Raw genomic sequence first — 114,363 nt, forward strand, 5'->3', positions numbered from 1 at the left:
AACTCATTTCCAAGGAGGAATTTGAAAAGGCGGCTGAAATCAGGGATGAAATCAGGGCGCTTGAAAACATGATAGGAGGAACAGCCGGAGGGGGGAAGTAACTATGTCTTTGGAAAATTTTCTAAACCATGCGGTCAGTTCCTGGATGAACAATGAAGGCCCGGAAGCTGATATTGTACTCAGTTCAAGAATCAGGCTGGCACGAAATCTTGATGAATATAATTTTCCGGCGCTTTTAACAAGTGAGGAAGGGCAGGCAATTATTTCGAAATTAAAGGAAATGGTGGATGGCCCAGGCCTCACAGCATTCGGCAAGCTTGAACTTCTTTCAATGCAAGAGTTGCAGCCGCTGCAAAAAAGGGTACTCGTCGAAAAACATTTAATCAGCCCAAACCTTGCCGAGGATTCTCCTTTCGGGGCGTGCCTCCTTTCGGAGAACGAAGAAATAAGCGTAATGGTGAATGAAGAGGATCATATCAGGATTCAATGCCTATTCCCCGGCCTTCAGCTAACAAAGGCGCTTGAAGCGGCAAATGTGATTGATGATTGGCTGGAAGGGAATATAAAATATGCTTTTAATGAGGATCACGGGTATTTGACTAGCTGCCCCACAAATGTCGGAACCGGTCTTAGGGCCTCGGTGATGATGCATCTCCCTGGACTTATTTTAACACAGCAAATAAATGCTATTATTCCGGCAATAAACCAACTTGGCCTTGTCGTGAGGGGGATTTATGGGGAAGGCAGCGAAGCGCTCGGCAATATTTTTCAAATATCCAACCAAATTACCCTGGGAAAATCAGAGGAAGATATTGTTGAAGACCTGAATAGTGTTGTCAGCCAACTGATTGCACAAGAACGCTCCGCAAGGGAAGCTTTGGAAAAGACATCCCGTATACAATTGGAAGACCGGGTATTCAGGTCTTTCGGAATTCTTTCAAATAGCAGGATTATTGAAACGAAAGAGGCGGCCCGTTGTTTATCCGATGTTAGACTGGGAATTGATATGGGGTATATAAAAAATATTTCCAGGTCAATATTGAATGAACTCATGATTTTGACGCAGCCGGGTTTCCTCCAGCAATATGCGGGCGGGCCATTGAGACCGGATGAAAGAGACATCCGGCGCGCGGGGCTTATCAGGGAGCGACTAAAACTGGAAATGAATGATAGATGAGGAGGAAACGACAATGATGTTTGGCCGTTTTACAGAGAGGGCTCAAAAAGTTCTTGCACTGGCCCAGGAAGAGGCAATCCGCCTCGGCCACAATAATATTGGAACTGAACATATTTTGCTCGGCCTCGTCCGTGAAGGAGATGGGATCGCCGCTAAGGCTCTTTATGGGCTTGGCCTGGGAGCGGAAAAGATCCAAAATGAAGTTGAAACGCTTATCGGCAGAGGGCAGGAAGTTCCCCAGACTATTCATTACACGCCAAGGGCGAAAAAGGTAATTGAACTATCCATGGATGAAGCTAGAAAACTAGGCCATTCCTACGTTGGAACGGAGCACATCCTGTTAGGCCTTATCCGTGAAGGCGAAGGTGTTGCGGCAAGGGTGCTAAACAATCTTGGCGTTAGCCTTAATAAGGCGCGGCAGCAAGTTCTCCAGCTTCTAGGGAGCAATGAATCAGGAGGCCATCCCGGCAGTACTTCCGTCAGCGCCAACACCCCAACGCTAGACAGCCTGGCAAGGGATTTGACGGTCGTCGCGAGGGAAGGAAGCCTCGACCCTGTCATAGGCCGAAGCAAGGAAATTCAGCGTGTAATCGAAGTGCTTAGCCGCAGGACGAAAAACAACCCTGTATTAATTGGGGAGCCTGGAGTCGGAAAGACAGCCATCGCCGAAGGCCTTGCCCAGCAAATCGTGAATAATGAAGTACCCGAAATCCTTCGCGATAAGCGTGTTATGACTCTCGACATGGGAACGGTTGTTGCCGGTACAAAATATCGCGGTGAATTTGAAGACCGCCTAAAAAAGGTAATGGACGAAATAAGGCAGGCTGGAAATATTATTTTGTTTATCGATGAATTGCATACATTGATCGGCGCGGGAGGCGCGGAGGGTGCAATCGATGCTTCTAATATCCTGAAGCCATCGCTGGCCAGAGGAGAACTGCAATGCATCGGTGCGACCACACTTGATGAATACCGGAAATACATTGAGAAAGATGCAGCGCTTGAAAGGCGATTCCAGCCAATCCGTGTCGATGAGCCGACCGCGGATGAGTCCGTACAAATTCTCCAGGGGCTTCGCGACCGCTATGAAGCGCATCACAGGGTGACTATTACGGATGAGGCGATTGAAGCTGCCGTTAAGCTGTCCGATCGTTATATTTCTGACAGGTTCCTTCCGGATAAGGCGATTGACTTAATTGATGAAGCCGGTTCAAAGGTGAGGCTCCGTTCCTACACGACACCTCCAAATTTAAAAGAGCTGGAAGTGAAACTTGAAGAAGTAAGGAAGGAAAAGGATGCCGCCGTACAGAGTCAGGAGTTTGAAAAAGCAGCTTCTTTAAGGGATTCGGAACAGCGCCTGCGTGAACAGCTTGAGGAAACAAAGAAAAGCTGGAAAGAGCAGCAAGGCAAGGAAAATAGTGAAGTCACCGTTGAAGATATCGCGGATGTAGTGTCAAGCTGGACTGGGATTCCGGTTTCAAAACTTGCGCAAACAGAAACGCAAAAGCTATTGAATCTAGAGGAAATTCTTCACTCACGGGTCATTGGCCAGGAAGAGGCGGTTTTAGCCGTTTCAAAAGCCGTCCGACGTGCGCGTGCAGGTTTGAAGGATCCGAAACGCCCAATCGGCTCATTCATTTTCCTTGGCCCAACAGGGGTAGGTAAAACCGAGCTTGCCCGGGCATTGGCGGAAGCGATGTTTGGCGACGAAGATGCAATGATTCGAATCGATATGTCTGAATACATGGAGAAGCACTCAACCTCAAGGCTGGTCGGTTCGCCTCCAGGATATGTCGGGTATGAGGAAGGCGGGCAGCTCACTGAAAAGGTTCGCCGGAAACCGTATTCCGTTGTTCTCCTCGACGAAATTGAAAAGGCGCATCCGGATGTTTTCAACATCCTGCTCCAAGTATTGGAGGATGGACGCCTGACCGATTCGAAAGGGCGGACAGTCGACTTCAGGAATACCGTGTTGATTATGACGTCCAACGTCGGTGCGGAAGCGCTGAAGAGAAACAAATATGTAGGCTTTAATATCCAAGACGGGAAACAGGATTACAAAGATATGAAGAGCAAGGTAATGGAGGAGCTCAAAAAAGCGTTCCGTCCTGAATTCCTTAACCGGATTGATGAAATCATTGTCTTCCACTCACTTGAACGGAAACATCTTCAGGAAATTGTTACTCTCCTGTCCGACCAGCTCGTGAAGCGGCTGAAAGAGCAGGATATCACCCTGGAGTTAACGGATTCGGCCAAGGAGAAGATTTCCCAGGAAGGCTATGACCCTGAATATGGAGCCCGGCCACTTCGCAGGGCAATCCAGAAGCATATTGAAGACCGTCTGTCAGAAGAACTGCTAAAAGGTACATTATTGACCGGGCAGCATGTTATAATTGATGTAGATAATGGCGAGTTCACTGTGAAGACGGGGGCCAAAGATCCTGTAAGGTAATTTCCCGCAGTTGAGGATAGCATCAATCAAGGAGGTTCACGCTTATTTATCTGGCGGCACCTCCTTGATTTTTTTCCCCGTTCCGGTGCCTTGCAAAAAAAGAATTAGAAGCGGAAGTGGGCAAGTGATGGCAAAACGTAAAACGAAATTTATGTGCACGAATTGCGGATACGAATCGCCCAAGTGGATGGGAAAATGTCCTGGTTGTGGGGAATGGAATAAAATGGTCGAAGAAGTAGAACCCGCCTCGACGGGCAGGCGAGGCGCATTTGCCCATTCCGAAGGTTCGGCGGTTTCCTCAAAGGCTATGCCGATCACTGCAGTTGAAACAATTAGTGAACCAAGGATTTATACCGAAATGACGGAATTAAACAGAGTGCTTGGTGGCGGTGTTGTCAAAGGTTCGCTTGTACTTATAGGCGGCGATCCAGGAATCGGGAAATCGACCCTTCTCCTTCAGGTATCTTCCCAACTTGCAAATAAAGGACACAAAGTCCTATATATCTCAGGGGAAGAATCGCTCCGTCAGACAAAGTTGCGGGCAGAGAGGCTTGGAGTTGCGTCAGAGAATCTTCTGGTGTACTCTGAAACCAATCTGGAAGAAATCAGCAGGACAATCGGACAAACTGCTCCCGAATTCGTAATCGTTGATTCGATTCAGACCGTTTTTCACCCGGAGGTTACTTCAGCGCCTGGAAGCGTTTCGCAGGTCAGGGAGTGTACAGCGGAGCTGATGAGAATTGGTAAAACAAAGGGAATTGCCATCTTTATTGTCGGCCATGTCACAAAGGAAGGCAATATCGCCGGACCCAGGTTATTGGAGCATATGGTCGATACCGTACTTTACTTTGAAGGGGAACGTCACCATACGTACCGGATTCTCCGCGCTGTCAAAAACCGTTTTGGTTCCACGAATGAGATGGGAATTTTTGAAATGAAGGAAGCTGGCCTGGAGGAAGTCGAGAACCCATCTGAAATTTTTCTTGAGGAACGTTCACGCGGTGCGGCAGGCTCTACGGTTGTTGCATCAATGGAAGGGACGAGGCCGGTGCTTGTTGAAATACAGGCGCTCATTTCACCGACTAGCTTTGGTAATCCGAGGAGAATGGCTACGGGAATAGATCATAACAGGGTTCCACTTTTAATGGCAGTCCTCGAAAAACGGGTTGGGATGCTCCTCCAGAACCAGGATGCTTATTTGAAGGTGGCTGGCGGCGTCAAATTGGATGAACCGGCCATAGACTTGGCGGTTGCCGTGAGCATTGCATCCAGCTTTCGTGATAAACCGACAAGGCCGACAGACTGCATCATAGGCGAGGTTGGGCTCACAGGTGAGGTCAGGCGGGTATCAAGAATTGAGCAGCGCGTCCAGGAAGCGGCCAAGCTTGGTTTTGAGCGTGTCATTCTTCCAGCGAATAACCTGGGGGGCTGGACAGGCCCGAAAGGCTTGGAGCTGATAGGAGTTTCCACTGTAAGTGAAGCGTTAAGGGCTGCGCTTGGAGAATAATCCTTTTTGCCAATCGGCGGAAAGGACTGGCAGAAAAAGCTTCCATTTCGGAAAAATGTAGGTGTAATTAAGGTTTCATTTCCGGGTTTTTGTTTATAATGATTAAAAGGAGGTGAAGGAATGTTAAAACGAATCGTTCAGGCATGTTTTCTTATTACCGGGGGAACGCTTGGGATCTTTTTAATTCCACCATTATTGAATATTATCGGGGCTGACGGGATTCCATTTTTAAACAATTCCTATATGGCAGCCATTATAGGCGCACTTATATTTTATTTTCTAACTTTTTGGGCAGTTGAGTATGTAATAGATTTTATTAAATGGGTTGAAGACACCCTTGTAAGAGTTCCGGTTACGGATGTTCTTTTTGGCAGCCTCGGCCTTATATTCGGCCTAATAGTAGCATTCCTGATAGGTTTTGCACTAAATGCCATTGAAGTGCCTGTCCTAAATACAGTTGCACCTATTCTTCTTACCCTTCTTTTTGGGTATTTGGGCTTTCAGGTAGGCTTCAAAAAGCGCGACGAGATGATGAATCTATTTTCGAGCAAGAAGAAAAAGGCGGTGGAAGAGGAACAGGAAAAAGCTGCTGCCCACTCTCTTAAAATATTGGATACAAGCGTCATCATCGATGGAAGAATCGCTGATATTTGCCAGACTGGCTTTCTTGAAGGAACAATTGTCATTCCCCGTTTCGTCCTTGAAGAACTTCAGCATATCGCCGATTCATCGGATGTGCTGAAGCGGAACAGGGGACGGCGCGGCCTGGATATCCTGAACCGGATCCAAAAGGAAATTGCCATTAATGTCGAAATTAGTGAAACCGATTTTGATGATATTCAGGAAGTCGACAGCAAACTCGTGAAACTCGCCAAAAAAACAGGCGGAATTTTGGTTACGAATGATTTTAACCTGAACAAGGTAAGCGAGTTCCAGAATGTTTCGGTCCTCAATATTAATGACCTTGCCAATGCGGTCAAGCCGGTTGTATTGCCGGGTGAAGAACTAAGTGTTCAGGTAATAAAGGACGGCAAGGAGCATCATCAAGGTGTTGCGTATCTTGATGATGGTACGATGATTGTCGTCGAAGAGGGCCGTGAATATATCGGCAAGCGGATTGATGTCATGGTTACAAGCGTTTTGCAAACATCTGCTGGACGGATGATTTTCGCAAAGCCAAAGCTATATGAAAAAGCATTGTGAATCTGTGCTACCTATACAGAGGCATTGGAACCTACTATAAATGTTTGGGGTTTTGTTATGAAGTATAAAGTGATTCTTCCGGCAGCCGGCCGGGGGAAGCGAATGGGAGCCGGGATCAATAAGCTTTTGCTTGAACTTGCCGGAATTCCGGTCCTCATTCATACACTTTTGGTATTCGAAGGTGATGATAATTGCCAAAGCATAATTTTGGCGGTTAATCCGGAAGAGGAAGATGAGATGGCTAGCCTTCTGCATCGGTATAATATTAAAAAACCGGTCAAGTTTGCCCAAGGAGGGGCTGAGCGGCAGCAAAGCGTATACAACGGCCTAAAGGAAGCTGGCAACGAAGGGCTTGTTCTTGTCCATGATGCTGCCCGCCCGTTCATCACAAACGGCCTGATTAGCCGTCTGGCTGAAGCAGCGGAACGGGATGGCGCAGCCGTATTGGCCGTTCCAGTAAAGGATACCGTAAAAAAGGTAATCGGAAATCATGTTGCGGAAACGATTGAACGTTCCAGCTTGTGGGCGGTCCAAACCCCACAAGCTTTTCGTATTTCGGTGCTGCTTGAAGCGCACGAAAGGGCAGAGCGGGATGATTTCCTCGGGACCGACGATGCGAGCCTTGTGGAGCGCCTTCCGCATCCTGTCGCAGTGGTTCAGGGTGACTATAACAATATAAAATTGACAACGAGGGAAGACCTTGTTTTTGCCGAAGCGATATTGGAACAGCGCAATTCCGAAGGCAAGTAAACAGGTACGGCAACAACTAGTATTTAACGTAAAGGAGATACGGATATGTTTCGGATTGGACAAGGATTTGATGTGCATCAGCTTGTGGAAGGCCGCCCACTCATTATAGGAGGGATAACGATTCCCTATGAAAAAGGACTATTGGGCCATTCGGATGCGGATGTTCTTTTGCATACCGTGGCGGATGCCTGTTTAGGAGCAATCGGTGAAGGGGATATCGGGAGGCATTTCCCGGATACGGACGAAGCTTTCAAGGATGCTGACTCGGCTAAATTGCTCGAACAGGTGTGGAAGATGGTTAAGGAACATGGGTATGAACTATGCAATGCCGATTGCACCATCATTGCCCAAAAGCCGAAAATGGCTCCCTATGTTGGCGAGATGAAAAAAAGGATCGCCGAGCTGCTTGAAGCCGATCCAAGCAAAATCAATGTAAAAGCAACAACGACAGAGAAGCTTGGCTTTACTGGTCGGGGTGAAGGCATTGCCTCCCAGGTGGCGGTCCTGCTTCAAAAAAGAAACAGTTAAGGGCGTCCTGGGCTTCCGGCATTTGCGTTACAATGGTAAAATGAAACTTAAAGAAAATTGAGCAGCACGTTTAGGAGGATTTTTATGTCAAACACAGTTCGAGTTCGGTACGCGCCAAGCCCGACAGGACATTTACATATTGGAAACGCCCGTACAGCTTTATTCAATTACTTGTTTGCGCGTAGCCAGGGAGGCAAATTTATTATTCGCATCGAGGATACGGACAAGAAGCGTAACATTGAAGGGGGCGAAGAAAGCCAGCTGAACTATTTAAACTGGCTCGGTATCGATTGGGATGAGAGCGTCGATAAAGATGGCGGATATGGCCCTTACAGACAGTCTGAACGGATTGATATTTACAAGAAATATTATACAAGGCTTATAGAAGAAGGCCATGCTTATAAATGCTACTGCACTGAAGAAGAGCTGGAAGCCGAGCGTGAGGAACAGTCAGCTCGCGGTGAGACCCCCCATTATTCGGGAAAATGCCGCCATTTGACGGATGAAGAACGGAGCCGCCTTGAAAGTGAAGGAAGGCAGCCAAGCGTCCGCTTGAAGGTTCCTGCCGATAAAACCTACACCTTTAATGACATTGTAAAAGGAGAAGTATCCTTTGAGTCCGAAGGCATGGGCGACTGGGTCATGATTAAAAAAGACGGAACACCGACATACAATTTCGCTGTGGCGATCGATGATCATTTGATGGAAATCACCCACGTCCTTCGCGGCGATGACCATATTTCAAATACGCCGAAGCAGTTGATGGTTTATGAAGCGCTTGGCTGGGATGCACCGATTTTTGGCCATATGACGCTAATTGTCAATGAAAGCCGCAAGAAACTTAGCAAGCGTGATGAATCAATCATCCAATTTATTGAACAGTACGATGAGCTTGGCTACTTGCCGGAAGCGCTGTTCAACTTTATCGGCCTCTTGGGGTGGTCGCCTGCAGGGGAAGAAGAAATCTTTTCAAAAGAGGAATTCATTGAGAAGTTTGACCCGGCAAGGCTTTCAAAATCTCCGGCTCTTTTCGATCAGCAAAAGCTTGCCTGGATGAACAACCAGTATATGAAAAAGGTAGATCTGGATAGGCTTGTCGCTATTTCGCTTCCTCATCTTATCAAAGCGGGGCTTGTTAAAGAGGATTTGAATGACAAGGAAAAAGAGTGGGTTATCAGCCTAATTGCCCTCTTCCAGGAGAAAATGAGCTTTGGCGCTGAAATTGTCGAAATGTCGGATATTTTCTTCCGTGAGGATATCAATCCGGATGAGGAAGCAAAATCCGTTCTCGCGGAGGAACAGGTCCCTGAGGTGATGAAGGCCTTCCTTGAGGAAATCGGGAAGCTCGAAGAATTCAAGTCGGAAGGAATCCAGGCTGCAATGAAGGCCGTGCAGAAATCTACAGGCCATAAAGGAAAGAAGCTTTTCATGCCAATCCGCGCTGCTGTAACCGGCCAAACACATGGGCCGGACCTGCCGAAGACGATTGAATTATTGGGCAGGGAAAAAATTCAGAAGAGGCTAACCGATTTAATTAGTTAACAATTGGTCTTAAATGGTATATAGTAAAAGTAATCCTATAGCAACAAATCAAAGACGGGGAAAAGTAAAAGAACGAAGCTTGAAAGAGAGAACCATCACCGGCTGAAAGTGGTTTAAGCCTCTCGCTTTTTTGAAATGCACCCCTGAGTCCCTCCCGAACCGGCGCAGTCCGCAGTAGGAGCAGGGCGGTACCTGCCGTTACCAGGCTTAAGTTGGGGCCGGAATCCTTTAAGGAGGATTGCGACCTAAACAGAGTGGAACCGCGCACAAGCGTCTCTGTCTTTATGGCAGGGGCGTTTTTTGTTTACTTGGCAGATTCATACACATTTCCTACGCAGGGGAGGGGAAAGGAATGTTCAAAACAATGAAAGAAGACATTGATGTTGTGTTCGAGCAGGATCCGGCCGCAAGAAGCGCTTTTGAGGTTGTGCTAACTTATTCCGGCTTGCATGCCATTTGGGCCCACAGGGTTGCCCACGCACTATTTAAACGAAAATTTTTCTTCTTGGCACGCTTGATTTCGCAAATCAGCCGCTTTTTTACCGGAATTGAAATACATCCTGGCGCCAGGATTGGACGCCGCTTTTTTATAGACCACGGAATGGGTGTCGTCATTGGTGAAACATGCGAAATCGGGGATAATGTAACTGTATATCAGGGGGTTACTCTCGGCGGGACAGGAAAGGAAAAAGGAAAACGGCACCCGACCATCCATGACAATGCCCTGATTGCCGCGGGCGCCAAGGTACTCGGTTCAATAACAATCGGTGAATATGCAAAAGTAGGCGCCGGGTCGGTTGTCCTGAAGGATGTTCCAGCACATTCGACCGTTGTTGGCATCCCTGGTAAAATCGTCATCCAAAACGGGATTAAAGTCGGCACGAGGCTGGACCATACGGATTTGCCGGATCCAACCGGCGACCGTTTCCAAGAGCTTGAGAAGGAAATTGCCATGTTGAAAGAAGAATTGGAAGCAATCAAAATGAAGGGAGCCAGGTGAGATGGCCATCCAGGTTTATAATACATTGACACGAAAAAAAGAGGAGTTTGTTCCGCTTGAAGAAGGAAAAGTAAAAATATATGTTTGCGGCCCGACCGTATACAACTATATCCACATCGGGAACGCCCGCCCTGCCATTGTGTTCGACACTGTCAGGCGATATTTCGAACTCCGGGGCTATGATGTGAACTACATCTCGAATTTTACCGATGTTGACGACAAGCTAATAAGGGCGGCAAAGGAACTCGGCGAGGATGTTCCTGTAATCGCCGAACGATTCATCGACGCCTATTTCGAAGACGTAACAGCTCTCGGATGCAAAAGGGCGGACGCTCACCCGCGGGTCACGGAAAGCATGGACATCATCATCGATTTCATTTCGGCATTAATCGACAAAGGCTACGCATACGAGGCCAATGGAGATGTTTATTTCCGGACAAGGAAATTCGATGGCTATGGAAAGCTTTCACACCAATCGATTGATGAACTGAAGGTCGGTGCCAGGATTGAGCGGGGTGAAAAGAAACAGGACGCTCTTGATTTTGCTCTCTGGAAAGCAGCGAAGGAAGGCGAAATTTACTGGGAAAGCCCCTGGGGCAAAGGGCGCCCAGGCTGGCATATCGAATGCTCGGCCATGGCGAAGAAATACCTTGGTGACACAATCGACATTCACGCGGGTGGGCAGGACTTGGCATTCCCGCACCATGAAAATGAAATCGCGCAGTCAGAGGCACTAACCGGAAAGACGTTTGCCCGCTACTGGATGCACAACGGATATATAAACATTGACAATGAAAAAATGTCGAAATCACTCGGAAATTTTGTCCTTGTCCATGACATTATTAAAAAACATGATCCCCAGGTCCTACGTTTCTTTATGCTATCGGTCCATTACCGGAATCCCATTAATTACAGCGAAGAGTTGCTTGAAAACACAAAAGCTGCATTGGAAAGGCTGAAGACATCCTACCAAAACCTGAAGCACAGGAAGGAATCGAGTACGGGGCTGACAGGGGACAATGGCCGCTGGATTGCGGAAGTCGAGGCGCTAAGGGAGCGGTTCATCAAGGAAATGGACGATGATTTTAATACAGCCAATGCTGTTACTGTCCTCTTCGACCTATCCAAATTGGCCAACCAATATCTTCTGGAAAAAACAACGGCGGTAGAAGTCATCGACCGTTTTACAAAGGAATTTGAGGAGCTTTTTGACGTGCTCGGTCTAAAACTTGGCGGGGAAGAGCTACTTGATGAAGAAATTGAAGCGCTGATCGAGAAAAGAAACCAAGCCAGAAAAGACAGGGATTTCAAGTTGTCTGACAAAATCAGGGACCAGCTGAAGGATATGAATATTATCCTGGAAGATACGCCTCAAGGTACAAGATGGAAAAGAGGCTGACTTATGCTCCATTACGAAACAACCATTGACGAAAAACAGCTGAACAGCCTTGCGCTTGCCTATATGGGGGATGCGGTCCTTGAAGTCTATGTTCGGCGCCACCTTCTGCAAAAAGGTACGGTTAAGCCGCACCGGCTCCATTCGGAAGCGACAAAATACGTTTCCGCCAAAGCCCAGTCCCAAATCCTTTTTAGCTTTATGGATGAAGGCCTGCTTGACGAAGAAGAAATGGCTGTGGTCAAAAGGGGCAGGAATGCGAAATCGGGTTCTGTGCCGAAAAATACAGATGTAGTTACCTACAGGCACAGCACAGCCTTTGAGGCACTCATAGGAACCCTCTATTTATCAGGCAATAAAAAACGGCTTGAAGAGCTTGTTGAAAAAGCATTTGCGTATGTAGAGGGCAAGAAAGGAATGGTTAAGGATGAGTGAGGATACAATCATTGGCAAAAATCCCGTCCTGGAGGCATTAAGGTCAAAACGGGATATCAATAAAATCCTGATCGCTGAAGGCTCGCAGCGCGGTCAAATGCAGCAGATTACAGAACTGGCCAAGGAAGCGAACGTTATTGTCCAATATGTGCCAAAGAAGAAAATCGACCAGCTGTCCGACGGAAACCATCAAGGGGTGTTGGCCTATGTTGCTGCTTATCAATACGCCGAGCTGGATGACCTTTTTGACGCGGCAAAGGAGAAAGGCGAGGAGCCATTCTTCCTAATTCTTGATGAAATCGAGGACCCGCATAACCTTGGTTCAATCATGAGGACAGCCGATGCGGTAGGCGCGCATGGCATCATCATACCGAAGCGGAGGGCCGTAGGGCTTACTTCAACAGTTGCAAAAGCTTCAACCGGAGCGATTGAGTACATCCCAGTTGCGCGGGTTACCAATCTCGCCCGGACGATTGATGAATTGAAAGAGCGCGGCGTCTGGATTGCCGGAACGGATGCAAAAGGAAGCGTGGATTACCGGCAACAGGATTTCACCATGCCGCTTGGGCTCGTCATAGGCAGTGAAGGAAGGGGGATGGGAAGGCTGATTCGCGAAAAATGCGACTTCCTTGTCCATTTACCTATGGCCGGGAAGGTCACTTCCCTGAATGCATCAGTCGCTGCGGCATTGTTGATGTACGAGGTTTACCGCAGGCGCCACCCGCTTGAGGGATAGGGATGGATATCCTTTTAGTTGACGGCTACAACATTATCGGTGCCTGGCCGGAACTTAGGGAATTGAAGGCCAGGGACCTGTCCGCCGCCAGGGACAGGCTGATCGAGTTGATGGCGGAATATCAGGGATATTCTGGCTATCGGGTTATAGTTGTTTTTGATGCCCATTATGTACAAGGGATAGAGAAGAAGTTTAAAAACCATAAGGTCGAGGTCATTTTCACACGCGAAAATGAATCCGCGGATGAAAGGATTGAAAAACTCGCCGTCAAACTTGGCAACAGAAAAACACAAATTCATGTGGCCACGTCCGATTTTACAGAACAATGGGTCATTTTTGGGCAGGGCGCATTACGAAAGTCCGCCCGAGAGCTTCTTATCGAAATGGCTGGCATCGAAAAAAACATCGAAAAAAACGTAAAGAAAATCCAGGAAAAGAAGCCTGTAACCCGGATTCCAATAAGCGGAGATTTGGCAGAAATTTTTGAAAAGTGGCGCAGAGGCGAAAAATGAACATTGACGCTTAAAAAATACCTACTGTATAATATTTCTAACTATGCATGTACATGCGAGGGGGATCTCAGTGAGTGTGGATGTAAGGTCGAGGGCAGGCGATGAGTTTCTGATTATGGAAGATGAGGAGATCGTTTATTTGGTGCACGGCGGCAACAGCGAAGCCCTGGATTACCTGATCCACAAGTATCGCAATTTTGTCAGGGCCAAAGCAAGGTCCTATTTCCTAATTGGTGCTGACAAGGAAGATATTGTCCAGGAAGGGATGATTGGACTATATAAGGCAATCCGGGATTTTCGTGACGACAAACTCACTTCCTTCAAGGCATTCGCCGAGCTATGCATTACGAGGCAAATCATCACGGCGATCAAAACAGCCACAAGGCAAAAGCATATCCCGCTGAATTCCTATGTTTCATTGGACAAGCCGATATTCGATGATGAATCCGACAGGACCCTAATGGATGTACTTAGCGGAACCAAGGCGACGGACCCGGAACAGCTTATCATAAACCAGGAGGAATTCGACCATATCGAAATAAAAATGAGCGAACTCCTGAGCGATCTTGAGCGGAAAGTTCTTGCTCTTTACCTTGACGGGCAATCGTATCAGGAAATTTCCGAAGAGCTGAACCGCCATGTGAAGTCGATTGATAATGCCCTCCAGCGGGTTAAGCGGAAGCTGGAGCGCTATCTGGAAATCCGCGAATATTCCCATTAAGAGTCCGTGAAATATGTATTTTCGATGAAACCCTTCAGTGCTTATTGACAGTTACTGGTGGGCGTGATACAGTTTTAAGGACAAAAAACTGGCAGCAGGTGACGAAATGACAAAAAAAGCTGTTCTTGCCTGTTCCATTTGCGGTTCGCGTAATTATTCAACAGCAAACAACCAGGCCAGGAACGAACGTCTGGAACTAAAAAAGTACTGTAAAACCTGCAATGCCTCCACGGTCCATAAAGAAACCCGGTAGGAAAGCAGGATTTGCATACAGGATAGATGGAGGTCACGAACAATGCAGCGCATAACGAATTTTTTTCGCGATATCGCTCGTGAAATGAGAAAAGTCAGCTGGCCCAAGAAGGACGAGCTTACCCGTTATACGATAACGGTTATCTCAACTGTGGCAATTTTCGCCGTATTCTTTGCGGTAGTCGACCTTGGCATTTCAAAGCTGATTCGATTAATTCTTGAATAAACACCCCCTGTTCATGGTATAATGGGAAATAATGCAGGAAATTTCTACAAAGCCCGGTTTAACGGGTTTTTTCATTTGGGAAAGAAAAGCGGAAACGCCCGTTTAGCGCGGTAATGGCGAAAAAGAAAATACAGGGAGGGACGGACATTTAGTCCTTTGAAATGGAAAAGAACTGGTATGTGGTCCATACGTACTCCGGATATGAAAACAAAGTTAAGGCGAATCTTGAAAAACGCGTCGAATCAATGGGAATGCAAGATAAAATTTTTCGAGTGGTCGTTCCGGAAGAGGAAGAAACAGATTTTAAAAATGGTAAAAAGAAAACAGTCAAACGTAAAGTATTCCCTGGCTATGTGCTTGTTGAAATCGTCATGACCGATGATTCATGGTATGTTGTCCGGAATACGCCTGGCGTCACAGGTTTCGTAGGCTCGGCCGGATCAGGCTCGAAACCTACCCCCCTCCTCCCAGAGGAAGTTTCAGTCATCTTAAAGAGGATGGGTGTGGAAGAAAAACGGGTTGATGTCAATTTCGAAATTGGCGAAACTGTCAGGGTCAAGGAAGGTCCCTTCACGGATAAGACAGGCATCATTGAAGAAATGGATAAAACGAAGTCGAAGCTGCGTGTGCTCGTCGATATGTTTGGCCGCGATACGCCGGTTGAACTCGATTTTTCACAAATTGATAAGTTATAACCCTAGTGGGGTAAGGTAGATAAATAAAGCGAGTCTTCTATGGGTGGGGGTTATCCCTCACTGATGGTTAGCCGGATCTACTAAAGTTAAATTCTCCGCTTCTTCAGGCGAGGGTATTATTCTGTCCGTTAAGAGTGGAAGAAAAAAATTAACTGAAAGTGTAAAATAGCTTGAAATCAAACGTGAAAAGTGGTAACATTTCAAAGGTCAGTATGTCTTGGACAGGAAAAACCGGACATTTGTCAAGTTCTTTATGTGAATAAAGGCTTTTGTTATGAGTGGGAGGGGGATACCCCTATTACCACATCACGGACTTTTTAAGGAGGTGTGTCTCGTGGCTAAAAAAGTAATTAAGGTAGTTAAATTGCAAATCCCTGCTGGTAAAGCTAACCCAGCGCCACCGGTTGGTCCTGCATTGGGTCAGGCGGGTGTTAACATCATGGGATTCTGTAAGGAATTTAACGCACGTACAGCGGACCAGGCAGGTCTGATCATTCCTGTTGAAATTACGGTTTTTGAAGACCGTTCCTTTACATTTATTACGAAAACTCCTCCAGCTGCAGTTCTTTTGAAAGTAGCAGCCGGAATCCAGTCTGGTTCAGGCCAGCCTAACCGTAATAAAGTAGCAACAGTTAAGCGCGACAAGGTGCGCGAGATTGCTGAACAGAAAATGCCTGACCTGAATGCGGCCAGCGTTGAAGCAGCAATGCGCATGGTCGAAGGTACAGCGCGCAGCATGGGCATCACGATCGAAGACTAATCCATGCTGACTGTTAAGGTATGATGGGGTTGCGTAGCTGATTTATCACACGCAACCTTTGTTCTGTAAGGCGGAAGTCGAGCGGGATGATATCCGGCTCCGACGCCGGGAACAAGGCGCTTATGCCTTTTCACGTGGGAGGTCCATTCCGTTATAACCACAAATCAAGGAGGATATTTAAAATGGCTAAGAAAAGCAGAAAGTATCAAGAAGCCGCTAAGCTTGTCGACCGTACGAAAGCTTATCCGGTAAACGAAGCGATTGAGCTTGCTAAGAAAACAAACTACGCAAAATTCGATGCGACTGTCGAAGTTGCTTTCCGTCTTGGAGTAGATCCGAAGAAAGCTGACCAGCAAATCCGTGGAGCGGTAGTGCTTCCAAACGGAACTGGTAAAACCCAGCGCGTTCTTGTTTTCGCAAAAGGCGAAAAAGCGAAGGAAGCGGAAGCTGCTGGCGCAGATTATGTTGGCGATTCCGAGTATATCAACAAAATCCAACAAGGCTGGTTCGAATTCGATGTAATCGTTGCGACACCTGACATGATGGGTGAAGTTGGTAAGCTTGGCCGTACACTTGGACCAAAAGGCTTAATGCCAAACCCTAAAACCGGAACTGTTACATTTGATGTAACTAAAGCGGTTAACGAAATCAAAGCTGGTAAAGTAGAATACCGCGTTGACAGGTCTGGTATCATCCACGTTCCTATTGGCAAAGTATCTTTCGAAGATGAAAAGCTTGTTGAAAACTTCAAGACCATTTTCGACACAATGGTTAAAGTTAAGCCTGCAGCCGCAAAAGGAACTTACATGAAGAGTGTAACAGTTTCCTCTACAATGGGGCCTGGCGTGAAAATTGATCCAGCTTCCGTAACAGCGAAATAATTATTGACAAAACAATTCAAGTTTGTTAATATTACTTTTGTTGTTTAATAATGAATACATTTGTACCGAAGACAGCAGGTGCTGATACAGCTTAAATATCCTGCCGAGGGAATACGATAGAATTAGCCCATCAAACGGCTTGTTGTATTATGCCTCCATGTCTTCTTGATATGGAGGCTTTTGTTTTGCCCGGTATAAATGCAGAAATCTATAGGAGGTGTAATCATGAGCAGCGCTATCGAACAAAAGAAATTGATCGTCGATGAAATCGCCGATAAATTTAAGAACAGCGTAACATCTGTAGTTGTAGACTATCGTGGATTGAATGTTGCCCAAGTAACCGAACTTCGTAAGCAGCTTCGTGAAGCTGGGATTGAATTCAAGGTTTACAAAAACTCGATGAGCCGCCGTGCGGCAGAAGCTTCCGACCTTGCAGGCCTTAACGAATCATTGACTGGCCCTAACGCAATCGCGTTCAGCGCGGAAGATGTAGTTGCTCCAGCGAAAATCATCAATGATTTCGCGAAAAAGAACGATGCTTTGGAAATCAAAGCAGGTGTCATCGAAGGGAACGTTGCAACTGCCGAGGAAATCAAGGCACTTGCAGAACTTCCATCACGCGAAGGATTGCTGTCCATGCTACTCAGCGTGCTTCAAGCTCCTATCCGCAACTTCGCTCTTGCTACAAAAGCTGTTGCAGAGCAAAAAGAAGAACAAGGCGCGTAAGCTGACCGTTATCGCTTTACCATAAAACCAAACAAATTTGAGGAGGAAATTTACAATGACTAAAGAACAAATCATTGAAGCAGTCAAATCCATGACTGTACTCGAACTTAACGACCTAGTAAAAGCTATCGAAGAAGAATTCGGCGTAACTGCAGCTGCACCTGTAGCTATGGTTGGCGGCGGCGCTGGCCCAGTTGCTGAAGAAAAAACTGAATTCGATGTTATCCTTGCATCCGCAGGCGATCAAAAAATCAAGGTTATCAAGGTTGTTCGTGAGATCACTGGACTTGGCCTTAAAGAAGCAAAAGACCTTGTTGACAACACTCCGAAGCCAATCAAAGAAGGCGTTTCTAAAGAAGATGCTGAAGCTATCAAAGCTAAGCTTGATGAAGTTGGAGCTAACGTCGAAGTTAAGTAATCAACCAATAAGAAAGCTCGCTGCCTAAGCGGGCTTTTTTCTGCTTTCCCTGGAGGTGGAAATGATGGCGGATCATTATTATTCACGGAAGCCGCATGTTGAGAGCGCACCAAAGCATTGGGAGTATACACTGAGGAACGTTCGTTTCCGGTTCAAGTCCGATAGCGGTGTTTTTTCAAAAAATGAAGTCGATTTTGGTTCAAGGTTGTTAATCGAAACATTTGTATTGCCTGAAATTTCAGGGCCAGTCCTGGATGTGGGCTGTGGCTATGGACCAATCGGGCTAGCGATAGCCAGACAGTATCCTGACCGCGCCGTACATATGGTGGATGTAAATGAACGTGCCCTTGAACTGGCGAGAGAAAACGCAAAGGCGAACGGAGTGGAGAATGTCATTGTTTATGAAAGTGACAGGCTGACAGGCGTGGAAGAGACAGGCTTTGCCGCAATCCTTACCAATCCTCCTATTCGCGCCGGCAAAAAAACAGTCCATGATATTTTCACTCAGGCGAAAGAGAAGCTGGTGCAACTGGGCGAGCTTTGGGTTGTGATTCAAAAAAAGCAAGGAGCGCCATCAGCCTTGGATAAGCTGAATGAACTATTCGGGGAAGTGGAAGTAGTCGACAAGGAAAAGGGCTACTTTATTATCAGGGCGAAAAATGTTTGACTCGAAAATGCCACTATGTTAATATTATAAAATGCCATCATCATATTTTCGATACTATTCCAGATTGTCAAGCTCTTTTTGCAAAAAGGATAAAACTTTCTGTGAATGAAAAAAGGGAATTCTTTTTGTATAAAACTGGTATAGGAAGGAAAAGATGACAAAATAATAGGTCAAAATGTGAAAAATGCGGTTTTTGAGTCGAAAAACCCTTTTTCTTTTTTGTCTGTTGCGGGACAACTGTCCGGCTTCAGGCTCCAAATAGATTTACATTATAACTCTTGATTTGAGGGGTGAATCAGTTGACAGGTCAACTAGTTCAGTATGGACGACACCGCCAACGAAGAAGTTACGCGCGAATCAGTGAAGTTTTAGAATTACCAAATCTTATTGAAATCCAAACCTCTTCTTATCAATGGTTTCTTGATGAGGGACTGCGTGAAATGTTCCAGGATATTTCACCGATTGAAGACTTTACTGGTAACCTATCTCTAGAATTTATTGATTATAGCCTTGGCGATCCGAAATATTCCGTTGAGGAATCGAAGGAACGGGATGTAACATATGCGGCACCGCTGCGTGTAAAAGTGCGTCTCGTCAACAAAGAAACAGGGGAAGTAAAGGACCAGGATGTTTTCATGGGCGATTTCCCGCTAATGACAGAAACAGGCACCTTTGTTATTAATGGTGCGGAACGTGTCATCGTTTCCCAGCTAGTACGCTCCCCTAGCGTCTACTACAGCGGGAAAGTGGATAAAAACGGGAAAAAAGGTTTTACAGCCACCGTTATACCGAACCGCGGCGCTTGGCTTGAATATGAAACAGATGCCAAGGATGTCGTATACGTAAGGATAGATCGTACCCGGAAGCTGCCAGTTACGGTTCTTTTGCGTGCACTCGGGTTCGGCTCTGATCAAGAAATCATCGATCTCATTGGTGACAATGAGTATATCCGCAATACGCTCGAAAAGGACAATACCGACAGCATCGAAAAAGCGCTGCTTGAAATTTATGAGAGGCTCCGCCCAGGTGAACCGCCTACGGTGGAAAACGCCAAGAGCCTGCTCGTTTCGCGTTTCTTCGACCCTAAACGATATGACTTGGCAAGTGTAGGGCGCTATAAAATCAACAAAAAGCTTCATATTAAAAACCGGCTGTTTGGCCAGCGGCTTGCTGAAGCATTGGTTGATCCGGAAACCGGCGAGATCATCGCTGAAGTTGGAACGTTGCTTGACCGGAGGAATCTTGACAGAATCATTCCCCACCTTGAAAAGAACATCAACATGGACAGCTACGAGCCAGGGGGCGGAGTGGTCGATGGTGAGATCGTCCTTCAGGGAATCAAGATTTTCGCGCCAACCGATGATAACGAAAAAGTAATTAATATTTTAAGCAACGCCTATGTGCCGGAACAGGTAAAGAACATTACCCCGGCAGATATCATTGCTTCAATCAGCTATTTCTTCAACCTCCTTCATGGAGTGGGTGATACGGACGATATCGACCACCTTGGAAACCGCCGCCTCCGTTCTGTAGGGGAATTACTGCAGAACCAGTTCCGGATCGGTCTTTCCAGAATGGAGCGTGTAGTCCGTGAGCGGATGTCGATCCAGGATACAGCGACTATCACTCCGCAGCAGCTGATCAATATCCGTCCGGTTATTGCTTCAATTAAAGAGTTCTTCGGAAGCTCCCAGCTTTCACAGTTCATGGACCAGACGAACCCGCTTGCCGAATTGACGCATAAACGCCGTCTATCAGCACTCGGGCCTGGTGGTTTGACTCGTGAGCGCGCCGGCTTCGAAGTTCGTGACGTTCACTATTCCCACTACGGGCGTATGTGTCCGATTGAAACGCCGGAAGGTCCGAACATCGGGTTGATTAACTCGCTTTCATCTTATGCGAAGGTGAACCGTTTCGGTTTTATTGAAACTCCGTACCGGAGGGTAGATCCCGAAACAGGAAAAGTGACGGATCGCATCGACTATCTGACCGCCGATGAAGAGGACCTTTACGTAGTCGCCCAGGCGAACGCAAGGCTTGATGAGGATGGCTCGTTCATCGATGAGGACATCGTTGCTCGTTTCCGAAGCGATAATACGGTAGTCCCAAGAGAACGCGTCGATTATATGGATGTATCGCCAAAGCAGGTTGTATCCGCAGCGACTGCGTGCATCCCGTTCCTTGAAAATGACGACTCCAACCGCGCCCTGATGGGAGCGAACATGCAACGCCAGGCTGTTCCGTTGATGCAGCCGGAAGCTCCAAGGGTTGGTACAGGTATGGAGCACGTTTCCGCGAAAGACTCCGGAGCTGCCGTCATTTGCAAACACGAAGGAATTGTTGAGCACGTTGAAGCCCGTGAAGTTTGGGTTCGCCGTGTCCAGGAAATTGATGGCCAGGAAGTAAAAGGCGACCTCGATAAATATAGGATGCTTAAATTTATCCGCTCAAACCAGGGAACATGCTACAACCAGCGTCCGATTGTTTCTGTAGGCGACAGGGTAACCAAAGGTGAAATACTGGCCGATGGACCATCTATGGAAAAGGGCGAACTGGCTCTTGGCCGGAACGTGCTGGTTGCTTTCCTGAACTGGGACGGCTACAACTATGAAGATGCCATCATCATGAGCGAACGGCTTGTAAAGGATGATGTGTATACATCCATCCATATTGAAGAATATGAATCCGAGTCCCGCGATACAAAGCTGGGGCCTGAAGAAATAACACGCGATATCCCGAACGTTGGGGAAGATGCACTTCGAAACCTTGATGAGCGTGGAATCATCCGTACAGGCGCGGAAGTCAAGGACGGCGATTTGCTTGTTGGTAAAGTTACGCCTAAAGGGGTAACCGAATTGACAGCGGAAGAACGTCTGCTTCATGCGATTTTCGGTGAAAAGGCACGTGAAGTAAGGGATACTTCCCTCCGTGTTCCACACGGCGGCGGCGGTATTGTCCTGGATGTTAAAGTGTTCAACCGTGAAGACGGTGATGAACTTCCTCCGGGCGTGAACCAGCTCGTCCGTGTGTATATCGTCCAAAAACGTAAAATCTCCGAAGGGGACAAAATGGCAGGACGCCACGGAAACAAAGGGGTTATTTCCCGAATTCTTCCTGAAGAAGATATGCCTTATCTTCCGGACGGCTCACCTGTGGACATCATGCTTAACCCACTGGGTGTACCATCCCGTATGAACATCGGCCAGGTATTAGAACTCCATCTCGGAATGGCCGCAAGGGCGCTTGGCATTCATGTTGCATCGCCAGTATTCGACGGTGCGACCGAAGAAGATGTATGGGCGACTATCGAAGAAGCTGGCATGGCCCGCGACGCGAAGACTGTCCTATACGACGGCCGAACTGGCGAGCCATTTGACAACCGGGTTTCTGTCGGTGTCATGTACATGATTAAACTTGCTCACATGGTTGACGATAAACTGCACGCCCGTTCCACAGGCCCATACTCTCTCGTAACACAGCAGCCGCTTGGCGGAAAAGCCCAGTTCGGCGGACAGCGTTTCGGGGAGATGGAAGTTTGGGCGCTTGAAGCGTACGGCGCTGCCTATACGCTTCAGGAAATCCTTACTGTCAAATCCGATGATGTGGTCGGCCGTGTAAAAACGTACGAAGCCATCGTAAAAGGCGAAAACGTACCGGAACCAGGTGTTCCTGAGTCATTCAAAGTATTGATTAAAGAGCTTCAAAGCCTTGGACTTGATGTAAAAATCCTGTCCGGTGATGAAGAAGAAATAGAAATGCGCGACCTTGAAGACGAGGATGATATGCAGCAGGTCGATACATTGACCATTGCTCCTGAAACACAAAGCTTCGAATCTGAAAAAGTAGGTTCAAAAGAGTAACATGGAAAAGCTTCGGAGCTAGACAATTCTCAAAGAGAATAAGCTTTTCAGGTTTTAACCATAACCACTCGGGCGCCATACGCGCGTCTGGGTGCCGGTTATGTCAGCTACAGGGTAAAACCTGGAGATTAAAAGGGAGGTAGGCCCCTTGCTGGATGTTAATAATTTTGAGTATATGAAAATCGGCCTTGCGTCGCCGGATAAGATCCGTTCCTGGTCTTTCGGTGAGGTCAAGAAGCCGGAAACAATCAACTATCGTACATTAAAGCCAGAGAAAGACGGCCTTTTCTGCGAAAGGATTTTTGGCCCTACGAAGGACTGGGAGTGCCATTGCGGAAAGTATAAGCGCGTCCGCTATAAGGGAGTCGTCTGTGACCGATGCGGTGTTGAAGTGACACGCGCAAAAGTGCGCCGCGAACGGATGGGCCATATCGAGCTTGCCGCACCTGTTTCCCATATTTGGTACTTCAAAGGAATTCCGAGCAGAATGGGGCTCGTTCTTGATATGTCCCCTCGCGCCCTTGAGGAAGTCATCTATTTTGCTTCCTATGTGGTGACAGATTCCGGGGATACAGCCCTTGAAAAGAAACAGCTTTTATCCGAAAAAGAGTACCGAGCATACCGCGAAAAGTACGGCAATAAATTCCAGGCTTCCATGGGCGCCGAAGCAATCCGGAAACTCCTTCAGGACATTGACCTTAATAAAGAGGCCGAGTCCCTCAAAGAGGAATTGAAAACAGCCCAAGGACAAAGGCGCACACGCGCAATCAAGCGCCTTGAAGTCCTGGAAGCATTCCGCGGATCGGGGAATGAGCCATCATGGATGGTTCTGGATGTTCTTCCTGTAATCCCGCCGGAACTACGCCCGATGGTCCAACTGGATGGCGGCCGATTTGCCACATCCGACCTGAACGACCTTTACCGCCGAGTCATCAACAGAAACAACCGCCTGAAGCGCCTGCTTGACCTTGGCGCTCCAAGCATCATTGTCCAAAACGAAAAGCGCATGCTGCAGGAAGCAGTCGATGCGCTGATTGACAACGGACGCCGTGGACGTCCTGTAACTGGGCCGGGGAACCGCCCATTGAAGTCCCTCTCCCATATGTTGAAGGGTAAACAGGGACGTTTCCGCCAAAACCTGCTTGGAAAACGTGTTGACTATTCAGGACGTTCGGTTATTGTCGTTGGCCCGAACCTGAAAATGTATCAATGCGGCCTTCCTAAGGAAATGGCGCTGGAATTGTTCAAGCCGTTCGTCATGAAGGAACTTGTTGAAAAGGGCCTCGCCCATAACATTAAATCCGCCAAGCGGAAAATCGAACGCGTCCAGCCTGAAGTCTGGGATGTGCTCGAAGAAGTCATCCGTGAACATCCTGTCCTGCTGAACCGCGCACCGACGCTACACAGGCTGGGCATCCAGGCATTTGAGCCGACACTTGTCGAAGGACGGGCGATTCGCCTTCACCCTCTTGTGTGTACCGCATACAACGCGGACTTTGACGGTGACCAGATGGCTGTGCACGTACCGCTTTCTGCAGAGGCACAAGCTGAAGCGCGCCTCTTGATGCTTGCGGCCCAGAACATCCTTAACCCTAAGGATGGCAAACCGGTCGTAACGCCGTCCCAGGACATGGTATTGGGGAACTACTACCTGACATTGGAACGCGAAGGTACGATCGGCGAAGGGATGGTCTTCAAGGATACAAACGAAGCGCTCATCGCCTACCAAAATGGCTATGTCCACTTGCATACACGCGTTGCCGTTCACGCAGGCTCGCTTAACAATGAAACATTTACCGAAGAGCAAAACAAGCAGCTGTTGATGACAACAGTCGGAAAGCTTATTTTCAATGAGATCCTGCCGAAGTCGTTCCCTTACATTAATGAACCGACAAAGCACAACCTCGAAGTGAAAACTCCGGAAAAGTACTTTGTTGAAAAGGGTGCCGATGTTCGCGCGCTTATCAAGGAAATGCCGCTTGTAGAGCCGTTTAAAAAGAAAATCCTCGGAAACATCATCGCTGAGGTATTCAAGCGCTTCAAAATCACTGAAACTTCGAAAATGCTTGACCGCATGAAGGATCTCGGCTTTAAGTATTCGACAAAGGCGGGGATTACGGTCGGGGTAGCCGATATAGTTGTTCTCGGTGAAAAAGAAGAAATCCTTGCCGACGCACAAAGCAGGGTTGACAATGTGCAAAAGCAGTTCAGGCGCGGTTTGATTACCGAAGACGAACGCTATGACCGTGTCATCTCCATTTGGAGCCAGGCGAAGGATACGATTCAGGGCAAGCTGATGCAGTCCCTGAATAAGACAAACCCAATCTTCATGATGAGTGATTCCGGAGCGCGTGGTAACGCGTCCAACTTCACCCAGCTTGCCGGTATGCGTGGTATGATGGCCAACCCGGCAGGGCGGATTATCGAATTGCCGATCAAATCTTCCTTCCGTGAAGGTCTGACAGTATTGGAATACTTCATTTCCACACACGGTGCTCGTAAAGGTCTTGCCGATACGGCGCTAAAAACAGCTGACTCGGGCTACCTCACACGCCGCCTGGTCGACGTTGCCCAGGACGTTATCGTCAGGGAAGACGATTGCGGAACGGACCGCGGGCTAAGGATCAGGGCATTGAAGGATGGCACAGAGGTCATTGAATCACTCGAAGAACGCTTGATCGGCCGTTATGCAAGAAGGAATATCAAGCATCCTGATACAGGGGAGATCATTGTTCCAGAAAACGGCCTCATAACGGAAGACCTAGCCGTCGAAGTTACCAAAGCCGACATAGAGGAAGTACAAATCCGCTCGGCGTTTACGTGCAATACGCGGCACGGGGTATGTAAAAAATGTTATGGCCGCAACCTCGCAACTGGCCAGGAAGTCGAAGTGGGCGAAGCAGTCGGAATTATCGCTGCCCAATCCATTGGAGAACCTGGAACCCAGCTTACGATGCGTACATTCCATACGGGCGGTGTAGCAGGGGACGATATCACCCAAGGTTTACCGCGTATCCAAGAACTATTCGAAGCGCGGAATCCGAAGGGCCAGGCAGTCATTTCCGAATTGGAGGGTGTCGTAGTCGGCATCAACGAAGGGCGTGACCGCCAGCAGGAAATCGTCATCCAGGGCGAAGTCGAATCACGGACTTATACAGCGCCTTACACGGCAAGACTAAAAGTCCAAGTTAACGACAGAGTTGAACGTGGCCAGGACCTTACTGAAGGATCGATCGATCCGAAAGAGCTTCTAAAGGTAACGGATGTCGGCAATGTACAGGAATACCTGCTGCGTGAAGTGCAAAAGGTATACCGGATGCAGGGTGTTGAAATCGGCGACAAGCACATCGAAGTGATGGTCCGCCAGATGCTCCGTAAAATCAGGATCATCGATGCCGGTGAAACCGATGTCCTTCCGGGCATGCTTCTTGATATCCATCAATTTACCGATGCGAATGAAAAGGCATTGTCGAACGGCAAAATGCCGGCAACAGGCCGTCCGGTCCTACTGGGTATCACGAAGGCCTCACTCGAAACGGATTCCTTCCTTTCAGCGGCATCCTTCCAGGAAACAACACGGGTGCTTACCGATGCGGCCATCAAAGGCAAGCGCGATGAGCTTCTCGGCCTGAAGGAAAACGTCATTATCGGAAAGCTCATCCCTGCAGGAACAGGTATGCAGCGTTACCGCAAGGCGGAGCCGGTGACCCAGGAGGAAGAAGAAAGTATTACAATCGAATAAGAGGGCAAAGCGCCTCCTTATTTTCAAAGACGGCACCAGTAACCAGCCTGGTGCCGTTTTTAAAGATTTATTTTTTGAAAAAAATTAGCAAGATTAGTTGACATCCATTTTTTATGATGGTAATATAGCAAAGGTGCTCCTATTCACCTGTAACTTTGGAGGATATGAACGATGTCTTATGAAAAAGTTTTGCAGGCGAGGAAACTCATGATAGGAACAAAACAGGCAGTCAGAGCGCTTGAAGAAGGTACCGCCGATGAACTGGTTATCGCGGAGGATGCTGATCCGAAACTAACGGAAGCAGCCGTTGAAGCGGCCGGAAGACACGGCATACCCGTGCTGCGGGTCGATTCGATGAAAAAACTCGGCAAAGCCAGCGGCGTTAAAGTTGGAACTTCTGCTGTCGCAATAATCCGTTGAAAACTGTTTTTGCAGATGCTGCTGCAAGAACTTTGTTTTTGCCTAAAAAAGAACCACCTGGATGTGTGGGTCTACAAAAGTCGTGAAGGGAGGAAAAAACATGCCTACAATTAACCAATTAGTGCGCAAGCCTCGTAAATCCGTTGAGGAAACTTCGAAGTCCCCTGCGCTTAACAAAGGTTACAACAGCTTCAAAAAATCACAAACAAACGTATCATCTCCACAAAAACGCGGTGTTTGCACCCGTGTTGGTACGATGACTCCAAAGAAACCGAACTCAGCGCTCCGTAAATATGCTCGTGTGCGTTTGACGAACGGAATCGAGGTAACTGCCTACATCCCTGGTATTGGCCACAACCTTCAAGAGCACAGTGTTGTTCTTATCCGTGGCGGCCGTGTAAAAGACTTACCGGGTGTTCGTTACCACATTGTACGTGGCGCCCTTGATACAGCTGGCGTAAACAACCGTATGCAAGGCCGTTCAAAATACGGCACCAAGCGTCCAAAAGCACCTAAAAAATAATCATTGAACCCTAAATAGAAGATTTTCTGAAAGGAGGAAAAAATATGCCTCGTAAAGGTCCTGTTGCAAAAAGAGACGTTTTGCCAGATCCGCTTTACAATTCGAAGCTAGTTACCCGCCTGATCAACAAAATGATGATCGACGGTAAGAGAGGTACATCCCAGGCAATTCTTTATAATGCATTCGATATCATCCGTGAACGTTCAGGAAAAGAACCGATGGAAGTTTTCGATGCCGCGCTAAAGAATATCATGCCTGTACTTGAAGTAAGAGCACGCCGTGTTGGTGGTGCGAACTACCAGGTTCCAGTTGAGGTGCGCCCAGACCGACGCACTACACTTGGACTACGCTGGTTGGTGAACTACGCAAGGCTTCGTGGCGAAAAGACTATGGAACAGCGTCTTGCCAACGAAATCCTTGATGCAGCAAACAACACTGGCGCATCTGTCAAGAAGCGTGAAGACACACATAAAATGGCTGAAGCCAACAAAGCATTCGCACATTACCGTTGGTAAAATAAATTCGTTTAAGCACCCGCAATGGGTCCTTAAACCAGACGAGCTATATAGAACCATACTTGGCCGGGCTAACTTCCCGGCCTCAGGTACGGTTGCTACATAGCTGCCGAAGGATCTCTAAACACTCATACAAGGAAGGAGAAAGACCCAATGGCAAGAGAGTTCTCCTTAGAAAAAACTCGTAATATCGGCATCATGGCCCATATTGATGCGGGGAAAACAACCACCACTGAACGTATCCTGTACTATACGGGACGTATTCATAAACTTGGCGAAACTCACGAGGGTGCAGCCCAGATGGACTGGATGGAGCAGGAGCAAGAGCGCGGGATCACAATCACTTCCGCTGCGACAACTGCATCATGGAAGAACCACCGCGTAAACATCATTGACACGCCAGGGCACGTAGACTTCACAGTAGAGGTAGAACGTTCACTGCGTGTACTAGATGGTGCGGTTACTGTTCTTGATGCCCAATCCGGCGTTGAGCCACAAACTGAAACTGTATGGCGCCAGGCCACTACCTATGGTGTTCCGAGGATCGTATTCGTTAACAAAATGGATAAGATCGGTGCGGATTTCCTTTACTCCGTAAGCACCTTGCGTGACCGCCTACAAGCAAATGCACATCCAATCCAACTTCCGATTGGTGCAGAAGACCAATTCGAAGGCATCATTGACCTTGTAGAAATGAAAGCTACTTTCTACGGCAATGATCTTGGAACTGACATTGAAGTCCGTGAAATTCCAGAAGAGTACCTTGCGCAGGCAGAAGAATATCGCGAAAAGTTAATTGAAGCGGTTGCCGAGCTTGACGAAGAACTCATGGAAAAATACCTTGGCGGAGAAGAGCTTACGAATGAAGAAATCAAAGCTGCCATCCGTAAGGGCACACTTTCTGTTGAATTCTACCCTGTTCTTTGCGGAACTGCATTTAAAAACAAGGGTGTTCAATTAATGCTTGATGCGGTAATCGACTATCTTCCAGCTCCTACTGATGTTGCTGCAATCAATGGACATGCTCCTGGTGCGGAAGATGAAATTATCGAAAAGCACTCAAGTGACGAGGAGCCATTCGCGGCTCTTGCGTTCAAGGTTATGACGGATCCTTATGTTGGTAAACTGACGTTCTTCCGTGTATATTCCGGTACTTTGGAATCTGGATCCTATGTCCAGAACTCTACTAAAGGAAAGCGTGAACGGATTGGACGAATCCTGCAAATGCATGCGAACAGCCGCCAAGAAATCTCTAAGGTATATGCTGGAGACATCGCTGCTGCAGTAGGCCTGAAGGATACCACTACAGGAGATACGCTATGTGATGAAAAGAATCCTGTCATTCTTGAGTCCATGAAGTTCCCTGAGCCTGTTATTCAGCTTTCTGTTGAGCCTAAGTCAAAAGCAGACCAGGACAAAATGGCAACTGCGTTGCAAAAGCTCCAGGAAGAGGACCCTACATTCCGCGCGCATACTGACCAGGAAACTGGACAGGTTATTATCGCTGGTATGGGTGAGCTTCACTTGGATGTCTTGATTGACCGGATGCGCCGTGAATTCAAGGTAGAAGCAAACGTGGGTGCACCACAAGTTGCATACCGCGAAACATTCCGTGGCTCCGCGCAGGTTGAAGGGAAATTTGCCCGTCAATCCGGTGGACGCGGACAATACGGACACGTTTGGATTGAATTCTCTCCAAACGAAGAAGGAAAAGGCTTTGAATTCGAAAACGGAATCGTGGGCGGTGTCGTTCCTCGGGAATACATCCCTGCAGTACAGGCTGGCCTCGAAGACGCTCTTGAAAGAGGCGTACTAGCCGGTTATCCGCTGGTAGATATCAAGGCAAGGCTTTTCGACGGATCTTACCATGACGTTGACTCTTCCGAAATGGCGTTTAAAATTGCCGCTTCCATGGCGCTTAAGAATGCTGCTTCGAAATGTAATCCGGTTATCCTTGAGCCGATCATGAGGGTTGAGGTAGTTATCCCTGAAGAATATCTTGGCGATATCATGGGACAAATCACTGCCCGCCGAGGCCGCGTTGAAGGTATGGATGCAAGAGGAAATGCACAGGTAGTCCGTGCGATGGTTCCACTTTCAGAAATGTTCGGTTATGCAACTGCCCTTCGTTCTGGCACACAGGGACGTGGAGTGTTCTCCATGCACTTTGACCACTATGAAGAAGTACCAAAATCGATCTCTGAAGAAATCATCAAAAAAAATAAAGGTGAATAATTGATTTTCACCATCCAATCAAGTATAACTACTATGTAAGCATAGGCTGAGTATGGCTTGCCGTACTCAGCCCCAAATAATACTTAACTTTTTCAAATTAAAGGAGGAAATCCTAATGGGTAAAGCTAAATTCGACCGTTCCAAGCCACACGTTAACATTGGAACAATCGGTCACGTTGACCATGGTAAAACTACTTTGACTGCAGCAATCACAACTGTCCTTGCAAAAGCAGGCGGAGGGGAAGCGCGCGGTTATGATCAAATCGACAACGCTCCAGAAGAAAAAGAGCGTGGAATCACAATCTCAACTTCTCACGTTGAGTATGAAACTGCTAACCGCCACTATGCGCACGTTGACTGCCCAGGACACGCTGACTATGTTAAAAACATGATCACTGGCGCTGCTCAAATGGACGGCGGTATCCTTGTAGTATCCGCAACTGACGGTCCAATGCCGCAAACTCGCGAGCATATCCTTCTTTCCCGTCAGGTAGGCGTACCTTACCTTGTTGTATTCATGAACAAGTGCGACATGGTAGACGACGAAGAACTACTTGAACTGGTTGAAATGGAAATCCGTGACCTTCTATCTGAATATGAGTTCCCTGGCGATGACACACCAGTTATCAAAGGTTCTGCTCTAAAAGCTCTTGAAGGCGATGCAAATTGGGAAGCAAAAATCATCGAGCTTATGGATGCTGTTGACAGCTACATTCCAAATCCAGCTCGTGACACTGAGAAGCCATTCATGATGCCTGTTGAGGACGTTTTCTCCATCACTGGCCGTGGAACAGTTGCTACTGGACGCGTAGAGCGCGGACAAGTTAAAGTTGGTGACGTTGTTGAAATCGTTGGTTTCACTGAAGAGCCAAAATCTACAACTGTAACAGGTGTAGAAATGTTCCGTAAGCTTCTTGACTATGCAGAAGCTGGAGATAACATCGGTGCACTTCTTCGTGGCGTAGCCCGTGAAGACATCGAGCGTGGACAAGTTTTGGCTAAGCCAAAGTCCATCACTCCGCACACAAAGTTCAAAGCTGAAGTGTACGTTTTGTCCAAAGAAGAAGGTGGACGCCATACTCCATTCTTCTCTAACTACCGTCCACAATTCTATTTCCGTACTTCTGACATTACAGGTATCTGTAACCTTCCAGAAGGCGTAGAAATGGTTATGCCTGGCGACAACATCGAAATGTCAGTTGAGCTTATCGCTCCAGTTGCGATCGAAGAAGGAACTAAGTTCTCTATTCGTGAAGGCGGCCGTACAGTAGGCGCTGGCGTTGTTGCTTCTATCGTTGAATAATTGTTCTTGATCAAAAGCGGATGGGTGACGACCCATCCGCTTTTTTGATTTTGAGTGCCCCGTCGTAGAATGAGGATTTATCGCAACTTTTTTAGAGGGAAACACATTCTGCTTAAAGATACGGCATTGGTCTGCTGACAAAAATCGAGTTTCTTCTATAGTAATGTACATTGAAGGTAAAGGCACAAAAATACTAAAAAAGCATGCAGTTTCTCAACAGACATAAAAATGAAAGAAAACATTGCAATCACTGTATGATGCCGCTATAATAGTACAAGTGTGCGAAACATAAAAAACCCATGAATGTTATTGCGTTCGGGCGGTGTTTTGTGTATAATAGACAATGTTGGTCTTTGACTGCGATGATGTGAGAGGTTGCTGACACACCCGGCCGCTTTGCCATGGCGAGTGTGCAGGAGATTTTCACGGAGAATGTCTATTTTTAAAATAGGCGAAAAGGAGGGAAAAATAATGGCAAAACAAAAAATTCGTATCCGATTAAAAGCGTATGATCACAGGATTCTGGATCAGTCTGCAGAGAAAATCGTTGAAACAGCCAAGCGTTCTGGTGCCGCAGTGTCTGGCCCAATTCCGCTTCCAACTGAAAAGACGGTTTACACGATCCTTCGTGCGGTCCACAAGTACAAGGATTCCCGTGAGCAATTCGAGATGCGTACACACAAGCGTCTAATCGACATTGTGAACCCAACTCCACAAACAGTTGATTCACTTATGCGCTTAGACCTGCCATCCGGCGTCGACATCGAAATCAAACTATAAACCATTATAAATAATATTATTCAGGAGGTGTGACGAATGACCAAAGGAATCTTAGGAAGAAAGATTGGTATGACTCAAGTATTTGCTGAGAACGGTGATTTAATCCCTGTAACAGTTATTCAGGCAGCTGCCAACGTTGTCCTTCAAAAGAAGACGATTGAAAATGACGGTTATGAAGCTGTTCAGATCGGTTTCGAAGACAAACGTGAAAAGCTTGCCAATAAGCCTGAAAAAGGGCATGTCGCTAAAGCGAATACTGCTCCTAAGCGCTTCATTCGCGAATTCCGCGGAGTAGACTTGGCAGCATATGAAGTTGGTCAGGAAGTCAAAGTTGATATTTTTGCAGAAGGCGACATCGTTGATGTTACCGGAGTATCGAAAGGGAAAGGATTCCAAGGCTCTATCAAGCGCCACGGACAATCCCGCGGCCCAATGGCTCACGGTTCCCGCTACCATCGCCGTCCAGGTTCCATGGGACCAGTTGCCCCGAACCGCGTATTCAAAGGCAAAGCATTGCCAGGACGCATGGGTGGAGAAGTAGTTACAGTTCAAAACCTTGAAATTGTAAAAGTAGATACTGAACGCAATTTGCTTCTTGTAAAAGGCAATGTGCCTGGAGCTAGAAAAGCAATGATTAAAATTAAAAGTGCGGTAAAAGCATAGGACTTCTTAAGAAAGGAGGAACAAAGGAATGCCTAAAGTAGCATTGTTTAACCAAAACGGTTCCCAAGTTGGGGAAATCGAACTTAATGATACAGTTTTCGGTATTGAGCCAAACCAGCATGTGCTTTTCGAAGCTATTTTGATGCAAAGGGCTTCAATGCGCCAGGGAACACACAAAACAAAAATTCGTTCTGAAGTAGCCGGCGGCGGACGCAAGCCGTGGAGACAAAAAGGAACAGGCCGTGCGCGCCAAGGTTCCATCCGTTCTCCACAATGGAAAGGCGGCGGTACAGTTTTCGGACCAGTACCACGCAGCTACAGCTACAAATTGCCAAGGAAAGTACGCAGGCTAGCAATTAAGTCAGCTCTTTCTACAAAGGTACTTGAAGAAAATATCGTGGTACTTGAAAGCCTTGCTTTCGAAGCGCCAAAAACAAAAGATTTCGTAAATGTCCTAAAAGGACTTTCCGTAGAAAAGAAAGCACTTGTTGTAACTGCTGACCTTGATGAAAACGTCGCATTGTCTGCAAGGAACATTCCTGGCGTTACAGTAGTAGCAGCCAACGGCATCAGTGTCGTGGATGTCCTTAACCATGACAAGCTGATCATCACCAAAGCAGCGGTTGAAAAAGTAGAGGAGGTGCTCGCATAATGGATGCACGCGATGTCATTAAGCGCCCCGTTATCACCGAACGTTCTACTGATTTGATGGCTGAAAAGAAATACACGTTCGAAGTTGACGTAAGAGCCAATAAAACGCAAGTAAAAGACGCTGTTGAAAAAATCTTTGGCGTTGATGTTGAGAAAGTAAACATCATGAACTACAAAGGTAAATTCAAGCGCATGGGCAAGTTTGGCGGATATACGAACAAACGCCGCAAGGCTATTGTTAAGCTGACTGCCGACAGCAAAGAAATCGAAATTTTTGAATCCTAGAATTTAACTAGAAGAGGAGGGAATAGAAATGGCGATTAAAAAGTACAAACCTACCTCTAACGGTCGTCGCGGCATGACAGTTTCTGATTTCGCGGAAATCACAACTAGCACCCCAGAGAAGTCTTTGTTGGCTCCGCTGACAAAAAAGGGCGGCCGTAACAACCAAGGTAAGTTAACTGTTCGTCATCAAGGTGGCGGCCACAAGCGTCAATACCGTCTAATCGACTTTAAGCGCGACAAAGATGGCATTCCAGGACGCGTTGCCACTATCGAATATGATCCAAACCGTTCAGCAAACATTGCACTAATCAATTATGTGGATGGGGAAAAGCGTTACATCCTTGCTCCTAAAAACCTTAAGGTTGGCATGGAAGTAATGTCCGGCCCAGAAGCTGATATCAAAACAGGGAACGCACTTCCACTTGCGAACATCCCGGTTGGTACAGTTGTCCACAACATCGAGCTTAAGCCTGGTAAAGGCGGACAATTGGTTCGTTCCGCAGGTACATCTGCACAGGTTCTTGGTAAGGAAGGCAAATACGTACTGGTTCGTTTGACTTCTGGTGAAGTCCGCATGATCCTTGCGACATGCCGTGCTTCCATCGGCCAAGTTGGAAACGAGCAGCACGAACTGATCAACATCGGTAAAGCAGGACGTTCCCGCTGGTTAGGCAAGCGCCCAACTGTCCGCGGATCTGTTATGAACCCGAACGATCACCCGCACGGTGGTGGTGAAGGACGTTCCCCAATTGGACGCAAATCACCAGTATCACCATGGGGCAAGCCAACTCTTGGACGCAAAACACGCAAAAAGAAGAACAAGTCCGATAAATTCATTGTACGACGCCGTAAAAAATAACGTGATTGAACTACGGTTCAAAAAACGAACCGTAGAACGGTCTCGAAGGGAGGTACCCACATGGGTCGCAGTTTGAAAAAAGGACCTTTTGTTGATGATCATTTATTGAAAAAGGTCGAAAGCCTTGGTGCTGACAGCAAGCATGTAATTAAAACTTGGTCACGCCGTTCAACAATATTCCCACAATTCATCGGCCACACAATCGCTGTGTACGATGGACGCAAACATGTGCCGGTCTATATCACTGAAGACATGGTAGGCCACAAGCTAGGAGAATTCGCTCCAACACGCGCTTATAAAGGCCATGGCAATGACGATAAGAAAACAAGACGTTAATGAGAGGAGGGCATCACATCATGCAAGCTAAAGCTGTTGCAAGAACAGTCCGTATTGCTCCTCGTAAAGCTCGTTTAGTCGTAGATTTAATTCGAGGAAAGCAAGTTGGCGAAGCGGTAGCCATTTTAACTTTGACTCCGAAGGCTGCTTCTCCAATCGTTGAAAAAGTATTGAAGTCTGCTATGGCTAACGCAGAACACAATTATGAAATGGACGTTAACAATCTTGTGGTTGAGCAGGCATTCGTTGACGAAGGTCCGACACTGAAGCGTTTCCGCCCACGTGCGCAAGGCCGTGCCAGCGCAATCAACAAGCGCACTAGCCACATTACAATCGTTCTATCAGAAAAGAAGGAGGGATAATTAGTGGGTCAAAAAGTAAATCCAGTCGGTTTGCGTATCGGTATCATCCGTGATTGGGAATCCAAATGGTACGCAGGCAAAGACTTTGCAGATCTTCTTCATGAAGACATTAAAGTTCGTGAATACATCCAGAAGCGCCTGAAAGACGCATCTGTATCCAAAGTTGAAATCGAACGCGCTGCTAACCGTGTTAACGTTACTGTACACACTGCTAAGCCAGGTATGGTAATCGGTAAAGGCGGTACAGAAGTTGAAGCGCTCCGCAAAGCGTTGAACCAGCTTACTGGCAAGCGTGTCCACATTAATATCCTTGAAATCAAAAAGGCTGACATCGATGCCAAGCTTGTTGCTGAAAACATCGCTCGTCAGTTGGAAAACCGTGTATCATTCCGCCGTGCCCAAAAGCAGGTTATCCAACGTGCAATGCGCGCAGGTGCGAAAGGTATCAAAACAATGGTATCAGGCCGTCTTGGCGGTGCAGATATCGCCCGTTCTGAACACTACAGCGAAGGAACTGTTCCCCTTCATACACTTCGTGCAGACATCGACTATGCAACTGCAGAAGCTGATACTACTTACGGCAAGCTAGGCGTAAAAGTATGGATTTATAAGGGTGAAGTCCTTCCAACGAAGAAGAAATCTGAGGAAGGAGGCAAATAATCATGTTATTGCCTAAGCGTGTAAAATACCGCCGTGTACACCGTGGAAAAATGCGCGGTCAAGCAAAAGGCGGAACTGAAGTAACTTTCGGTGAATTCGGTTTGCAGGCAACTGAAGCCTCCTGGATCACAAACCGCCAAATCGAATCTGCCCGTATCGCGATGACTCGTTACATGAAACGTGGCGGTAAAGTTTGGATTAAAATTTTCCCGCACAAGCCATATACTGCAAAGCCACTTGAAGTACGGATGGGTTCCGGTAAAGGTTCTCCGGAAGGCTGGGTAGCAGTTGTAAAGCCTGGTAAGATCATGTTTGAAATTGCCGGCGTATCTGAAGAAATCGCACGTGAGGCCCTCCGCCTTGCAGCACACAAGCTTCCAGTTAAATGCAAATTCGTAAAACGTGAAGAAATTGGTGGTGAATCAAATGAAAGCTAATGAACTTCGTGACCTTACCACTGCCGAACTAGAACAAAAAGTCAAGTCATTAAAAGAAGAACTCTTCAACCTTCGCTTTCAATTGGCGACTGGACAGCTTGAAAACACTGCCCGCATCAGGGAAGTGCGCAAGTCAATCGCCCGCATGAAAACTGTTGTCCGTGAAAGAGAAATCGGCGTTAACAATCGATAATTGAGAGGAGGTCCGCCAAATGAGCGAACGCAACCAACGCAAAGTTTACACCGGACGCGTTGTTTCTGACAAAATGGATAAGACCGTTACTGTTCTTGTCGAGACACACAAAAAGCATCCTCTTTATGGTAAACGCGTTAAATACTCTAAAAAGTTTAAGGCGCATGATGAGCAAAACCAAGCCAAAATCGGTGATATTGTCCGCATTATGGAAACTCGCCCGCTTTCGGCTACAAAACGCTTCCGCCTTGTTGAAGTGGTTGAAAAAGCAGTTATTATTTAATTGTTCGGATAAGCTTTCATCCGAAGGGAGGTTACACGCATGATTCAACAGGAAACACGTTTAAAAGTTGCTGACAACTCTGGTGCTCGTGAAGTTCTGACAATTAAAGTGCTTGGTGGCTCTGGCCGCAAAACTGCCGGCATTGGCGATGTGATCGTCTGCACAGTGAAACAAGCAACACCAGGTGGCGTTGTTAAAAAAGGTGACATTGTTAAAGCAGTTATCGTACGGACTAAGAGCGGTGCGCGCCGTACAGACGGAACTTACATTAAGTTTGACGAAAACGCATGTGTCATTATTCGTGATGACAAGAGCCCGCGCGGAACCCGTATTTTCGGACCGGTTGCACGCGAATTGCGCGACAGCAACTTCATGAAGATCATTTCCCTTGCTCCAGAAGTACTTTAATTAGCAGTACTTGCAACAAACCAATCATAAATGCCTTTAAGGAGGTGCGCACAGATGCATGTAAAAAAAGGTGACAAAGTAATGGTCATCTCTGGCAAGGATAAAGGCAAGACAGGAACAATCCTGGAAGCATATCCGAAGCAAAACCGTGTCCTCGTAGAGGGAGTTAATATCGTCAAGAAGCATTCAAAACCTTCCCAGGCGAATCCCCAGGGCGGCATTAGCAGCCAGGAAGCACCTGTACACGTATCAAACGTTATGCCTATCGACAAGTCCGGAAAGCCTAGCCGTGTTGGCTACAAAATTGTTGACGGTAAAAAAGTACGCGTAACAAAATCCGGTGAAGTATTAGATAAATAGTTCATGAAGAAGGGAGGTACAATAGATGAACCGCCTAAAGGAAAAGTATGTAAAAGAAATCACTCCTGCTCTAGTGAGCAAGTTTAACTATAAATCTGTTATGCAGGTTCCTAAAGTAGAAAAAATCGTTGTGAACATGGGTGTTGGCGATGCAGTCGCAAACGCAAAAGCCCTGGACAATGCTGTTGAAGAACTGACAAGCATTACTGGCCAAAAGCCGGTCGTTACTCGCGCGAAAAAGTCAATCGCGGGCTTCCGCCTTCGTGAAGGCATGCCAATCGGAGCGAAAGTCACTTTGCGCGGTGAGCGTATGTACGAGTTCCTTGACAAATTAATTTCAGTCTCTCTGCCACGGGTGCGCGACTTCCGCGGAATTTCCAAGAAAGCATTCGACGGCCGCGGCAACTACACTCTTGGTGTGAAAGAACAATTGATCTTCCCTGAAATTGATTACGATAAAGTAAGCAAAGTCCGTGGTATGGATATCGTTATTGTTACGACAGCCAACACTGATGAAGAAGCACGTGAGCTTTTAACTCAGTTTGGAATGCCGTTCCAGAAGTAATCTATAAATAAGGGAGGCGAAAACGTGGCTAAAAAGTCAATGATTGCGAAGCAAAAACGCACGCCTAAATATAAGGTGCAAGAGTATACCCGCTGCGAACGCTGTGGCCGTCCACACTCTGTATACCGCAAATTTAAGCTTTGCCGTATTTGTTTCCGTGAATTAGCATACAAAGGCCAGATTCCTGGTGTGAAAAAAGCTAGCTGGTAAAACCCAAGTCTGGGAAGGAGGTAAAAATAATGGTCATGACAGATCCAATTGCAGATATGCTTACCCGCATCCGTAATGCGAACATGGTTCGCCATGAAAAGCTGGAAGTACCTGCTTCCAATATCAAAAAAGAAATCGCTGATATCCTTAAGCGTGAAGGTTTCGTCCGTGATGTTGAGCTGATTGAAGACAATAAGCAAGGCATCATCCGTATCTTCCTTAAGTACGGTGCAAACAACGAGCGCGTTATCACTGGCCTTAAAAGGATTTCCAAGCCTGGCCTTCGTGTTTATGCAAAATCAACAGAAGTGCCTCGCGTACTGAACGGCCTTGGAATCGCCCTTGTTTCAACTTCACAGGGTGTCGTTACTGATAAAGAAGCCCGTGCAAAGCAAATCGGCGGAGAAGTATTAGCATACATCTGGTAAGAAAGTTTCTGAATGAATGGAGGTGCACTAAATGTCTCGCATAGGAAAAAAACCAATCGAAATTCCAGCAGGAGTTACGGTTACTCTAGATAAAAACACTGTTACAGTTAAGGGACCGAAAGGCGAGTTGGTTCGTTCTTTCAGCCCTGAAATCAGCATCCTCGTAGAAGATAATGCTGTTACGATTACACGCCCTTCCGATGTAAAGGAAATCCGTGCATTGCATGGCACAACACGCGCTGTACTCGCCAACATGGTTGAAGGTGTATCCAAAGGCTTTGAAAAAGGCCTTGAGCTAGTAGGGGTTGGTTACCGTGCTTCCAAGCAGGGCAACAAGCTTGTACTTAACGTTGGATATTCCCACCCGGTTGAAATCGAGCCTGAAAAGGGACTTGAAATCGAAGTGCCTGCAAATACAAAGGTAATTGTTAGAGGCTACGACAAAGAACGTGTTGGAGCGCTTGCTGCGAACATCCGTGGCGTCCGTCCTCCAGAGCCTTACAAAGGCAAAGGGATTCGCTATGAAGGCGAAGTTGTCCGCCGTAAGGAAGGTAAAAAAGGTAAGTAATGCCGCATAGTAATACGAAAGGAGTGACGTAAATGATTACGAAGCTTGATAAAAACGTGAGCCGTAAGAAAAGACATGCACGCGTGCGTTCAAAGCTTAGCGGAACAGCTGCCCGTCCGCGTCTGAATGTGTTTCGTTCCAGCAAACACATTTACGCTCAGTTAATCGACGATGTGAACGGAGTTACTCTGGCGAGTGCTTCGACGATGGATAAAGATTTCGGATCGGAAGTTTCCGGAAACAAAGAAGCTGCGCAAAAAGTTGGAGAACTTATTGCAAAGCGTGCAGTCGAAAAAGGCATCACTTCAGTAGTCTTCGACCGCGGAGGGTACCTCTACCATGGCCGCGTCCAGGCTCTTGCTGATGCTGCCCGCGAGAACGGCTTGCAATTTTAATAGACAAAGGAGGGACACACAAAGATGCGTCGCATTGATCCAAACAAACTTGAACTTGAAGAACGCGTAGTTACGGTCAACCGTGTTGCTAAGGTTGTTAAAGGCGGACGCCGTTTCCGTTTCACTGCTCTTGTCGTAGTAGGAGATAAAAATGGCCATGTCGGCTTTGGCACAGGTAAAGCACAGGAAGTTCCTGATGCGATCCGTAAAGCAATTGAAGATGCAAAGAAAAATCTGGTTTCCGTGCCGATGGTTGGAACGACTATTCCACATCAGGTTATCGGCCGTTTCGGGGCTGGTGAAATTCTTCTGAAACCTGCATATGAAGGTACAGGAGTTATCGCTGGCGGCCCTGTCCGTGCGGTACTTGAGCTTGCCGGAATTTCCGACATTCTTTCTAAATCGCTTGGAACAAATACGCCAATCAACGTAGTTCGCGCTACAATTGACGGCATCAAGCAGCTTAAGCGTGCCGAAGATGTTGCGAAACTGCGCGGAAAATCAGTAGAAGAACTGTTAGGATAAGGGAGGGAAATCAAATGGCTAACAAATTGCAAATTACCCTCACTAAAAGCGTGATCGGCCGTCCACAGGACCAGCGCGAAACAGTTAAGGCTCTCGGCTTGCGAAAAGTGAACCAAACAGTAGAGCAACAGGACAACGCGGCTATCCGCGGAATGATCAATAAGGTTGCCCACCTTGTTTCGGTTAAAGAACAATAAACGATTCATACTTTCTTAAGGAGGTGCCCAAATGAAACTTCATGAATTAATGCCAGCAGAAGGCTCCCGCAAAGACCGCAAGCGTAAAGGCCGCGGTATCGGATCCGGCAACGGAAAAACTGCAGGTAAGGGCCACAAGGGTCAACAAGCCCGTTCCGGTGGCGGTGTGCGCGTGGGTTTTGAAGGTGGTCAAACGCCTTTATTCCGCCGTTTGCCAAAACGCGGTTTTACAAACATCAACCGCAAGGAGTATGCGATTGTAAACCTTGATGTCCTGAACAGCTTTGAAGACGGTACAGAAGTTACTCCAGAACTTCTAATCGAAGCAGGCTTGGTTAAGAACGAAAAAGCAGGAATCAAGATTCTTGCAAAAGGAAACGTTGAGAAAAAGTTGACTGTAAAAGCTCATAAATTTTCCTCTGCTGCCAAGGAAGCAATCGAAGCTGCCGGTGGAAACACTGAGGTGATCTAATGTTCCGGACAATCTCCAATTTTATGCGCGTGGGTGAAATAAGGAACAAAATTCTATTCACCCTTTTGATGTTAGTCATCTTCCGTATCGGAACTTTTATTCCGGTTCCAAATGTCAATGCTGATATTCTTAAAGCCCAGGACCAGTTCAGTGTATTCGGCGTGCTGAATACATTTGGCGGCGGGGCCTTGCAAAACTTCTCCATCCTTGCGATGGGCATTATGCCTTATATCACTGCTTCGATCATCATCCAGCTTTTGCAGATGGATGTTGTGCCGAAGTTCACCGAGTGGTCAAAGCAGGGAGATGCGGGAAGAAGAAAGCTTGCCCAATTTACCCGTTATTTCACAATTGTGCTTGGATTTATCCAGGCATTAGGCATGTCCTACGGGTTTAACAACATGGCCCAAGGCCAGTTGATTGAAAGCTCTGGAATCGGAACGTACTTGCTGATCGCGACAGTCCTGACCGCTGGTACAGCCTTTCTAATGTGGCTCGGTGAGCAAATCACGGCAAAAGGTGTCGGTAACGGGATCTCAATCATCATCTTCGCAGGAATTGCATCCGGAATTCCGACTACTGTCAACCAAATTTATATTCAGCAGTTCCAAGACGTAGGTGACGATTTGTTCATCCGCATCTTGACAGTGCTGCTTATTGTTCTGGCTGTTATCGCCATTGTTGTTGGGGTAATTTTTATCCAACAGGCAGTTAGAAAAATCCCGATCCAATACGCAAAAAGGATGACTGCGGGACGTACGCCGGTTGGCGGCCAGTCCACCCACATGCCTTTGAAAGTGAACGCAGCAGGGGTTATCCCGGTCATTTTTGCAGTATCATTCATCATTACTCCAAGGACAATCGCTCAATTCTTCCCAACGAATGACGTGACTCTTTGGATAACGAGAGTATTCGATTATAACCATCCTATTGGGATGGTGCTATATGCAGGATTGATCATCGCGTTTACGTATTTCTATGCGTTTATCCAGGTGAATCCGGAACAGGCAGCCGAAAACCTGCAGAAGCAGAGCGGCTATATCCCTGGTATCCGGCCAGGAAAGCCAACACAGGAATACTTTACGCGCGTGCTCTATCGTCTGACATTTGTCGGAGCGATATTCCTGTCAGTGATCGCTGTCCTTCCAATTGTTTTCATTGAAGTGGCAAACCTGCCGCAGTCAGCACAAATTGGCGGAACAAGCCTGCTGATTGTTGTCGGCGTCGCGCTTGAAACAATGAAACAACTTGAAGCCCAGTTGGTCAAACGCCATTACAAAGGCTTTATCAAGTAAGGTTGGTTTTGGGGACGCTACGTTCCCTAAAACCACATAATCCCCGAGGGGGTAATTGCATGAACTTAGTATTAATGGGTCTACCTGGTGCCGGTAAAGGCACTCAGGCAGAAAAAATCGTAGAACAGTATGGAATCCCCCATATCTCAACCGGAGATATGTTCCGTGCAGCAATGAAAGAAGGTACGGAATTGGGGCTGAAAGCAAAGGCATATATGGATGAAGGGGCGCTTGTCCCGGATGAAGTGACGATTGGCATCGTACGAGAAAGGCTAAGCAAGGAAGACTGTGAAAAGGGCTTCCTTCTCGACGGGTTCCCAAGGACAGTTCCGCAAGCTGAAGCACTTGAAAGCATACTGGATGAGCTTAACAAAAAAATTGACTTTGTCCTAAATATCGATGTTGACAAGTCTATTTTGATGGAACGCCTGACAGGACGCCGCATCTGCAAAAATTGCGGTGCAACCTACCATCTTGTTTTCAATCCTCCCGCAGTTGAGGGAGTGTGCAATCGCTGTGGCGGTGAATTGTACCAAAGGGCGGACGACAACGCCGAAACCGTCCAGAACAGACTTGACGTCAACATGAAACAATCGAAGCCATTGCTTGATTTTTACATTGAAAAAGGGTACTTGCGCAATATCGATGGGCAACGTGAAATCTCCGAGGTTTTCGCTGACATCCAGGCATTGCTTGGGGGCTTGGAGTAATGATCATTTGCAAAACGCCCCGTGAGCTGAAAATCATGCGAGAAGCGGGCAGGATCGTGGCATTGACTCATGAAGAACTAAAGAAACATATAGTTCCGGGGATTACCACAAAAGAACTGGACCGCATTGCAGAACAAGTAATCCGGAAGCACGATGCAATTCCTTCTTTTAAAGGCTACAATGGTTTTACCGGCAGTATCTGCGCTTCAGTTAATGAGGAGCTGGTGCACGGCATTCCCGGAGGCCGCATTTTAAAAGAAGGGGATATCATCAGCATCGATATCGGAGCCAAATACAACGGCTATCACGGTGACTCGGCCTGGACCTATCCGGTCGGCGAAGTAGACGGGGAAACTGCCCGTCTGTTGGAAGTGACGGAACAGTCCCTGTATAAAGGGCTGGAAGAGGCTAAGCCAGGCGAACGTCTCACGAATATCTCGCATGCAATTCAGGTGTATGTTGAAGAAAACGGTTTTTCGGTCGTGCGCGAGTATGTAGGCCACGGTGTGGGGCAAGACTTACATGAGGAACCACATGTTCCGCATTACGGACCGCCAAACAAAGGCCCTCGGCTCAGGCCTGGCATGGTACTGGCAATTGAACCGATGGTAAATGCGGGCAGCCGGTATGTAAAAACACTGGCTGACAACTGGACAGTTGTAACTGCTGATAGCAAAAACTGCGCCCATTTTGAACATACGATTGCCATTACGGAGGAAGGCTTTGAAATTCTCACAAAACTGTGATGAAACTCGCGGCCCTGTTCCCGGTCAAATCGCTCTTGTTAAAAGCGGACGCGGCGCAGGCCAGTATGTTATAATTATAAAGTTGGCTGATGAACTTTCTGTTCTTGTCGCTGACGGTGGGAAGCTAAAAAACAACCGCCCAAAGAGGAAGAATCTCCGTCATCTCCAACTGGTGGACCGCATAGCTCCGGAAGTTTATGACAGTATCATGGAAACAGGCAGCGTGACGAACGGAAAGCTGCGCTTCGCACTTACAAGGTTTTTAAACGAACGCCTGACAGATGAAGAGAAGGGAGACGAATTCGATGGCTAAAGATGATGTAATTGAAATTGAAGGCAAGGTAATTGAAACTTTGCCAAACGCCATGTTTAAGGTAGAATTGGAAAATGGCCATACGATCCTTGCCCACGTATCAGGCAAGATCCGTATGCACTTCATCAGGATTCTGCCTGGCGATAAAGTAACAGTGGAGCTATCCCCATACGACTTAACTCGCGGCAGGATTACCTACCGCTTCAAATAAGCCGATTGCACTCCGTACTGCTAAGGAGGTTAGGATAATGAAAGTCAGACCATCTGTAAAACCGATCTGCGAAAAGTGCAAAGTTATCCGTAGACGCGGAAAAGTTATGGTTATTTGTGAAAACCCTAAACATAAACAAAAACAAGGTTAAAAATAAAGGAGGTGCTCCATATTTATGGCACGTATTGCTGGTGTAGATATTCCGCGTGAAAAGCGTGTGGTTATCTCTTTAACTTACATCTATGGAATTGGTAAAAATACAGCACAAAAGGTCCTTGCTGAAGCGGGCGTTTCTGAAGACACTCGTGTACGCGATCTTACAGAAGATGAACTGAACAAAATCCGTGAGATTGTTGACAAGCTTAAGGTAGAAGGCGATCTTCGCCGTGAAGTTTCCCTTAACATCAAGCGCCTGATGGAAATCGGGAGCTATCGTGGTTTGCGCCACCGCCGCGGGTTGCCTGTTCGTGGACAAAACACGAAGAACAATGCCCGTACGCGTAAAGGCCCACGTAAAACTGTAGCGAACAAGAAGAAGTAATCAGTAAAGGAGGTACTTACAAATGGCACGTAAAACTAATACTCGCAAACGCCGTGTGAGAAAGAATATCGAATCCGGTATCGCTCATATTCGCTCAACATTTAACAATACGATTGTTACCATCACCGATGTTCATGGTAATGCTATTTCCTGGTCAAGTGCAGGTGCGCTTGGATTTAAAGGTTCTCGTAAATCTACTCCATACGCTGCACAAATGGCTGCTGAAACTGCTGCTAAAACATCAATGGAACATGGTCTGAAAACTCTTGAAGTAACTGTAAAAGGCCCTGGCGCCGGACGTGAAGCTGCCATCCGTGCACTTCAGGCTGCAGGTCTTGAAGTTACTGCAATCAAAGACGTCACTCCAGTTCCACATAATGGTTGCCGTCCGCCAAAACGCCGTCGCGTGTAATTTTTCTGTATAGAAATTGTATCCATGTCTATAATGGGATATGATACCAATTTTCGTTCATGCAGAACCAATAATCCAGTTGTTGTGCACAAACAGGGACGAATACAGGGGGAATTTCGGTTGGGAAGTGACCGGCCGGGTTTTCGACGTTTTGAAGGAGGGTATATTTGATGATCGAAATAGAAAAACCAAAAATCGAAACGGTTGAGATCAGCGATGATGCCAAATACGGGAAGTTCGTCGTAGAGCCACTTGAGCGTGGATATGGTACAACTCTGGGTAACTCCTTACGTCGTATCCTACTATCATCACTCCCAGGTGCCGCGATTACATCGATTCAGGTAGATGGTGTTCTTCATGAGTTTTCAACAATTGAAGGCGTCGTTGAGGATGTCACATCCATTATCTTAAACATTAAGAAAATCGCATTGAAAATATACTCCGATGAAGAAAAAACGCTTGAAATCGATGTAAAGGGTGAAGGCCAGGTAAAGGCTGGCGATATCACTCATGACAGTGATGTTGAAATCCTTAATCCGGATCTCCATATTGCTACATTAGGTTCAAACGGACATCTTCGTATGCGGCTAACTGCAAGGCGCGGACGCGGTTATACGCCAGCTGACCAGAATAAGAGAGAAGACCAGCCGATTGGCGTGATTCCGATTGACTCGATCTACACTCCGGTTTCCCGTGTGTCCTACCAGGTGGAAAATACACGTGTTGGGCAAATGACCAACTACGATAAATTGACATTGGATGTATGGACAGACGGCAGCACAGGCCCCCAGGAAGCCATCGCATTCGGAGCAAAGATTTTGACCGAGCATTTGAACATCTTTGTTGGATTGACAGATGAAGCGCAAAATGCCGAAATCATGATTGAAAAAGAAGAAGACCAAAAAGAAAAAGTCCTTGAAATGACAATTGAAGAACTCGACCTTTCGGTACGTTCTTACAACTGCCTGAAGCGCGCAGGAATCAATACTGTCCAGGAGCTTGCCAACAAGACCGAGGAAGATATGATGAAGGTGCGCAATCTTGGACGTAAATCGCTCGAGGAAGTAAAAGCGAAACTAGAAGAGCTTGGATTGGGCCTTCGCAAGGACGACTAGTCCGGCAAAGCCGCCAAAGCCTTTACTGACTTCAACAAAGGAGGGAACCCTTCATGGCATACAGGAAATTAGGCCGCACAAGCGCACAGCGTAAAGCGATGCTTCGTGACCTTACAACTGACCTAATTATTAACGAACGTATCCAGACAACTGAAACACGTGCGAAGGAACTGCGTTCTGTTGTAGAAAAGATGATCACTCTTGGAAAGCGCGGAGATTTGCATGCACGCCGCCAGGCAGCAGCATACATCCGTAACGAAGTAGCCGATGCAGAGAACAACACGGATGCACTCCAAAAATTGTTTGCTGATATCGCTCCTCGTTACACAGAGCGCCAAGGTGGATACACTCGCATCATGAAAGTTGGTCCTCGCCGCGGCGACGGTGCACCAATGGTCATCATCGAGCTAGTTTAATACACCATCTAGAAGGCAAGGGACAGTTTCATGAAACTTGTTTCTTGCCTTTTTTACAAGAAATGCGAAAGTGCCCGTTTAGCGCTGGAGCTGGACAGAAGAAAAGCGGAAGAGTTCGCTTTCAGTTAGAAATGAATAGTATTGCCGTACAAGCCAAAAAGAGCGTTACGATGGGCAGGAATATCGATAGGATAACCGGATGGCCAGGTTTGGCCCAGACTCCCGGAAGATTGCAGCTTCATTTGCATAAATCGCCTGCATTCTTTTCCTGTCCCGTCTAGCTCATGCACCCCTCCCGTTTCTCAAAAAGAAACCCTGTAATACATCAGATCCAAAATCTGAAGGGGGGCGGGGTGCAGGCTTTTTTTGCTTTTACGGAAGAGCAGAGAGAGAAAAGATGAGCTGAGAGGAGGAAGGCCTGGTGAAAAAACCGATTATCAGCCTTGAAAATGTTTCATTTCAATACAGCAATGGAGATCGATATGCCGTCCAGGATGTCAGCTTTGAAGTGTATGAAGGTGAATGGCTTGCAATCGTTGGGCATAACGGATCTGGCAAATCCACACTGGCCAGGCTTTTAAATGGGTTGCAATACCCTCAAAAAGGAACCATTATGGTTGGAGGATTAGCGCTCAGCGAACAAACAGTATGGGATATCCGAAAGAAGCTCGGAATGGTATTCCAAAATCCGGACAACCAATTTGTCGGGACGACAGTAAAAGATGATGTGGCTTTTGGTTTGGAAAACAACGGCATCCCTCAAGAGGAGATGGCCGTCCGGGTGCCAGAAGCACTGGCGAAGGTTAAAATGGAACAATTTCTTAATCAAGAGCCGCACCATCTTTCCGGCGGGCAAAAGCAGCGGGTAGCAATTGCTGGAGTGTTGGCGCTCAGGCCAACGATTATTATTCTGGATGAAGCAACCTCGATGCTCGACCCAAGAGGGCGGGAAGAAGTGCTTGAAACCGTAAGGCTGTTGAAAGATGAGAAAGCCTTAACGGTCATATCGATAACACATGACCTTGATGAAGCCGCGAAGGCTGACAGAATCATCGTTATGAATAAGGGCTCGGTTTACCGTGAAGGTACACCGGAAGAAATATTCGCGATGGACGAAGAACTCATTTCCCTCGGCCTCGATATTCCGTTTGCGGTTAAAATGGGGAAGGCGTTAGTCGAAAGAGGGATAAAACTGCCGAAAAATTATTTGTCTGAAGAAGAGTTGGTGACGGAACTATGGACATCTCGCTCAAAGATATAGAGTACAAGTACCAGGCGGGCACGCCGTTCGAAAAGCTGGCTGTAAGTGATGTCACATTTGAAATCCCCTCTGGCACTTATTTGGCGATAATTGGCCATACGGGTTCCGGCAAGTCGACTGTCCTTCAGCATTTAAACGGCCTGCTTCAGCCTACCTCGGGGAGAGTCAACATCGGAGACCGAACCATTCAAGCCGGAAAAAAAGAAAAGAACTTGAAGGCGGTCCGCCAAAAAGTCGGGATTGTCTTCCAATTCCCGGAACATCAGCTATTCGAGGAAACGGTCGAAAAAGACATTTGCTTTGGGCCAATGAACTTTGGCGTTTCGGAAGCTGAGGCAAAGGAAAGGGCAAGGGTTGCCATCAGCCAAGTAGGCCTTGGTGAGGAAATCTTGCAAAGGTCGCCTTTCGACTTATCAGGCGGCCAAATGCGCCGTGTCGCCATTGCTGGAGTTTTGGCCATGCAGCCAGAGGTAATTGTACTCGATGAACCAACTGCTGGGCTGGACCCGCGCGGAAGGAAAGAAATCATGGATATGTTTTACCGCCTTCATCAGGAAAGGGGGCTGTCAACCGTCCTTGTAACACACAGCATGGAGGACGCGGCCCGCTATGCCGATAAAATTGTGATCTTGCATAAAGGCAAAACAGTGAAAATAGGCACGCCTGAAGAAATTTTTTCACATCCGGCTGAACTCGTCTCGCTAGGCCTTGATGTACCGGAGGCCGTTCGATTTCAACTGAAGTGGGAAGAAAAAATGGGCGTAAAGCTTGGAAAGGCCTATTTAACAATAGAAGAGCTTGCCGATGCGATTGCCCGGCATAACGGGGGTGGCCAGCCATGATGGAGAAAATGATCTTTGGGCGCTATGTTCCTGCCGAGTCGGCGGTCCACCGAATGGACCCCAGGTCAAAACTGATTCTCGTCTTTGCCTTTGTCGGTATTGTATTCATTGCGAATAACTCCATTACGTATGCTTTGCTTGGCCTTTACACCTTTTATTTGCTTGGCCTGTCGCGAATCCCGTTCAGGTTTCTCTATGAAGGTTTAAAACCAATCTTTTTCCTTGTCATCTTCACATTTCTGCTCCATCTGTTCCTGACAAAAGAGGGAGATGTTGTCGCCGATCTGGGCTTTATGAAAATATACGAAGAAGGAATCAAGCAAGGACTTTTTATTTCAATGCGTTTTTTCTTCCTAATCCTTGTCACGTCCTTGTTAACATTGACAACGACTCCGATTGAAATTACAGACGGCCTCGAAGTCCTTTTGAATCCATTAAAAAAAATCCGTTTCCCTGTTCACGAAATGGCTTTGATGATGTCGATTTCCCTGCGATTCATACCTACCCTGATGCAGGAGACGGATAAAATCATGAAAGCCCAGGCGGCTCGGGGAGTTGAGTTTGCGAGCGGACCGGTGAAGGAACGTGTTAAGGCAATCATACCGCTATTGATTCCGCTGTTTGTTAGTTCATTCAAACGGGCGGAAGATTTAGCGACGGCAATGGAAGCAAGGGGATACAGGGGCGGTGAGGGAAGGACTCGGTTCAGGCAGCTGCACTGGAAGCCGCTTGATTCTCTGCAAATCGCCCTGCTTCTGCTTTTGGCCATTGTCCTTGTTTTACTAAGGTCCTAATGGAGGGTTACCATGCAACGGTACAAATGCGTTGTTTCGTATGATGGGACAGGCTTTGCCGGCTATCAGGTCCAGCCCGGAAAGCGCACAGTCCAGGGAGAAATCGAAGCTGCACTGGCGAAAATTCATAAAGGTGAAGCTGTAAAGGTCACCGCTTCCGGAAGGACCGACTCCGGCGTCCATGCGAAAGGGCAGGTCATCCATTTTGACTCCCCCCTCTCGATTCCACCCGAACGCTGGCCAGCGGCACTTAACTCCATGCTTGGCGGCGAAATAGTCATTCTTTCGACTGAAAGGGTGAAGCCGGACTTCCACGCGCGTTTTGATGCAACCGGTAAGGAGTACCGTTACGTCCTTTATCTCGGGAAAAACAAAAACCCGTTTAACCGCAACTACTCCTATCACTACCCATATCCGCTTAATTTGGCGAAAATGGAGGAAGCGGCCCGGCATTTAACCGGAACGTACGATTTTTCGAGCTTTTGTGCCTCCAATACGGAAGTGGTTGATAAAGTAAGGACGATTGCCGATCTATCCTTTAAGAAGGAAGAGGATTGCCTTGTGCTTAGATTCAGGGGAAATGGTTTTTTGTACAATATGGTCAGGATTCTGACAGGGACACTGATCGAGGTGGGCTCCGGTTCCAGGGAAGCGGCGGCCATTCCTGGCTTGATCGCAGCCAGGGACAGGACGCTTGCGGGAAAAACCGCACCGGCACATGGCTTGTATCTTTGGGAAGTATTTTACGAGGATTGGGTTCAAAAAAGTAAAACAACTAAACCTGGTGTATAATAATTTCTTGACATTGAGCCCGCAAGGATTTATTATATCATATGTATGTATTTTAATCCCACGATAAAGCCCCGGAAAGCCTCATCGTGATTAGAAATATATGAACATGACCTTAAAGGCGCAAAACCGTCCCACTGCCGCTCCCGGAACAGAGCTGGCCACATGGAGATTGGGAAGAAGCGCAAAACCAATATTTTTCGGATTTAAATTAGGAGGGAAACCCATGCGTACAACATTTATGGCGAATGCCAACAATATCGAGCGTAAATGGTACGTAGTTGATGCTGAAGGCAAAACTCTTGGACGCCTTGCTTCCGAAGTTGCAGCAATTCTACGTGGTAAAAACAAACCAACTTTCACACCGCATGTTGATACTGGTGACAATGTAATCATCCTGAATGCTTCCAAGGTCCATCTGACTGGAAACAAGCTTCAAGACAAAATCTACTACCGCCACACCCAGCATCCAGGCGGCCTTAAGCAAAGGACTGCACTTGAAATGCGCACTAACTATGCTGAGAAAATGATCGAGCTTGCTGTTAAAGGCATGCTTCCAAAAAATTCTCTTGGCCGTCAAATGTACAAAAAGCTGCACGTATATGCAGGCAGCGAGCATCCGCACCAAGCACAAAAACCAGAAGTTTACGAACTTCGCGGATAATAAAGGGAGGGTATTAACTTGGCACAAGTTCAATATATCGGCACAGGCCGTCGTAAAAGCTCCGTTGCCCGCGTACGTCTAGTTCCAGGCAATGGACAAATCCTAATCAATGATCGTGAAATCACTAACTACATTCCGTTCGAAGCGTTGCGCGAAGTTGTTAAGCAGCCGCTTGTTGCTACTGAAACTCTTGGCAGCTACAACATCCTTGTAAACGTTAAGGGCGGCGGTTACACTGGCCAAGCTGGCGCTATCCGCCACGGCATTGCACGCGCATTGCTGCAAGCTGATCCAGAATTCCGTCCAACACTGAAGCGTGCAGGCCTTCTTACTCGTGACGCCCGCATGAAAGAGCGTAAGAAATACGGTCTTAAAGGCGCACGCCGCGCACCTCAGTTCTCAAAGCGTTAATATCGTTTTTCTATCAACGTTTACAGGCTATCCCATCTACCGGGATAGCCTGTTTTTGTTTTTAGTGATTGTAAATTGAATGCACCGATGTTGATACCAAAATCAGTGGTATTCAAAAAACAAAAATGGTTAATGAAAAAGATCTGTAAACCTTATTTGGTTGTACAGATCTTTTCGTTTATCTATTTTTCACAATATAGGTCTCGCCCAGAATTTCCTTAGCTCCATACGTTGCTGGTGTTAATTCTTTTTCAATAAATGAGTTAACATCTGATTGTTCGATATCATACATGACTTCAATTTCTTTGGAAAATAGAAGTTTTTCCTCTTCAAGCAAGGCAGAAAGAGATGGCTGTTGTTTTGGTTGTAGTTCTTCCAGATTTAGAACTTGTTTTAATCCGTCAACATAGTATTCAAATGGACGGCCGCCAACAATTTTAACGCCTTTATTTTCTTCATTAATCATGATGATGGTAGGAAAGCCTCTGGCTCCCAAGTTTCTAGTAAGAGCAAAATCTTCATTCAATAATTGTTGTCCGATGGGTTGTTCAGCTTCATTTACAATTGCTTTCCCATCAAGGCCAAGTTTATTTGCGATTTCTATCATAACCGATTTCTCTGAAATATTCTGATTAAATGCGAAAAGTTCTTCCCGTGCACGGCGCAAAAATTCAAATGCCAAAGCTTCACTATGATTTTTTTGAATGATCTTAAATACACGAGAAGGCGGATAGGAAGATTGGACTGGATTGTCAATCATTAAAGTCCCATCGATTGGCATTCTTGAATATTCTCCAACTTCTCTCCAATGGCCAGCAACATCGGCTGGTTTATAAATGCCGTTCGCAGGGTCGATAGGTCCGTCATGCCATTTTTCCAGCAAACCGCCCATAACGGTATGAAAGTTAAAATAATCACCATACTGCTTTACAAAACGGCGGAGCACAGGTTCAATCGCCCAGCAATGGGAACAAATCGGATCAGTCACATAATAAAGGTTTATTGATTTTACTGGTTTATTAAAATCAATAATCTCCATCTCCTCTTCTTCAGCTACTCCGCAAATGCCAGTTTCTAAATCACAAATCATATTATTATTTTTCAATTCAATCTTCCTCCTTTGTTTTAAGTAAATGTTTATTTCGCTTTATACTTTCTGAGGCAAAATTAATTATTTGCCTTACAATTGAATCTTAAGTGATAATGAACATAACCAACACCAATAGTTCTGTTGATTTGTCGTTTATACAACACATTGAAGAAATTGTTTAGAAAGTAGGCGTGGGTTATAAATGAATCAATCAAAGACGGACCCCCGAGTGCTGCGTACTCGCAAATTAATAATGGATTCTTTCATTGAACTTTCAGGAGAAAAGGAATTTAAGGATATTACTGTTAAGGATATTACATCTAAGGCTTTGATTAATCGCGCTACATTCTATTATCATTTTGAGGATATATATGACCTATTGGAAAAGGTATTATCAGAAGTATTGTTGGTTAATTTGGATTGTGATTACTACCAAAATAACGGACTAAATGAAGAGGCGCTGGTTAATATTTTTAAAGCGATCACGGATTTTCAAAAGTCCTTATCCACTCGTTGCCATAGAGGATATGAAGATACCATTGCCCGAATTATTAGGGAACAGCTTGAAATCATTTTTTATAAACTATTGTTAAAACAGCGTCCAGCTGAAGATGAGCATCCCCTAAAAGTTACAGCTGTCATGCTGAGTTGGGGAATTTATGGGGCTTCTGTGGAATGGAGAAGAACTAGTAAGGAGATACCTCCCGAAGAATTCATCAAATCAGCAATTCCTTATATACTGTCGGGAAGTAATTTTGGGGCTGCGGACTAACTTGGTATATCAACTTTAACAGGCTATCTCATTTATGTTGAGAAAGCCTGTTTTTGTGTTGAAAGTTAGTAAATAAGGATTATACGGCCAGTCCATTGAAATTCGTTCTTCCATATTAGGCTTAAATAGGATAAGCCCTTTTATTTGATAAATTTTTCATAAGATTTATAATGAATATATACTATCAATTAAAGATATTTTAATTAGAGATATTTTAATGGATGATATTTCATTAAAAGGGGTACATTGTCATCCTAAATATCTTACGATAGTATGTGTTTTTAATTTTTAATCAGAAAGTACAACAAGGGAGGATAATCATCATGAGCAATCGGTTTGAAGGAAAGGTCGTATTAATTACAGGTGCGGGATCTGGTTTAGGCCAAGCCTCTGCTCTACAAGTAGCAAAAGAAGGCGCGAAGCTTTCTCTCGTTGATTTAAACGCTTCTTCATTAGAAGAAACAAAAAGTAAAGTATTAGAAATTTCACCAAACGCAGAAGTATTGCTTATCACTGCAAATGTCGCAGATGAGAAAGCAGTTGAAAACTATGTAAACGAAACAGTTAAAAAGTTCGGGAGAATCGATGGTTTCTTCAACAACGCTGGGATTGAAGGAAAACAAAACCTAACTGAGGAGTTTGGCATTGATGAATTTCAAAAGGTAGTCAATGTCAACTTAAATGGAGTGTTTTATGGTTTAAAACACGTATTAAAAGTTATGAGAGAACAAGGATTTGGCTCTGTAGTAAATACGGCTTCCGTTGGTGGCATTCGTGGGGTAGGAAATCAATCTGGTTATGCAGCTAGTAAACACGGCGTCGTTGGATTAACACGAAATTCAGGTATTGAATACGGCCAATACGGAATCAGCATCAAAGCTATTGCGCCAGGCGCAATCATGACCCCGATGGTAGAAGGTTCATTAAAACAAATGGATCCAGACAATTGGGAAGAAGTAGGAAAGCAATTTGTTGAGCCAAACCCAATGAAACGCTTCGGCAAACCGGAAGAAGTGGGATACTTAGTAGCATTCCTGCTGTCCGACCAAGCCAACTTCATCAACGCAACCGTTATTCCAATCGATGGTGGACAATCTTATAAATATTAAAAGCAGTATTAGGTAAACATGTAGAAAGTGAATAAAAATTAAAAAGAGGAATTCATTTTGATTATTTTTTTCAAAATGAATTCCTTTTAATTGTTGTAAAGCTAAGCCCAATCCCTCCAATAATTTACGCTTTATTACAAGCCTAATCTTGTCCTTAGGCCTGGCCTTTCTTTTGCCTGCGCTTTTTTTTGTATGTAGTTATATGAATTTTCTCAACGCAATAATTGCTCCGAGATGGATTCCTTCATGGTAAATCATCCGGACAAGCACCTGGGCGATGGTCTGCATGCAGGATTCGGTTTCCGGGAAAGTTTCCTCAAGCCTATCCCCGTATGTCTCCTTAATCCATTCCGGCTGGCCGGCAAGCAATTGCTTTAATTCTTCAAAGGATGGCGGCTCGCTTGTCCAATTGGCAGGGCTGGTCCCAAAACCGAACCATTCATGGAATCTTTCGGGAATCTCAATCGGCTCTTTTGTCAGATGCTTAATCCACAACAACTGGTCAAGGTAAATATGGCCGAGGTTCCAGCGGATATTATTTTTGAAGCCAGTTGGAATCTTATTTGCGGCCACCTCGGAAACATCGGCTACGCAGCTCAAAATGTCGTTCCGGTAATCGCTCAGCTGGGTAAATAAAACTTCATGCTCTTTTTTCATAAAAATCCCCCTCAAAGAGTCTGTCTATTCTGATTTTAAGATACAGCATTGCTAATTGGTTGTAAAACTGGAAAGCGAATCAATCCGTTGGCCGGTATTCTCCTTGAGAAACGGTTAAACACTAGGGATTAAGAGGTGACTACAGTGAATGTAATTACGACCTTCAATGAAAAAAGGCGGGAAAAACAGATTAAATATGAACGTTCAGTCCTAAAGGAACTTTCTATAAATGAATTAAAGAAACGTGTTCAGGACCATTTCGGATCGTTAAGGATGTCCCATCGCCTATTCCAAAATCCGGGCATCCAGGAAGCGTGCTATGATGTAGCGCTGGAAGCCTATTTACTGGGAGCGCAATTCAGCAAATTTGGTACCAGTGGTGAAAAAGTCGAACAGACACTTGAACGGTGTGAACCCGAAGAAACCCATCTGATTGATACCTTGTTCAACTTCCTTTTGTATTGGGGAGGAGGGGACGAAGGGTATTACAGTGAATCCCTTTATTTCAACTGTGAGCAATATGTAAGGAAATGGTGGCTTGATGGGTTTGAAAAGGGGATGCGCCGCCAGAAACTGCGCCTTCACTAAACCAGCCTGATTCCGAGTTCTAATTCCTGTTCCAAAGCCATATAGTGAAATGGAAAAGGACAGGCAGGGGGCTGGGCGGAGTGTCGATTAAAAGACTGAAGAGGACGGCTATAGCTATTGGGCTGATCATGTTATTCTTTATCATCCAATATGATTTTTCCGATAATCATTCCTGGAATACATGGCATCTGCCGCTTACAGGAAAGGTAATCCTCCTTGATCCCGGGCATGGAGGAGCGGACGGGGGGGCGGGTGAGAGGACCGTTCAGGAAAAGGACATCGCGTTAAGTATATCCCTTAAGCTTCGTGATTTCCTGCAGCAGCAGGGTGCGATTGTCATCATGACAAGGGATATAGACAAGGATTTGGCGCCACCGGAAATGAAGGGCTACAGCCGCAGGAAAACAGCGGATTTGAAGGAAAGGCTCAAAATTATCAATGAATCCAATGCGGATTTCTTTGTTAGCGTTCATTTGAATGCGATTCCTGCCCCACAATGGAGCGGAGCGCAAACTTTTTATAGCACGAATAACAAGGAGAACAAAAAAGCTGCCAGGCTGATCCAGCAAGAGCTGAGAACGAACCTCGAAAACACAACGAGGAAGGAAAAACCGCTTAACAGCGTCTATATCCTGAAGCATGCGAAAATACCGGGCGTCCTGGTGGAAGCCGGTTTCCTTTCAAATCCAGCCGAGAAAACAAATTTGGAACGTGATTCATACCAGGAAATGGTGGCGGCATCGATTTATAAAGGCATCAATCGGTTTTTCACGGAAAGATGATAGGGAGAGGCCTGGCGCCTCCCTTTTTATTTTTTGTATAAAAACATAAGGGTGTGCGCCATTTAACAGCCTTGCCTGGCTCTATGATATAATATAAAGACATGCCGGCAACGGTTGGCAGTAACCAAATCAATAAGGCGGGTGCTTTAGTAAATGATTACAGAGGCTATCGTACGGGAAGTATTGAGCGGTTTACAGGAACCTTTTTTACATAAATCGCTGGGTGAGCTGAATGCCATCGAGGAAATAAAGGTTAAGGAAGAAAAGAACCATGTCAGTGTGAAAATAGCAATCGCCAAGACCGGTACCGCCGAACAGCTTCAGCTTCAGACTGAAATTGTTAACGCTTTAAAAAGCCAGGGAGCGGCCACTGTCGGTATCCGCTTCAGCCAGCTTCCGGAAGAAGAGTTGGCAAAGCATCGCGCCACCACGGCAGAGCAGGGCGATTTAGGGCTATTGGCCCCGGGAAGCAAAACAACATTCATAGCAATTGCGAGCGGAAAGGGTGGGGTCGGGAAATCGACAGTTTCCGTTAACCTTGCTGTTTCACTGGCGCGCCTCGGAAAAAAAGTCGGCCTAATTGATGCAGATATCTATGGGTTCAGTGTACCGGATATGATGGGGATTACAGAACGCCCAGCTATAAAGGATGAAAAAATCCTGCCAGTCGAGCGGTTTGGGGTAAAAGTCATTTCGATGGGCTTCTTTGTCGAGGACAATGCACCGATTATCTGGCGCGGCCCAATGCTTGGCAAAATGCTGAACAGCTTCTTTGAAGAGGTTAATTGGGGAGATCTTGATTACCTGCTGCTGGACCTGCCTCCGGGGACAGGCGATGTGGCGCTTGATGTGCACTCCATGCTGCCGTCCTGCAAGGAAATCATCGTAACGACCCCCCATCCTACAGCCGCTTTTGTTGCGGCTAGGGCAGGCGCGATGGCGTTAAGGACCGAACATGAAATTCTGGGCGTCATTGAAAATATGGCGTATTTTGAAAGCAAGGCCACTGGCGAAAGGGAATATATTTTCGGAAAAGGCGGCGGGGAAAAACTTGCCGAAGCGCTTAATACTGAAATCCTCGGGCAGCTTCCACTCGGCCAGCCGGATTGGGATGAAAATGATTTTGCCCCTTCGGTTTACCAGGAAGAGCACCACATTGGCACCATTTATCTACAAATTGCCGATAAAATCATTAACAAACTGGATAATTAAAACAAAAGCCTCTCCGGAATCGGAAGAGGCTTTTTTAAACAATTTAAGACCCGCCTTTATCGCCGCCTCCATCCTGGCCTCCCCCTCCGCCTTTGTCGCCTTTAGCGGCTTCCTTCGCCGCCTGCAAAAGGAGTTCTTGCATCTCTGCTTTAAACAGTGGGCTTTGCATCGAATCGGCTATAACAGCCTGCAAATGGAGCCGGAAGTCTTTGCTTTTTAAGGCATCAGCCATCTCTTTTTTTATTTCAGGCTCTTTAAGTATCTCAATCATCATTGCACGGTATTCAGGGTCCTTCATTAGATCTTTTAACAGCTTTTCGTTTTCTGTTTTCATGCTTTTTGCCAAGGCTGAGGCCATTTTCGGATCTTTAAGCGAGTTCTTCCAAAAATCCATTCCTTCCTTGGAGACTAATGTTTTTTGGATTGTATCCGACACCACGGACTCATCCATAATCATTTGCTTTTTAATTGAATCGTCAGTCATGATTTCGTGGATTGCTTTTTTGCCATCATCCGTGTGGAGGATATCGACAAGCATTTTTTTTGTTTCCTCGTAATTAAATTTAGTCTCAATCTGGCTGGTCCCAGCCGCGCAGCCCGAAACAATGAGAATCATCCCAATCAAAAGCAGCGTATATATCTTTTTCATTCCCGATAACTCCCTTCAACGAATGGCACTTACCCTTAGAATGAAGAAAAATACACCTAATTATTCGCACAATCGGAATGCCTGGATTTTTATGTTTCCGGTTGGTACAATGAAGTGAAAACGTCATTGGTTCGAAAGTTTGGGCTAATGGGAAGAAAAAAAGAATGCAATGCTGGGGGAAAAATTGTGACTAGCCGTAATTGGGTTAAATTATTTATCAACACATTAATAATTGGGGGACTTACTACAGTTGTTACTGGTTTTTTTGTCCGCTGGGACGAATTTGAACCGTTGTTTGCGGATGCCGATTTCCTGGAAGTCCTATCGGTCTTCATTTGGCTCGTCGGAGTCGGGTTTATTTTCAGCTTGTTGAGCCAGATGGGATTCTTTGCTTATTTGACTGTCCACCGATTCGGCTTGGGAATTTTTAAATCAGTACGGTTGTGGAATAGCGTACAGGCCGTTGTTGTGGCATTTGTGCTATTCGATCTCATTTATTTAAGGTACATATCTTTTGCGAAAGAAGGGGAAGGGGCCGTTTCTTATGTAATACCCGCTCTGATCGTCCTTGCCGTGGGATTGGCGGTAGCGTGGCAAAAGATGAGGCAGACAAATAAAGAGGCGTTCATTCCCGCGCTATTTTTTATGGTAGTCGGGACCGTCATAGAATGGTTTCCTGTCCTCAGGGTAAATGAAGGCAGCTGGCTTTACCTCATGCTGATACCATTACTTGTCTGCAACGGCTATCAGTTGCTTGTCCTTCACAAGCTGAATGAAAAATCGCTTGAAGAGCGAAAGAAGCTGGAGGGGAAAAAACCCCGCCAAGCACAAAAACAACTCAAGCCGTCCAAATAAATGGGCGGCTTGTATTTTTATTTTACTTCTTCAGTTTTTGCCTCTCCATTGGCTATCATCTCCGAAACAGTGACAAACTTTAATCCCTTGGCCTGCAAATCTTTAATGATGCCCGGGAGTGCCTTTGCAGTCTGCTTGGCTGAATCCGAAGCATGAAGGAGGACGATGTCACCGGCCCCCGCCTTAAGAATGTTTGCATGGATTTTTTTGATGCCAGGATTGGTCCAGTCTTTAGAATCAATACTCCAATGTACGACAGTAAACCCAAATCGATCTGCAATTTTTAACGTCCGTTTGTCAAAATGTCCTGTTGGGGCGCGAATTAACGTTATTTTTTTGATATTCAATTTGCCAAAGGCCGTCTGTGCTTTAGCAAGGTCCTTTCGAATCTGGGCCTCTTCGATAGCCGTATAATCTTCATACCCATAGCCGAGAATGCCGATTTCATATCCAAGCTTTGATATCCGGCTTACGAGGTCTGGGTGGCGTTCGGCCCAAGCGCCGGACAAAAAGAATGTAGCCGACTTTACGTTTTCTTTTTCAAGTACATCCAATATTGGCTCCGCCTTTTCATCTCCCCAGCCAATATTAAATGTCAAGGCGATATCCTTTTCCCCCTTGTAAACCGCCTTTGGTCCATCCTTTGTTGAAAACACCGGAACCTGGACAAGATTTTCCATATACACAATCCATGCTGTAAATAATGCAGACACGATTATTAAAATGGCTTGCTTAATTCGCTTTCCGTTTAAAATAACAAAGAAATCCACGTTCATTCCCCCGTCCAAAGCTTTCCTTGTCCTATACCTATGTCCAAAAACCTCCATGTATGAGTACCAAATCTACATAGAATAGAATTTGTTGGAAAACATAAGGTGCAAATCCATGCCAGGAGTGGTGAGTGAAATGATTGGTTTACTGGTCAATACAAAGGAAGTAAAGGAACTTGAATACCTTCTAAAAAGGGAAATGGAAGAAATTTTGTTTGATTTAGAAGATGAAAGGATAGACCACATTGCTAAAAGGGCAATGGAGGAGCGGTATAAAATTTTATTTATTCTTTTTAGGAGAATAGCCCAACCAGGGGATTGTATCAGGTATATGAGAAAAAAGCGGATAAAAAAATAGTAACGTTCGAGTTACCATATTGCGCCTTGAACGGTTACCTATATGGAAATATATTCAGCTCGAATTTCTTATTGACTTTGCATTGTTATCTTGGTATATTAAAAAACGTTGCTGCGAGGCAGTGACCAAGTTAAAAAAGTTGTTGACACAAGTCAAACAACATGGTATATTTAAAAAGTCGCCTCTGAGCGATATGTTCAAAAATTGCTCTTTGAAAACTAAACAAACAAGCGTCAACAAACAATAATATAGTGATCTTCGGATCACTAGCCAACGTAACTTTATGAGCTAAACTCATACTCTTTTTTGGAGAGTTTGATCCTGGCTCAGGACGAACGCTGGCGGCGTGCCTAATACATGCAAGTCGAGCGGAAGTTTCAAAAGCTTGCTTTTGGAACTTTAGCGGCGGACGGGTGAGTAACACGTGGGCAACCTGCCTGTAAGACTGGGATAACTTCGGGAAACCGGAGCTAATACCGGATAATCCTTTCCAACACATGTTGGAAAGCTGAAAGACGGTTTCGGCTGTCACTTACAGATGGGCCCGCGGCGCATTAGCTAGTTGGTGGGGTAATGGCCCACCAAGGCGACGATGCGTAGCCGACCTGAGAGGGTGATCGGCCACACTGGGACTGAGACACGGCCCAGACTCCTACGGGAGGCAGCAGTAGGGAATCTTCCGCAATGGACGAAAGTCTGACGGAGCAACGCCGCGTGAGCGAAGAAGGCCTTCGGGTCGTAAAGCTCTGTTGTCAGGGAAGAACAAGTACCGGAGTAACTGCCGGTACCTTGACGGTACCTGACCAGAAAGCCACGGCTAACTACGTGCCAGCAGCCGCGGTAATACGTAGGTGGCAAGCGTTGTCCGGAATTATTGGGCGTAAAGCGCGCGCAGGCGGCCTCTTAAGTCTGATGTGAAAGCCCACGGCTCAACCGTGGAGGGTCATTGGAAACTGGGGGGCTTGAGTGCAGAAGAGGAGAGCGGAATTCCACGTGTAGCGGTGAAATGCGTAGAGATGTGGAGGAACACCAGTGGCGAAGGCGGCTCTCTGGTCTGTAACTGACGCTGAGGCGCGAAAGCGTGGGGAGCGAACAGGATTAGATACCCTGGTAGTCCACGCCGTAAACGATGAGTGCTAAGTGTTAGAGGGTTTCCGCCCTTTAGTGCTGCAGCAAACGCATTAAGCACTCCGCCTGGGGAGTACGGCCGCAAGGCTGAAACTCAAAGGAATTGACGGGGGCCCGCACAAGCGGTGGAGCATGTGGTTTAATTCGAAGCAACGCGAAGAACCTTACCAGGTCTTGACATCCTCTGACACTCCTGGAGACAGGACGTTCCCCTTCGGGGGACAGAGTGACAGGTGGTGCATGGTTGTCGTCAGCTCGTGTCGTGAGATGTTGGGTTAAGTCCCGCAACGAGCGCAACCCTTGATCTTAGTTGCCAGCATTCAGTTGGGCACTCTAAGGTGACTGCCGGTGACAAACCGGAGGAAGGTGGGGATGACGTCAAATCATCATGCCCCTTATGACCTGGGCTACACACGTGCTACAATGGATGGTACAAAGGGCAGCGAAGCCGCGAGGTGGAGCCAATCCCATAAAACCATTCTCAGTTCGGATTGCAGGCTGCAACTCGCCTGCATGAAGCCGGAATCGCTAGTAATCGCGGATCAGCATGCCGCGGTGAATACGTTCCCGGGCCTTGTACACACCGCCCGTCACACCACGGGAGTTTGTAACACCCGAAGTCGGTGGGGTAACCGTAAGGAGCCAGCCGCCTAAGGTGGGACAGATGACTGGGGTGAAGTCGTAACAAGGTAGCCGTATCGGAAGGTGCGGCTGGATCACCTCCTTTCTAAGGATATTGCCTTTAAGGCAATCGGAACTCAGTCCTTCGGGACTGTGATGTTGGCCGCTTGTTTGTTTAGTTTTGAGGGAGCAATCCTTCAAAGCTTTTTTTGACTCTGCCCTTTCGGGCAAAGTTTGTTCCTTGAAAACTGGATAATGTTAAGAAGAAGTAACCAAGAAGAACCGAGTGATCGCCATTTTAGTTTTCTCTCTGGTAAACAGAGTGGAATGACCTTTTAGGTTAAGTTAGAAAGGGCGCACGGTGGATGCCTTGGCACTAGGAGCCGATGAAGGACGGGACTAACACCGATATGCTCCGGGGAGCTGTAAGTGAGCTTTGATCCGGAGATTTCCGAATGGGGAAACCCGCCATCCGTAATGGGGTGGCATCTTTACCTGAATCCATAGGGTATTGAAGGCAGACCCGGGGAACTGAAACATCTAAGTACCCGGAGGAAGAGAAAGCAAACGCGATTCCCCAAGTAGCGGCGAGCGAAACGGGACATAGCCCAAACCGGAAGGCTTGCCTTCCGGGGTTGTAGGACACTCTACATGGAGTTACAAAGGAACGGGGTAGGCGAAGAGGCCTGGAAAGGCCTGCCGGAGAAGGTAAAAGCCCTGTAGCTGAAACTTCGTTCCCTCCTGAGTGGATCCTGAGTACGGCCGGACACGTGAAATCCGGTCGGAATCCGGGAGGACCATCTCCCAAGGCTAAATACTCCCTAGTGACCGATAGTGAACCAGTACCGTGAGGGAAAGGTGAAAAGCACCCCGGAAGGGGAGTGAAAGAGATCCTGAAACCGTGTGCCTACAAGTAGTCAGAGCCCGTTCATGGGTGATGGCGTGCCTTTTGTAGAATGAACCGGCGAGTTACGGTCCCATGCAAGGTTAAGCCGAAGAGGCGGAGCCGCAGCGAAAGCGAGTCTGAATAGGGCGAATGAGTATGTGGCCGTAGACCCGAAACCAGGTGATCTACCCATGTCCAGGTTGAAGTCCAGGTAACACTGGATGGAGGACCGAACCCACGTACGTTGAAAAGTGCGGGGATGAGGTGTGGGTAGCGGTGAAATTCCAATCGAACCTGGAGATAGCTGGTTCTCTCCGAAATAGCTTTAGGGCTAGCCTCACGTTGTGAGAGTCTTGGAGGTAGAGCACTGTTTGGACTAGGGGCCCCCATCGGGTTACCGAATTCAGACAAACTCCGAATGCCAAAGACTTATCCGTGGGAGTCAGACTGCGAGTGATAAGATCCGTAGTCAAGAGGGAAACAGCCCAGACCACCAGCTAAGGTCCCAAAGTATACGTTAAGTGGAAAAGGATGTGGAGTTGCTTAGACAACCAGGATGTTGGCTTAGAAGCAGCCACCATTTAAAGAGTGCGTAATAGCTCACTGGTCGAGTGACTCTGCGCCGAAAATGTACCGGGGCTAAACGTATCACCGAAGCTGTGGATTGACATCTTCGATGTCAGTGGTAGGAGAGCGTTCCAAGGGCGTTGAAGCAGGACCGGAAGGACCTGTGGAGCGTTTGGAAGTGAGAATGCCGGTATGAGTAGCGAAAGATGGGTGAGAATCCCATCCACCGAATGCCTAAGGTTTCCTGAGGAAGGCTCGTCCGCTCAGGGTTAGTCGGGACCTAAGCCGAGGCCGAAAGGCGTAGGCGATGGACAACAGGTTGATATTCCTGTACCACCTCTTCATCGTTTGAGCAATGGGGGGACGCAGGAGGATAGGGTAAGCGCACTGTCGGATATGTGCGTCTAAGCAGTTAGGCTGGAAAGCAGGCAAATCCGCTTTCCGTGACGGCTGAGCTGTGACAGCGAGGGAAATTTAGTACCGAAGTTCCTGATTCCACACTGCCAAGAAAAGCCTCTAGCGAGATGGAAGGTGCCCGTACCGCAAACCGACACAGGTAGGCGAGGAGAGAATCCTAAGGTGAGCGAGAGAACTCTCGTTAAGGAACTCGGCAAAATGACCCCGTAACTTCGGGAGAAGGGGTGCTCTTTAGGGTTCATAGCCCTGAAGAGCCGCAGTGAATAGGCCCAGGCGACTGTTTAGCAAAAACACAGGTCTCTGCGAAGCCGCAAGGCGAAGTATAGGGGCTGACGCCTGCCCGGTGCTGGAAGGTTAAGAGGAGGGGTTAGCGCAAGCGAAGCTCTGAATCGAAGCCCCAGTAAACGGCGGCCGTAACTATAACGGTCCTAAGGTAGCGAAATTCCTTGTCGGGTAAGTTCCGACCCGCACGAAAGGCGTAACGATCTGGGCACTGTCTCAACGAGAGACTCGGTGAAATTATAGTACCTGTGAAGATGCAGGTTACCCGCGACAGGACGGAAAGACCCCGTGGAGCTTTACTGCAGCCTGATATTGAATTTTGGTACAGCTTGTACAGGATAGGTAGGAGCCTGTGAAGCCGGAGCGCCAGCTTCGGTGGAGGCGTCGGTGGGATACTACCCTGGCTGTATTGAAATTCTAACCCGCACCCATGATCTGGGTGGGAGACAGTGTCAGGCGGGCAGTTTGACTGGGGCGGTCGCCTCCCAAAATGTAACGGAGGCGCCCAAAGGTTCCCTCAGAATGGTTGGAAATCATTCGCAGAGTGTAAAGGCACAAGGGAGCTTGACTGCGAGACCTACAAGTCGAGCAGGGACGAAAGTCGGGCTTAGTGATCCGGTGGTTCCGCATGGAAGGGCCATCGCTCAACGGATAAAAGCTACCCCGGGGATAACAGGCTTATCTCCCCCAAGAGTCCACATCGACGGGGAGGTTTGGCACCTCGATGTCGGCTCATCGCATCCTGGGGCTGTAGTCGGTCCCAAGGGTTGGGCTGTTCGCCCATTAAAGCGGTACGCGAGCTGGGTTCAGAACGTCGTGAGACAGTTCGGTCCCTATCCGTCGTGGGCGCAGGAAATTTGAGAGGAGCTGTCCTTAGTACGAGAGGACCGGGATGGACGCACCGCTGGTGTACCAGTTGTCTTGCCAAAGGCATCGCTGGGTAGCTATGTGCGGACGGGATAAGTGCTGAAAGCATCTAAGCATGAAGCCCCCCTCAAGATGAGATTTCCCATTCGAAAGAAGTAAGATCCCTGAAAGATGATCAGGTTGATAGGTCAGAGGTGGAAGCACGGCGACGTGTGGAGCTGACTGATACTAATCGATCGAGGACTTAACCAATTAGATTACCATGTTCTTCCGAACTTCTTCTGAAATTATCCAGTTTTGAGGGAATAAAATTTCTTCTTGAAAGAACCACAAAAGACATTATAATAGAATATGTCTAATTCATTGTCTGGCAGTTATGGCGAGAAGGCCACACCCGTTCCCATACCGAACACGGAAGTTAAGCTTCTCAGCGCCGATGGTAGTTGGGGCCTTGCCCCTGTGAGAGTAGGACGCTGCCGGGCTTTGAATATTAGGTTTTTATTATTCCGCAGTAGCTCAGTGGTAGAGACAAGCATTTCTACTATGAATAAGCTGTGAGTTTTATACGCCGAGTCGCTTCTTGCGGAGCTTACTGAGGCGGGGACACAAATGCTATACAAGAGTATGGATATACTAAATATTCCGCAGTAGCTCAGTGGTAGAGCAATCGGCTGTTAACCGATCGGTCGTAGGTTCGAGTCCTACCTGCGGAGCCACTAATTATAAATTTTAGTATAATGCTTCCATAGCTCAGTAGGTAGAGCACTTCCATGGTAAGGAAGAGGTCAGCGGTTCGAGCCCGCTTGGAAGCTTATTTTTATGAAGGCCCCTTGGTCAAGCGGTTAAGACACCGCCCTTTCACGGCGGTAACACGGGTTCGAATCCCGTAGGGGTCACCATTTATTTGGAGGATTAGCTCAGCTGGGAGAGCATCTGCCTTACAAGCAGAGGGTCGGCGGTTCGATCCCGTCATCCTCCACCATTCATTTTAATATCATTCATTATGCCGGTTTAGCTCAATTGGTAGAGCAACTGACTTGTAATCAGTAGGTTGGGGGTTCAAGTCCTCTAGCCGGCACCATTTTTTGGTGGGGTAGCGAAGTGGCTAAACGCGGCGGACTGTAAATCCGCTCCCTCAGGGTTCGGCGGTTCGAATCCGTCCCCCACCACCATTCCCTGAATAGGTCCAAACAAAAAGAGCAATACTATGTATGTTCTTTTTAGGTTGTATGGGGATTCCTATTTTGGTGACCATAGCATTATTGGGCTATAGCCAAGCGGTAAGGCAACGGACTTTGACTCCGTCATTCGTTGGTTCGAATCCAGCTAGCCCAGTATTTTTTTATAACTCGAGCCATTAGCTCAGTTGGTAGAGACGAGCGAAGCTCCGTGAAAAATCTGCGAGTTGTACCCGCCGAGCTGCTACTTGCGGTCCTTACTGAGGCGGGGACACATATGTTAACAAAGATTAGGATAGCTAAATAAACTCGAGCCATTAGCTCAGTTGGTAGAGCATCTGACTTTTAATCAGAGGGTCGAAGGTTCGAGTCCTTCATGGCTCATTTTGTTGTTTAAATGAACCTTTTGTAGTATAGTTTTCATATACGCGGAAGTAGTTCAGTGGTAGAACACCACCTTGCCAAGGTGGGGGTCGCGGGTTCGAACCCCGTCTTCCGCTCCATAAGCCGGGGCCTTAGCTCAGCTGGGAGAGCGCCTGCTTTGCACGCAGGAGGTCAGCGGTTCGATCCCGCTAGGCTCCACCATCACATTTTTTACATAAAGACCTTTTTGCCTTGAATCCAAATTGGATTTAAGGCTTTTTTGTTGTTTTGAAAGCTTTAAACACTCCGACTTATGTTTAGTTGTTAGGGAGGTTAGGGATGCATGAGGAAAGTGCGGGTAAGTAAAGTTAAAGTGCGAAAAGGTTGACGCAAAAATCCGTTTGAGCGACAAAGATTAACGCAAAAGCCGAAAAGGTGTCGCACAAATCCGTTTGAGCGACAAGGATTAACGTAAAAGCTGAAAAGGTGTCGCACAAATCCGTATGAGCGACAAAGATTAATGCAAAAGCCCAAAAGGTGTGCACAAATCAGGATGAGCGACAAAGATTAATGCAAAAGCCGAAAAGGTGTCGCACAAATCAGGATGAGTGACAAAGATTTGCCCAAAAGCTGAAAAGGTGTCGCACAAATCCGGTTGACTGACAAAGATTATAGCAAAAGCCCAAAAGGTATCGCACAAACCGGGAACAGAACAATCAAAACCCGGAACTGGTGTTACTTAATTGACAAGTACAGACTAAATCTAGAAAGCAACGGTTTCTCCCCCTTATAGATTGACACTGTATATATATTCAAAGGTTTGTCGAGTTGAGTCAGTCGAAGGGAAGCGGTTACAATTAGGTATACAAAGGGGGAGTTCACAATGAAAAAGTTGTCCATTATCGGAATGCCAATGGACCTTGGACAGTTGCGAAGAGGAGTGGATATGGGCCCAAGCGCAATACGCTATGCCGAAGTTGTCGAACGGCTGAAAAAATTGTTTGATGAAATAGAGGATTTGGGGGACATTCCTGTCGGCAGGCCTGAAGTTGTTATCGACAAGGAGTCCAAATTAAGGAATCTTGAATTAGTAAAGGAAAAAAATGCTAAGCTTGCCGAGGAAGTAGATAAGGTTGTCCAAAAGGGGTCGTTTCCCCTGGTCCTTGGGGGCGACCACAGCATTGCAATTGGCACATTGGCCGGCATATCTAAACATTATAAAAACCTTGGTGTTATTTGGTATGACGCCCATGGTGATTTAAATACGGCTGAAACGTCCCCATCAGGAAACATTCATGGCATGCCTCTTGCTGTCAGCATCGGAATTGGACATAAAATGCTGACGGAACTGGGCGGCTACTGCCCAAAAGTTAGGCCAGAGAATATTGTCATAATTGGCGCGAGGGCGCTTGATGATGGAGAAAAGGATCTGATTAAGGAAAAAGGCATTAAAGTTTATACAATGCATGAAATTGATCGTATGGGTATGGCGCGTGTAATGAAAGAGACAATTGCCTATCTTAAAACTAGGACAGACGGTGTCCATTTATCCCTTGATTTGGACGGGTTAGATCCTCAGGACGCTCCAGGGGTAGGAACGCCTGTATTCGGTGGAATCACCTACCGGGAAAGCCACCTGGCGATGGAGATGCTGGCCGAAGCAAACTTGATTACTTCAGCTGAATTTGTTGAGGTGAATCCTATTCTTGATGAACGGAACAAAACCGCAAAAGTTGCTGTGGAACTGATGGGATCGCTTTTTGGGGAAAAACTTTTATAAGGCAATATAGTTAGAAACAAGGAAACCAGCGTCCGCTCCGAGGAGAGGCAGCTGGTTTTTTAATGGGAATCATAACTAACTTGATTTATTTTTGGCTGATCAGGAGATGGTATGTGTTTAATAAAGAGTCCAGTTTGGTGCTGGCCTCGATTACGTTTCGGTCTGTTAGGGATGCTTTGGAAGCAAGCTTAACCATTTCTCTCCGGGATGTTTCAATTTCCCTGGCCAGTTCGGAAAGCTGACAATGCATGGGTACCAATTCCTTTCTAAAAGTTACTATTTTTATCTCCGTTCTTTCATAATTTCAAACCTCCGGGAGAGATATATGGTAAGATTTTGTTAAAATTGTTTTTAAATACATGAAACCTTTTTGCAAGCGGTTCGTACTATCGGATAGCCGCAAGTGGAGGCGGAGGTAAAAAATTGGATGCTCTTGTTAAAAAAAGAATAAAACAAATAAAAAAAGGCGATCAGGATGCATTTGCCGAGATAGTCGAGCTGTACAAGGATAAGCTGTACCAGCTTGGATACCGGATGCTCGGAAATAGGCATGAAGCTGAAGAAATCGCCCAGGAAGCCTTTATAAGGGCGTATGTGAATATCAACAGCTACAACCAGGAATATAAATTCTCGACCTGGCTGTACAGAATAGCGACCAATCTCTGCATTGACAGAATCCGCAAGAAAAAACCGGATTATTATTTGGATGCCGAGGTGGCCGGGACGGAGGGTTTGACCCTATATTCCCGTATACCGTCCGATTCCCCCCTTCCCGATAAGGAGGTCGAGATGATGGAACTTCAAGAGGCCATCCAGGGAGAAATTGTAAGGCTGCCCGAAAAATACAGGTCAGTCATTGTCCTGAAATATATTGAAGAGTTATCGTTAAATGAAATAAGCGAAATACTCGATTTGCCCCTTGGAACGGTAAAAACCAGGATTCATCGAGGGCGGGAAGCATTAAGGAAGCAATTACGACATGTATAAGAGGTGAATGATGTGAACTGTCCCGAGGAAATTATTGTATACATGCATGAATATCTTGATGAAGATTTAGATCCCGAGCACGAACAGATATTAAAGGATCATTTAGGCACGTGCACCGCTTGCCAGAATATCTTTCATGAAATGAAGAAAACAATCGCCCTTATCCGCAGCACTGCGAATGTTCATGCACCGGACCATTTTACGCAATCGGTCATGGCTAGACTGCCGAAGGAAAAGAAAAAGGTAGGAGTACAGCGGTGGATGAAGCGGCATCCGATCGTTACGGCGGCGGCAGTCTTTATTTTCCTGATGGCGGGAAGCCTTTTCTCGGCTTGGGATAGCGACCGTGAGTTCTCGACCACCAATGCAGGCCAGGTTGTGATTGAAGACCACACGGTAATTGTTCCAGCGGGAAAGGTAGTCAAAGGGGATTTGGTTGTTAAAAATGGTAACATTAAAATTGAAGGGGAAGTCCAGGGAAATGTTACCGTAATCAATGGGGAGCAGTACATGGCCTCAGCGGGAAATGTGACCGGGAAAATAGAAGAGGTCGATCGAGCCTTTGACTGGATATGGTATCAAATTAAAAGAACGGCAACCGAACTTGTAAGCCTTGATGGCAAAAAGGAGCCTGACGAAAAATAAGCCACATGGGTGGCTTATTTTTGTTGACTGCCCTTGAAGAAAATGCTTTGCATTAGGTCCACACTCCTTCGTCTTGAATGATTTTATGGTATAATGAGAAAGTTACAAAACAAATCATATTGGTTTATTTTTGTTAATTGAAGCTGGCGCTACGTGATCCGGATTCATCAAGCAATCCGGCTACCAATTTATATAAAAGAGCCCGTTTTTCGGTTCTTTCCCTATTACACGACCGGAGGAAAACCAATGTCTTTAGGAGATTTTTCACTTTTTAAATCTTTGGCCAGCATAGTCGACATTGCCATCGTCTGGTACGTCGTCTATAAACTGATTATTTTAATAAAAGGGACAAAGGCGGTCCAACTTTTAAAGGGAATCTTTGTCATTTTAATTGTAAAGGTACTTAGCGACTTTCTTGATCTGAGAACCTTGAGCTGGATTGTGGACAATATTATTACCTGGGGTTTCCTCGCAATCATTATCATTTTTCAGCCCGAATTAAGAAGGGCGCTTGAACAGCTCGGCCGAGGCCGGTTCTTTTCCCGAACAAGCGGGCAGGAAGAGGAAGAGCTTGAGAAAACGGCGTTGGCCATTTTTAAAGCCATCGATTATATGGCGAAGCGAAGGATCGGAGCCCTTATTTCAATAGAGCGTGAAACGGGGATGACCGATTATATTGAAACCGGAATCCGGCTTGAAGGGAAGATTTCATCCGAGCTCCTAATCAATATTTTCATTCCGAATACGCCACTGCATGACGGCGCTGTTATTTTGCAAAAGAATAATATAGCCGCAGCAGCATGCTACCTGCCTTTATCGGAAAGCCCGTTCATTTCTAAGGAACTTGGGACAAGGCACAGGGCCGCGCTCGGAATCAGCGAGGTGACCGATAGCATTACCATCGTCGTATCCGAGGAAACGGGAAGCGTTTCGCTTACCAAGAATGGGGAATTGTACCGGGATTTGAGCATGGAAACCTTCAAGGAAATGATTAATAATGAACTTGTAGGAAAAGACAGGGGCAAAACATCATCTTCAACCCTTTGGAATTGGAGGATGAAGAAAAATGGATAAAATGCTGGATAACAGCTGGTTTGTGAAAATCGTCGCCCTGTTGCTCGCGTTCCTGCTTTATTCCTCTGTACCGGCAACCGAGGGGAAAAAGCTGAACGAAATTTATGTGCCCGGGGATGAAACGACCGAGACGATAAAAGATGTTCCCGTCAATGCGTATTATGATACGAAAAATCTTATTGTTTCAGGAATACCCGAAACGGTAGACATGAAAATTACCGGGCCGAAAAGCCATGTTCAGAATGCAAAAACATTGAGGAACTTTGAAGTGTTTGTTGACCTGGAAGGTGCCCAGATTGGCAAAAGGTCGGTTAAATTGAAGATTCGCGACCTATCGGATAAACTGGATGCGGTGATTTCCCCATCAACAGTCAATATTTCAGTCCAAGAGAGGACAACAAGGGAATTCAGTGTCGACCCAGAGTACAACACTTCGATGGTAAAGGACGGATTCGCGGCCTCATCGCCAAAGGTTTCCCCGGATAAAGTAAAGATTACAGGCGCAAGAGATGTCATTGACAGCATTACGTATGTGAAGGCGACGGTCGATTTGAAGAGGCCGATTGAACAAACAACAACAAGAGATGCTAAAATACAAGTATTCGATAGAGAGCTGAACAAACTAAGCGTAATTGTTGAACCCGATTCAGTGGAAGTGACCATTCCGATAAAAAGCTTGACGAAACAAGTGCCGATCAATATTATCCAAAAAGGTTCCCTACCTGATGGCCTGGTTCTTGAATCAATTGAAGCAGATGTAAAGGATGCTGTTATCACAGCCGATGAGGCCGTCCTGGCCGCCACAAAAGCTGTTAGAGCGGAAGTTGATTTAAGCAAAATTAAAGAAAGCGGAACGGTTACTGTTCCAGTCATCATTTCGGAGGGAATCAAAAAGGTTTCTCCAGAACTGGTGAAAGTAACTGTGAAAGTGCGTAAGGGAGAGGATGAAAAACAGATTTCTTCCATCCCAGTCAATATAAGGGGGCTTTCCCCTGATCAAAAGGTTGTCTTCAAAGACCCGGAAGGCGGCAGTACAAGCTTGCTTGTCTATGGGCCTTCCGAGAAAATCGATTCAATCGGACCGTCCGACTTCCGGTTGTTTGTTGAATTGTCGGGTTTGGAAGAAGGCGATCATGATGTTGACATAGAGGTCGACGGGCCTCAAGATGTTTCCTGGAGAATGGCCAAAACAACAGCTACCGTTACAATAACAAAAACAGATGCATAACAACCATTTCATTTGATGTGGATTTAGCAGAAGGAGCGATTGTAGAATGGGAAAATATTTCGGGACCGATGGAGTACGGGGTGTCGCAAACAGCGAGCTGACACCAGAGCTTGCATTTAAATTAGGTAGGTTCGGGGGATTCGTCCTCACGAAAGATAAAGAGAGGCCAAAAGTAATTATCGGGCGTGATACCCGCGTATCCGGCCACATGCTTGAGGGCGCGCTTGTCGCAGGGCTTCTTTCAATCGGTGCGGAAGTAATGAGGCTTGGCGTTATTTCGACGCCTGGGGTAGCTTATCTTACAAAGGCATTAGGGGCACAAGCGGGAGTCATGATTTCCGCATCCCACAATCCTGTTGAAGATAACGGAATCAAATTTTTCGGTCCGGATGGATTCAAGCTTTCCGATGATCAGGAAAATGAAATCGAACAGCTGATGGATTTGCCTGAGGACAACCTGCCCCGACCGATAGGCGCAAGCCTTGGCCTTGTAAATGATTATTTTGAAGGCGGGCAGAAGTACCTTCAATACCTTAAGCAAACGGTTGATGAAGATTTTTCAGGTATCCATATTGCGCTTGACTGCGCGCATGGGGCGACGTCTTCACTTGCAACCCATCTGTTTGCAGATCTTGAAGCCGACCTTTCAACAATGGGCGCTTCACCAAACGGCCTGAATATTAATGCGGGAGTGGGCTCCACCCATCCAGAGGCCCTGGCTGCTTTTGTAAAAGAAAAAGGAGCAGATATCGGGCTTGCATTTGACGGGGACGGCGACCGTGTTATTGCAATTGATGAAAACGGCGCAATCGTGGACGGCGACCAAATCATGTACATTTGCGGCAAGTATTTAAAGGAACATAACAGACTGAAACAGTCGACTGTCGTATCAACTGTTATGAGTAACCTTGGATTTTATAAAGGGCTGGAGCGGAACGGCATTCAAAGTGTCCAGACGGCTGTCGGCGACCGATATGTGGTAGAGGAAATGAAGAAAAATGGGTATAATCTTGGCGGCGAACAGTCCGGGCACATCATTTTCCTCGATTACAATACAACTGGTGATGGACTTTTAACCGGCTTGCAGCTCGTGAATATCATGAAGGCGACAAAGAAGCCGCTATCCGAGCTGGCAAGTGAAATCCAAAAATTCCCGCAAATCCTGGTCAATATCCGGGTAACAGATAAATACCATGTAACCGATAATGAGAAGGTAAAGGAAATCATTACTCAGGTTGAAACAGAAATGGCCGGCAACGGGCGCATCCTTGTCCGTCCATCTGGAACAGAACCTCTTGTACGCGTCATGGCAGAGGCACCGACCGAGGATCTTTGCAAGGACTATGTTAACCGGATTGCAGCAGTGGTAGAAGCGGAAATGGGTTTAAAAGAATAGTGCTTATCCTATGCATAAGGGAACAGACGCGTTCCCTTATGCATATTTTATTAGCATCGAGGGAGTTTTTCGTTCCATCCGCCTGGGTAAAAAACCGGGAAACACTTCATCTTGACGGATATACTTTCTTCAGGTAACATGTAAACTGCTTGTTTGCTATAAGACCAATTTATTCAAGAATGGAAAGGTGGACAGAGGTTTACCAAATCACAAAGCGCCAGAACTAACCTGAACGGAGAAGGGGTTAGTTGACGAGGTGGAGGTTTATCGAAGGTTTCGGCGGATGCCTCCCGGCCGCAGCGCACGGCCGAATCTTGCTCCTTAAAGCATTGAGGCGACTCGGTGGACAAAGGGAAGCAAGCTGCGCATAAATAAAAGGTGTTCCGCAAAGGCATCCTAATAGAAGATTACGGAGATAAGGGGGCAAGCTTTGCCCTCGGTACGGTCTTGCCCTCTTTGCAACAGGAGGACATGAATATGTGTGGAATTGTTGGATATATAGGAACTAAAGATTCAAAGGAAATTTTGCTGAAAGGCCTTGAAAAGCTTGAATACCGTGGTTATGATTCTGCCGGAATCGCTATCATGAACAGTGATGGCGTACAGGTATTCAAGGAAAAAGGCCGGATTGCGGACCTTAGGAAGATTGTAGATACACGTGTCGAAGCGAGTGCCGGAATAGGCCATACCCGCTGGGCAACCCATGGTGCGCCTAGTAAACGGAATGCGCATCCGCATCAAAGCAGCACAGGCAGGTTTACCCTCGTCCATAACGGGGTGATCGAGAATTATTCGAAGCTTCAGCGCGAATATTTGCAGGATGTCGAACTCCAAAGCGATACAGATACAGAAGTCATCGTCCAGATGATCAGCCTTTTTGCGAAAGAGGGCCTGAGCACGCTTGAGGGCTTCCGTAAGGCGCTAACCCTTCTTAAGGGGTCGTATGCGCTTGCTTTGCTGGATGAAGAAGACAATGAAACCATTTATGTCGCGAAAAACAAGAGCCCGCTGCTCGTGGGCCTAGGCGATACGTTCAATGTTGTCGCGAGCGACGCCATGGCGATGCTGCAGGTGACAGACCAATTTGTAGAGCTTATGGATAAGGAAATTGTCATTGTAAAAAAGGATGAAGTGACAATCCAGAACCTGAAAGGCGAAACAATTAGCCGGGCGCCATACAAGGCGGAACTAGATGCCAGCGATATTGAAAAAGGCACATACCCCCATTATATGCTAAAGGAAATCGACGAGCAGCCACTTGTCATGCGGAAAATCATCCAGAGGTACCAGGATGAAAACGGTGGACTATCCATTGCCAGTGAGATTGTTGATGCGATCAAGGCTTCCGACAGGATGTATATTATTGCTGCGGGGACTTCTTACCACGCGGGGCTAGTCGGGAAGCAGTTGATTGAAAAGCTCGCAGGGATTCCTGTCGAGGTGCATATTTCGAGCGAGTTCGGCTACAACATGCCGCTACTCTCTGAAAAGCCGCTATTTGTGTTCATTTCACAGAGCGGTGAGACAGCCGATAGCCGCGCAGTCCTTGTACAGGTGAAGGAAATGGGTTATCCAGCCCTGACAATCACGAACGTTCCGGGCTCAACGCTTTCCCGTGAAGCAGACTATACGCTGCTCCTCCACGCTGGACCAGAAATCGCCGTCGCATCCACAAAGGCGTACACCGCCCAGCTGGCTGTCCTGGCGATTCTAGCCGATGTTTCAGCGAAGAGCCGCGGCAGAGAAATTGGATTCGACCTCGTACAGGAACTTGGCATTGTAGCGAACGCCATGGAAGGGCTATGTGATTCAAAGGAAATCATCGAGCATATCGCCCGGGAATTCCTGACCGTGACAAGGAACGCCTTTTTTATTGGAAGGGCCGTTGACTATTATGTCTGCCTTGAAGCCGCGTTAAAGTTAAAGGAAATTTCCTACATCCAGGCAGAAGGCTTTGCTGGGGGCGAATTGAAGCACGGCACCATCGCCCTGATTGAGGAAGGGACCCCGGTCATCGCCCTGGCGACCCAGGAAAACGTCAACCTCAGCATCCGCGGCAACGTCAAGGAAGTGACAGCCCGCGGAGCCAACCCTTGCATCATTTCCATGAAAGGGCTGGAAACAGACGAAGATACCTTTGTCCTGCCAGTCGTTCATGAACAGTTAACACCACTTATCTCTGTTGTACCTTTGCAGCTTTTAGCTTACTATGCAGCTCTCCACCGCGACTGCGACGTCGACAAGCCAAGAAATCTGGCCAAATCGGTGACCGTTGAATAGGGGGAAAAGCTTTTTAAATAGTGTTGTTTCCTTACAACTTAATCGTGACTAAGACAATTTAAATATGAAATAACAACGAGTTGATCACTTAAACAACATGATCATGACAAAAGAGCCTCATGAGTTTTAAGTACTCATAAGGCTCTTTTAGTTAATGTACGTCCCTAGGCAACACCTAATTTCTAGCTGAGTAAGTGTTAATATTCTAAGTAGCTGGGGGACAGTTGGTGAAGAAAAAGCTAACTCAGTTTTTTGTTATGCCCCATAAACTAAAAAAGCATTGAGATTTACTGCCATAATCGGCTAAGGTCTCAATGCTTTTCTGTTAAAAAACAGAAGCTGTCTCATTTGAGACAGCCCCTTTTTATAAATAGGATAAGCCATATCGCATTAACAAGTAACTTTGATTGTTCCTGTATTTACAAACTAATGACTGTTATGCTTTTGGAGGTGTTCCTTCAGCATTTGATACAACTACATCGATTTGGATTAAAGCATCTTCAGGTAATGCCGATACGCCAACTACTCTTCGTGCAGGAGTACCTTCCGGGAAGAATGTTTTGTAAACTTCGTCTACAGCATCCATATCCGCGATATTTTTAACGAAGATATTTACTTTAACGACATCGTCCATTACGTGGTCAATACTTTCTACAATTGCCTTAACATTTTTCAAGCACTGTTCAGCTTGCTCTTTTACACCACCAGCTACTAATTGGCCAGTTTTTGCATCCAATGGTAATTGACCTGAAAGGTGATTGTAATGAGAGAACGCTACAGTTTGTGTAGATAGAGAACTCTTTGGTGCGTTATCAGTGTTGTTTGCCCAAATAACGATTCCATGTCTGTCTTCAACAGCTTGTGGAGGTGTACCATCTCCGTGTGACACCACTGCTTCCATTTGTACCAAAGCATCCATAGGTAAAGCTGAAGCTGCAACTACTGTCCGTGCAGGGACATAGGCTACGGCCCGAGCGATAGCGGAGTCCGGGAAAAATGTTGAATAAACTTCGTTTACCGCCTCGATATCCGAAAGGTCTTTAAGGAAGATCGTAATTTTAACAATATCGTCAAAAGGAACGTCGATACTTTCTAAAATTGCCTTGATATTTTTCAAGCACTGTCCAGCCTGCTCTTTTACGCCGCCAGCTACCAATCTGCCTGATTTTGGATCGATAGGCAATTGAGCTGAAAGATAATTGTAATGTGAGAAAGCCACGGTTTGTGTAGATAGAGGACTTGTAGGTGCATTCGCCGTGTTATTTGTAAGCTTGATAAGGTCGCCTGCTTGTGGTGCGTTTGGAATTGTACCTTCACCGTGTGAAAGAAGTGCTTCAATTTGTACTATAGCATCCATAGGCAAAGCTGCAACTGCAACTGTTGTCCGTGCAGGAACATAAGTTGGGAAGAATGTTTTATAAACTTCGTCTACAGCGTCAACATCTTTAATATCCTTAACGAATACCGTGATTCTAACAATATCGCTCATAACATGATCGATGCTGTCTACAATTGCTTTGATATTTTTAAAGCACTGTTCAGCTTGCTCTTTTATACCACCAGCTACCAATTGACCAGTTTCCGGTTCGATAGGTAATTGAGCTGAAAGATTATTGTAATGAGAGAACGCTACAGTTTGTGAATATAGACCGTTGCCGTTTGGAGCATTTTCCGTATTTCTTGCTGATACTGCGTTATAGCCGCTCATGATGTATTCCCCTTTTAGATAAATATTTATAAACTCAAGTATGTACCAAACAAATCGGTTTATACCATGGTTCAGTGATTGCGAAGACGAAATATGGATTCGCCGTGAGAATCGTGTTCTTACAAAAGCTTTGGCTCAACCGATGGCGTTCTTCACGCAGTTGAAAAAGCAATTCTCACTAGACACAGACTTCGTTTTTGAGCGCAAGTGTCAATTATAGCAGGCTTTATTCGGGTTGACTACATGTTTGCTTGTGGAATTTTTTTGAGTCTATAATTGTTTAGGTTTATAGAGACTATTAGAGCATCTTGGGGAGATTTCGTTTTTCCATATTTATACCATTAACGTATAAGTAAGAAGGAATCTTTGGAATAGAAATAGAACTGTCAACATAAGAAGATACAAAAAATATTGCTGGGGGTATCAAATGGAGAACCATTTGCTTTTATTGGAGAAAAGGCTGGAAGAGGCTCTTGTTTTATACGAGCAGCAGGATAAATATGATTTGGCATTGGAGCATTATCGGGAAGTAGAATTAGAGGTTGCGAATTTAATCGAGCATAATCAAATCGAAGCGGCAAAGGCATACAAATTATTGGCCCAGTGCTATCTCCGCCAGGCAGGCATGCTTCGCCAGCTTGGGCGGCGGGATGAAGCAAATGTGATCAATAAAAAAGAAATTGAGAGCGCGAGGCTTTCGGGAGATTCGATAGCATACGCCCAGAGCCTTTTTTCAACAGGAATCAATCTATTATCCAGCCGGCGAATTGAAGACGGCCTTTCCTTCCTCCATAAGGCGAAGGAGGCCTTTGAAAAAGAGGAGTCAGCAGATCATAAGCAAGGGATAGGCTGGTATTGGATCATTCTCGCGGATTTGGGAAACAAGGGCATGATTCGTGCTGGCAACGATGAAATTATCGAGTATGCAACTAAGGCAATTGCCATTCTTACAGAGATCGGGAACCTTCCGGGAATCGCAAGGGCAAACGAGGCCCGAGCGATTGCCTATAAGAATAATGGTGACGATAAACAAGCCGAAGAGGACGAGAAAAGGTCAAAGGCCACAATGGTTAAATAAGAGCTTAGAGTGTTAATAAAAAGTACCCAGCTAATACTCGCTCGTCAATTTGGCGTTTTTTAGGTTTTCTGTTAATCTATTAATGGATAAACCTTCCAATGTAAGAATGAATAGAGGTATACCCCGCGGTGGAGGTAACTATATGGCAAAGAGAACTTATAAGCACAGTTAGAGGGACGTTTGAGGTCTTTGTTTGCGGGAGCGGGGAGCCGCTATGCATTACGCATTTGTATAGTGAGTTCAATGAACGGGGGAACTACTTTGCTGATATGTTCACCCAGTCGTTCAAAGTCTATTTGGTGAATTTAAAGGAAGCAGGCTATTCAATCAAAGTTTACAATGATAAAGAACTGAGCATGGAAGAAACGGTCCTTGATTTGGAAGCATTAAGAAGCGCCTTGAATATCGAGAAGTGGGGCTATGCCGGACACTCGACCGGAGGGATGCTTGGCTTGGTTTACGCTTCCTCGTTTTCCGATTCCTTAACAAAAGTCATGGTGGGTGGGGCTTCTGCGTCGAGAGGCTATATGGAACATAGCGGAAGCATCTATTGCGGGAACAATCCGCTTAACCCCCGCCTGAAAGAACTGCTTTCAATTATTAAATCAGCGGAGTCATCAAGGGAGGAAAGGATGAAAGCAGGCAGGGAATGGACCGAAATGTCGCTTTATGATCCGGGGAAATTTGAAGAGTACTTTTCAAAACCGAGTAGCGGAAAGGTCGTTCAAAAGCGGCTGGACTACTATTCTTTTACTGAGCTATCTGCTTATGATATGAGAGAGAGGATTAGGCAAATACGCATTCCGGCTATGGTCTTTTGCGGAGAGCATGATTCACAGTGCCCTGTTGACTTTTCAAAGGAAATAGCTGAGCTGATACCTAATTCCAAGCTTTATATTTTTCAAAAAAGCAACCATGTTCCGTTCCTTGAAGAACGTGAAGAGTTTCAGAAAATGGTTGGGGATTTTTCTATACTATAGTACTACAAACCTTGAATCCAGTGGGTATTTGGAAATTCAATCAAACGTTTGATTGAATTCGGAAAAGCCAGGAAGGAAGAGGGTTAGGAAGGGGAGAATACATGAATCGAAGAAGGACTTTGGCCACTGTTTTACTAATGTGCTGCGCGCTATTGATTGCTGGCTGTAATACAGAACAAGCAACTGCCAAACCCGCTGCAGAAAAAAAGAGGGAAAAACAGCGCCTGCCGTATGTGAAGAGCCTCCATATGATTGATGGAAACAAAGGCTGGATGTTGGCTATCCAAGATTCGAGCAGAAGATTATTAAAGACCGGGGACGGAGGCAGGAGCTGGCGGGATGTGACCCCCGAAGCAGAAACAGTTATCCCCGCGTACATTTTGGATGAAAAACATGTATGGCTGACAACAAAGGAGTTTGCGGATAAGCAGCTTGTTTATACAGCGGACGGCGGGGAAACCTGGGCGAAAAGCGAGCCGCTTTCAACAGAAAGCCAAATGATGGGGCTTCATTTTTTAAATGAAAAGACTGGCTGGATGACGAATTATGTAAGGGGTATAGGCGCGGGCGGCAGTCAAATTGAGCTTGCGAAAACCGAGGACGGCGGCAAAACCTGGGTCGCTATATCAGGAGGGTCAACAGAGAAAGAAATCCCGGTCGAGGGATACAAATCTAAGGCTGTCCTTTCCTCAAATGATGAGGGCTGGATACCGCTTGCTGCGAGCGGCCACCCTTGGGCTTATCGTTCAATAAATGGAGGAGCGGACTGGGAATTCTATTCCCTCCCTGTTACAGAGCAAATGCCAAAAGAACAATTTTTTGACATGCAACCCCCTATCTTCTTTAGTGATACCGCTGGGCTTATCCCTCTTTATTTTCTGACGGACCGTCTGGAAGTGTATGTGTATTCAACTGAGGATGGAGGCAGGAACTGGGACATACCCCCTGCACTCGACATCCCTTTACAAAATAGCGGCGAATATGAAATAGAAATGGACGCTGTGAGTTTGAACAGGATGTGGCTTGTTAGCAACCGGAATGAAATGTATGCATTTGATAATGGGTGGAAGACTGTTGCTTCTGTAAAAAGTCTGATTGAGAACAATGCTAGGATCCTGGCTTTTGACTTTATTAACGAAAGTGAAGGCTGGATGGCGATTGGGAATGAAGAAGGCGCTTTGTTGTATAAAACAGAGGATGGGGGCATGTCCTGGAATGAAGTTATGGTGAAGAATATCGATTTATGATGGGCGAACCATAATGGCAGGCGTTATGTGAAATAAAGTAGGCGCTAGCCCCCTTTGTAAAAAGAGTGCAGGCGCCCATTGCAAGTGGAATTATAGAATAGGATTACGTTCTGCTTTTAACCCTTTTCTCCAGTGGTAAATGCTTATTCCAAGCCAGAGTAACGGGAGGAACTGAACAAAAAGGAACCGGATTGTAAAGCCGGAAATCGTATTTGTTGGTGGAGTGGTTGGTAAATTCCCAATATTAATACTTAACGGTAGAATAAGCAGATTGACCGCCGCACTAAGGATTAGGGAAGCCAATACGATGGCTTTGCCGCTTTTGTCCACATTTTTCATATAACCAACTCCTTAAAAATGGTTATGTGCTATTCTTGAACTCCATTTTTTGAATTATATAATAATTATACCAATTGTTGTAAATACGGTTCAATATGTATGACAAAAATAGCCAAGGACCTTGTTTTTTTGGGACAGCCTGGACTTTTTGTCCTGTAAAAAAAGGAGGAAAATGAATGCTGACCGACCCCGCCGCTCTTTTACACTGGCTTCCGCCTCATTCCTTGGAATGGTACAAACAGATTGGAAACCTGGAAGGCAATTACCGGTACACGTGGAGCTCCTCGATATCAGAGCCAAATGGAGAGTCTGTTTTCGATGCAGAAGTTTTGAAGATGGTAAAAGATAAAAAAGTTCTTGATATAGGATGCGGGGATGGGGAATTCACCATCCAGTGCGCGGCAGTTGCAAAGGAGATTGTGGGCTTTGATGCAACGGAAACGTTCACCGCTGCCGGAAATGAAAAGAAACGGGCGAATGTCTCCTTCGTCACAGGGAACTCAAAGAATGGATTGCCAGTAGAGCTGGGACCATTTGATTGCGCCTATATCCGAAAAGGCACCACATCCGCCTATCTTTTTTTAAGAGGAGTAGTAATAGAGGGCGGAACGGTGCTTGGCCTTCATCCCGGGGACGAACTTGGGAAGGAGCTGCCCATTTTGTTTCCAACCTTTTTTGAAAAAAAGGAGGACACACCAATCCTTGATAAGATTAGGAAACGCCTTGAAGCGGGAAGCTTTTCCTCAGCCGAGATTGAACATATAGAGGCCACTGAATATTTGCACCAGCCAGTTGATGTGATAAAATTGCGCTGTTTTGGCCAAAATCCTAGTGTTTATAACAGAATGCTGGAAGATAACCTGGCGGAAATCACTAAGATTTTTGAAAAAAACTCCACGCAGGCCGGGCTGCCGGTCACCTACTCCCGGTACATTGTCCGAATAACCATATAGGGGTGTTTACTTTTAGCGGAGAAAACCATACAATGAATCTTGTAAGGAAATTGTTGGAGAAGGAGGGGGTTGCCATGAAAACAAGAAATTTTATATCCGTGATTCAAATCGCGTTGGTTCATACCCCTCAAACTAGGAAAAATTAATTTACAAGAAATTGATTGCACTTTAGACCTTCGTGATTCGGACGAAGGTCTTTATTTATGGATTTTAAAAGTTTCCACAACAAGAAATATTAGGAGGCGGACAGATTGGAAATCAGGCCGTATCGATCAGATGATGAGATAGGCTGGGTACGCTGCAGGGTACTGGCGTTTTTGGACACAGCCTATTATGAAAATGTATTAAGAGAAAAAGAAACATATGAAAATCCCTCTATTGAACTTGTTGCGATAGAGAATGGCCTTGTGGTCGGGTTAATTGATGTCGAATATGAGATCGAGGAAAGAACGGTGTGTTCGAGAGGGACAGGTTTGGGCGGCATGATATGGCATATTGCCATCCACCCGGATTTTCGGAGACAGGGTATCGGAAAACGGCTATTGCTTGAAGCCGAAAAAGTGGCAAGGGAGATAGGCCTAAACCGCTTTGAGACATGGACAAGGGATGATGATTGGGTAAATGAATGGTATATGAAAAATGGATTTCAAAAAGTCGATTCGTACCTTCAGGTGTATATGGAAGGAAAAGAGGAAATCAAGCAGGCTGTGAGCAGCAGCCTTCCAGGTTTTCACCTCATTCAGGCGTATGGCCATTATGTTGGCGAAAAGAAAGAGGAAGTCCAGGGTCGCTTTAATAGGGTTCATGAATGCTCGTGTTATGAGAAAAAGCTTGGGTAGCTAGATAGGAAAGAGTTAAACAAATGCCTGGTCCGCCGGGCATTTTTGTCATTTATGAAACATTTATGACAACAGCCTGCTATCTCAGAAACCAATGTGGCCGTAGTGTATAATGAAAAGTATTAGTAAAGGGAACTTCAATCCAAAATGACATTTTGGTTGACGGATAAATGGTTTCACCCCGGGAAGGAAGAACGTATGTGAGGAAATTAAGTTTGATAGCGTTGCTTCTATTCATGATGGCGGTTTCGGGCTGTGCAGAAAAAGATAAGCCGGGAGAAAAACAAATCGAGCTGACCGTTTCTGCGGCTGCGAGCCTCCAGGACGCCTTAAGTGAAATCGCCGCCAATTTTGAAAAAGAACATGCGGGTATAAAAATTAACTATAACTTTGGCTCTTCAGGAGCATTGCAGCAGCAAATTTCCCAGGGGGCCCCGGTTGACATCTTTTTCTCGGCAGCCGTAGACAAAATGGAAAAGCTTGAGGAAGAGGGTCTGATTGAAAAAAGGACAAATCTTATAGGTAACGAGCTTGTTCTCGTTATCCCGAAAAATGCACAGAACCCCATCCGCGCATTTGAAGATGTGGCTAAAGCGGATAAACTATCGATTGGGACTCCGGAATCGGTCCCCGCGGGAAAATATGCGAGGGAAACCCTGGAACATCTCGGAGTCTGGCAGGCGGTTGAGGGAAAGGTGGTTTACGCCAAGGACGTACGACAGGTGCTTACCTATGTGGAAACTGCCAATGTGGATGCAGGGCTAGTGTATAAAACCGATGCAATAGCCTCCAAAAAAGTGGAGATTGCCGATACGGCGAGAGAGGATGCACACGGTCCAATCATTTATCCTCTTGGCATTATCAAGGACAGCCGCCATTTGAAAGAAGCAACGGAATTTTACGAGTACCTAACTGGAAGCGAGTCGGTGGAGGTACTTAAGAAATACGGATTTAAAGGGTTGTAAGCTGTAGGAGATTTGAATGCCGATTCCCGCAAAATTTCCCCCAGGGAAAATTTTCGATACGAATGTTGGCCATATCGAGGCTTCACCAACAATCAATTTTAAGTAGAAAAGGCATCGAAATAGTCCGATGCCTTATCCTATTACTCAGTGGTATGCGCCGTTAGGAGCCCTCGGCCGATAAAATTGGCCGAAACTGGCTTCCTTCCAATCTCCCTTGCCCAAACGGATAATTGGCCAATATGGTGGACCTCATGCACGATCACATGGCGTATGACTTCGCCCCATGTATCGGTCACAATACGCCCGTCCGGTTCAGTCTCTTGGTACAGGTTACTTTCCATACTGGAGTCCCAATTCCGGACGAATTCCTCAACCTCAACACGGAACTTTGCATCGAGCTCCCTTACCTTTTGAAGTGTGTTAAAGTCTTCGAATTTTTCCTGAAAGTCAGGCTTTCCCTGAATAATGCGGATCCAGCTCCATTCGACATCGATAATATGAAAAAGCGTTTTAAGGATTCCTCCAACCCCGCCTGTCCGTTCTACAAGAAGCTCTTCCTCGCTTAGGCCTTCGCACCAACGGTACCATTCCTCTCTAACCATCCAGTTATAACGAAATAAAGCTTCCATGAAATTCCTCCTTTTCTTACCATCATACCTTTCTTCTTCGAAACTGCCTATTATTAATAATCCGGTATTTTTATTAGAAGAGGAAATGTTGTATGAGAAATTTTAAAGCCCCTATTTGAAAAATAGGATAATAATATCCATCTAGTTTTGGATAAGCGAGAATCGTAAATCTTTCGGTAAAATTTGGATAAAAATTATAAAATCCCTCTTGTATTTATAGGCCTTTCCGCCTACTATTTAAGTAATATACATACCTCTTATTAATGAATACGCCAGTAAAAACGGGGGCATGGAGGCAGCTGGATGGATAAACAGCATAAGTCGCTTTATTCATTGAAACGGACGATTTATTTATGGGTTGTTCCATGTGTTCTCGTTTCACTCTTTTTAAACAATTATTTGCAGAATAACCCAAACGAAGAGTATCAGCTTAGTTCGATAATCAATACAGTCTTAATTGGCTGGTTTAGCTTTAGCTGGCTTCTGTTATACAGGAATCGCGCCATTCGATTTGTTGAACTTTCAAACCTGTTCCTTGTGACGATGTACCACATTATTACATTTTATGATGCGCTTTATAATGTCCTATTGAAACCTCGCTATGACTCTCTGGGCGACTTTATTATTTGGATGCCGATTTATATGATGTATATCTTTCTCACTTTGAAAAATAAGCAAGGCCTTATTTTTTCGCTGATTGTCATGGGAATCACCGTTGTACCGGGAGCCATGAATGCTGGAAGGTTTAATGCGGAAGAAGTGGACTCTCTTTTACAGTTTTATCTGGCGAATAGTGTCTATATTGTTGTTTTGTATTTTGCCCACCATTTGGTTGGTGTCTACTCTGAGTTGGCTGCGGCGAAACGGGAAGCGTATACCGATTCATTGACCGGGATTGCCAATCGCTATCAACTCGATGAATGGCTTAATGGCCATATTAAAGAATCAGGGAACACTGAGCAAGCTTTTTCAATTATCTTCTTTGACATCGATGATTTTAAAACGATTAACGACCGGTTTGGGCACCATGTGGGAGATGCTGTTCTAAAGGAGTTTGTATTCCTGATTAAAGGCTGCCTTAGTCCGAACGAATTGTTTGGCAGGTGGGGAGGCGAAGAATTCATCATTGTTTTAAAAGAAAAGGAATCGTCTGCAGCCACGCGAGCCGAAAGCCTGAGGGAAAGAATCGAACAGCATGATTTTGCGATTGCGGGCAGGGTGACATCGAGCTTTGGAATAGCAGGCTACCTGAGAAAGGGGATACGATTGCTTCGTTATTGGAAAGGGCTGACAAAGCCCAGTACACGTCCAAAAAAGAAGGAAAGAATCGGGTTACCCTTTCCTAGCCAACTGCCGCCGGTCTGTTCGGGCTGGATACAAGAAATCCATTAAACATTAAAAAAGCGTCGGTTTTTGCCGGCGCTTTTTCGTATCTGGATCAAGCCCCCGAGTGAACAGGAACAGGCGGTTCCTCCGTTTTTGTTTCCTCCAAATGAGTTGCGAATGTCCTTTTATAAAAATGATAGGCTACGAGCAAAAGGACACAGCCACCGCTGACTCCCATTAAAAGCCATGCTGGAACCTTTTCAAACAGGAAACCGAAAAGGATCAGTCCAATGGGCATCATCCCGCCGGCCCCTGCTTCAAGCAGGGACATGACGCGTCCCCGCAGTTCATCAGGGGTCTTCTTTTGCAGCAGGACGAAGATAGGCATATTAATGACCATGGCAAGGGAAGAGGTGAATAAGGCAAGGATAATCATATAAATGAATATGAAACTGTTGGAAATTCCCGCTGCTGCTGGCAGGCTCGGAAGGCCGAACAGAATGATGGTTATCGACATACCCGCGACTCCGCCAAGGATGGCCCGGTCTTTTCTTTTTATTTCTGGGCGGACGGTCAGAATCACGGCAAGCAGCAACGTTCCAATCGAGAAAGCGCCTTCAATAATGCCAAGCTGGTAGGACGGCATTTTCCGGACGACCATAACAATATAAGGGAGTGCTATTGGGGCGGCCGCGAACCAGAAGTTCAGCCCTATCGCGAAAAATACAATACTTTTGATGAACGATTGATTTTTCACATACGTGAATCCTTCCTTTAAATCATGGAAGAAACCTTTGCTTAGTTCTTTTTCTTTTTTCTCGGCAAACAGGTGGTAGTTTATAAAAAGGCTGAATATACCAGAAATAGTGAATGCGGCAATGTTAATGGCCATGAAAGAATTGACAGGGAATAAACCGAACAGCGCGCCGCCAAGGACAGGGCCAAGAATCGTTGATAAGGATATAGCCGTTTGGTTAAGCGACATCGCTTTCTGAAGGTGGTCCGGGCCAACCATGTTATAGATTGTGGAGGTAACCGCTGTTGAGTAAAAAGTATTTAGTGAGGTCAGGACTGCTGCAGCCATATAGAGAAGCCAGATTTCCTTCGTAACGAATGTAAAGAGGAAAAATACAATGCCAAGCCAGGCGGCACACGCGAAATCGGTTATGATGATTATTTTTTTTCGGTCAAAGCGGTCGGCAACTGTGCCAGCCAGCGGGGATAGTACAATCCGCGGTATGCTTCCCATCAGGAGCGTGATCGAGAAGTTGAGGGCCGACCCGGTCTGGCTTAGGATATATAGTCCAATAGCAAAACTGTAAATCGATGAACCAAGCACAGCAATCATTTTAGCGGGGACAAAAAGAAACAGATTTCTTTTGACGGCGTGTTCCATCATTGCACGTCCTCTCCGGTAAGATCCTTCTTAAATTCGAGTGATAGCGTATAGGAAGTACGGCCTTCCTTATACGCGACGGTTTTCTTAAGCCACTTTTTAAGGAGGCTGTCATATTCTTCCTCGAACTCTTTATATTCTTCATTTGTAAATTCCAGGCTGATTTCTATTGTGCGTATCCCTTTTCGGGCGGGATCCTTTGTGTTTAAGTTGAAATGGGTGGCTTTAGAACGATAATACTTTTCTACAATCCCTTTGTTTTCACGCGTTTCGGCGAGCTCAAGGATTCCACCTTTATAGAGTTGTTGAATATGGTAATGGATACTGCCTGGGGTTTTGCCCAGTTCATCGGCAACCTGTTTGGCTGTCATCGTCTCCTCGGATAATAAATAAATAATTTTTACCCTAAGTGGGGTAGAAATGAGTTTTTGCTGTTCCAGGTTGATTTCCATTATTTTCGGCTCCATAAAACCCCTCCTCTCCAATCTAAGTTTCTATTTCGATTTAAAATGATTATACGTTCTAAAAAATTAGATTACAAGAAATAAATGGTAAATAATTTCGACAAGATTCTCTGGAGGAAGAATTAATTTGCAGGTGAATGATGGGAAGGATTAATAATAGACTAATGAATATAAGAGTAGCCATTGTTTGACGGGAACAGTCCTATATACTATCATTTCTTAAATAAATATGAAGGAGGGAATGCAATGGAAATGAAATTCCATCAGCCGCCAAATACATTTATCGGGAATGTCCATATTAAAGTAGAGAATCTTGGGCGTTCACTCGAATTTTATAAGAGGGTCATTGGCTGTGAAGTGCTGCAACAATCGGAAACGAAGGCGATTCTTGGAAGTGGGGGGAAGGGTCTTCTTACGCTTGAGCAGCCTGCAAATGCGATCCCAAAACAGGGGAGGACGACCGGCTTATACCACTTTGCGCTCCTTTTGCCAAGCCGTTTAGAGCTAGGGAAATTTTTGCGGCACATCCTCGAGCTCGGATATCCGATTGGGGCGGCAGACCATCTTGTTAGCGAGGCAATTTATCTGGACGACCCGGACGGGAATGGAATTGAAATATATGCTGACCGCCCTTCTTCAGGATGGAATTGGCAGAGCAATGAAGTTGAGATGGCTACGAAGCAACTGGACGCAGAAGGCATTCTGGCGGAAGCGGGAGGAAGCAGATGGGAAGGGTTGCCCGCTGGTACGATTATGGGGCATATCCATTTGCATGTTGCCAATTTAGTGGAGGCAAGGCAATTTTACGGAAAAGGATTGGGCTTTGATCTTGTAAGCCGCTATCCCCAGGCTTTGTTTATGTCCACGGGCGGGTATCATCACCACCTTGGTTTGAATACGTGGAATGGTGTAGGAGCTCCGCCGCCACCAGAAAATAGTGTCGGCTTGAAACAATTCTCGCTCATTTTTCCAAGTGAACAGGAACGGAAAGAGGCTTCCGGTAAACTAGAGGCTCTCGGATTCGATGTAAATGAAAACTGGACTGTAAAGGATCCAGCAGGTAACATGGTTCACCTAGGCATTCTCGCATAACTCCATTAGGCTTAGCAAAACCGTAAATTTTTCATGCGAATTACCAAATAAAAGAACCTTTCACTTAGGAGGAAAGGTTCTTTTTTATCACTCTTTAAGCTGTTCGGCGGGTAGCTCTGCTTCCGAGCGTTTAATTTCAACATAGAGAATCTGATGTCCATCTAGATCAATTACCTTAAAGTCATAGCCTTCTTCATTCAATACATACCCAATTTTAACGTCATACGTATGCGACAGGATCCAGCCTCCCAATGTATCGATATCCTCTTCGGGAATCGATATCCCAAGGATATCGTTTACATCTTCGAGAAGAACCTTTCCGCTCATAATGTAGTGGCCGTCTTTGATTTTCCTAATATCTGCAACCTCGTCGGCATCGAATTCATCGCGGATTTCCCCGACGATTTCCTCCAGAATGTCTTCGACGGTCACAAGCCCGGCTGTTCCCCCATATTCATCGACCAGAATGGCCATATGGGTTCGCTCCTTTTGAAGTTTTACAAGGAGTTCATGGATTGGGATAGTTTCTATGACATGGATTATCGGCTTAATAAAGTAGGTAAGCGGCTTTTCTTTTAACGCCTCGGGCTTTAATGTTGCCGTAAGGATTTCCTTAATGTTGACCATTCCGGCTACATTGTCTTTGTCCCCATTTACAACGGGATAGCGGGTATACTTTTCCCGGCGGATTGTTTCAAGAATTTCCTCCATGCTGTCATCAATGGAAAAAGTCACGATTTCGGTACGGGGAACCATGATTTCCTTCGCAATCCTGTTGTCGAACTCAAAAATATTGTTTACATAGGTGAGCTCAGACTGATTGATTTCACCTTTTTCATAGCTTTCAGAAATAATGATCCTGAGTTCCTCCTCTGAATGGGCAATCTCACTCTCGGATGCCGGCTTTAAGCCAAATAGGCCAACAAGGAATCGCGCCGAACCATTCAGGGCCCAAATAAAGGGATACATGATTTTGTAAAAAGTGATAATAGGTTTTGCAAGAAATAATGTGGCCGCTTCAGCTTTTTGGATCGCAAACGTTTTTGGCGCAAGTTCACCAACAACCACATGTAAAAATGTGATGAGCGAAAAGGCTATCCCAAACGATAGGACTTTTGAAATGGATTCACTCAGTTCCAAATTAGTGAAAATCGGCTTAAGCAAGGCCATGATGGTCGGTTCACCAAGCCAGCCGAGGCCGAGGGCTGTAATCGTAATGCCGAGCTGGCACGCGGACAAATATTCGTCCAAATGCGTGATGACATGTTTTGCTGCCTTAGCCCCTGTCCTGTTTTCTTCAATCAATTGGTCAATTCTAGAACTTCTCACTTTGACAATCGCAAATTCTGTGACGACAAAAAAAGCCGTCAACGCAATTAAAACAAAAACAAGCAGTAAATTAAATGCGATCAATGGAATGCCCTGTAAACCAGGGCCACACCTCCTATTTTTACACGGTAAATGTACCGTTTGCCGAATGGCGAAGCTAAATCTCTAGTATTATTATTAGCAAAACATGAATGGCCTTGGCAACCTTAATAGTCCGGCACACAGAAAAATTGAAGGTTCATGGCGAAAAATATTGGGAAAAACCTAAACATTTTCTTCATATTCCGACAACAAAAACTGATAGGATGATTTAAGATTTTCATAAGAAAATAATAACAATCACAAAAATGTTTCCACCAAGCAACTTAAAAGTCAAATAGTGGGTTTTTAACGGTAAAAAAGTTGGGAAAATTGGTTTAGTAACATATTCCTGTAGTTAATTGTAAGGTTTTCCAGTATACTGAATGAGTAAATACACATGAAAATTATGTAGTTTTAACGGAGTTTCTTATCGAAATATCCCGCTTTCCTATATAAAATTGCCAAAAGATGTGGCGAAGGGCATGAAAAAACACCGCCAATAAGCCAGGAAGGATTTGCAAGGCCTTTCTGGCTTATTTTATAAGGGGGAATCAATGGTGGAGGTTTTTGAAATCACAAATGAAATCGGCCAGGATTGCCTGTTGCATGGACATTTTCCGGACAAGCCACATATTGAAATTAAGACCGAGAGCGATATCATGTCGGCCAGGCGGGTTGCTCGGGAGTTGGCAAAAGAGCTTGGTTTCAGTGCATTCGACCAATCCCGTATTATTACCCTGATTTCGGAGCTTGCGCGCAATATCTTCAAGTATGCCGGCCGGGGCTATATTTCAATCGAAACGATTAAAGGGCGCAATGGAGCGAAAGGCTTAAAGATCCATGCCATCGATTGCGGACCTGGAATTTTGAATGTCAATCAGGCGCTGGAACAAGGGTATTCAACTTCCGGCAGCCTTGGAGCCGGACTTCCCGCCATTAAAAGGATGGCCGATGAATTCTCAATCCAGACAGCTGAAGGCAAGGGAACCTATGTAAAAATTACAAAGTGGCTGAATTAATCCGCAAGTTTTCACTACAAACATATACCATATACCACGCATAATCCATCCTTAAACATAAGGGATGGATTTTTTTAAAAAAATAAAAGACTGCCCTTTAAATAGGGCAGCCTTAGAGAATAAATTAAAGAGTTGCAGGTTGGTTTTCTTTGATTTCGGAAAGGTAAGCAGTGGCCTTGGTTTCGTCGAATTGTTTTTCCCACTTCGACATTACGATGGCGGCAAGCGAGTTACCGACAACATTCACCGCTGTCCTGGCCATGTCAAGAATCCTGTCTATCCCTGCGATAAATGCAAGGCCTTCAAGCGGAATGCCCACCGTACCCAGTGTCGCCAAAAGGACAACGAATGAAACTCCAGGAACGCCGGCAATCCCTTTCGATGTTACCATCAATACAAGTAAAAGAGAGATCTGCTGGCCCAAGCTAAGATCAATGCCGTACATTTGGGCAATGAAAATCGCCGCGAGAGCCTGGTAAAGTGTTGAACCATCCAGGTTAAAGGAGTACCCTGTCGGGATGACAAAGGAAGTAATGGCTTTCGGGCAGCCGTACTTCTCCATTTTTTCCATTAGCTTCGGAAGTACCGTTTCCGAGCTGGCCGTCGAATAGGCAAGAATCAGCTCGTCCTTAAGAATCGTAAACAGATGGAAAATATTGATTCCAAAAATTCTTGCGGTTAATCCAAGAATGACAAGGACGAAGAAAACCATCGTTCCATAGGTCAAAATTACGAGTTTGCTGAGTGGAACGAGGGAACTGACCCCGAATTTGGACACTGTAACGCCGATCAAGGCAAAAACCCCGAATGGAGCAAACTTCATAATTTGATTCGTAACATAAAACATCGCATCAGCCGTTCCCTGGAAAAACGCCAGGACGGGCTTGCCTCTTTCGCCGATTGCGGCTACCCCAAGGCCGAAGAAGACGGAGAAAAAGATGATGGCGAGCATATCGCCTCTTGCAAGTGAATCGATAATATTAGTAGGAACAATGTTTATAAATGTATCGGCCATGCTATGGCTTTTGACCTCTTCGGTCGTGGACATATAGCTGCCAATATCTCCTTTAGTGAGGGAGCCCATATCAATCCCAGTTCCAGGTTGGAAAATATTTGCCGCAAGCAATCCAACTATGATGGCGATTGTTGTAATAATCTCGAAATAGAGGAGGGTTTTGCCGCCTAATTTCCCAAGTTTTTTGATGTCGCCAACCCCAGCGACTCCCACAATGATGCTGGAAATGACAATTGGGACGACAATCATTTTAATCAGACGAATGAAGATGGTTCCAATTGGCTGCAAGTAAGCTTGTACAGATGGGTTCTGGTAAAAAACAGCACCGACGGCAATCCCGACAATAAGACCAATTAGGATTTGCCAAGCTAAACCTATTCTTTTCATAAATCTTTCCCCTTTGCTTGTAAAATTCACCTACGGAAAAGCGCACCCTTCATTTTAAATTCCGGAAAATTTCTAGTCAATGTTAAAAATTTGTAACAAAAATGGTCTGCAAACGATTACAAAAATCAATTTTTGGCGTGAGGGATTGTGGGAGGCAACCCTTTGCCACTGAGGGAGTTGGGAATTGAATAAAAAGGGATGATTTTACTTTAACAGGTTTTGATTTACTTTTTGTGACAAACCTCTGACATTTTCGACCATATATAGAAAAATTTTTTAAAAAAAGATTGCCGGATAGCCGGCAATCGCAGATTGTCGACAAAAGGCCGCGAGGGGGCACCCTCTCGCGGCCTTTTGTCAGTTTTGTGGAAATTTTTAAGGTTAATCCGAAGATAATTACCCCCAGCACCTTACTCTTCGAGTACTCTTATGCAACTTGCCATGTCCAATTGGCCAGTTTCTTCAAATTCATTGCAGCAAAAGTAAGCATCGCCTGCATGGACAATTTTTTAAGGCCTCGTAAGGTTGTCCATCGCATACCATGCTTTTCTTTCGCGTCTGCAAAGACACGTTCAATTGTTTCTTTTCGTTTGGCGTATATCTTTTTAATCTCATCCGTGTGTCGTAAATGTTCAGCCTCTTCCAGGTAGGGCTCCCAAATATGGCGCTGAATGAGCTTTTGATGGTTTTTACTTTCGGTACACTTTGATAAGACTGGGCAGGAAGCGCAAATAGCTGGGTCTGATTTATACTGGCGGTACCCTTCCTTCGTGGTTGTCGTGTACTTTAATTCCTGCCCTTCGGGGCAGAGATAGCAATTGTAGTACTCATCATAAACATAGTCATGCTTTCGGAAGAACCGATCTTTCGTTTTTGGACGGGTGTAAGGAAGGACAGGCAACATCTGATTTTCCAATAGAAAATTCGCGATCGCGGGAGTTTTATAGGCTGCATCGGCTGCGACAGCAAGTGGCTTCTTTACCTTTTCAATGATCTTCTCGACAAGTGGCTGCAGGATATGGCTGTCATGTATGTTGCCCGGAGTGACGATTGTCCCCAACACAAATCCTTTTTCATCCGTGGCGGCATGAAACGAATAGGCAAACTGTTTCGTTCGCTCATCCTTTACATAATAGCCACTTTCAGGATCCGTCGTACTTTCCTTGATTTCCTTCCACTCCTCTTTTTCAAACTTCTCGGGAGGAAATGGCTTTTTACCGTGTTTCTCACGATCTAAATTAAGCTCCAATTGCAGCTTTTCTTCATAGGCGCGGGTTTCCTTTCGAACGAGTTTCTTGTCGTACTTGCGTTTATTGGCACTTGCTTTTACATGTGTGGAATCCACAAATACATGTTCAGGAGACAACAGCCCTTTATCCATAATCTCCTTCAAGATTCGATAGAAGATCTGTTCAAACACATCGGAATCATAAAAACGGCGCTCGTAATTTTTACCGAAGGTAGAAAAGTGAGGAACTTCAGTGTAGAAACCAAATCCTAAAAACCAGCGATATGCCATGTTGGTCTCAATCTCTTTAATAGTTTGGCGCATAGAGCGTATGCCAAATATGTATTGTATGAAAGTTATTTTAAAGAGAACGACCGGATCAATACTGGGCCTACCAAGCCCGGAATACAAGTGTTCTACCATGGGATAGATGAATGAAAAATCAATGGCCGATTCCAGCTTGCGTACCAAATGATTTTCAGGAACTAATTGATCAATGGTCAGCATTTCAAATTGTTCACGTTCATTAGCTTGATTTTTAGTCATCATCGCAGGTCACCTCATACATAGTGTTCTTTATATAAAGAGAATATTAGTTGATTGGAACGGAGGGTGGCGACTCCTGCGGGAGTAGCGGGATAGTCGAGACCCTGGACTGAGCGTAGCGAGGGAAGCGGCTCGGCCCCGCCCGCGGAAAGCGTCCACCCGGAGTGGAATTCTAGACGCACTGTTGTTTCAACTTATATTTTAAATTAAAAAAGACTGTAGGCAAACCCGGATACCTTCAAGTTTGTCTACAGTCTGAGATTGCCGGATAGCCGGCAATCGATTATTTCCTTCTTTTTATGTAAATGTAGGCAATACCTAGGACGATGGCAATCCCAAGAGCTGGAAGGACATATGGCTGAGCGACTTCCTTAATGTTCGCCCAATTTTCCCCAAGGATAACTCCGAGATAGAGAAAGAAAATTGTCCATGGAACAACAGCCGCAACTGTATAGAGTGTAAACTTTGAGAGAGGCATTTTTGAAATGCCTGCCGGAATGGAGATTGCGTGCCTGACCACCGGAATAAATCTGGCTGAGAAAATCACTCCCGATCCATATTTTTCAAACCACTTTTCGGATAAATCAATGTGGTGGCGGTTGATAAAAATATATTTTCCGTATTTTTCGAGAAATGGGCGCCCACCATAGTAACCGGCCCAATAGAGGAATAGCTGGGCAAATGTTCCGCCGATTGTCCCGGCAATAACTGCGAGCGGAAAATTGATCGTCCCCTGGGAAATCATATACCCACCATACCCAAGGACAATTTCGCTTGGGATAATCTCAATCATGAGGCCAATGGCTATTCCGAGATAACCGAGTTCAGACAAGGCGGTTAATATATTAAAAATAAACTCCTTCATGGCACACCTGCTTAATAGTAATATCGTATACTAGTTTATCTCAGAATACGGTTAGATACAATCACGGTACGCGCAGCCGAAATTGAACCGGCTATAATATGTGACCCAACATTATTGTGAAATAGAAGGGGATTTCAATCAAACGTTTGATTGAAATCTGTTGAACCCTTGTACTGACAAAATTTTCACTATAAAGAAATATTACTTTACAGGAAAGAGGAAATTTATCTAAAAAAAACACTGCCGGGAGCCTCCGGCAATGTCTTAAATTCTTATATATTGTGAAATGGATTGTCGGGGTCATTCGGATTATGATTGTTCGGATCGGTAAATGGCTTTTCAGCTGGATTACTGTTGCCTGGATGCCCGCCATGCATTGGGTTTCCAGGCTGTCCTCCGGTGCCCATCGTATTTCCTCCCTGGCCAGCTGGCGGTTTTACGACAGTTGTCTGCTCAAGCTTCTGGTCAAACCGGGCAAGATATTTAGCGGCAAACTCCCTGCCGCCAAGGCCAAAGGAAAGGCCGAATGCGAGGGCGAGGCCTCCCAAGGTTAAAATAAAGGCTGCGTTGACAATGGAAGCAGCAACCCCGAGCTGGTCGAGTGCCATGAAAATTGAAATGGCAATGATCGCGTATTTCGCGACGGATGAAAGGAATCCGTCATGTGGGCCATGTAGCATGCTTGCCAGCAATTTCTTGACAAAATTGCCAATCCAAAGCCCGGCCATCAGAATAATCACAGCGGCAAGCACGTTTGGCAAGTATGCGATAACACCTGTTGCGAGTGTAACAAGGAAGTTAAGCCCAACAAGGTTCAAAGCTTCAACCGTAAATAATAGGACAATGAGTACCTGGGCGACCGTTCCCGCGACTTTTGATAAAGACAATGTGGAGGCCGCGTCCTTCCCGATTCCGATCCCTCTCAGGAAGCCATTGAAACCGGCCCGTTCCAGCAACCCAGTGACAAAATTGTTTACCCACTTTCCAATCCAGATGCCAACTAGCACCATTAGGATGGCAACGACTATATTTGGAATCATTGCCATGACATCGTTCAGCATATGGATGGCCGGAGTGGAAATGCCTTTTAAATCAAGTCGTTCCAATGCGGCAATCACAGTCGGGATCAAGATAAGAACAAAAGCAATCGTCCCGATTACCGAAGAAAGGCTTGTCCCTTCAAATAGCCTTTTTGCTCCGAATCGCTCAACTAACCTATCCAATCCAAGCCCTTGCAGCAGATTTGCCACAATATCACGGACAAGCTTCGCCACGAACCAACCGACAAGGATAATCAGTGCGGCGGAGAATAATTTCGGAAGGAAGGATAGCATACTTCCGAGCAAGGTGGAAAACGGTTCGGAAATCCCGTTGATGTCAAGTGCCGCGAGCACACCTGGAAGGAACATGAGCAATACGAGATAAAAAACAATCTTTGCAATTCTGTCAGCCAGTTGCCCGGGACCCTCGCCGTCCTGGATGATGTTCAGTTTCTGCGCCAATTGATGAACCCTCAATGTGCGGCCGCCTTTTCGGATCAACATGCTTAATCCTGTAGCGGCCAGCCATGCAAACACAAGGATCAGGGCCGCTTTTAAAAGGCTTGGAACCGCGGCTGTGATGGCGGTTAGCATCGTTACAAGCGGTCCGGCAATAATGTCTAATCCAAGCAAGTTAAAGAAGAGGATAAAAACGAATACCAAAATTAAATAGTAGATAACTTTACTAATAATTTTTTCAGATGAGTACTTCCTGTCCTTTACATTGGAAAAGAGGCGGTTATCGAGGTTGGACTTTAAAAGGGCTTTATATACTCCCTTTTCGATGGCCTTGGCGATTAACCAGCCGATGAGGAGAACAGCCAATGCCACCAGAAAGTCTGGGAGCTTGTATACAATTCGGTCCCAGCCGCTCCAAAATTGATAGTTATTATCCAATATACTTCACTCCTTCTTCATTTTCCTAAATTAGCAGGTTAATGGAGATATACCCGGGAATAGTTTCCCTAAACTGTCAATGAGCCATATGGAATTGGATGGGAATAATCCGGGTATAAGGGGTTAAAAAAGGACTTTAACAGGAGGGACGGGCATGGCCAAATTTAAACGGGCAGTCCTGATTTATAACGGTAACGCCGGGCAGAAGGACATCCGGAAAACGCTGGGTGAATGTATCCCCGTTATCAGCCCTGCCATCGAAGAATTGTTGCTTTTAAAAACGGAGTGGCCCGGCCATGCCCGGGAGCTTTGTGCCAAATATGGAAAGTCGGCGGATCTTGTCATCATCCTGGGCGGGGATGGAACTGTCCATGAATGCATCAATGGGCTTTCTTCCCTGGAGAAAAGGCCGATTCTGGCCATTTTGCCTGGAGGGACATGCAATGATTTTACGAGGACTCTCGGCATTCCGCAGGACATCCGGAAGGCTGCGGAGGAGATTAATGGGGGGAATCTTGTCCCAATTGACGTCATGAAAATTAATAGCAGGTTTGCTCTAAATTTTTTAGGCGTGGGGCTTGTGACAGAGGCCTCCAACAATATAAAAGAAACCGAGAAAGCGTTGTTAGGAAAAGTTAGCTATTACTTAAGCGCAATAAGGACAATGAGGGAGATGGAACCCTTCCGGTATAAAATAGACTGTGATGGAGAGCAGTTTGAAGGAGAAGCGGTAATGGTCCTTGTGGCAAATGGAAGGTTTATCGGGACAAACCAGCTTCCTTTTCAAAATATCGAAGTGGATGACGGGAAGGTGAATGTTTTTGTTATCAAAAACACGAATTTGGCCCTAATAAGGGAACTGCTCGCCACGGACGTCACAATGGGTAGTGGCGGCCCGGGGAATGAGCTGTTCCATTGCAGTGGAAAGGAAATCGCGATTCAGACGGAAGAATCGATGGGAGCGGATACGGATGGGGAGGTTTACCATGAAACACCGGTGGCCATCACCGTATTAAAGCACCATTTGTTGGTTATTTCCCCGCTGAAAAACAATGCATGAAAAGGGGCGGCTGCCCCTTTACATTAGCTTGTGTAAGAACAATGTGGCGATTCCAAAATAGGTAATGAGTGAAAAAATATCGTTCAACGTTGTGATAAGCGGCCCGGAAGCAACCGCCGGGTCAATTTTAAAATGATAGAGGACGATTGGGATGACCGTTCCCGCGAGTGTTCCGATAATCAATGTCAGGAAAAGGGAACTACCAACAACAATGCCCAGTATGAAGTTTCCCTGCCAAACATAAGCGATAACAGAAATGAGGAGAGAACACGTCAGGCCAATGATCAGGCCGACCCCTAGTTCCCTTACAATCAGGCGGGCGATAACCTTTTTGTCAATATCATTTGAAATCAGCCCCCGTACGACAACGGCAAGCGACTGAGTCCCGGTGTTCCCGGTCATGCCAGAAATCATCGGCATGAAAAATGCGAGGGAGACGACTTTTTCCAAGGTTTCGGAATAGGAACTGATGATTTTTCCGGAGACCAGGCCTATAAATAGGAGAAGGATGAGCCACGGAAGCCTTCTGTAGGCTGCAACGAATGCCTTCGTGTCAAAATCGATTGATTTTCCCGAGGCCGACAGTTTTTCGATGTCTTCGTTCGCCTCCTGAATCACAACGTCGATAATGTCATCGACTGTAACAATCCCGACCAGTACATTCTCTGAATTCACGACCGGAATGGCCATGAAGTCATACCGTTCGATCATCCTTGCAACTTCTTCCTGGTCCGTCATATCGGATACCGAAATGACCCGTTCGTACATAATAGTATTGATGAGTTCATCTGCATCGGCAATGAGCATGTCACGATAGGAAACGACGCCCACCAGCCTTCTTTGTTCATCAATTACATATAAATAATTGATGGTTTCGGCAAAATCTGCAAAAGACTTTAATTTGCCGACCGCATCCCGGACCGTATAGTAATTCCGGATCCAGACAAACCGGTTCGTCATTAGCCGTCCGGCTGTTTCCGGCGGATAGTTCATAATATCCTGGACGATTTTCGATTCTTCTTTTTTCATTCCGGACAGGAGGGTGGCTATTCTTTCTGGAGACAGCTCCTCAAGAAGGGAGGCAAGGTCGTCATTATCCATCAGGTCAAGGACTTTACTTGTCTTTTCAATCCCTAGTTTGTTCAGGACTTCATGCTGCTCTTCAGTATCAAGTTCCTCGAGTAAATCGGCGATGAGGTGGGGATTAAGGAAAAAGAGAAAGCGGGTCTTGTGCTTTTCCGGAAAACTCTCGTATAGCTTGGCCACGTCATAGGGCTGAAGTTCATCCAGAATCGCTTCGAAGTCCTTCCTTTTATTATCCTTGATGGCTTTTATTACCTGAAGGGTAATTTGATCCTCTGTCATGTTTTTAATCATGCACTCACACTCCTTTCCGGCAGCCTTGCTGCCATGATTCATTATATGAAAATAAGCGTTGAATTGAAAATGAAAAACGAAAAAAGGCAGCCTGGTGGCTGTTTCTGTCATAGGATTCCCAAAATTTTGCGTAAATAGGCAGGCTGCCTAAGGGAACCATTTGCTAATAATCATACCCATGTATTTGTAAACGAATTGAAATGCGAATTTTCTCCCGGATTTTGTTATGATGGGAAGGGAACTTTAATACAGATTGGAGGAGTTTGCCTTTGAAAAAGCATCACCGGGACGTACGTGACCTCATCTATGTCCATTTAAACCAGCAAGCCCACTATGTCATGTCCTGCGGCATTGAATTCAACGAATTCACCGCTGCTTTTTCAGGCTTTGCAAATCATCTCCTTTTATTGAAACATCAATTCGAGGATGGGGAATACAACCGCCATACACGGTTTGAATATGTACCGAGAGATAAAATCGCAAAGCTTGCCCATGATGACGTAAATGGGTATGGGGACTTTTGCTGGGTCGATTTTAATGAAGAGGAAGCCTTGGACGAACTGAACGGCCAGGATATTGCCGAGCTGCTGTACCTCGGCCATATCAAACAGCATTTAAAGCCTCCATTTTATAATCAGCTGGGTAATCGGTTCGTTTACCTTGCCCATGACGATGGCTGGTTCAATAAGACATATTATCGAAGCCTGATGGACTTTTTTACGATGCTTAGCTATGTGATTCCTTTGAAGCTGGGTGAATTGAAAGTGGAAAAAACCCTATTTGGAATCCGGAAAAAACGCTCTTACCCCATTTTGAACAAGGAGCTGCTCCTCTCCCTGACTTCTTTTATGAAGGAAGGTATCTGCATTTCAATCAGGGATGCCGATACTCAAAGGGGAAGGGTTGAGATCCCCATTTGGATAATCGGCGATTTCGCAAATATGGACGACATGGCGGAAGCCTATAGCAGTTCGGTCAGGAAACCATGCCATGCGAAACTCGTTTTTGATAAAAAAACAAAGGACTGGAGACTATTCGTTAGTTGATCCCGGCCGGAAACTAGTTCACGATATTTCCATCGGGCTACATAATAGAGTTGTCTTTCAAATAAAAGAATATCGAGGCATGTCCGTAATGAGGCAGGTAGCCCACCCAATCATACTATATAATTAGGAGCTTCTTGCTGGGAAAAATGACAGTTTTGCGATTAACCGTTTTTGGCCGTGTAAACTGGTAAGAGACAAAACGATATCGTACCTATCTTCCTTTCAATGATGGTAAAATAGGAAAGCCAGAATCAAATATACTAACGAAAATTATTTTAATTGTATTTGCCAAAGGGCATTAATTTACGGAGGTTACGGTATGAAAATAAAATTAGGATTACTATATGGCGGGAAATCCGCGGAACATAAAGTATCATTGCAAACCGCAATGGCTGTTATCAAAGCGCTTGATGTTAAGAAATTCGATATTTTTCCGATTTATATCACGGAAGAAGGCAAGTGGGTGAAAGGCCCGCAGCTTCAGGGGCCAATCAGCTCCGTAAAAGAGCTTGAATTTTCACCTGAAGCGGAAGAAGGAAAGCTTGCCCCCGCCATTTTTGCGGGCAATGAAAATGAAGGCGGACTTGATGTTATTTTCCCGCTTTTGCATGGGCCGAATGGAGAGGATGGTACTGTCCAGGGGCTGTTGGAATTATTGAACCTTCCTTATGTTGGGAATGGCGTTCTCGCATCGGCAGCGGGGATGGATAAAGTAATGATGAAAAATATTTTTGCCGAAGCAGGCCTTGCGCAAGTCGATTACACCTCCTTCATCAGAAGTGAATGGGAGGCGGATAAGGCAGGGGCCTATGAAAAAGTTGAGCAGAAGCTTGGCTATCCATGTTTTGTAAAGCCTGCTAATCTCGGCTCTAGTGTCGGGATCAGCAAATGCAGGAACCGCGGCGAACTGGAGCAGGCGTTTGTGGAAGCTTTCCTTTTTGACAGGAAGGTAATTGTTGAAGTTGGCGTTACTGCGAGGGAAATCGAAGTGGGCGTACTTGGCAATGACCGTCCGGAAGTTTCCGTTGCTGGTGAAATTGTTCCGAAAACGGATTTCTATGATTACAAGGCGAAATACGAGGATGGGGATACAGCTCTTATCATACCGGCAGATATTGATGGCGAAACATACGAACGTATCAAAGACATGGCAATCAGAGCCTTCAAGTCGCTTGATTGCTCGGGACTCGTAAGGGCGGACTTCTTCCTGACTGAAAATGGTACAGTCTTAATCAATGAAATAAATACGATGCCTGGTTTCACGCCGTTCAGCATGTTCCCGCTGCTTTGGAAACATACAGGGATTGAATATCCGGAACTTATAGAGACGCTTGTTAACCTGGCACTTGAAAGGCATGCGGAGAAACAAAGCATCAAATATACATTTTAAGGAAATGGCGGGCGGGACACTTCAATAGCGGTGTCCTTTTTAAGGCTATCCAATCTTGCATGGACAAGCGGGTTTTTGCTTGTCGCGAAGGCGCTTGCGCATTTTGTTTTTAGGAGGTAATCCGATTGATTCGGAAAACGATTGACGAAATTACAAAAATGATTTCTGTGCTCAATGATGTATCACCATTTGGAGAAACCTTGATAAGCGGAGTTTGCATCGATACCCGGAAAATAAAGAAGGGCAATTTATTCATCCCGTTTAAAGGTGAAAAGGTTGATGGCCATAACTTTGTGGCAAGCGCAATTGAAAATGGCGCAGCAGCCGCCCTTTGGCAGAAGAATGTCCCGAATCCGCCGCAAGGCCTTCCGGTCCTGGTTGTGGAAGACTGCCTTGAAGCACTCCAGGAGCTGGCAAGGAGCTACCGCCGCCAGCTTGGCGTTAAAGTGGTCGGGGTTACAGGCAGCAACGGAAAAACAACGACAAAAGATATGGCGGCAAGCCTCCTTTCGGTAAAATACAAAGTGCAGAAAACGGAAGGCAACTATAACAACCATCTCGGCCTTCCGCTCACGATTTTAAATTTGGATGTGGATACGGAAGTGGCTGTCCTTGAAATGGGGATGAGCGGCAGAGGGGAAATTTCATTTCTGACGAGGCTGGCGCTTCCCGAGGCTGTCATTATTACGAATATTGGCGAATCCCATTTGCTCGACCTTGGCTCAAGGGAAGGCATTGCCGAAGCAAAGCTTGAAATCCTTGAAGGGTTGAAAGAAGGCGGAATCGCCGTCCTGAATGGGGACGAGCCGCTTCTAATGGAAAGGGTATCCGGGAGTGGAAGCCGCATCAATATGCAAACGTTTGGCCGGAGTGAATCGAATGATATGTACCCGGTTGAAATTACACAATCGGCTCATGGGAACGAATTCCGGGTAAACCTTTCTGGAGAGCGTTTTTACCTCCCTGTTCTCGGAACGCATAATATTTTGAATGCAATGGCCGCGATGCTTGTTGCCCGCCACTTTTCGGTGTCATTCGAAGAAATGGCGGAAGGCCTTAAATCCGTCAGGCTGACACAGATGAGGATGGAGTTGTCGGAAGGGCAAAATGGCGAAAAAATCATCAACGATGCCTATAATGCAAGCCCGACATCAATGAGTGCGGCCATTGAACTGGTCGCCAATTTGGACGGATATGCGAAAAAAATTCTCGTACTTGGGGATATGCTCGAACTAGGACCGCTTGAAAAGGAATATCACCATAAAATTGGGGAAATGCTTGACCCTGAGAAAATTGATCTCGTCTTTACCTACGGGAAGCTTGGCTCCCTGATTGCCGATGGAGCAAGGAAGGTATTGGGGCAGGAAAGAGTTTATGCCTTTGAAGATAAGGAAAAGCTAAGCAATGAAGTAAAAAAACACACAAATTCCCAAACGTTGGTTTTGGTTAAAGCTTCTAGGGGAATGAGATTGGAAGAAGTGGCCGCCTCCCTGCAGAAGGAGGAAAGCCGTTAATTTATTCAACTTGAAGCAACCGGAGTGATCAGGCATGATAGGCTGTTTATGCATCCATGGTTTTACAGGCGCGCCGTATGAAGTCGAACCGCTTGCTGATTATCTTAAAAGCAGGCATCCCGAGTGGATGTTTCGGATTCCAACATTGCCGGGGCACGGGGAAACCCTTTCACTTAAAGGGATAAAATTCAAGGAATGGATTGCTTGTGCCGAAAAGGAATACCTTGAACTCGCCGAGCGGTGCGATGAAGTATATGTAATTGGTTTTTCGATGGGCGGATTGATTGCGGGATACCTTGCCGCAAATTACAAAGTGGATAGACTCGTCCTCCTGAGCGCCGCCGCCTATTACCTTAACCCAAGGCAGATGGCTGCCGAATTAAGGGAAATGGCGAGGGACCTTATTAACGGAACTTTGGAGGAAAATGAATTATTTTCGCGCTACAAACGAAAAATAACTGAAACGCCACTGTCCTCAGCCCTGCAGTTCAGGAAGCTGGTCGCTTTTATAAGGCCCCAATTATCAATGATTCAAGCGCCAACCTTTATTGCCCAGGGGGAGATGGATGGACTTGTTCCTCCCAAGAGCGCTGAATTTTTGTATGAATCGATACCCGCAGAACAAAAAAAGTTGGCCTATATAAAAGAATCAGCCCACCATATTTGCCATTGCCGGGAAAAAGCTGCCCTTTTTTCCCAGGTAGACGACTTTCTGGAGGGCATACCTGCGCTCCCGGAATCCTGTTAGCGCAGGTTTGCTTCATTGCATTATCAGGCCGGAAATGGTATGATAAGCACCAACGTGTCTAAAAAGTAGTCATTACAGGGCATACTCCTTTGGGAGAATGTCTTTTTTTTGCTAAAATAGAGAAATGAAAACGGAATGTGGATTCGGGACGTTTTTCTGCACGCATAACTTATTTACAGCAACACATGAAGGAGAATGAAAACATTGATCAAGTTTGAAGAATTAGGCATTAGCCAACAAACGTTAAAAGCTGTCCTTAAAATGGGCTTTGAAGAAGCAACGCCCATCCAGGCGGAAACCATTCCGTTGAGCCTGGAAAACAAGGACCTTATCGGGCAGGCCCAAACGGGAACAGGGAAAACCGCTGCTTTCGGTATTCCTCTCGTTGAAAAAATCAACCCTTCCAACCATGCCATCCAGGGTATCATTATTGCCCCAACCCGTGAGCTTGCCATCCAGGTGTCCGAGGAGCTTTACAAAATTGGCGCCGGCAAACGGATTCAGGTTCTTCCTATTTATGGGGGGCAGGACATTAGCCGCCAAATCCGCTCATTGAAAAAAGGCCCGCATATCATTGTCGGTACTCCAGGGCGTATCCTCGACCATATCAATAGAAAAACTATGCGCCTTGACCAGGTTCATACAGCCATCCTTGATGAAGCGGATGAAATGTTGAACATGGGCTTCATTGAAGATATTGAAGCAATCCTCGCCGAGATTCCTGCCGAGCGGCAAACGCTGCTGTTCTCTGCGACTATGCCGGCACCTATCCAGAGGATGGCCGAAAAGTTCATGAAAGACCCGCAGATCGTCCGTGTAAAAGCGAAGGAAATGACTGTTCCATCAATTGAACAGTATTATCTTGAAGTACAGGAAAAGAATAAATTCGATGTACTGACGAGGCTTCTTGATATCCAATCTCCGGAACTGGCGATTGTATTCGGCCGGACGAAACGCCGCGTCGATGAACTTGCCGAGGCGTTGACACTCAGGGGCTATACGGCAGAGGGGATCCATGGGGACCTGACCCAGGCAAAACGAATTTCTGTGTTGAGGAAATTCAAGGAAGGCTCAATCGATGTCCTTGTCGCTACAGATGTTGCCGCACGCGGACTCGATATTTCAGGCGTCACCCATGTATATAATTTTGATATTCCACAGGATCCGGAATCGTATGTACACAGGATCGGCCGGACAGGCCGGGCGGGAAAAACAGGCGTTGCTTTAACATTCATCACTCCGCGCGAAAAGTCCTATCTTGCAGTAGTTGAAAGGACAACGAAGCGCAAGATGGAAAGAATGAAGCCGCCAACCTTGGATGAAGCGCTTGAAGGACAGCAAAAAGCGGTTGTCGAGCGGATTGAACAAACAATTGAGTCCAATAATCTCCAATACTATAAGGCAGCTGCCGCGGAGCTTCTTGAAAACCATGATGCTTCGACAGTCGTTGCGGCTGTATTGAAAATGCTGACGAAGGAGCCAGACCAAACTCCTGTCAAACTGACTGAGGAAGCACCTCTTCCGCAAAGAAGGGATCGCGACCGCAAGCCTTTCAACAGAGGCGGCCGCGGGGATTCCAAAGGCGGTTATGACCGCCGCAAAGGTTCCGGCCGTTACGGGGAAAAACGCCCATATGAAAAGCGCACCGGCGGTAAGCCCCGCAGCTACAATAAATAATAGTGTCTAAGGCACAGGTTCCCGATTGGGGCCTGTGTTTTTTGTTTCCAGTTTCTTTTTTGGGAGCTTGATTTGTGTTTTTGTGGCGAAAATAATAAAAAGCTTAAATTGGAGGGATGCCAAATGACCGTTATCAGGCTCGGATACGTGGCGATGAGTACAATTGTTGAGCATTGCTCCCCGTCACAAACAATGACGTTCGCCCAATTCAGGCGGATGAAGGACAGGGAAGCGGCGATCAGGAAACTGGAACGGATTGCTCTTTCCAACCTTGCCAATTGCCTCCGGCTTCTCAGGCATAACCTGGCAAATGACATCCGTTTTTTTCGGCTCAGTTCGCGGCTTATCCCCCTGGCTAACCACGAGGAACTATCCGATTGGGATTACATAACCCCTTTAGAGGAGGGTTATAAGAATATAGCATCCTTTTTAAAAGAGCATCCATCGCGAGTTGATTTCCATCCGGACCATTTTGTTGTTCTGAATACAAATAAGAAGGATATTTTAAAAACGTCCATACAGACACTCGCAATGCACTACCGCATGCTAAAAGAAATGGAAATTCCTCCTTTGCACCGCTGTGTCGTCCATATTGGAGGCGGGTATAACGACAAGGAAAAAGCTTTGGAGCTATTTATCCATAATTGGGGCTTTCTTCACCGTCATTTGCAGGAGATGATTATGCTTGAAAATGATGATACAACGTTTACTTTAAAAGAATGCCTCTATTTATGTGAAAAGCTTGGCATCCCCTGTGTATTCGACTACCATCACCACCTTGCCCATAATGGCGGGGCTGGCTGGGAGGATGAGTGGGAAAGGGTAATACATACATGGTCATCGTCACCGCTCCCCATTAAAATGCATATTTCAAGCCCGAAGTCAGAAAGTGAGTTCAGGGCCCATGCCGGATATATCAACTCCAAGATGTTTTTGGGCTTTTTACAAAAAGTAAAAGGTTCCGTGCCGGAAATTGATTGCATGATAGAAGCAAAGGAAAAGGATGCCGCCCTGTTCAGCCTTATGGAAGAAATAAGGAACGAACCAAGCGTTGAAATCATCGACCAGGCTTCCTTCTTAATCAAGTAAGTTCATCTGATAAGTGCAGCAATGCTATTCCTTCGGTATACTGGATACAGAATAAGAATCGGAGGACAAAGATGATCTTACAGCCTGAGAATCGAATTTCACGGAAAGCGCTGAAGGTTTGGCGAATAGGGGGAGCGCTTGGTACCTTGTTCATCTGGATTCCAACTGCACTTGCAGCTGGCCTTGGCAGGTTGTTTGACTGGCCGCTTTGGCTCCACCTTGCCCTCTTTTTGATTGCGGTTGCTATTACCGCTTTTATGGTAGCTGTATTCCCTCCGTTAAAATGGAAGCGCTGGCGTTATGAAGTCAGGGAGCAGGAAATTGAACTTCAGCAGGGCATTTTTGTGATCAGGCGCTCCCTTGTGCCGATGGCAAGGGTCCAGCATGTCGATACATTCCAGGGGCCGATATTGCGGAGGTATGGCCTATCGACCGTGGTGGTCGCCACAGCGGCAACCATCCATGAAATACCTGCTCTGGAAGAGGACGAAGCAGAAGCGTTGCGAAAACAAATTTCAATGCTTGCGAGGGTGGCGGACGATGATGTTTGAACCGAAAAGGCTTCATCCTGTTGCTGCCGTTATAAACACCATTAGGCAAATTAAAGGAATAATTGTCCCATTTGCAGCGTTTCTCTTTTTGGGAACTAGGGCGGGATGGGATGTTTTTTATTATGTGGCTGCCGGAGTTGGAATTTTAATTGCTTTCGTTACGGGAATCCTTTCATGGCTGCGTTTCACATATTCGGTCGAGGGGAATGAACTGCGGCTTGAGTATGGCGTACTCATTCGGAAGAAAAGGTATATTCCGTTGGAGAGGATTCAAAGTGTGGACCGGACAGAGGGAATACTGCAGCGCCCGTTCGGCCTTGTCCAAATAAAGATTGAAACTGCTGGAGGGGGAGCCGCAACGGAAGACCCAGAGGCTGTTTTATCTGCGATTACGAAGCGGGATGCCTCCTTATTAGAGGAAGCGATTGCGGCGGGAAATGGAAAACAGGCGCGTGATCAGGCGGTGAATGAGTTGCGGCGAAACAACCGCCCAATTTATTCAATGCCAATTTCAAGACTCTTTCTCATGGCTACCACCTCGGGAGGTGCAGGTGTCGTAATCTCGGCGGTGCTTGCCTTCATATTCCAGTTTGAAGAGATCATCCCTTATAAAAAGGTTTTTAAAGGGTTTGAAAACCTGGTTTCAAATGGGGTAGTCTTCATCAGCATTCTCATTTTCATCACATTGCTTGCCGCCTGGCTGCTTGCAATCGCGGGGATGATGGTAAAGTACGGGAATTATACGGTGGAAAAAACAGAAGAAGAATTGGTGATTTCGAGGGGGCTTTTGGAAAAAAGGAGGATTACCATCCCGCTTAAGCGAATCCAGGCCGTGCAAATTTCCCAAAACCCGGTCAGGGAGTTGCTTGGTTATGCGGCCGTACACGTCGATAGTGCAGGCGGGGCCGCCCTGGACAAGGACAGCGCCCGAATTATGCTCCTGCCGCTTGTGAAGCTTGAGGAAATTGAAGCGGTACTTGGCGGGCATTTAAGGAATTATCATTTTAATGCCCACTTTACCCCTGTGCCCCGGAGGTCGTTATGGAGATATATGTTCAGAAGTTTAATTTTCACTCTTCCGCCAGCTGCCTTCACGGCTTGGTTTTTCCAGCCATGGGGCAATTTGGCCGTTCTTGTTCCCGCTGCGGCAGCTCTATGGGCGTATGCTCGGTTTAAGGCCGCCGGCTGGGAAATAAAAAGGGAACAGCTTTCCTTCAGGAAGAGAATGTTGGGAAAAACAATCATTCTTATGCAGAAAAATAAAATTCAATCAATCGACATAAGAGAGAGTTATTTTCAAAGGAAGAAACAGCTGGCCAGGATTGATGCGTACATCAAGTCCGGCACAGGGATTTCCGGCGGGGGAGTGCAGGATGCCGAGTCCGCGGATGCAATCGCCATATACAATTGGTTATCAAGTTCGGCCAAGGAATGTTCGTAAAGCCAGGATGGCAGGGCCATTATCAGGACAACTATAGGGATGTTTATTTACGGCCTGCTCCCGCGCCGAGCAGGAACCCTGCCAATAGCCCGAACAAATGGGCGGTAATATTGATGTTGGGCTGGAGGAACGTCATGACGACACTAATCGCGGCAATTGTCAGGATGACCTGGCTGTCCTGGCGTGCCATGGCTCTTTTCTTCAGGACCACCATCGCGATATAATACCCGAACAATCCAAAAATGGCACCGCTTGAGCCAACATGGGTGAAGGTCATCGGTTCAAGGAGAAATGTCGCGAAGTTGGCGGCAATGCCGGATATGAAATAAACTGCCAAAAACTTAACGCCGCCGAGAATCCTTTCCAGCCCAGGGCCAAAGAGGACAAGCGAAAAGCTATTGAACAGGACGTGGGAGAAACCTGCATGCATGAATATAGGAGTTGCAAGCCTCCAAAACTCCCCCTCCGCGATATAAAGATTTACGCCTGTAAAGGTCGAGATGAACCAATAGTTTGGGAAAAAAGGAAGAACAGTGGCGAGATAAAAAATGAGATTAATGGCGACAATGACAGATACGACCGGATAATAACGGATGAACTGGCTGAAGCTTTCGGTTCTCGTAAACATGGGGGCCCTCCTATGACTGCGGAATTAAGCGATACTATCATCTTAGCCGGAAGTCGAATACAAATCCATTCAGGTAAATCGTATGCTTGCAAACTAGCTGTTAGAAGGAAGTTGGACAATGATAAAAGGAATTGGAATCGATTTAATTGAAATCGGCAGGATAAGAGAACTTATAGAAAAGCAAGTGCGGTTTCCCGACCGCATATTGACCGGGAGGGAAAAAGAGGAATACAGTTTGCTGCCGGACGGAAGAAGGGCTGAATACCTCGCGGGCAGGTTCGCGGCGAAAGAGGCATTTGCCAAAGCACTCGGCACCGGCATAGGCACTTCACTCTCCTTCCAGGATATCGAAATAACGAAAGATGCGCTGGGGAAGCCGTATTTCGCCCTGCCCGGAGGGTCGAATGCCCACCTTTCCATCACCCACACAAAGGAATATGCAGCGGCGTATGTTGTCATCGAGGAGAGCTAAATCGGCTCTTCTTTTATGTTAAAAAATCTGCTCATTTGGCCAACCCATAATTCAATTCATTCGTTATCATATTGTCCATGGTTGTCTCATATATTCATAATGACACGGGGAAGACAGGCAGCAGGGCGACCGGATGCCACTTCCCAAAACGATGATATGAGAACAGAAGGGGTTGAAAGAATGGGGAAAAGGGTGTTGCTCGTTATTGCCGGGTTGCTGGCTGTGTTAGCCCTGTCCGCCTGCGGTTCGAAATCGCAGGAGTCCGTCCGGGAGCAGCTCGCGGGTAAACTGGAAAAGCTTTCAGGGTATAAGGCGAATGCAACGATGACGCTGTCAATGGGTTCCAAGCCGCAAGTGTATAAAGTGGAAATTTGGCATAAAGATCCGTCCTACTATCGCGTGAACTTGAAAAATGCCAAAAAGGACCAAAGCCAAATGATTCTCAGAAACGATGAAGGGGTCTTTGTCCTGACGCCGGCGTTGAAGAAAAGCTTCCGTTTCCAGAGCGACTGGCCTAAAAACAGCAGCCAGGCGTACCTGTATGAATCGCTTGTAAAAGATATCGTCGCCGACAAAGAGGCGAAATTTTCATCGACAAAGGATTATTATGTGTTTGAAACAAAAACACGTTATCAAAACAACCATATGCTTCCGACCCAGGAAATCAAATTCAATAAGAAAGATCTTTCTCCGGCAATTGTCAGGGTTATGGATGCTGACAGGAACGCGCTTGTCACTGTTGAATTTTCAAAGGTGAAATTCAATGTGAGCTTTGACAAAGATGATTTTGAAATGAAGAAAAATATGACGAGGGCCCAGATTGGCGCGCCTGTAATGGCTGGAGCGGCAGATCAGGATACATCCTTTACGGTCAAATACCCGGCTGAACTACTTGAGGGAGTAACTCTGCAAAAGGAAAAAGAGATTGCAATCGAGGATGGAAAACGGGTTATTTTAACATATGGCGGTGCCAAAACATTTACGCTCGTCCAGGAGAAAAGGGTTGCCCAACCTGCTTCGGCATCCTATCCAATTGATGCAAACGGCGAGCCGGTCGACCTTGGCTTTACAATTGGCGCAATCACAAACCACTCGTTAAGCTGGTCCCAGGATGGGGTAGACTACATGATTGCTTCCAATGATTTGACGAAAGAAGAAATGGCATCCCTGGCGATGGCTGTGCAGGGAGAAATGTCAAAATAGGAAACTTTCCCGATTGTTTCAGGCGGGCCCGGTAATGGGTCCGCTTTTTGCATTAAGGATTATATCGTGCTGGATCTTTTTTTAATTGGAAGAAGTGGTGGAAGATACCATTGTGTTTTTTTTAGTGCTTGGCTTCCTTTATGATAGAATAATGAAATCAGAAAAAACGAATCAATGCCAGGGAAGTGACAATATGGAAAAGGACGGCTTTTTCTTTAGGGATACATGGGCTGAAATCGATTTGGGCCAGATTGAAATAAATATCTCTTCTATCAAGAAGCTTTTACCCGAGAAGGTTGAGGTCATTGCCGTTGTAAAAGCGAATGCATATGGGCATGGAGGGGTGGAAGTCGCGGAAACCGCTCTTGCCGCTGGCGCAAGTTACTTGGCCGTTGCCTTTTTGGATGAGGCCCTGGCGTTAAGGAAAAAAGGGATTAGCGCACCCATTTTGATCCTTGGGGCGACAAGGCCGGAGGATGTCAATGTGGCCGCTATGAACAGGCTTACTGTCACGGCCTTCAGTTTGGATTGGCTTATGGAATCCTCGGCCCACCTCGGTGAATATCCTCTTTCCATTCATATTAAAGTCGATACTGGAATGGGACGAATTGGCTTCCGGGACGCCGGGGAATTGAAGAAGGCGGAGGAGTTAATCCAGAAAGACGGCCGATTTAAGCTTGAAGGGGCATTTACCCATTTTGCCACGGCCGATGAAGCCGGAACGGACTACTTCCGCCATCAGCTCAGGGAATTCGAGCGTTTGCTTGAAACACTCAGCGCACGCCCAAATCTTGTTCATGCGAGCAATAGCGCAGCTGCGATAAGATTCCCGGAAGCAAGGTTCAATGCCATTCGGCTGGCATTGCGATGTACGGGCTCTCTCCCTCCCCGGAAATGAAGAACGAGGTGCCGGCCAACTTGCATGAAGCTTTTTCACTGCACTCACGGATCGTCCATGTCAAGAAACTGAAAAAAGGCGAAAAGGTCAGCTATGGTGCCACATATGAAGCAACTGGCGACGAATGGATTGCCACAATACCAATCGGTTATGCAGACGGTTGGATCAGGCAGCTGCAAGGCCAGGAGGTGCTTGTTGGCGGAAAACGGGCACCGATTGTCGGCAGGATTTGCATGGATCAATGTATGGTGAGATTAGAAGACTATGCGCCACCCGGTACGGAAGTCATTTTAATCGGCAAGCAAGGGGATGAATTTGTCGGAATCGACGAAATCGCCCACAACCTCGGGACAATCAATTATGAAATTCCTTGTATCATTTCAAACAGGGTTCCGCGCCTGTATAAGAAAAATGGGGAAATGCTCGGGCTTCGAAACAATATACTGGCGAATTAATGGATTAAAACCGAATTTTTTTGCCAATACTACATGTTGATTACGGAATTGGCTTTGCAAGCCTTGCGAATCATGGTATTATTAAAACTGGTAGAAAATATGGCGACTTCTTGTCCGGCCGAAGCTGGAAACAATAGAAGTGCCTTTTTAAAAAAAGAAAATGGCTTTTCCCGCTCGTAGTGGCGGAATAAACGGTCTTTATAGTGATGGTGGAGGTGTAGCTTGTGTCAGAGACTGGCGCAACAACGGAAATCCTGGTAAAATTGCCGCAACATCTTTTAACCGAGTTGGACGGAATCGTTAAGCTTGAAAATGTGAACCGCAGCGAATTTATTTACCAGGCAACAAAGGCTTATTTACGCGAAAAGAAAAAAAGACAGATTCGCGAAGCCATGAGGCGGGGCTACATGGAGATGGCCAAAATCAATTTGACGATTGCATCGGAAGCATTCCTCGCAGAATATGAGGCGGAACACACTGTTGAACGTCTTGTAAGCGGAGGATAATCCTTTGATTGTTAAACGTGGTGACGTTTATTTTGCGGACCTATCCCCGGTTGTCGGTTCCGAACAAGGCGGCGTCCGGCCTGTACTTGTCATCCAAAACGACATAGGGAATCGGTTTAGTCCCACAGTAATCATTGCAGCGATCACGGCGCAAATCCAAAAGGCAAAGCTGCCAACCCATGTTGAAATCGATGCGAAGCGTTATGGTTTTGAACGGGATTCAGTCATCCTGCTTGAGCAGATCCGTACAATTGATAAACAGAGACTGACGGATAAGATAACCCACCTTGATGACGAGATGATGGAAAAAGTGGATGAAGCCTTGCAGATTAGCCTGGGTCTTATCGAGTTTTAACCTTTACGCTCTTTATGGGCGTATTCTACATAACCACCTCATATTGAACATTTCGATTCAGGCAGGCTCTCCCAAAGGGGGGCCGCCTTTTTATTTTGGTTTCTACTGGAAACCTGGGTCCCGCTGCGACCTAAACATCCAATATTTACCTGTTCTGATTTTAAAAAAGCGGGTTTATCCCGGATAGAATTAGGGTATAAAACATAGTCGTTTAAAACGTTTCGGCATAAGCCGTTTAAATAGTAAAACGGATAGTTTGGAATTGACGGTTTACTATTGTTATCATTTAATTGAGATAAGACAATTATTTGAATTTTTTGTGACGAATTAAAATGAGTAGCGCTTTTTTGGATAAAAAAATGCGGAGGAAGCGTCCGGAAAAGCAGGGAGGACTAATGGAGAACCTAATATTGGACTATTTGAGAGCACAAAAGAGCGAGCTTACAAATGAATGGATGGACAGGATGAAGACTGAGGGGGACGAACGGGTACTAAAGTTGGTCCCTGAACAAGTCTTTAATGGGACGAGCTCAGAGTTTATTGAACTCATTGGCTCAAGCCTCGGGGGTTCGAAGGAGGAGTTCCGTTCCAGGCTGAGTGAATTTGCCGAAAAAGTAGTGAGGCTTGGCTGGCCGCTTCACTTTGTAATA

Annotated in this window: 120 protein-coding genes, 10 tRNA genes, 3 rRNA genes, 1 pseudogene and 1 other annotated feature (2 of these 135 running past the window's edge); of the genes and pseudogenes, 117 read left to right on the forward strand and 17 right to left on the reverse strand. The window is 46.1% G+C overall.

Going from position 1 to position 114,363, the window contains the following annotated elements; genetic code table 11:
* From V1499_RS00595 to rpsI, 66 genes are all read left to right on the forward strand, one after another.
* Positions 1 to 101 carry the 3' end of a UvrB/UvrC motif-containing protein gene (locus V1499_RS00595; RefSeq protein ID WP_409273013.1) on the forward strand. The gene continues 448 nt to the left of window position 1, outside the view, so 101 of the gene's 549 nt are visible here — the last part of the coding sequence; its start codon lies off the left edge, out of view; it ends in the stop codon at positions 99 to 101.
* 2 nt (positions 102 to 103) lie between these two features.
* On the forward strand, positions 104 to 1,177 hold the full coding sequence (locus V1499_RS00600) for a protein arginine kinase (RefSeq protein ID WP_409273014.1): 1,074 nt from the start codon (positions 104 to 106) through the stop codon (positions 1,175 to 1,177).
* Positions 1,178 to 1,190: 13 nt separating this feature from the next.
* The gene (clpC, locus tag V1499_RS00605) at positions 1,191 to 3,629 is read left to right on the forward strand and encodes an ATP-dependent protease ATP-binding subunit ClpC (RefSeq protein ID WP_409273016.1); all 2,439 of its coding nucleotides are present in this window, start codon (positions 1,191 to 1,193) and stop codon (positions 3,627 to 3,629) included.
* A 127-nt stretch (positions 3,630 to 3,756) separates the two neighbouring features.
* On the forward strand, positions 3,757 to 5,136 hold the full coding sequence (radA, locus tag V1499_RS00610) for a DNA repair protein RadA (RefSeq protein WP_409273018.1): 1,380 nt from the start codon (positions 3,757 to 3,759) through the stop codon (positions 5,134 to 5,136).
* A 120-nt stretch (positions 5,137 to 5,256) separates the two neighbouring features.
* A complete protein-coding gene (locus tag V1499_RS00615; protein WP_409273020.1) occupies positions 5,257 to 6,339 on the forward strand; it encodes a PIN/TRAM domain-containing protein in 1,083 nt (360 codons plus the stop codon).
* Positions 6,340 to 6,396: 57 nt separating this feature from the next.
* Positions 6,397 to 7,089, forward strand: coding sequence for a 2-C-methyl-D-erythritol 4-phosphate cytidylyltransferase (ispD, locus tag V1499_RS00620; RefSeq protein ID WP_409273022.1), 693 nt, complete (start codon positions 6,397 to 6,399; stop codon positions 7,087 to 7,089).
* 45 nt (positions 7,090 to 7,134) lie between these two features.
* Entirely contained in the window at positions 7,135 to 7,617 is a 483-nt protein-coding gene (gene ispF / locus V1499_RS00625) for a 2-C-methyl-D-erythritol 2,4-cyclodiphosphate synthase (protein ID WP_409273024.1), read from the forward strand.
* Positions 7,618 to 7,701: 84 nt separating this feature from the next.
* Positions 7,702 to 9,159 (forward strand): glutamate--tRNA ligase, encoded by a 1,458-nt coding sequence (gene gltX / locus V1499_RS00630; protein ID WP_409273026.1) that lies wholly within the window; start codon positions 7,702 to 7,704, stop codon positions 9,157 to 9,159.
* 352 nt (positions 9,160 to 9,511) lie between these two features.
* Entirely contained in the window at positions 9,512 to 10,159 is a 648-nt protein-coding gene (gene cysE / locus V1499_RS00635) for a serine O-acetyltransferase (protein WP_409273028.1), read from the forward strand.
* A 1-nt stretch (position 10,160) separates the two neighbouring features.
* The gene (gene cysS, locus V1499_RS00640) at positions 10,161 to 11,558 is read left to right on the forward strand and encodes a cysteine--tRNA ligase (protein ID WP_409273030.1); all 1,398 of its coding nucleotides are present in this window, start codon (positions 10,161 to 10,163) and stop codon (positions 11,556 to 11,558) included.
* A gap of 3 nt (positions 11,559 to 11,561) precedes the next feature.
* On the forward strand, positions 11,562 to 11,990 hold the full coding sequence (locus V1499_RS00645) for a Mini-ribonuclease 3 (protein WP_409273032.1): 429 nt from the start codon (positions 11,562 to 11,564) through the stop codon (positions 11,988 to 11,990).
* Entirely contained in the window at positions 11,983 to 12,726 is a 744-nt protein-coding gene (gene rlmB, locus V1499_RS00650; RefSeq protein ID WP_409273034.1) for a 23S rRNA (guanosine(2251)-2'-O)-methyltransferase RlmB, read from the forward strand. Before V1499_RS00645 ends, rlmB begins: the two co-directional genes overlap by 8 nt.
* Positions 12,727 to 12,728: 2 nt before the next feature.
* A complete protein-coding gene (locus V1499_RS00655) occupies positions 12,729 to 13,238 on the forward strand; it encodes an NYN domain-containing protein (protein ID WP_316572523.1) in 510 nt (169 codons plus the stop codon).
* A gap of 115 nt (positions 13,239 to 13,353) precedes the next feature.
* Complete coding sequence (sigH, locus tag V1499_RS00660) at positions 13,354 to 13,959, forward strand: RNA polymerase sporulation sigma factor SigH (protein ID WP_409276190.1); 606 nt, start codon at positions 13,354 to 13,356, stop codon at positions 13,957 to 13,959.
* A gap of 106 nt (positions 13,960 to 14,065) precedes the next feature.
* Complete coding sequence (gene rpmG / locus V1499_RS00665) at positions 14,066 to 14,212, forward strand: 50S ribosomal protein L33 (protein ID WP_409273036.1); 147 nt, start codon at positions 14,066 to 14,068, stop codon at positions 14,210 to 14,212.
* A 42-nt stretch (positions 14,213 to 14,254) separates the two neighbouring features.
* A complete protein-coding gene (gene secE / locus V1499_RS00670; RefSeq protein WP_409273038.1) occupies positions 14,255 to 14,437 on the forward strand; it encodes a preprotein translocase subunit SecE in 183 nt (60 codons plus the stop codon).
* Between the two features lie 161 nt (positions 14,438 to 14,598).
* The gene (nusG, locus tag V1499_RS00675; RefSeq protein WP_053364756.1) at positions 14,599 to 15,132 is read left to right on the forward strand and encodes a transcription termination/antitermination protein NusG; all 534 of its coding nucleotides are present in this window, start codon (positions 14,599 to 14,601) and stop codon (positions 15,130 to 15,132) included.
* 334 nt (positions 15,133 to 15,466) lie between these two features.
* On the forward strand, positions 15,467 to 15,892 hold the full coding sequence (gene rplK / locus V1499_RS00680) for a 50S ribosomal protein L11 (RefSeq protein ID WP_048822996.1): 426 nt from the start codon (positions 15,467 to 15,469) through the stop codon (positions 15,890 to 15,892).
* 182 nt (positions 15,893 to 16,074) lie between these two features.
* The gene (rplA, locus tag V1499_RS00685) at positions 16,075 to 16,773 is read left to right on the forward strand and encodes a 50S ribosomal protein L1 (protein WP_409273041.1); all 699 of its coding nucleotides are present in this window, start codon (positions 16,075 to 16,077) and stop codon (positions 16,771 to 16,773) included.
* 47 nt (positions 16,774 to 16,820) lie between these two features.
* Positions 16,821 to 16,965, forward strand: a sequence feature (ribosomal protein L10 leader region).
* 33 nt (positions 16,966 to 16,998) lie between these two features.
* Positions 16,999 to 17,499 (forward strand): 50S ribosomal protein L10, encoded by a 501-nt coding sequence (rplJ, locus tag V1499_RS00690; protein ID WP_409273043.1) that lies wholly within the window; start codon positions 16,999 to 17,001, stop codon positions 17,497 to 17,499.
* Positions 17,500 to 17,554: 55 nt separating this feature from the next.
* Positions 17,555 to 17,917, forward strand: coding sequence for a 50S ribosomal protein L7/L12 (gene rplL / locus V1499_RS00695; RefSeq protein WP_316572529.1), 363 nt, complete (start codon positions 17,555 to 17,557; stop codon positions 17,915 to 17,917).
* A 64-nt stretch (positions 17,918 to 17,981) separates the two neighbouring features.
* Positions 17,982 to 18,584 (forward strand): class I SAM-dependent methyltransferase, encoded by a 603-nt coding sequence (locus V1499_RS00700; protein WP_409276191.1) that lies wholly within the window; start codon positions 17,982 to 17,984, stop codon positions 18,582 to 18,584.
* A 299-nt stretch (positions 18,585 to 18,883) separates the two neighbouring features.
* Positions 18,884 to 22,444: a DNA-directed RNA polymerase subunit beta gene (gene rpoB / locus V1499_RS00705; protein ID WP_316572530.1), complete on the forward strand. Its 3,561-nt coding sequence runs from the start codon at positions 18,884 to 18,886 to the stop codon at positions 22,442 to 22,444.
* 148 nt (positions 22,445 to 22,592) lie between these two features.
* Positions 22,593 to 26,186: a DNA-directed RNA polymerase subunit beta' gene (rpoC, locus tag V1499_RS00710; protein WP_409273045.1), complete on the forward strand. Its 3,594-nt coding sequence runs from the start codon at positions 22,593 to 22,595 to the stop codon at positions 26,184 to 26,186.
* A gap of 171 nt (positions 26,187 to 26,357) precedes the next feature.
* Positions 26,358 to 26,606: a 50S ribosomal protein L7ae-like protein gene (locus V1499_RS00715; RefSeq protein ID WP_409273047.1), complete on the forward strand. Its 249-nt coding sequence runs from the start codon at positions 26,358 to 26,360 to the stop codon at positions 26,604 to 26,606.
* 100 nt (positions 26,607 to 26,706) lie between these two features.
* Complete coding sequence (rpsL, locus tag V1499_RS00720) at positions 26,707 to 27,129, forward strand: 30S ribosomal protein S12 (protein WP_316572533.1); 423 nt, start codon at positions 26,707 to 26,709, stop codon at positions 27,127 to 27,129.
* Between the two features lie 44 nt (positions 27,130 to 27,173).
* Positions 27,174 to 27,644, forward strand: coding sequence for a 30S ribosomal protein S7 (rpsG, locus tag V1499_RS00725; RefSeq protein ID WP_053364766.1), 471 nt, complete (start codon positions 27,174 to 27,176; stop codon positions 27,642 to 27,644).
* A gap of 153 nt (positions 27,645 to 27,797) precedes the next feature.
* Complete coding sequence (gene fusA / locus V1499_RS00730) at positions 27,798 to 29,879, forward strand: elongation factor G (protein ID WP_409273049.1); 2,082 nt, start codon at positions 27,798 to 27,800, stop codon at positions 29,877 to 29,879.
* 115 nt (positions 29,880 to 29,994) lie between these two features.
* The gene (gene tuf, locus V1499_RS00735; RefSeq protein WP_409273051.1) at positions 29,995 to 31,182 is read left to right on the forward strand and encodes an elongation factor Tu; all 1,188 of its coding nucleotides are present in this window, start codon (positions 29,995 to 29,997) and stop codon (positions 31,180 to 31,182) included.
* Between the two features lie 471 nt (positions 31,183 to 31,653).
* Positions 31,654 to 31,962: a 30S ribosomal protein S10 gene (gene rpsJ, locus V1499_RS00740; protein ID WP_053368705.1), complete on the forward strand. Its 309-nt coding sequence runs from the start codon at positions 31,654 to 31,656 to the stop codon at positions 31,960 to 31,962.
* A gap of 36 nt (positions 31,963 to 31,998) precedes the next feature.
* Positions 31,999 to 32,625, forward strand: a complete 627-nt coding sequence (rplC, locus tag V1499_RS00745; RefSeq protein ID WP_409273053.1) for a 50S ribosomal protein L3 — start codon at positions 31,999 to 32,001, stop codon at positions 32,623 to 32,625.
* A 28-nt stretch (positions 32,626 to 32,653) separates the two neighbouring features.
* Positions 32,654 to 33,277, forward strand: coding sequence for a 50S ribosomal protein L4 (rplD, locus tag V1499_RS00750; protein ID WP_409273055.1), 624 nt, complete (start codon positions 32,654 to 32,656; stop codon positions 33,275 to 33,277).
* Positions 33,277 to 33,561 (forward strand): 50S ribosomal protein L23, encoded by a 285-nt coding sequence (gene rplW, locus V1499_RS00755; protein ID WP_053364771.1) that lies wholly within the window; start codon positions 33,277 to 33,279, stop codon positions 33,559 to 33,561. Before rplD ends, rplW begins: the two co-directional genes overlap by 1 nt.
* Before the next feature lie 28 nt (positions 33,562 to 33,589).
* Positions 33,590 to 34,420 carry a 50S ribosomal protein L2 gene (gene rplB, locus V1499_RS00760; RefSeq protein ID WP_409273057.1) on the forward strand — a complete coding sequence of 277 codons (831 nt, stop codon included), beginning with the start codon at positions 33,590 to 33,592 and terminating at the stop codon, positions 34,418 to 34,420.
* A 60-nt stretch (positions 34,421 to 34,480) separates the two neighbouring features.
* Positions 34,481 to 34,756: a 30S ribosomal protein S19 gene (gene rpsS / locus V1499_RS00765; RefSeq protein ID WP_316572539.1), complete on the forward strand. Its 276-nt coding sequence runs from the start codon at positions 34,481 to 34,483 to the stop codon at positions 34,754 to 34,756.
* A gap of 20 nt (positions 34,757 to 34,776) precedes the next feature.
* Entirely contained in the window at positions 34,777 to 35,118 is a 342-nt protein-coding gene (gene rplV, locus V1499_RS00770; protein ID WP_043931564.1) for a 50S ribosomal protein L22, read from the forward strand.
* Between the two features lie 3 nt (positions 35,119 to 35,121).
* Positions 35,122 to 35,778, forward strand: coding sequence for a 30S ribosomal protein S3 (gene rpsC, locus V1499_RS00775; RefSeq protein WP_316572540.1), 657 nt, complete (start codon positions 35,122 to 35,124; stop codon positions 35,776 to 35,778).
* A 2-nt stretch (positions 35,779 to 35,780) separates the two neighbouring features.
* The gene (gene rplP, locus V1499_RS00780) at positions 35,781 to 36,215 is read left to right on the forward strand and encodes a 50S ribosomal protein L16 (protein WP_048823015.1); all 435 of its coding nucleotides are present in this window, start codon (positions 35,781 to 35,783) and stop codon (positions 36,213 to 36,215) included.
* Positions 36,205 to 36,408 carry a 50S ribosomal protein L29 gene (rpmC, locus tag V1499_RS00785; RefSeq protein ID WP_043931561.1) on the forward strand — a complete coding sequence of 68 codons (204 nt, stop codon included), beginning with the start codon at positions 36,205 to 36,207 and terminating at the stop codon, positions 36,406 to 36,408. The genes rplP and rpmC overlap by 11 nt, the downstream gene beginning before the upstream one ends.
* Positions 36,409 to 36,427: 19 nt before the next feature.
* Positions 36,428 to 36,691 (forward strand): 30S ribosomal protein S17, encoded by a 264-nt coding sequence (gene rpsQ / locus V1499_RS00790; RefSeq protein ID WP_316572541.1) that lies wholly within the window; start codon positions 36,428 to 36,430, stop codon positions 36,689 to 36,691.
* Positions 36,692 to 36,730: 39 nt separating this feature from the next.
* Entirely contained in the window at positions 36,731 to 37,099 is a 369-nt protein-coding gene (gene rplN / locus V1499_RS00795; RefSeq protein ID WP_409273060.1) for a 50S ribosomal protein L14, read from the forward strand.
* Between the two features lie 54 nt (positions 37,100 to 37,153).
* Positions 37,154 to 37,459, forward strand: a complete 306-nt coding sequence (gene rplX, locus V1499_RS00800) for a 50S ribosomal protein L24 (protein ID WP_316572543.1) — start codon at positions 37,154 to 37,156, stop codon at positions 37,457 to 37,459.
* Positions 37,460 to 37,484: 25 nt separating this feature from the next.
* Positions 37,485 to 38,024 (forward strand): 50S ribosomal protein L5, encoded by a 540-nt coding sequence (rplE, locus tag V1499_RS00805; RefSeq protein ID WP_115453970.1) that lies wholly within the window; start codon positions 37,485 to 37,487, stop codon positions 38,022 to 38,024.
* A 24-nt stretch (positions 38,025 to 38,048) separates the two neighbouring features.
* Positions 38,049 to 38,234 carry a 30S ribosomal protein S14 gene (gene rpsN / locus V1499_RS00810; RefSeq protein ID WP_009499044.1) on the forward strand — a complete coding sequence of 62 codons (186 nt, stop codon included), beginning with the start codon at positions 38,049 to 38,051 and terminating at the stop codon, positions 38,232 to 38,234.
* Between the two features lie 29 nt (positions 38,235 to 38,263).
* Positions 38,264 to 38,662 carry a 30S ribosomal protein S8 gene (gene rpsH, locus V1499_RS00815; RefSeq protein ID WP_409273062.1) on the forward strand — a complete coding sequence of 133 codons (399 nt, stop codon included), beginning with the start codon at positions 38,264 to 38,266 and terminating at the stop codon, positions 38,660 to 38,662.
* Between the two features lie 31 nt (positions 38,663 to 38,693).
* A complete protein-coding gene (gene rplF / locus V1499_RS00820; RefSeq protein ID WP_409273064.1) occupies positions 38,694 to 39,230 on the forward strand; it encodes a 50S ribosomal protein L6 in 537 nt (178 codons plus the stop codon).
* 32 nt (positions 39,231 to 39,262) lie between these two features.
* Positions 39,263 to 39,625, forward strand: coding sequence for a 50S ribosomal protein L18 (gene rplR / locus V1499_RS00825; RefSeq protein ID WP_409273065.1), 363 nt, complete (start codon positions 39,263 to 39,265; stop codon positions 39,623 to 39,625).
* Between the two features lie 24 nt (positions 39,626 to 39,649).
* On the forward strand, positions 39,650 to 40,150 hold the full coding sequence (gene rpsE / locus V1499_RS00830; protein ID WP_115453974.1) for a 30S ribosomal protein S5: 501 nt from the start codon (positions 39,650 to 39,652) through the stop codon (positions 40,148 to 40,150).
* A gap of 14 nt (positions 40,151 to 40,164) precedes the next feature.
* Positions 40,165 to 40,347 (forward strand): 50S ribosomal protein L30, encoded by a 183-nt coding sequence (rpmD, locus tag V1499_RS00835; RefSeq protein ID WP_059174140.1) that lies wholly within the window; start codon positions 40,165 to 40,167, stop codon positions 40,345 to 40,347.
* Positions 40,348 to 40,378: 31 nt separating this feature from the next.
* A complete protein-coding gene (gene rplO / locus V1499_RS00840; RefSeq protein WP_053364786.1) occupies positions 40,379 to 40,819 on the forward strand; it encodes a 50S ribosomal protein L15 in 441 nt (146 codons plus the stop codon).
* The gene (secY, locus tag V1499_RS00845; protein ID WP_316572546.1) at positions 40,819 to 42,114 is read left to right on the forward strand and encodes a preprotein translocase subunit SecY; all 1,296 of its coding nucleotides are present in this window, start codon (positions 40,819 to 40,821) and stop codon (positions 42,112 to 42,114) included. The genes rplO and secY overlap by 1 nt, the downstream gene beginning before the upstream one ends.
* Before the next feature lie 59 nt (positions 42,115 to 42,173).
* Entirely contained in the window at positions 42,174 to 42,824 is a 651-nt protein-coding gene (locus V1499_RS00850; protein ID WP_409273068.1) for an adenylate kinase, read from the forward strand.
* Positions 42,824 to 43,570, forward strand: a complete 747-nt coding sequence (gene map, locus V1499_RS00855; RefSeq protein WP_409273070.1) for a type I methionyl aminopeptidase — start codon at positions 42,824 to 42,826, stop codon at positions 43,568 to 43,570. Before V1499_RS00850 ends, map begins: the two co-directional genes overlap by 1 nt.
* Positions 43,548 to 43,883, forward strand: a complete 336-nt coding sequence (locus tag V1499_RS00860) for an RNA-binding protein (protein ID WP_409273071.1) — start codon at positions 43,548 to 43,550, stop codon at positions 43,881 to 43,883. Before map ends, V1499_RS00860 begins: the two co-directional genes overlap by 23 nt.
* The gene (infA, locus tag V1499_RS00865) at positions 43,876 to 44,094 is read left to right on the forward strand and encodes a translation initiation factor IF-1 (RefSeq protein WP_048823029.1); all 219 of its coding nucleotides are present in this window, start codon (positions 43,876 to 43,878) and stop codon (positions 44,092 to 44,094) included. The genes V1499_RS00860 and infA overlap by 8 nt, the downstream gene beginning before the upstream one ends.
* Positions 44,095 to 44,131: 37 nt before the next feature.
* Positions 44,132 to 44,245, forward strand: coding sequence for a 50S ribosomal protein L36 (gene rpmJ / locus V1499_RS00870; protein WP_000868344.1), 114 nt, complete (start codon positions 44,132 to 44,134; stop codon positions 44,243 to 44,245).
* Between the two features lie 24 nt (positions 44,246 to 44,269).
* Positions 44,270 to 44,635 carry a 30S ribosomal protein S13 gene (gene rpsM / locus V1499_RS00875; protein ID WP_316572550.1) on the forward strand — a complete coding sequence of 122 codons (366 nt, stop codon included), beginning with the start codon at positions 44,270 to 44,272 and terminating at the stop codon, positions 44,633 to 44,635.
* A gap of 22 nt (positions 44,636 to 44,657) precedes the next feature.
* Positions 44,658 to 45,047, forward strand: a complete 390-nt coding sequence (gene rpsK, locus V1499_RS00880) for a 30S ribosomal protein S11 (RefSeq protein ID WP_053364791.1) — start codon at positions 44,658 to 44,660, stop codon at positions 45,045 to 45,047.
* A gap of 170 nt (positions 45,048 to 45,217) precedes the next feature.
* The gene (locus V1499_RS00885) at positions 45,218 to 46,162 is read left to right on the forward strand and encodes a DNA-directed RNA polymerase subunit alpha (protein WP_316572568.1); all 945 of its coding nucleotides are present in this window, start codon (positions 45,218 to 45,220) and stop codon (positions 46,160 to 46,162) included.
* A gap of 53 nt (positions 46,163 to 46,215) precedes the next feature.
* Positions 46,216 to 46,578 carry a 50S ribosomal protein L17 gene (gene rplQ, locus V1499_RS00890; RefSeq protein ID WP_409273074.1) on the forward strand — a complete coding sequence of 121 codons (363 nt, stop codon included), beginning with the start codon at positions 46,216 to 46,218 and terminating at the stop codon, positions 46,576 to 46,578.
* Positions 46,579 to 46,999: 421 nt separating this feature from the next.
* The gene (locus V1499_RS00895; RefSeq protein WP_409273076.1) at positions 47,000 to 47,839 is read left to right on the forward strand and encodes an energy-coupling factor ABC transporter ATP-binding protein; all 840 of its coding nucleotides are present in this window, start codon (positions 47,000 to 47,002) and stop codon (positions 47,837 to 47,839) included.
* Positions 47,815 to 48,681 (forward strand): energy-coupling factor ABC transporter ATP-binding protein, encoded by an 867-nt coding sequence (locus V1499_RS00900; RefSeq protein WP_409273077.1) that lies wholly within the window; start codon positions 47,815 to 47,817, stop codon positions 48,679 to 48,681. Before V1499_RS00895 ends, V1499_RS00900 begins: the two co-directional genes overlap by 25 nt.
* A complete protein-coding gene (locus V1499_RS00905; protein WP_409273079.1) occupies positions 48,678 to 49,475 on the forward strand; it encodes an energy-coupling factor transporter transmembrane component T family protein in 798 nt (265 codons plus the stop codon). The genes V1499_RS00900 and V1499_RS00905 overlap by 4 nt, the downstream gene beginning before the upstream one ends.
* A 12-nt stretch (positions 49,476 to 49,487) precedes the next feature.
* Positions 49,488 to 50,267 carry a tRNA pseudouridine(38-40) synthase TruA gene (gene truA, locus V1499_RS00910; RefSeq protein WP_409273081.1) on the forward strand — a complete coding sequence of 260 codons (780 nt, stop codon included), beginning with the start codon at positions 49,488 to 49,490 and terminating at the stop codon, positions 50,265 to 50,267.
* A gap of 223 nt (positions 50,268 to 50,490) precedes the next feature.
* On the forward strand, positions 50,491 to 50,928 hold the full coding sequence (gene rplM / locus V1499_RS00915) for a 50S ribosomal protein L13 (protein ID WP_316572556.1): 438 nt from the start codon (positions 50,491 to 50,493) through the stop codon (positions 50,926 to 50,928).
* An 18-nt stretch (positions 50,929 to 50,946) separates the two neighbouring features.
* Positions 50,947 to 51,339 carry a 30S ribosomal protein S9 gene (gene rpsI, locus V1499_RS00920; RefSeq protein ID WP_115453988.1) on the forward strand — a complete coding sequence of 131 codons (393 nt, stop codon included), beginning with the start codon at positions 50,947 to 50,949 and terminating at the stop codon, positions 51,337 to 51,339.
* A gap of 178 nt (positions 51,340 to 51,517) precedes the next feature.
* On the opposite strand, the gene V1499_RS00925 is transcribed toward rpsI, so the two are convergent.
* Complete coding sequence (locus tag V1499_RS00925; RefSeq protein WP_409273084.1) at positions 51,518 to 52,444, reverse strand: DsbA family protein; 927 nt, start codon at positions 52,442 to 52,444, stop codon at positions 51,518 to 51,520.
* A 187-nt stretch (positions 52,445 to 52,631) separates the two neighbouring features.
* Between V1499_RS00925 and V1499_RS00930 the strand changes: the two genes are divergently transcribed.
* A complete protein-coding gene (locus V1499_RS00930) occupies positions 52,632 to 53,201 on the forward strand; it encodes a TetR/AcrR family transcriptional regulator (protein WP_409273086.1) in 570 nt (189 codons plus the stop codon).
* A 323-nt stretch (positions 53,202 to 53,524) separates the two neighbouring features.
* The gene (locus tag V1499_RS00935) at positions 53,525 to 54,310 is read left to right on the forward strand and encodes an SDR family oxidoreductase (RefSeq protein ID WP_409273088.1); all 786 of its coding nucleotides are present in this window, start codon (positions 53,525 to 53,527) and stop codon (positions 54,308 to 54,310) included.
* Between the two features lie 198 nt (positions 54,311 to 54,508).
* Here V1499_RS00935 and V1499_RS00940 read toward each other — a convergent pair whose 3' ends face one another.
* Entirely contained in the window at positions 54,509 to 54,967 is a 459-nt protein-coding gene (locus V1499_RS00940; protein WP_409273090.1) for a DinB family protein, read from the reverse strand.
* Positions 54,968 to 55,111: 144 nt separating this feature from the next.
* Between V1499_RS00940 and V1499_RS00945 the strand changes: the two genes are divergently transcribed.
* The 3 genes from V1499_RS00945 to V1499_RS00955 all read left to right on the forward strand — a co-directional run bounded on the left by V1499_RS00945 (position 55,112) and on the right by V1499_RS00955 (position 57,549).
* Positions 55,112 to 55,555: a YbaK family protein gene (locus V1499_RS00945; protein ID WP_409273091.1), complete on the forward strand. Its 444-nt coding sequence runs from the start codon at positions 55,112 to 55,114 to the stop codon at positions 55,553 to 55,555.
* 128 nt (positions 55,556 to 55,683) lie between these two features.
* Entirely contained in the window at positions 55,684 to 56,337 is a 654-nt protein-coding gene (gene cwlD / locus V1499_RS00950; RefSeq protein WP_409276192.1) for an N-acetylmuramoyl-L-alanine amidase CwlD, read from the forward strand.
* A 153-nt stretch (positions 56,338 to 56,490) separates the two neighbouring features.
* Positions 56,491 to 57,549 (forward strand): Mrp/NBP35 family ATP-binding protein, encoded by a 1,059-nt coding sequence (locus V1499_RS00955; protein WP_409273093.1) that lies wholly within the window; start codon positions 56,491 to 56,493, stop codon positions 57,547 to 57,549.
* Between the two features lie 43 nt (positions 57,550 to 57,592).
* Here V1499_RS00955 and gerD read toward each other — a convergent pair whose 3' ends face one another.
* Entirely contained in the window at positions 57,593 to 58,198 is a 606-nt protein-coding gene (gene gerD / locus V1499_RS00960) for a spore germination lipoprotein GerD (protein WP_409273095.1), read from the reverse strand.
* 186 nt (positions 58,199 to 58,384) lie between these two features.
* Here gerD and V1499_RS00965 point away from each other — a divergent pair, with 186 nt between their 5' ends.
* Positions 58,385 to 59,053: a KinB-signaling pathway activation protein gene (locus V1499_RS00965; RefSeq protein WP_409273097.1), complete on the forward strand. Its 669-nt coding sequence runs from the start codon at positions 58,385 to 58,387 to the stop codon at positions 59,051 to 59,053.
* 17 nt (positions 59,054 to 59,070) lie between these two features.
* Here V1499_RS00965 and pdaB read toward each other — a convergent pair whose 3' ends face one another.
* Complete coding sequence (gene pdaB, locus V1499_RS00970; RefSeq protein WP_409273099.1) at positions 59,071 to 59,823, reverse strand: polysaccharide deacetylase family sporulation protein PdaB; 753 nt, start codon at positions 59,821 to 59,823, stop codon at positions 59,071 to 59,073.
* A gap of 136 nt (positions 59,824 to 59,959) precedes the next feature.
* Between pdaB and V1499_RS00975 the strand changes: the two genes are divergently transcribed.
* From V1499_RS00975 to rocF, 15 genes are all read left to right on the forward strand, one after another.
* A complete protein-coding gene (locus V1499_RS00975; protein WP_409276193.1) occupies positions 59,960 to 60,181 on the forward strand; it encodes a hypothetical protein in 222 nt (73 codons plus the stop codon).
* Between the two features lie 303 nt (positions 60,182 to 60,484).
* Positions 60,485 to 62,036: ribosomal RNA gene (locus V1499_RS00980) — 16S ribosomal RNA — on the forward strand.
* Between the two features lie 232 nt (positions 62,037 to 62,268).
* Positions 62,269 to 65,201: ribosomal RNA gene (locus V1499_RS00985) — 23S ribosomal RNA — on the forward strand.
* A 114-nt stretch (positions 65,202 to 65,315) separates the two neighbouring features.
* Positions 65,316 to 65,431, forward strand: a 5S ribosomal RNA gene (gene rrf, locus V1499_RS00990).
* The 16S, 23S and 5S rRNA genes sit together here with 10 tRNA genes alongside, the layout of an rRNA operon.
* 159 nt (positions 65,432 to 65,590) lie before the next feature.
* Positions 65,591 to 65,665: transfer RNA gene (locus V1499_RS00995), tRNA-Asn, on the forward strand.
* Positions 65,666 to 65,688: 23 nt separating this feature from the next.
* A tRNA-Thr gene (locus V1499_RS01000) sits at positions 65,689 to 65,761 on the forward strand.
* Between the two features lie 12 nt (positions 65,762 to 65,773).
* Positions 65,774 to 65,848, forward strand: a tRNA-Glu gene (locus V1499_RS01005).
* A 7-nt stretch (positions 65,849 to 65,855) separates the two neighbouring features.
* Positions 65,856 to 65,931 (forward strand) — tRNA-Val (locus V1499_RS01010).
* A gap of 23 nt (positions 65,932 to 65,954) precedes the next feature.
* Positions 65,955 to 66,030: transfer RNA gene (locus tag V1499_RS01015), tRNA-Thr, on the forward strand.
* 6 nt (positions 66,031 to 66,036) lie between these two features.
* Positions 66,037 to 66,121 (forward strand) — tRNA-Tyr (locus V1499_RS01020).
* A 91-nt stretch (positions 66,122 to 66,212) separates the two neighbouring features.
* Positions 66,213 to 66,284 (forward strand) — tRNA-Gln (locus tag V1499_RS01025).
* 154 nt (positions 66,285 to 66,438) lie between these two features.
* Positions 66,439 to 66,511: transfer RNA gene (locus V1499_RS01030), tRNA-Lys, on the forward strand.
* A gap of 44 nt (positions 66,512 to 66,555) precedes the next feature.
* Positions 66,556 to 66,630 (forward strand) — tRNA-Gly (locus tag V1499_RS01035).
* Between the two features lie 6 nt (positions 66,631 to 66,636).
* A tRNA-Ala gene (locus tag V1499_RS01040) sits at positions 66,637 to 66,712 on the forward strand.
* A gap of 661 nt (positions 66,713 to 67,373) precedes the next feature.
* The gene (gene rocF, locus V1499_RS01045; protein ID WP_409273101.1) at positions 67,374 to 68,270 is read left to right on the forward strand and encodes an arginase; all 897 of its coding nucleotides are present in this window, start codon (positions 67,374 to 67,376) and stop codon (positions 68,268 to 68,270) included.
* 85 nt (positions 68,271 to 68,355) lie between these two features.
* Here rocF and V1499_RS01050 read toward each other — a convergent pair whose 3' ends face one another.
* Positions 68,356 to 68,520, reverse strand: a complete 165-nt coding sequence (locus V1499_RS01050) for a Spo0E family sporulation regulatory protein-aspartic acid phosphatase (protein ID WP_409273102.1) — start codon at positions 68,518 to 68,520, stop codon at positions 68,356 to 68,358.
* A 173-nt stretch (positions 68,521 to 68,693) separates the two neighbouring features.
* Here V1499_RS01050 and sigW point away from each other — a divergent pair, with 173 nt between their 5' ends.
* The 6 genes from sigW (at position 68,694) to glmS (ending at position 75,880) form a co-directional block, all read left to right on the forward strand.
* Positions 68,694 to 69,257, forward strand: a complete 564-nt coding sequence (gene sigW, locus V1499_RS01055; protein WP_316572764.1) for an RNA polymerase sigma factor SigW — start codon at positions 68,694 to 68,696, stop codon at positions 69,255 to 69,257.
* Positions 69,258 to 69,269: 12 nt separating this feature from the next.
* Positions 69,270 to 69,902, forward strand: a complete 633-nt coding sequence (locus V1499_RS01060; protein WP_409273104.1) for a zf-HC2 domain-containing protein — start codon at positions 69,270 to 69,272, stop codon at positions 69,900 to 69,902.
* 246 nt (positions 69,903 to 70,148) lie between these two features.
* Positions 70,149 to 70,976, forward strand: coding sequence for a diadenylate cyclase CdaA (gene cdaA / locus V1499_RS01065; protein ID WP_409273106.1), 828 nt, complete (start codon positions 70,149 to 70,151; stop codon positions 70,974 to 70,976).
* A complete protein-coding gene (locus V1499_RS01070; RefSeq protein ID WP_409273107.1) occupies positions 70,969 to 72,204 on the forward strand; it encodes a YbbR-like domain-containing protein in 1,236 nt (411 codons plus the stop codon). The genes cdaA and V1499_RS01070 overlap by 8 nt, the downstream gene beginning before the upstream one ends.
* A gap of 46 nt (positions 72,205 to 72,250) precedes the next feature.
* Complete coding sequence (gene glmM / locus V1499_RS01075; protein WP_409273109.1) at positions 72,251 to 73,600, forward strand: phosphoglucosamine mutase; 1,350 nt, start codon at positions 72,251 to 72,253, stop codon at positions 73,598 to 73,600.
* 477 nt (positions 73,601 to 74,077) lie between these two features.
* Positions 74,078 to 75,880, forward strand: coding sequence for a glutamine--fructose-6-phosphate transaminase (isomerizing) (gene glmS / locus V1499_RS01080; protein WP_409273111.1), 1,803 nt, complete (start codon positions 74,078 to 74,080; stop codon positions 75,878 to 75,880).
* A 436-nt stretch (positions 75,881 to 76,316) separates the two neighbouring features.
* On the opposite strand, the gene V1499_RS01085 is transcribed toward glmS, so the two are convergent.
* On the reverse strand, positions 76,317 to 77,588 hold the full coding sequence (locus V1499_RS01085) for a RidA family protein (protein ID WP_409273113.1): 1,272 nt from the start codon (positions 77,586 to 77,588) through the stop codon (positions 76,317 to 76,319).
* A gap of 427 nt (positions 77,589 to 78,015) precedes the next feature.
* Between V1499_RS01085 and V1499_RS01090 the strand changes: the two genes are divergently transcribed.
* From V1499_RS01090 to V1499_RS01100, 3 genes are all read left to right on the forward strand, one after another.
* Positions 78,016 to 78,666 (forward strand): hypothetical protein, encoded by a 651-nt coding sequence (locus V1499_RS01090; protein ID WP_409273114.1) that lies wholly within the window; start codon positions 78,016 to 78,018, stop codon positions 78,664 to 78,666.
* A gap of 140 nt (positions 78,667 to 78,806) precedes the next feature.
* Complete coding sequence (locus V1499_RS01095; RefSeq protein WP_409276194.1) at positions 78,807 to 79,646, forward strand: alpha/beta fold hydrolase; 840 nt, start codon at positions 78,807 to 78,809, stop codon at positions 79,644 to 79,646.
* A gap of 101 nt (positions 79,647 to 79,747) precedes the next feature.
* Complete coding sequence (locus V1499_RS01100) at positions 79,748 to 80,893, forward strand: WD40/YVTN/BNR-like repeat-containing protein (RefSeq protein WP_409273115.1); 1,146 nt, start codon at positions 79,748 to 79,750, stop codon at positions 80,891 to 80,893.
* 90 nt (positions 80,894 to 80,983) lie between these two features.
* On the opposite strand, the gene V1499_RS01105 is transcribed toward V1499_RS01100, so the two are convergent.
* Entirely contained in the window at positions 80,984 to 81,232 is a 249-nt protein-coding gene (locus tag V1499_RS01105) for a hypothetical protein (RefSeq protein ID WP_409273117.1), read from the reverse strand.
* A 176-nt stretch (positions 81,233 to 81,408) separates the two neighbouring features.
* Here V1499_RS01105 and V1499_RS01110 point away from each other — a divergent pair, with 176 nt between their 5' ends.
* The 3 genes from V1499_RS01110 to modA all read left to right on the forward strand — a co-directional run bounded on the left by V1499_RS01110 (position 81,409) and on the right by modA (position 83,989).
* Complete coding sequence (locus V1499_RS01110) at positions 81,409 to 82,185, forward strand: class I SAM-dependent methyltransferase (protein WP_409273119.1); 777 nt, start codon at positions 81,409 to 81,411, stop codon at positions 82,183 to 82,185.
* Positions 82,186 to 82,436: 251 nt separating this feature from the next.
* Positions 82,437 to 83,024, forward strand: a complete 588-nt coding sequence (locus tag V1499_RS01115) for a GNAT family N-acetyltransferase (protein ID WP_409273121.1) — start codon at positions 82,437 to 82,439, stop codon at positions 83,022 to 83,024.
* Between the two features lie 170 nt (positions 83,025 to 83,194).
* The gene (modA, locus tag V1499_RS01120) at positions 83,195 to 83,989 is read left to right on the forward strand and encodes a molybdate ABC transporter substrate-binding protein (RefSeq protein ID WP_409273123.1); all 795 of its coding nucleotides are present in this window, start codon (positions 83,195 to 83,197) and stop codon (positions 83,987 to 83,989) included.
* 140 nt (positions 83,990 to 84,129) lie between these two features.
* Here modA and V1499_RS01125 read toward each other — a convergent pair whose 3' ends face one another.
* On the reverse strand, positions 84,130 to 84,618 hold the full coding sequence (locus V1499_RS01125; RefSeq protein WP_409273125.1) for a DinB family protein: 489 nt from the start codon (positions 84,616 to 84,618) through the stop codon (positions 84,130 to 84,132).
* A gap of 303 nt (positions 84,619 to 84,921) precedes the next feature.
* Here V1499_RS01125 and V1499_RS01130 point away from each other — a divergent pair, with 303 nt between their 5' ends.
* Positions 84,922 to 86,010, forward strand: coding sequence for a GGDEF domain-containing protein (locus V1499_RS01130; protein ID WP_409273127.1), 1,089 nt, complete (start codon positions 84,922 to 84,924; stop codon positions 86,008 to 86,010).
* A gap of 46 nt (positions 86,011 to 86,056) precedes the next feature.
* Here V1499_RS01130 and V1499_RS01135 read toward each other — a convergent pair whose 3' ends face one another.
* Positions 86,057 to 87,343 (reverse strand): MFS transporter, encoded by a 1,287-nt coding sequence (locus tag V1499_RS01135; RefSeq protein WP_409273129.1) that lies wholly within the window; start codon positions 87,341 to 87,343, stop codon positions 86,057 to 86,059.
* Complete coding sequence (locus V1499_RS01140) at positions 87,340 to 87,807, reverse strand: ArsR/SmtB family transcription factor (RefSeq protein WP_409273131.1); 468 nt, start codon at positions 87,805 to 87,807, stop codon at positions 87,340 to 87,342. Before V1499_RS01140 ends, V1499_RS01135 begins: the two co-directional genes overlap by 4 nt.
* Before the next feature lie 249 nt (positions 87,808 to 88,056).
* On the opposite strand from V1499_RS01140, the gene V1499_RS01145 reads away from it, so the two are divergent.
* Positions 88,057 to 88,896: a VOC family protein gene (locus tag V1499_RS01145; protein WP_409276195.1), complete on the forward strand. Its 840-nt coding sequence runs from the start codon at positions 88,057 to 88,059 to the stop codon at positions 88,894 to 88,896.
* 87 nt (positions 88,897 to 88,983) lie between these two features.
* On the opposite strand, the gene V1499_RS01150 is transcribed toward V1499_RS01145, so the two are convergent.
* A complete protein-coding gene (locus V1499_RS01150; RefSeq protein ID WP_409273133.1) occupies positions 88,984 to 90,309 on the reverse strand; it encodes a hemolysin family protein in 1,326 nt (441 codons plus the stop codon).
* Positions 90,310 to 90,965: 656 nt separating this feature from the next.
* Between V1499_RS01150 and V1499_RS01155 the strand changes: the two genes are divergently transcribed.
* Positions 90,966 to 91,325 (forward strand): anti-sigma regulatory factor, encoded by a 360-nt coding sequence (locus V1499_RS01155; protein ID WP_409276196.1) that lies wholly within the window; start codon positions 90,966 to 90,968, stop codon positions 91,323 to 91,325.
* A gap of 124 nt (positions 91,326 to 91,449) precedes the next feature.
* On the opposite strand, the gene gltP is transcribed toward V1499_RS01155, so the two are convergent.
* From gltP to V1499_RS01175, 4 genes are all read right to left on the reverse strand, one after another.
* Complete coding sequence (gene gltP, locus V1499_RS01160) at positions 91,450 to 92,727, reverse strand: glutamate/aspartate:proton symporter GltP (RefSeq protein WP_409273134.1); 1,278 nt, start codon at positions 92,725 to 92,727, stop codon at positions 91,450 to 91,452.
* A gap of 427 nt (positions 92,728 to 93,154) precedes the next feature.
* Complete coding sequence (locus V1499_RS01165; RefSeq protein WP_409273136.1) at positions 93,155 to 94,504, reverse strand: IS1182 family transposase; 1,350 nt, start codon at positions 94,502 to 94,504, stop codon at positions 93,155 to 93,157.
* A 280-nt stretch (positions 94,505 to 94,784) separates the two neighbouring features.
* Complete coding sequence (locus tag V1499_RS01170; protein WP_409273137.1) at positions 94,785 to 95,366, reverse strand: DedA family protein; 582 nt, start codon at positions 95,364 to 95,366, stop codon at positions 94,785 to 94,787.
* A gap of 272 nt (positions 95,367 to 95,638) precedes the next feature.
* Positions 95,639 to 97,303 (reverse strand): mechanosensitive ion channel, encoded by a 1,665-nt coding sequence (locus V1499_RS01175; RefSeq protein ID WP_409273139.1) that lies wholly within the window; start codon positions 97,301 to 97,303, stop codon positions 95,639 to 95,641.
* A gap of 154 nt (positions 97,304 to 97,457) precedes the next feature.
* Here V1499_RS01175 and V1499_RS01180 point away from each other — a divergent pair, with 154 nt between their 5' ends.
* On the forward strand, positions 97,458 to 98,363 hold the full coding sequence (locus V1499_RS01180) for a diacylglycerol/lipid kinase family protein (RefSeq protein WP_409273140.1): 906 nt from the start codon (positions 97,458 to 97,460) through the stop codon (positions 98,361 to 98,363).
* Between the two features lie 18 nt (positions 98,364 to 98,381).
* Here V1499_RS01180 and mgtE read toward each other — a convergent pair whose 3' ends face one another.
* Positions 98,382 to 99,740, reverse strand: a complete 1,359-nt coding sequence (gene mgtE, locus V1499_RS01185; protein WP_409273142.1) for a magnesium transporter — start codon at positions 99,738 to 99,740, stop codon at positions 98,382 to 98,384.
* 269 nt (positions 99,741 to 100,009) lie between these two features.
* Between mgtE and V1499_RS01190 the strand changes: the two genes are divergently transcribed.
* The 8 genes from V1499_RS01190 (at position 100,010) to V1499_RS01225 (ending at position 109,196) form a co-directional block, all read left to right on the forward strand.
* A complete protein-coding gene (locus V1499_RS01190; RefSeq protein ID WP_409273144.1) occupies positions 100,010 to 100,786 on the forward strand; it encodes a hypothetical protein in 777 nt (258 codons plus the stop codon).
* Positions 100,787 to 101,105: 319 nt separating this feature from the next.
* Positions 101,106 to 102,176, forward strand: a complete 1,071-nt coding sequence (locus tag V1499_RS01195; protein ID WP_409273145.1) for a D-alanine--D-alanine ligase — start codon at positions 101,106 to 101,108, stop codon at positions 102,174 to 102,176.
* A 125-nt stretch (positions 102,177 to 102,301) separates the two neighbouring features.
* Positions 102,302 to 103,690, forward strand: a complete 1,389-nt coding sequence (locus V1499_RS01200; RefSeq protein ID WP_409273147.1) for a UDP-N-acetylmuramoyl-tripeptide--D-alanyl-D-alanine ligase — start codon at positions 102,302 to 102,304, stop codon at positions 103,688 to 103,690.
* Between the two features lie 34 nt (positions 103,691 to 103,724).
* A complete protein-coding gene (locus V1499_RS01205) occupies positions 103,725 to 104,438 on the forward strand; it encodes an alpha/beta hydrolase (RefSeq protein WP_409273149.1) in 714 nt (237 codons plus the stop codon).
* 261 nt (positions 104,439 to 104,699) lie between these two features.
* A complete protein-coding gene (locus V1499_RS01210; protein ID WP_409276197.1) occupies positions 104,700 to 106,115 on the forward strand; it encodes a DEAD/DEAH box helicase in 1,416 nt (471 codons plus the stop codon).
* 123 nt (positions 106,116 to 106,238) lie between these two features.
* Positions 106,239 to 107,204, forward strand: coding sequence for a UV DNA damage repair endonuclease UvsE (gene uvsE, locus V1499_RS01215; RefSeq protein WP_409273151.1), 966 nt, complete (start codon positions 106,239 to 106,241; stop codon positions 107,202 to 107,204).
* A gap of 71 nt (positions 107,205 to 107,275) precedes the next feature.
* The gene (locus V1499_RS01220) at positions 107,276 to 107,755 is read left to right on the forward strand and encodes a PH domain-containing protein (RefSeq protein ID WP_409273153.1); all 480 of its coding nucleotides are present in this window, start codon (positions 107,276 to 107,278) and stop codon (positions 107,753 to 107,755) included.
* A complete protein-coding gene (locus V1499_RS01225; protein WP_409273154.1) occupies positions 107,745 to 109,196 on the forward strand; it encodes a PH domain-containing protein in 1,452 nt (483 codons plus the stop codon). The genes V1499_RS01220 and V1499_RS01225 overlap by 11 nt, the downstream gene beginning before the upstream one ends.
* A 43-nt stretch (positions 109,197 to 109,239) precedes the next feature.
* Here V1499_RS01225 and V1499_RS01230 read toward each other — a convergent pair whose 3' ends face one another.
* On the reverse strand, positions 109,240 to 109,824 hold the full coding sequence (locus V1499_RS01230; RefSeq protein ID WP_409273156.1) for a rhomboid family intramembrane serine protease: 585 nt from the start codon (positions 109,822 to 109,824) through the stop codon (positions 109,240 to 109,242).
* A gap of 118 nt (positions 109,825 to 109,942) precedes the next feature.
* Here V1499_RS01230 and acpS point away from each other — a divergent pair, with 118 nt between their 5' ends.
* From acpS to V1499_RS01260, 6 genes and pseudogenes are all read left to right on the forward strand, one after another.
* The gene (gene acpS, locus V1499_RS01235) at positions 109,943 to 110,296 is read left to right on the forward strand and encodes a holo-ACP synthase (protein WP_409273158.1); all 354 of its coding nucleotides are present in this window, start codon (positions 109,943 to 109,945) and stop codon (positions 110,294 to 110,296) included.
* A gap of 180 nt (positions 110,297 to 110,476) precedes the next feature.
* Positions 110,477 to 111,499 carry a LolA family protein gene (locus tag V1499_RS01240; protein WP_409273160.1) on the forward strand — a complete coding sequence of 341 codons (1,023 nt, stop codon included), beginning with the start codon at positions 110,477 to 110,479 and terminating at the stop codon, positions 111,497 to 111,499.
* 193 nt (positions 111,500 to 111,692) lie between these two features.
* A pseudogene (gene alr / locus V1499_RS01245) lies at positions 111,693 to 112,852 on the forward strand (alanine racemase).
* Positions 112,853 to 113,076: 224 nt separating this feature from the next.
* A complete protein-coding gene (locus tag V1499_RS01250; protein WP_053364852.1) occupies positions 113,077 to 113,358 on the forward strand; it encodes a CopG family ribbon-helix-helix protein in 282 nt (93 codons plus the stop codon).
* A 4-nt stretch (positions 113,359 to 113,362) separates the two neighbouring features.
* Positions 113,363 to 113,713 (forward strand): type II toxin-antitoxin system endoribonuclease NdoA, encoded by a 351-nt coding sequence (gene ndoA / locus V1499_RS01255; protein ID WP_019156408.1) that lies wholly within the window; start codon positions 113,363 to 113,365, stop codon positions 113,711 to 113,713.
* A gap of 395 nt (positions 113,714 to 114,108) precedes the next feature.
* Positions 114,109 to 114,363: the beginning of an RsbT co-antagonist protein RsbRA gene (locus V1499_RS01260; RefSeq protein ID WP_409273162.1), read on the forward strand. The gene runs 576 nt beyond the window's last position; only the first 255 of its 831 coding nucleotides appear in the window; it begins with the start codon at positions 114,109 to 114,111; the stop codon falls past the right edge of the window.

The sequence above is a fragment of the Neobacillus oceani genome (assembly GCF_046237595.1).
GTDB lineage: Bacteria > Bacillota > Bacilli > Bacillales > Cytobacillaceae > Bacillus_D > Bacillus_D oceani.

Bases quoted from the DNA above. Each gene is read 5' to 3' on its own strand.
- V1499_RS00600 (WP_409273014.1), top strand. From the start codon at position 104: ATGTCTTTGGAAAATTTTCTAAACCATGCGGTCAGTTCCTGGATGAAC.
- clpC (WP_409273016.1), top strand. From the start codon at position 1,191: ATGATGTTTGGCCGTTTTACAGAGAGGGCTCAAAAAGTTCTTGCACTG.
- radA (WP_409273018.1), top strand. From the start codon at position 3,757: ATGGCAAAACGTAAAACGAAATTTATGTGCACGAATTGCGGATACGAA.
- V1499_RS00615 (WP_409273020.1), top strand. From the start codon at position 5,257: ATGTTAAAACGAATCGTTCAGGCATGTTTTCTTATTACCGGGGGAACG.
- ispD (WP_409273022.1), top strand. From the start codon at position 6,397: ATGAAGTATAAAGTGATTCTTCCGGCAGCCGGCCGGGGGAAGCGAATG.
- ispF (WP_409273024.1), top strand. From the start codon at position 7,135: ATGTTTCGGATTGGACAAGGATTTGATGTGCATCAGCTTGTGGAAGGC.
- gltX (WP_409273026.1), top strand. From the start codon at position 7,702: ATGTCAAACACAGTTCGAGTTCGGTACGCGCCAAGCCCGACAGGACAT.
- cysE (WP_409273028.1), top strand. From the start codon at position 9,512: ATGTTCAAAACAATGAAAGAAGACATTGATGTTGTGTTCGAGCAGGAT.
- cysS (WP_409273030.1), top strand. From the start codon at position 10,161: ATGGCCATCCAGGTTTATAATACATTGACACGAAAAAAAGAGGAGTTT.
- V1499_RS00645 (WP_409273032.1), top strand. From the start codon at position 11,562: ATGCTCCATTACGAAACAACCATTGACGAAAAACAGCTGAACAGCCTT.
- rlmB (WP_409273034.1), top strand. From the start codon at position 11,983: ATGAGTGAGGATACAATCATTGGCAAAAATCCCGTCCTGGAGGCATTA.
- V1499_RS00655 (WP_316572523.1), top strand. From the start codon at position 12,729: ATGGATATCCTTTTAGTTGACGGCTACAACATTATCGGTGCCTGGCCG.
- sigH (WP_409276190.1), top strand. From the start codon at position 13,354: ATGGAAGATGAGGAGATCGTTTATTTGGTGCACGGCGGCAACAGCGAA.
- rpmG (WP_409273036.1), top strand. From the start codon at position 14,066: ATGACAAAAAAAGCTGTTCTTGCCTGTTCCATTTGCGGTTCGCGTAAT.
- secE (WP_409273038.1), top strand. From the start codon at position 14,255: ATGCAGCGCATAACGAATTTTTTTCGCGATATCGCTCGTGAAATGAGA.
- nusG (WP_053364756.1), top strand. From the start codon at position 14,599: ATGGAAAAGAACTGGTATGTGGTCCATACGTACTCCGGATATGAAAAC.
- rplA (WP_409273041.1), top strand. From the start codon at position 16,075: ATGGCTAAGAAAAGCAGAAAGTATCAAGAAGCCGCTAAGCTTGTCGAC.
- rplJ (WP_409273043.1), top strand. From the start codon at position 16,999: ATGAGCAGCGCTATCGAACAAAAGAAATTGATCGTCGATGAAATCGCC.
- rplL (WP_316572529.1), top strand. From the start codon at position 17,555: ATGACTAAAGAACAAATCATTGAAGCAGTCAAATCCATGACTGTACTC.
- V1499_RS00700 (WP_409276191.1), top strand. From the start codon at position 17,982: ATGGCGGATCATTATTATTCACGGAAGCCGCATGTTGAGAGCGCACCA.
- V1499_RS00715 (WP_409273047.1), top strand. From the start codon at position 26,358: ATGTCTTATGAAAAAGTTTTGCAGGCGAGGAAACTCATGATAGGAACA.
- rpsL (WP_316572533.1), top strand. From the start codon at position 26,707: ATGCCTACAATTAACCAATTAGTGCGCAAGCCTCGTAAATCCGTTGAG.
- rpsG (WP_053364766.1), top strand. From the start codon at position 27,174: ATGCCTCGTAAAGGTCCTGTTGCAAAAAGAGACGTTTTGCCAGATCCG.
- fusA (WP_409273049.1), top strand. From the start codon at position 27,798: ATGGCAAGAGAGTTCTCCTTAGAAAAAACTCGTAATATCGGCATCATG.
- tuf (WP_409273051.1), top strand. From the start codon at position 29,995: ATGGGTAAAGCTAAATTCGACCGTTCCAAGCCACACGTTAACATTGGA.
- rpsJ (WP_053368705.1), top strand. From the start codon at position 31,654: ATGGCAAAACAAAAAATTCGTATCCGATTAAAAGCGTATGATCACAGG.
- rplC (WP_409273053.1), top strand. From the start codon at position 31,999: ATGACCAAAGGAATCTTAGGAAGAAAGATTGGTATGACTCAAGTATTT.
- rplD (WP_409273055.1), top strand. From the start codon at position 32,654: ATGCCTAAAGTAGCATTGTTTAACCAAAACGGTTCCCAAGTTGGGGAA.
- rplW (WP_053364771.1), top strand. From the start codon at position 33,277: ATGGATGCACGCGATGTCATTAAGCGCCCCGTTATCACCGAACGTTCT.
- rplB (WP_409273057.1), top strand. From the start codon at position 33,590: ATGGCGATTAAAAAGTACAAACCTACCTCTAACGGTCGTCGCGGCATG.
- rpsS (WP_316572539.1), top strand. From the start codon at position 34,481: ATGGGTCGCAGTTTGAAAAAAGGACCTTTTGTTGATGATCATTTATTG.
- rplV (WP_043931564.1), top strand. From the start codon at position 34,777: ATGCAAGCTAAAGCTGTTGCAAGAACAGTCCGTATTGCTCCTCGTAAA.
- rplP (WP_048823015.1), top strand. From the start codon at position 35,781: ATGTTATTGCCTAAGCGTGTAAAATACCGCCGTGTACACCGTGGAAAA.
- rpmC (WP_043931561.1), top strand. From the start codon at position 36,205: ATGAAAGCTAATGAACTTCGTGACCTTACCACTGCCGAACTAGAACAA.
- rpsQ (WP_316572541.1), top strand. From the start codon at position 36,428: ATGAGCGAACGCAACCAACGCAAAGTTTACACCGGACGCGTTGTTTCT.
- rplN (WP_409273060.1), top strand. From the start codon at position 36,731: ATGATTCAACAGGAAACACGTTTAAAAGTTGCTGACAACTCTGGTGCT.
- rplX (WP_316572543.1), top strand. From the start codon at position 37,154: ATGCATGTAAAAAAAGGTGACAAAGTAATGGTCATCTCTGGCAAGGAT.
- rplE (WP_115453970.1), top strand. From the start codon at position 37,485: ATGAACCGCCTAAAGGAAAAGTATGTAAAAGAAATCACTCCTGCTCTA.
- rpsH (WP_409273062.1), top strand. From the start codon at position 38,264: ATGGTCATGACAGATCCAATTGCAGATATGCTTACCCGCATCCGTAAT.
- rplF (WP_409273064.1), top strand. From the start codon at position 38,694: ATGTCTCGCATAGGAAAAAAACCAATCGAAATTCCAGCAGGAGTTACG.
- rplR (WP_409273065.1), top strand. From the start codon at position 39,263: ATGATTACGAAGCTTGATAAAAACGTGAGCCGTAAGAAAAGACATGCA.
- rpsE (WP_115453974.1), top strand. From the start codon at position 39,650: ATGCGTCGCATTGATCCAAACAAACTTGAACTTGAAGAACGCGTAGTT.
- rpmD (WP_059174140.1), top strand. From the start codon at position 40,165: ATGGCTAACAAATTGCAAATTACCCTCACTAAAAGCGTGATCGGCCGT.
- rplO (WP_053364786.1), top strand. From the start codon at position 40,379: ATGAAACTTCATGAATTAATGCCAGCAGAAGGCTCCCGCAAAGACCGC.
- secY (WP_316572546.1), top strand. From the start codon at position 40,819: ATGTTCCGGACAATCTCCAATTTTATGCGCGTGGGTGAAATAAGGAAC.
- V1499_RS00850 (WP_409273068.1), top strand. From the start codon at position 42,174: ATGAACTTAGTATTAATGGGTCTACCTGGTGCCGGTAAAGGCACTCAG.
- map (WP_409273070.1), top strand. From the start codon at position 42,824: ATGATCATTTGCAAAACGCCCCGTGAGCTGAAAATCATGCGAGAAGCG.
- infA (WP_048823029.1), top strand. From the start codon at position 43,876: ATGGCTAAAGATGATGTAATTGAAATTGAAGGCAAGGTAATTGAAACT.
- rpmJ (WP_000868344.1), top strand. From the start codon at position 44,132: ATGAAAGTCAGACCATCTGTAAAACCGATCTGCGAAAAGTGCAAAGTT.
- rpsM (WP_316572550.1), top strand. From the start codon at position 44,270: ATGGCACGTATTGCTGGTGTAGATATTCCGCGTGAAAAGCGTGTGGTT.
- rpsK (WP_053364791.1), top strand. From the start codon at position 44,658: ATGGCACGTAAAACTAATACTCGCAAACGCCGTGTGAGAAAGAATATC.
- V1499_RS00885 (WP_316572568.1), top strand. From the start codon at position 45,218: ATGATCGAAATAGAAAAACCAAAAATCGAAACGGTTGAGATCAGCGAT.
- rplQ (WP_409273074.1), top strand. From the start codon at position 46,216: ATGGCATACAGGAAATTAGGCCGCACAAGCGCACAGCGTAAAGCGATG.
- V1499_RS00900 (WP_409273077.1), top strand. From the start codon at position 47,815: ATGGACATCTCGCTCAAAGATATAGAGTACAAGTACCAGGCGGGCACG.
- V1499_RS00905 (WP_409273079.1), top strand. From the start codon at position 48,678: ATGATGGAGAAAATGATCTTTGGGCGCTATGTTCCTGCCGAGTCGGCG.
- truA (WP_409273081.1), top strand. From the start codon at position 49,488: ATGCAACGGTACAAATGCGTTGTTTCGTATGATGGGACAGGCTTTGCC.
- rplM (WP_316572556.1), top strand. From the start codon at position 50,491: ATGCGTACAACATTTATGGCGAATGCCAACAATATCGAGCGTAAATGG.
- V1499_RS00930 (WP_409273086.1), top strand. From the start codon at position 52,632: ATGAATCAATCAAAGACGGACCCCCGAGTGCTGCGTACTCGCAAATTA.
- V1499_RS00935 (WP_409273088.1), top strand. From the start codon at position 53,525: ATGAGCAATCGGTTTGAAGGAAAGGTCGTATTAATTACAGGTGCGGGA.
- V1499_RS00940 (WP_409273090.1), bottom strand. From the start codon at position 54,967: ATGAAAAAAGAGCATGAAGTTTTATTTACCCAGCTGAGCGATTACCGG.
- cwlD (WP_409276192.1), top strand. From the start codon at position 55,684: ATGTTATTCTTTATCATCCAATATGATTTTTCCGATAATCATTCCTGG.
- V1499_RS00955 (WP_409273093.1), top strand. From the start codon at position 56,491: ATGATTACAGAGGCTATCGTACGGGAAGTATTGAGCGGTTTACAGGAA.
- gerD (WP_409273095.1), bottom strand. From the start codon at position 58,198: ATGAAAAAGATATATACGCTGCTTTTGATTGGGATGATTCTCATTGTT.
- V1499_RS00975 (WP_409276193.1), top strand. From the start codon at position 59,960: ATGATTGGTTTACTGGTCAATACAAAGGAAGTAAAGGAACTTGAATAC.
- rocF (WP_409273101.1), top strand. From the start codon at position 67,374: ATGAAAAAGTTGTCCATTATCGGAATGCCAATGGACCTTGGACAGTTG.
- V1499_RS01050 (WP_409273102.1), bottom strand. From the start codon at position 68,520: ATGCATTGTCAGCTTTCCGAACTGGCCAGGGAAATTGAAACATCCCGG.
- cdaA (WP_409273106.1), top strand. From the start codon at position 70,149: ATGTCTTTAGGAGATTTTTCACTTTTTAAATCTTTGGCCAGCATAGTC.
- V1499_RS01070 (WP_409273107.1), top strand. From the start codon at position 70,969: ATGGATAAAATGCTGGATAACAGCTGGTTTGTGAAAATCGTCGCCCTG.
- glmM (WP_409273109.1), top strand. From the start codon at position 72,251: ATGGGAAAATATTTCGGGACCGATGGAGTACGGGGTGTCGCAAACAGC.
- glmS (WP_409273111.1), top strand. From the start codon at position 74,078: ATGTGTGGAATTGTTGGATATATAGGAACTAAAGATTCAAAGGAAATT.
- V1499_RS01085 (WP_409273113.1), bottom strand. From the start codon at position 77,588: ATGAGCGGCTATAACGCAGTATCAGCAAGAAATACGGAAAATGCTCCA.
- V1499_RS01090 (WP_409273114.1), top strand. From the start codon at position 78,016: ATGGAGAACCATTTGCTTTTATTGGAGAAAAGGCTGGAAGAGGCTCTT.
- V1499_RS01100 (WP_409273115.1), top strand. From the start codon at position 79,748: ATGAATCGAAGAAGGACTTTGGCCACTGTTTTACTAATGTGCTGCGCG.
- V1499_RS01105 (WP_409273117.1), bottom strand. From the start codon at position 81,232: ATGAAAAATGTGGACAAAAGCGGCAAAGCCATCGTATTGGCTTCCCTA.
- V1499_RS01110 (WP_409273119.1), top strand. From the start codon at position 81,409: ATGCTGACCGACCCCGCCGCTCTTTTACACTGGCTTCCGCCTCATTCC.
- modA (WP_409273123.1), top strand. From the start codon at position 83,195: ATGGTTTCACCCCGGGAAGGAAGAACGTATGTGAGGAAATTAAGTTTG.
- V1499_RS01125 (WP_409273125.1), bottom strand. From the start codon at position 84,618: ATGGAAGCTTTATTTCGTTATAACTGGATGGTTAGAGAGGAATGGTAC.
- V1499_RS01130 (WP_409273127.1), top strand. From the start codon at position 84,922: ATGGATAAACAGCATAAGTCGCTTTATTCATTGAAACGGACGATTTAT.
- V1499_RS01135 (WP_409273129.1), bottom strand. From the start codon at position 87,343: ATGATGGAACACGCCGTCAAAAGAAATCTGTTTCTTTTTGTCCCCGCT.
- V1499_RS01140 (WP_409273131.1), bottom strand. From the start codon at position 87,807: ATGGAGCCGAAAATAATGGAAATCAACCTGGAACAGCAAAAACTCATT.
- V1499_RS01145 (WP_409276195.1), top strand. From the start codon at position 88,057: ATGAAATTCCATCAGCCGCCAAATACATTTATCGGGAATGTCCATATT.
- V1499_RS01155 (WP_409276196.1), top strand. From the start codon at position 90,966: ATGTCGGCCAGGCGGGTTGCTCGGGAGTTGGCAAAAGAGCTTGGTTTC.
- gltP (WP_409273134.1), bottom strand. From the start codon at position 92,727: ATGAAAAGAATAGGTTTAGCTTGGCAAATCCTAATTGGTCTTATTGTC.
- V1499_RS01165 (WP_409273136.1), bottom strand. From the start codon at position 94,504: ATGATGACTAAAAATCAAGCTAATGAACGTGAACAATTTGAAATGCTG.
- V1499_RS01170 (WP_409273137.1), bottom strand. From the start codon at position 95,366: ATGAAGGAGTTTATTTTTAATATATTAACCGCCTTGTCTGAACTCGGT.
- V1499_RS01180 (WP_409273140.1), top strand. From the start codon at position 97,458: ATGGCCAAATTTAAACGGGCAGTCCTGATTTATAACGGTAACGCCGGG.
- mgtE (WP_409273142.1), bottom strand. From the start codon at position 99,740: ATGATTAAAAACATGACAGAGGATCAAATTACCCTTCAGGTAATAAAA.
- V1499_RS01195 (WP_409273145.1), top strand. From the start codon at position 101,106: ATGAAAATAAAATTAGGATTACTATATGGCGGGAAATCCGCGGAACAT.
- V1499_RS01205 (WP_409273149.1), top strand. From the start codon at position 103,725: ATGATAGGCTGTTTATGCATCCATGGTTTTACAGGCGCGCCGTATGAA.
- V1499_RS01210 (WP_409276197.1), top strand. From the start codon at position 104,700: ATGGGCTTTGAAGAAGCAACGCCCATCCAGGCGGAAACCATTCCGTTG.
- uvsE (WP_409273151.1), top strand. From the start codon at position 106,239: ATGACCGTTATCAGGCTCGGATACGTGGCGATGAGTACAATTGTTGAG.
- V1499_RS01220 (WP_409273153.1), top strand. From the start codon at position 107,276: ATGATCTTACAGCCTGAGAATCGAATTTCACGGAAAGCGCTGAAGGTT.
- V1499_RS01225 (WP_409273154.1), top strand. From the start codon at position 107,745: ATGATGTTTGAACCGAAAAGGCTTCATCCTGTTGCTGCCGTTATAAAC.
- V1499_RS01230 (WP_409273156.1), bottom strand. From the start codon at position 109,824: ATGTTTACGAGAACCGAAAGCTTCAGCCAGTTCATCCGTTATTATCCG.
- acpS (WP_409273158.1), top strand. From the start codon at position 109,943: ATGATAAAAGGAATTGGAATCGATTTAATTGAAATCGGCAGGATAAGA.
- V1499_RS01240 (WP_409273160.1), top strand. From the start codon at position 110,477: ATGGGGAAAAGGGTGTTGCTCGTTATTGCCGGGTTGCTGGCTGTGTTA.